The sequence below is a fragment of the Glycomyces tritici genome (assembly GCF_030403505.1).
Window position 1 is genome coordinate 650,786 of record NZ_JAUEMJ010000002.1, and the last position, 113,945, is coordinate 764,730.

The following is a 113,945-nucleotide window of genomic DNA, read 5'->3' on the forward strand; positions in this document are numbered from 1 at the left end:
CGCCTCGGTCTTGCAGAAAAAGGGCCGGGCCCGATCGCCGTTCGCGGCGATCGGGCCCGTTCGCCGTCACGGGCGGTTGTCGTCCGGGCGGGCGCGGTCGTTGTCGCGTTTGAGCGGCAGGGCCGCCGAGGTGCCGAGGCGCTGCCGCAGCTCGGAGAGGCCCTTCAGCGTGATGCGCAGCTGCGGTGCGTCCAGGAGGAGCTCGCCGGTGCGCGGGTGGTGGTGGGACTGCGGGATCTCGGTGAGCCAGCCGGCGTCGACGGCGGACTGGCGGGCGCGCCAGGCGTGGTCGCGCCGCTGCCGGTAGGCCCAGCGGAGGTCGCCCAGCGTCCTGAACAGACGGTTCTGGCCGAGGTCGATGGCCGGGTCGCGGGAGAGGATCTTCGCCGCGTCCGCGGCGGAGAAGGTGCCGCGCGCCGAGGCCAGGCGGTGCCAGGACTCGGCGGCGGGCGCGAGGGCCTCGAGGTGGGATTCGGCCGTGTCGGCGCGATCGGCCTCCTCCAGCACCATCAGGGCGAGGTCGCGGTTGGTGAGACCGCGGGGGTCGCGGTGCGCAGTGCGCGGGCTTGGGGTGATGTTCATGCATCCACTCCGTTCGTCGTGCTCTCCCCCGATTCTATGCGGGGGGTACGACATTCCGTCCGCGCGCGAACTCGCGGATGCACAGGTCAACGGCCGAATTTCCGGCCGGTCAGAGACCCGCCAGATAGGACTCGAGGGTCGCGGCGTACGCGGCCGGGTCCTCGTTCCAGGACGCGGTGTGGCCCGAGGCGGTCTCCATGACGGTGGTCTGCGCGGGGTCGAGCATCTCGGCGAAGTCGAGGGTCGCGGTGTGGTCCACGGTCTCGTCGGCGGTGTCCACGTAGAGCAGGATCGGCAGGTCGAACTCGTCCGCGAAGTTGCGCTGGTCGAGGTCGTCGAAGTCGATGTCCGCGCGGAACTCGACGATGCGCTTGGCGGCCCAAGTGATCGGGGCGATGACGTCGCGGTCGGCGGCCTGCATGTCGAGGGTCGAGTTCCAGTCCATGACGGGCGAGTCGAAGACCAGGCCTTCGACCACCGAGGGGTCGTCGAGGTGGCGGTAGGCGGTGGCGATGACCGCGCCGCCCATGGACCAGCCGTGCAGGATCACGGACTCCGCGCCGTTCGCGAGGGCGTAGTCGACGGCGGCGATCACGTCCTCGCTCTCGTGCGCGCCGAGTGCGTGCATCCCGTTGGGGGCCTTGGGCGCGCCTTCGTCGTTGCGGTAGGTGACGGCGAGGACGGGGTAGCCGTGGCCGGCGTAGAGCCCGACGCCGCGCAGGGTCTCGGCCGGGGCGGCGTTGCGGCCGTGGACGGTGATGACCCAGGTGCCGGCGTTGGGCGAGGCGGGGTCGCTCGGGACGTGCCAGGCGGGCATGTCGCCCAGGTCGGCCGGAACCTCGACGTCCGCGAAGTCGAGGCCGAGGCCGGTCTTCGGGTCGTCGCGGAAGGTCCACTTGTCGATGCGGGCCTTCGTGCCCGCGGCGAGGTCGCCGAAGAGGACCGAGTCGACCGCGCGGGTCACCGTCTCGTCGTCGCTGGCGAGGACGTCGCCGAGCACGGCCTGGCCGTCCTCCCACTGGAGGCCCCAGGTGCCGGGCGCCTCGGAGGCCGCGGTGAGCGGGAGGGTCACCGTGGCGCCGTCGGCGGCGACGACCTCGAGCCCGTACGGGTCCTCCTCATGCGAGACGTTGATGACCTCGCCGGAGAAGTACCAGCCGGCCGCGCCGAGCGCGCCGAGGGCGAGCACCAGCAGCACGGAGAGCGTGATGACGACCGGGCGCAGCCAGCGCCGCTTGCGAGCCGGAGCGTCGGTTTCCAGGGTGGTCTTCACGTGGCGTCCTCGGAGGTCAAGCGGGAGGGTGACCGCTCGATCCTAGTGCGCCCGCGCTCGGGTCGCCTCGGACGAGGGTGCTAGTCCCCCAGGGCGAGGAGGCGCTTGCGCGCGTCGTGCGCGGAGGCGGCGTGCGCGTCCATGTCGGCCCACGGGTCGCTCTTGCGGGCGAGGCGCCTGCGCATGGACGCGGGGCTCTGGCCGTTCGGGGTCGCGCGGCCGAGCTCGTCCCAGTCGAGGGGCGTGGCGACGGGCGCGCCGGGGCGCGCGCGGAGCGAGTAGGGGCAGACGAACGTCTGGCCGTAGGCGTTCCGGTTGCAGTCCAGGAAGATCCGGTCGCCGCGCTTTGCCTTGCGCTGAGCGGTGGTGAGGCGGTCCGGGTCGGCGGCGGCGAGGCGGTCGGCGAGGTCGGAGGCGAACTCGCGCACGGCGTCGAAGTCGGCCGAGCGGTCGAGCGGGGCGGCCACGTGGAAGCCGCGACCGCCCGTGGCCTGCACGAACGGCGTCAGACCGACCTCGGAGAACAGGTCGCGGGCCCGGCGGGCGACCTCGCGCAAGGTGGCGACCGGGGTGCCGTCGGGCGGGTCGAGGTCGATGACGAGCCGGTCGGGGCGATCTGGTTTGTCCACTCTGGAGAGCCAGATGTGGAACTCGATGGCGGCCTGGTTCGCGAGGTAGACCAGGGCCGCCTCGTCGTCGCACACGACGTAGTCGACCGTGCCCTCCTCCGCGTCCATCCTCTCGGTCCGGATCCAGTCCGGGAAGTAGTCGGAGGCGTGCTTCTGGAAGAACCCGGACTCGCCGATGCCGTCGGGGAAGCGTCGCAGCGTCAGCGGCCGGTCGGCCAGGTGCGGGAGCATCGCCGCCGCGACCGAGCGGCAGTGCTCGACCATGTCGCCCTTGCTCACGTGGTCGTCCGGGAACAGCTCCTTCTCGACCTTGGAGAGCTTGAGGTCGTGGCCGTTGATCGTCATCGTCTGCGTCGACATGCGCGGGAGGTACCCGTGCCGGGCTGCCCGGAAACCGTCAGACGGGGAGCGTGAGCGTGTTGCGCCAGCCGCCGTCGGGGGTCGCGGTCCAGGTCAGCGTCCCGCCGAGGAGCGCCGCGCGCTGGTGGAGGCCGAGGAGCCCGTGCCGGGAACTCGGCAGCGGCACCGCGGTCCGGGTGGGGGCGGTGCTGGTGATCGTCAGGATGACGCCGCCGTGCTCGTGGACGAGCACGACTTCCGCGCTCGCGCCCGGGGCGTGCTTGCGGACGTTCGTCAGCGACTCCTGCACCGTGCGGTAGACCGCGCGCTCGGCGGGCGGATCGAGCTCCGGGTGCGGGCCGATGCGCAGCGTCGCCTCGATGCCGCTGCCGGCGACGAGGTCCGCGAGCTGCGCCAGCGTCGGCTGCGGGGCGAGGTCCGTGGGACCCGAGCCGCCCGCGCGCAGCACGTTCACCATGTGCCGCAACTCGTCCAGGGTCCGCACGCTCAGCATGCGGATCGTCCCGGCCGCCTCCTTCGCCTCCGCGTCCCCAGTGCTCACCTGGAGCGCCCCGGCCCGGACCGCGATCAGGCTGACCTGGTGCGACACCACATCGTGCATCTCGCGGGCGAGCTGCGCGCGCTCCTGCGACAGCACCTTCTGCGTCGCCATCAGCTGCTCGTGCTCGCGCGCCTCGGTGATCTCCACCAGCCGCGCCGAGAGCTCGCGGCGGACCTGCACGAACTGGCCGAGGAACGCCGCCGCGGCGGCCGGGGCCAGCGCGTACGCCGCGTCCGCGAGGATCCACGAGTCGAGCGGGTACCCGGCGGCCTCGCCGACCGGCCAGATCATGCAGGTCGCCAGGACCACGGTCGCGACGGCGAGCAGCCAGCGCCGGTGGGTGCGGGTCGCGAGCGTGAACAGGGCGATGAGCGGGGCCGCGGCGGGCCCCATGAACAGGGCGACCGGCAGCGTCACGAGGAACACCGCCATGGGCCGGCGGCGGCGCAGCAGCAGGGCGAGGACGCCCGCGCCCATGAGCCAGACGTCCCAGGTCGACTCGGCCCACCAGTAGACGAGCCAGACGTCGAGGGCGCTCACCACGACCAGCACCGCGTCGGTCATCCACGGGCGCCACCAGCGCCGCAGCCGGTTCACCGGCGGTCCCGCAGGAGCCCGGCGCGCTCGGCCGCGAGCGCGGCCTGGACCCGGCCGGAGACCTGGAGCTTGGTGAGGATCGCGCTCACGTGGTCCTTCACCGTGCCCACGCCGAGGTACAGCCTGGCGGCGATCTCGCCGTTCGAGAGGCCGTCCGCGAGCAGGACCAGGATCTCGCGCTCGCGGGCGCTCAGTCGCTCGACGGGGCCGCCTGCCGGGGCGCGCCCGGCCAGGTAGCCGTCGACGACCGTGGAGGTGACCTTCGGGGAGAGGACCACGCCGTCGGCCGCGAGCGTGCGCACCTGCAGCGCGAGGTGCTCGGGGTCGGTGTCCTTGAGGAGGAACCCGGCCGCGCCCATGCGCAGGGCTGCGGCCACGTACTCGTCCGTGTCGAAGGTCGTGAGCATCGCGACGACCGGCGGCCGGGGGAGCGCGCGGAGGCGCTCCAGCACCGTGAGGCCGTCCACGTCCGGCATGCGGATGTCCAGCAGCACGACGTCCGGGTGCAGCCGCCCGACCTCGGCCAGCGCCTGGCGGCCCGAGACCGCGGCCACCACCTCGATGTCGCCGGCGGCGTTGAGGATGTGCTGGAAGCCGGTGCGGATGAGCGCCTCGTCGTCGACCACCAGTACCCGGATCATGCGTGCGGCCTCCTCGTGACGGTGTCCCTGACGATTGGTAGCACGTCCGCGCCACCTCCTGCCGCACTCGGCGCGGCGGGTGCGGGCAAGACCCGCCGATCGGCGGGGGCGTTCCGGCCGGGCGGGGGATCGGATGCCGCCCGGCGGCGGGCCGACGACCGCGCATCGCCGGATGGGAAGGGGGCCCGCGCGGCCGCACGCTGGCGTCATGAGCAATGTCATCGTCTTCAAGCCGCGCGAACTCGCGGCCGCACCGGAGGGCCCGCCCGCCCGGGAAGCGTCCCTGGGCCGCCTCCTCGGCATCGACGCCGCCCGCGCCCTGGCCGTGTTCGGCATGTACTACGCGCACGTCGGGCCCTTCCCCGAGGAGACGGGCACATGGAAGAGCTTCCTCATGGAGATCCCCCACGGCCGCTCGTCCGCGCTGTTCGCGACCCTCGCCGGGCTCTCGCTCGTCCTCCTCGCGGGCGGCAGCCGCCCCAAGAGCGGCCGGCCGATGCGGCAGACCGCGGTGCGGATCGCGATCCGCTCGGTCCTGCTGCTGGCCCTCGGCTCGTGGCTGGTCGCGATGGGCACCTCGATCGTGGTGATCCTGGCGTACTACGGCCTGTTCTTCCTCCTCGCGCTGCCGTTCATCAGACTGCGGGCGCGGACGCTCGCGATCATCGCCGTCGGCGTCGGCATCGGCGGGCCGCTCCTCATCCAGTGGCTGTGGACGGTGGACACCGCGTGGATGGACTCGTTCACCGCGAAGGACCCGCTCGCGATGTGGAGCGGCGAAGGACTGATCGCGCTGCTGTTCAACGGGACGTACCCGGGGCTGGCGTGGATGGCGTACGTGTTCGCGGGCATGGCGGTCGGCAAGCTCGACCTCACCCGGCTCGCGATCCAGGTGCGGCTGCTGATCATCGGCCCGGCGCTGGCCCTCCTCGGATACGGCGGCGCGTGGCTCATCGGCAAGCTCCTGCCCTCGGCGGCGACCGCCGGCTCCTCGGCCTCGGACGCGAGCTGGAAGTCGTTCGACCAGGCCATGTCGAAGGCGTTGGAGGGCAAGGACTCCGCGAACTGGGGCAAGGAGGAGTGGGAGGCGTTCGACGCCGAGCACGCCTCGATCTGGGAGCTGGCGCCCGACGAGAAGGTCATGGGCGGCGGCGGCTTCGACTGGACGGGCCTGGCGTCGGCGAGCCCGCACTCCAACATGCCCCTCGAACTGGCCGGGAACATCGGCGTCGCGCTCACGATCATCGCCGGACTCGTGTTCCTCTTGGGCCGCTTCGGAAAGCTCCGGTTCTGGCTCGCGCCGCTCATCGCGGTCGGCTCGACGTCGCTGACGGCGTACGTCGCGCACATCGCGGCCGTCTGGTACCTCGTCGACCACCCCGCCAACGGGGTCGGCTACGCGACCGGCTGGCGCATGTGGGCGCTCTTCGTCGTGACCATGCTGGTCTTCGCGCCGATCTGGAAGCGGTTCTTCAAGCGCGGGCCGCTCGAGTACCCGATGTACTGGGCGACCCTGCCCGCGAAGCTCGTCAAATAGGGCTCCCCGAACCGGGAGCCGCGGACCGGCCCGATCTGGGGGCGAAGGCCGGTCCGCGGTTCCCTCTAGGCTCCGGTCGCTTCCCTTGCGGCGGTGATGAAGTCGGCCAGCGCGGGGGTCGGACTCGCGGCTTTCGGCCAGGCCAGGGCCACGGTGCTCGGGGTGATGCCGGTGACCTCGCGGTAGACGATGTCGGGCCGCGCGTAGTAGCGGGCAGCGCTGTCCGGGGCCAGCGCTATGCCGTCGCCGTTCGCGATCGCGCTCAGCCAGTCGTCCGGATGCTCCGTCACCGCACCGATCCTCACCGGGCGGCCGCCGCGGGCCTCGGCGGCGATCCAGTGGTCGCGGAAGGCCCCGGTCGCGCCCGGGGCGGCGATGAACGGCTCGTCGAGCAGGTCGTCGATGCAGAGCGTGCCGTGATGCGCGAGCGGGTGGTTCGCCGCCATGGCGACGCAGCGGGGCTCGGTGAGCAGCGGCAGGAGGCGGCAGTCCTCCTGGCCGGGGAAGGGCAGCCGCATGAACGCGGCCTCGACCTCGCCGGAGACCAGGGCTGCGGCGGGCGCTCCCCAGCTCGCCTGGCGCATCTCCACCCGCCAGTCGGGCCGCCGCGTCCGGAACCCGGCGATGACGTCCTGGGTCTTCTCGTTGGCGGCGCTGGCGAGGAAGCCGATCCTGAGCACTTTGGAGGCTTCGGCTTCGGCGGCGCGGACGGCGCGTTCGGCGCGGTCCCATGCGTCCAGGACCGCGGGTACGGCTCGGGCCAGGGCGTGGCCGGGCCCGGTGAGCGCCATGCCGGACCGGGAGCGTTCGAAGAGGGACGCGCCGAGCTGGTCTTCGAGTTGGCGGATCTGCTTGGTCAGCGCGGGCTGGGAGATGTAGAGGCGTGCGGCGGCCCTGGTGAGGTTCCCTTCCTCGGCGACGGCCCGAAAGTAGCGGAGGAGCCTGGTGTCCACATCCATAACCGCAGGTTATCGATGCATGTATTGGACGGTGCGGGTGGGGCGTCGGAGACTGGGCTGGTCAACCGGAGCCTCGTCAGGAAGCCGTCCCATGGTCATCGCGCTCGTCGCCGTCACGTTCGTCAACGTCCTGTTCAATGCGGTCGAGTCCGTCGCGAACTTCATGAAGGCCGATTGGGTCAAGGCCAACTCGCACGCGGTCGGCGTGCCGGACTCGTGGCTGCCGCTCCTCGGCCTCGTCAAGGGCGCGGCCGCGGTCGGGCTGGCGGTCGGGTTGTTCTGGCGGCCGCTGGGGATCGCCGCCGCGGTCGGGCTCGTGCTGTTCTTCGTCCTCGCGACGGCGCTCCACATTCGGCACCGGGTCTTCCACAACTTCTACGGCCCGCTCTTGTTCTTGTCGCTCAGCGTCGCCGTGCTGTGGCTGATGATCATCGCTTGAGCTGCAACGCGAAGCGGTCGGCGGGACCGCGAGGTCCCGCCGACCTGACGGGTCAGCCTATGGAGTTAGTCGAGGCCGGCGGCGATGGCGCTGACGAGTTGGCCGTTGCTGGTGTCGCCGGAGAGCTCCCAGGCGAAGGCGCCGCCGAGGCCCTGGCTGTTGGCCCAGGCCGTCTTGGTCGCGATCGTGGCCGGGGTGTCGTAGCTCCACCATTCGCCGTTGCAGTAGGCGTAGGCGGTGCCGGCGACGGTTCCCGTTGCGGGGCATTTGTTCACGAGGACCTTGTAGTCCTCGATGCCGGCCTCGTACGTGCCCGGGGCCGGACCGGTGGCCGTGCCTCCCGGCGTCGACTGGGTGACGCCGGTCCAGCCTCTGCCGTAGTAGCCGAAGCCGAGCAGCAGCTTCGACGACGGGATGCCGAGGGATTTGAGCTTGGCGATGGCGGTGGCGCCGTCGAAGCCCGCGATCGGCTGGCCGCTGTAGCTGTTGAGCGGCGCGTTCGGTGCGGTGGGGCCGTCCTTGTCCCAGGCGCCGAAGTAGTCGTAGGTCATGACCATGTAGAAGTCGACGTACTGCGCGGCCTTGCCGTAGCCGCCGAGGTCGATCTTGCCGCCCGCGTTGCCGTCGCCGGTGATCGCGGAGGTGACCAGCTCGTTCCCGAACTTGGCGCGCAGGGCGCCCATGAGGTTCGGGTACGCGTTCGTTCCGCTGGTGTCGCAGGTCAGACCGCAGGAGTTGGGGTACTCCCAGTCGATGTCGATGCCGTCGAACACGCCGTTCCAGCGCGGGTCGTGCAGGAGGTTGTAGCAGGACTCGGCGAAGGCCGCCGGGTTCTGCGCGGCCTGGCCGAAGCCGCCGGAGTAGGTCCAGCCGCCGAAGGACCAGAGGATCTGCAGGTCCGGGTACATCTGCTTGAGCTTCTTGAGCTGGTTGAAGTTGCCGCGGAGGGGCTGGTCCCAGGTGTCGGCCTTCCCGTCGACCGACTGGTCGGCCGTGTAGGCCTTGTCGATCGCCGCGTAGGAGTCGTCCATCGTGCACTGGCCGTTCTTGACGTTGCCGAAGGCGTACACGATGTGGGTGAGGTCCTCGGCCGAGCCGGAGGAGACGATGTTCTTGACGTGGTAGTTGCGCCCGTACACGCCCCACTCGGTGAAGTAGGCCGCGTTGATCTTGCCGCCGCCGCCGGGGTTGCCGGTGGGCTGCTCGGTGGGTTCGCCGGTGGGGCTCTCGGACTGGGTGGGGTTCGTGCCGCCCCCGCAGGCGCCCTTGGACTCCCAGACGCCCCATTCGCCGGTGGTGCCGGGGGTCTCGTTCTGGGTCCACCACTTGGCGCGGTACTCGGTGCCGTTGTGGCTGGCGGTGTCGCCGCCGACGTAGACCTTCGAGGAGGACCAGGCGGGCGAGCAGGCGATCGCGGCGGAGGCCGAGAAGGGGTTGGCGACGATGTAGATCGCGCCGGCGGTCATCACGGCCAGGGCCGCGGTGAGCGCCGCGATCATCCGTCTTGTTTTCAGTCGCCTCAATGTTCCTCCCAAAAGTAAAGAGACTTAACTGATAGGTATCTTTATTTTTACGGGAACGCGGATTGAAGTCAAGGATTTACATCGAAAAATTTCAATGGCCCGGTAGGTCTGAAATGGGAGCGTTCTATTGCGACGCAGCGCGACGATCGCCTCCACACTTTCGCGTTGCGCGGCTTCGCTACAGTGGTCTGCGAAGGCAGGCAGGGCCAGAGGGGCGGCACCTTCGCGAAAGCACTCGCGAGTCGAGAGCGGACGCGGCGGCACCGCCCCTCACTCGTCCCCTTTGGAAGTCGAACCCCGATAGTGTTGGGCGGCTTGGCCTCAGAGCCAGCCGTTGCGCCGGAAGCCCCGGTACAGCAGCACGCAGACCAGCGCCATCAGCACCAGCGAGAGCGGGTACCCGAGGGCCCAGTGGAGCTCGGGCATGTCGTCGAAGTTCATGCCGTAGATCCCCGCGACGATGGTGGGCGCGATGGCGATCGCCGCCCACGCCGAGATCTTCTTCGTGTCCTCGTTCTGCCAGGTGCCGATCTGGCCCTGATGGGCGGTGAGCACGGTCGTCAGCAGGCTCATGCAGGTCTCGATCGCGGCGTCCACGCGGAGCAGGTGCCCGGCGACCGCCCCGAAGCCCGGGTGCTGCACCACCGCGTTGCCGTGCCGCTGCTTGAGCGAGCGGGCGAACGGCACGAGCGGGCTCACCGCGTTCTGGAACTCCAGGGTCTCGCGGATGAGGAAGTAGATCTCCTGGTTGCGGTCGACGCGCTCGCCGGAGAAGATCGCGCGCTCCAGGTCGCTCACGTCGTCGGCGAGGTCCTCGACCGCGCCGTCGTACTGCTCGATGACAGCGTCGAAGAGGGCGTGGACGACGCCGGGGAGGCCCTCGGCGCGGAAGCCGGCATCATCGGCGAGCCGCCTCCGAACGGCCGGAACGGGATCGACCATGCCGCGGCGCACGGTGACCAGCGAGCGCCCGTCGGTGTAGAGGGCGAGGTCCCCGGTCTCGACCTGCCGGGTCGCCTCGATGTACCAGACGGTCTTGACGAGGACGAGCACGGCGCCGTCCACGGTCTCGACCTTCGGGCGGCGCTGGGTCTTGTGCGCGGGGTCGATGCTGAAGCGGTCGAGGCCGAGCGCTTCGAGCGCGGCCGTGAGGAGTTCGGGGGTCGGCACGTCCAGCTCGACCCAGACGAAGGCGTCCTTGGCGCCGGCCGCCGCGCGCAGGTCGTCAGCGCTGCCGCGCCCGTCCTCGGCCCCTTCGGGACCGATCACGGTGTAGTCGATCATCCGCACCTCCGTCTTGGGCCGCTTCGGTTCATCTTCGACCTCGGCCGGGCTTCGGCTCCGGTTTCGGCCTCGGCTCATCTTCGACCTCGCTGGGCCCCGGCTCCGGTTTTGACCTCCGGCGGTTACCCGTCCACAAACCCCCACCCACCACTAGAGGGGAAAGACTGCGGCGATCATCCCGCGCCCCACCGACAACAACCGCCGCCAAACGAACCTTAGCGGCCGATCTTCACCGGATCGGGTGAACGGTCGGGATCTGCGGCGAACGGGCACAGTCCGGCGCGGTCGGCCCGGCGGGCTAGCCGCGCTATCGCCGCAAGGCCGGCGCGGTCGGCCAGGAGGGCGCTATCACCGCAAGGCCGGCGCGGTCGGCGCGGTCGGCCGGGAGGGCGCTATCACCGCAAGGCCAACGGACACAGGCCGGCGCGGTCGGCCCGGCGGGCAAGACACGCTATCACCGCAAGGCCATCGGGCACAGGCCAGCGCGGTCGGCCCGGCGGGCTAGCCGCGCTATCGCCTCAAGGCCGGCGCAACCGCCGGTTCGCGTATCGCCGTGCGGTCAGGTCTCGTAGACGATGCGGTGCGCCGCATCGTGGGCCAGGCGGGTGAGTTTGCGGTAGTGGTTGAGGAACCGCTCGGTGTCCTCGCCGAACCCGAGCGTCTGCGCCAGCGCCGCCAGCTCCGGGCCCGACCGCGGCAGGTCGTCGCGCGGGACGCCGCGCGCGAGCGTCATGTCGTTGCGCACCCGCGACACGAACTCCCAGCCCTCGCGCAGCGCCGCCAGGTCCTCCCGGCTCAGATACCCGGCCGCCGCGGCGGCCTCCAGCGCGGGCACGGTGCGGGTGGTGTGCAGTGAGGCGTCGCCGCCGTGCTCGAGCTGCAGCAGCTGCGCGGTCCACTCGATGTCGACCAGTCCCCCGCGCCCGAGTTTGGTGTGGCCGTTGGGGTCCGCGCCCCGCGGCAGGCGCTCGGAGTCGACGCGGGCCTTCACGCGCCGGAACTCGATCCGCTCGGCCTCGGTGAGGCCGCCGGGCCGGTACCGCACGCCGTCCGCGAACGCGGTCCAGGCCTCGCACAGCGCCGGGTCGCCGGCGACGGGCCGGGCCCGCAGCAGCGCCTGGCGCTCCCACAGCCTCGCCCGGTCGGCGTAGTACCGCTGGTACGCGGCGAAACTCGGTGCGATCGAGCCGCCCTTGCCCTCCGGGCGCAGGTCGAGGTCGAGCTGCAGTGGAGGGTCGGCGGTCGGGGCCGCGAGGAGGGTGCGCACCGCTTCGACGATCTTGGTGGCGGCCTTGCGTCCGGCGTCGCCTTCGCCGGAGTGGACGAACACGACGTCGGCGTCGGAGCCGAAGCCGGTCTCGCGTCCTCCCAAGCGGCCCATGCCGATCACGGCTATCGGTGGCGCGTCGGGCACATTGCGCGCAGCAATGTGGAGGGCCGCGTCGAGCACGGCATCGGTGAGGTCGGAGAGGGCGAGGCCCACGGCCTGGTCGTCGAGGAGTTCGAGGAGGTCGGCGGCGGCGATGCGGATGAGTTCGCGGCGGCGGATCGCGCGCACGGCGCCGATCGCGGCGGCGGGCTCGGTGTGCCGCGCGGCGGCCTGGCTCATGCCCGTCGTGAGTTCGGCGCGCGAGCGCGGCGTGAGGTCGGCGTTGTCCGAGAGGTACCGCAGCGACTGCGGCTCGTGGAGCAGCAGGCCCGTGAAGTAGCGGGAGGTGCCCAGGAGCCGGGCGAGGCGCACGGCCGCCGGGCCGCCGTCGCGCAGGAGCCGCAGATACCAGGGTGTGGAGCCGAGCTTGTCGGAGACCTGCCGGTACGCGAGGAGCCCGCGGTCGGGCTCGGGCGAGTCGGCGAGTTCGTGGAGCACGACCGGGAGGAGGGCCTTCTGCACTGTGGCCGTGCGGGAGACGCCGGCGGTGAGCTTCTTGATGTGGGTGAGCGCGCTTGCGGGGTCGGCGAAGCCGAGCACGGCCAGCCGCGAGGCGGCCTCGGACTCGGTCATGCGCAGCTCGTGCGTGGGCACGCGCGTCACGGCGTCGAGCAGCGGCTTGTAGAGGAGCTTCTCGTGGAGGCGCCGCGCGGTGGTCGCGTGCGCGCGCCAGGCGGTGTGGAAGGCCTCGTCGGTCTTGTAGCCGAGGGTGCGGGCGAGGTGGTGGAGGGGTTCGCCGCCATCGGGGACGCGGTGGGTGCGCAGCAGCCGCTGGAGTTGCAGCCGGTGCTCGACGGTGCGCAGGAAGACGTAGGTGTCGGCGAGTTCGTCGCCGTCGCGGCGCGAGAGGAAGCCCGCCGCCACGAGGACCTCGAGTGCTTCCAATGTGGAGCGGACGCGGAGGGTCGCGTCGCCGCGGCCGTGCACGAGCTGGAGCAGCTGCACCGCGAACTCGATGTCGCGCAGGCCGCCGGGGCCCAGTTTGATCTCGTAGCGCCGCTCGGCGCGCGGCACCGAATCGGCGACCTTGCGGCGCATGTCGCGGATGTCGGCCACGACGCCGGGCCGGTCGGCCGCGCCCCAGATGAAGGGCTGCACCGCCGCGAGCCAGTCGAGCCCGAGCTGCAGGTCCCCCGCGGCCGGGCGGGCTTTCAGGAGCGCCTGGAACTCCCAGGTGCGGGCCCAGTCCTTGAGGTACGCGAGGTACGCGTCGATCGAGCGCACGAGCGCGCCGTGGCGGCCCTCGGGCCGCAGGCCCGCGTCGACGGGCCAGGTCGCGGGCCCGACGATCTGGATCATGCGGGCGGCCTGGCGGGTGGCGAGGTCGAGGTCGCCTTCGGCGACGAACACGACGTCCACATCGGAGACGTAGTTGAGTTCTTCCGCACCGGTCTTGCCCATGGCGACGACCGCGAGCCGGGTCTCACCGGGAAGGTCCTCGCGGGCGAGCTCCAGGCCCCGGGCCAGCACCGCGTCCGCCAAGCGGGACAAGGCGGCCGAGGTGGCGCGCAGGTCCCATTGGCCGGTGAGGTCGTGCGCGGCGATCCGCAGCAGGTTCGCCTTCCACGCGGCGTTCAGCTCGAACGGGCCCGCCTCCCGCAGGCGGGCGAGGCCGGTGTCCTCGTCCTCGGTGAGTGCGGCCTCGGTCTCGGGGTGGGCGCGCATGAAGTCGCCCAGCGCGTTGCTCGCCTCGACCACGGCGAGGCGGGCCGCATCGGCCCCGGTGCTCTTCTCCGGCTCAGGCATCGAGGACCGGCAGCGCCTTCCGCTCGCCCGCGGCGACGCGCGCGAACCGCTGGAGGATGGGCTTCCAGGTGGCGACGATGTGCTCGTCCACCTCGGCGGCCTTGGCGAGCGCGCGGTCGTCGAAGTCCCCGAACCCTGCGAGCTGCTCGGGGGTGAACTCGAAGTGGGACTGGACGCCCCACGCGGTGTCGCGGACGCGGAAGACCTCGAGGGCCCCTTGCGGGGAGGCCGCGAGGAGCGTCGCTCCGGGCGGGAGTTCGACGAGTTCCTGGCGGCGCCAGCGGATCACGTCGAGGGTCATCGGCGAGGGGCCGAAGATGAGGTCGCGGCCGGCGGCGTCGCGTTTGGCGAGCATGCGCGGCCCGAACGGCTCGTCCCGGTCCTCGACGACGCCGCCGAACGCGGTGGCGAGCATCCGCGCGGAGGAGCAGATCGCGAGCACGGGCGTGGTGTCGGCGACGGCGGTCCCCAGGAGTCCGGCGAGGTCGTCGGCCCAGTCCTTGCCGCGCCCGCCCCCCAGGGCGATGAGGGCGTCGTGCCCTCCGGCGGAGTTCGGTACGGCCTCACCGAGGTGGGGCCGTACCGTGTCGAATTCCATGCCGGCTTCGGCGAGCCAGGAGGCGGCCCGTCCGAGGCCTTGCGCGGGGTCGTTCTCGATGACGAGTGCGGTGGTCACTCCCCCATGCTAATCGGTCACAGGTTGATGTACCGCTTGCGCTCGAACGCCGTCACCTGGGTGCGGTAGTCCTCCCACTCCTGGCGCTTGTTCTTCAGGAAGTAGTCGAACACGTGCTCGCCCAGGACCTCGGCGACGAGGTCGGAGGACTCCATCTTGTCGAGGGCCTCGGAGAGGTTGCCCGGGAGCGGCTGGTAGCCGGCGGCGATGCGCTCGGCGCTGGTGAGCGCGGAGACGTCGTCCTCGGTGCCCGGGGGCAGCTCGTAGCCCTCTTCGATGCCCTTGAGGCCGGCGCCGAGGAGCACGGCGTAGGCCAGGTACGGGTTGGTCGCGGAGTCGAGCGAGCGGATCTCGACGCGGGCCGAGTTCGGCTTGCCGTAGGCCGGGACGCGCACGAGCGCGGAGCGGTTGGCCTTGCCCCAGGAGACGTACGAGGGCGCCTCGGAGATCTGGCCGGGCTGCGGGCTGGTGAACAGCCGCTTGTAGGAGTTGACCCACTGGTTGGTGATCGCGGTGAACTCGGGCGCGTGGCGCAGGAGCCCGGCGATGAAGGCCTTCGCGGTCTTGGAGAGCCGCTGCTCGTCGCCCGGGTCGTGGAAGGCGTTGTCCTCGCCTTCGAAGAGCGAGAGGTGCGAGTGCATGCCGGAGCCGGGCTGCGTGTTGTACGGCTTGGGCATGAAGGAGGCGGTGACGCCGGAGGTCAGCGCGACCTCCTTGATGGTGTGCCGGAACGTCATGATGTTGTCGGCGGTGGTGAGCGCGTCCGCGTAGCGGAGGTCGATCTCCTGCTGGCCGGGGGCGACCTCGTGGTGGGAGAACTCGACGGAGATGCCGATGCGCTCGAGGGCGAGGATCGCCTGGCGGCGGAAGTCGCGGGCCACCGAGTGCGTGGTGTGGTCGAAGTAGCCGCCGTCGTCGACGGGCTCGGGCTTGTCGCCGGTCTCCGGGAAGATGTCCTTGAACAGGAAGAACTCGATCTCGGGGTGCACGTAGAACGTGAACCCGCGGTCGGCGGCCTTGGAGAGCGCGCGGCGCAGCACGTGGCGCGGGTCGGCCCAGGACGGTGCGCCTTCGGGGGTGAGGATGTCGCAGAACATGCGGGCGGACTCGCCGATGCCGCGGCCCTCGAACGGGAAGACCTGGAACGTGGTCGGGTCGGGCATGGCGACCATGTCCGACTCGTAGACGCGGGCGAAGCCCTCGATGGCGGAGCCGTCGAAGCCGATGCCCTCGTCGAAGGCGGATTCGAGCTCTGCGGGGGCGACGCTCACTGATTTGAGCGTGCCGAGGACGTCCGTGAACCAGAGCCGCACGAAGCGGATGTCGCGTTCTTCGAGCGTGCGAAGCACGAACTCCTTCTGGCGTTCCATGGTGTGTCCTCCTAGGTCCTGGGGCCGCAATTGTCTCACCTGTTTATGTCATCGACGTTAACCGGCCTTGGCGTGCTTGCGAGCCCGAACTGAATGTGGTACATGGCGCCCGAACGTGAGCCTGGGTACATTAGGGGGCATGTTCGCAGGCGAGATCAAAGAGTTGTGGCGCTACCCCGTGAAGGGTCTGCGGGGCGAGTCGCTCCGGTCGGCCGTGGTCGACTTCGACGGGCTGGCGGGCGACCGCCTGCTCGGCCTGTTCGAGCCCGGGTCGGACAAGGCGGTGTGGGGCGGCAGCCACCCGAAGATGATGGGCTGGGAGGCCGCCTGGCCGGCGCAGTGCGGCTGCGCCGACGCGGTGTCGGGCGAGCCGGTCCTGTACGAGCCGGGCGGGGCCGCCTGGGGCGCCGAGGAGGCCGGGCTGCCGGCGCGGCTGGCCGAGACCATCGACGCCGAGAAGGGCGTCGAGCTGCGGAAGACGGACAAGGGCAACTACGGGCGCATCCTGGTGGTCTTCGAGTCCAGCGTGCGCCGGTTGAGCGAGCAGATGGGCCGCGAGGTGGAGGCCGCGCGGTTCCGTCCGAACGTGGTCGTGGACGCCGACCTGGAGCCGTACGCCGAGTACGGGATCGAGCCGGGGACGCAGGTCCGCCTGGGCGGCCACGAGTTCACGCTGCAGAAGCCGTGCGAGCGGTGCGTGCTCCCGAGCTGGGATCCCCAAGGCGCCAACGTGCGCGACAAGGAACTGCACAAGTTCATCGTCAATGAACTCGACAACCACTTCGGGATCTACCTGCGTATCAGCGACCCGGTGACGATCAAGGTCGGCGACGCGATCGCCGCCTGAGGGCGGCTGGAAGAGAGTAGGACGCCCTGAGCCGGGGATCGGTCGGCTCAGGGCGCAGTCCCAGCATAAAGCGTGGGTGCGACAACCTGGGTTCACGCGGTCCGCTCAGTCACCCAGCGGTGGATGAACGGGTACAGCTCCTCAAGGGACGCCCCGGATACCGTGGCGCGCGGCCACGGCCGCCCGTAGTGGTCGATGTACGCGGTCGCGCAGCCGCGGTCGGCGGCGGGCGCGAGGTCGTTGCGGGGAATGTCGCCGATGCTCAGCAGCGCCTCGGCCGGGCGCTCCTCCAGCAACTCGTCGATGATCGAGTCCATGCTCTCGGGCTTGCCCGCGTCGCCGATCACGTGGTCGAACAGGCCGTCCAGGCCCAGTCGCTCCAGCGACGGCTCGAGGCTCGCCGCGGGGGCGTTGGTCGCCAGCGCCACTTCGATGCCGCGCGGCAGGCTCCAGATGAACTCCTGGAAGCCCTTGGGGGCCCAGATGTCGAACTCGCCGGCGGCCATGCGCTTGCGGGTCTCGGTGTACGCCTCGGCGCGGATCAGGTCGTCGACGCCGAACTCTCCCGCGAGGCGGCGGACCGCGTTGTCGGCGTCGTAGGCGTCGAAAGTGGAGGCGGTCGTGGGCTTGCCGGCGACGAACGCGGCGTGCGCGGCCAGGAAGGCGCGCTCGTCCGCGGCGTCGAGGTGGGCGGCCACGAGACGGGCGTAATGGGTCGCGTGCTCGGAGCCGAGCCGCACGGTGCCGTCGTAGTCGAACAGCAGGATGGCGTCGTTCACGTACTGAGACGCTACGCGAAAGGTCGCCTTGCCCAAAGGGCAAGGCGACCAGGCTCACGCGTTATTCGAAGCTGTGTGCCTTGGTGGGGAACTCGCCTGCGCGCACCTCGTCGGCGAAGGCCTTGGCGGCGTTCTGGAGGACGTCGGCGACCTCCGCGTAGCGCTTGACGAACCGCTGCGGGCGGCCGCGGCGGAGTCCGGCCATGTCCTGCCAGACGAGGACCTGCGCGTCCGTGTCGGGCCCGGCGCCGATGCCGATCGTGGGTATGGGCAGCTGTTTTGTGATCTCGGCGGCGACGGCGGCGGTGACCATCTCGAGGACGACGGCGAAGGCCCCGGCCTCGGCGACGGCGTGCGCGTCGGCTTCGACCTCGGCGGCCTGGGCGTCGCGGCCCTGGACGCGGTAGCCGCCGACGGCGTGCTCGCTCTGGGGCGTGAAGCCGATGTGGCCCATGACGGGGATGCCCGCGTTGGTGAGCGCGCGGATCTGGTCGGCCATGCGGCGGCCGCCTTCGAGCTTGACCGCGTGGGCGCCGGCCTTCATGAACCGGACGGCGGTCTCGAGGGCCTGGGTCGGGCCGGCCTCGTAGGAGCCGAACGGGAGGTCGGCGATGACGAGCGTCCGTTCGGTGGAGCGGGCGACGGCCGCGACCAGCGGCACGAGTTCGTCGACCGATACCTGGAGGGTGGTCTCGTAGCCGTAGACGTTGTTGGCGGCCGAGTCGCCGACGAGCAGGGCCGGGATGCCGGCCTCGTCGAAGAGGGCGGCCGTGTACTGGTCGTAGGAGGTGAGCATCGCCCACTTCTCACCGCGCTCTTTGGCTTCGATGAGGTGGCGGGTGCGGACGCGTTTGACGTTCTTGCCCGGCCCGTACAGGCTCGGGATCTCGTCAGCGCCGCTGTTGCTGAGGGAAGAGTTCGATGTTGACGCCATCGTCGTTGCTCCTGAATCTCCTCGTGGCCGGCCGCGCCGGTCCCCGGGCATTACTGATCCAAACTAACGCTCATCGATGTCCTTGTCATCCGGCGAAGCGCTTGCTGTGACAAATCACCCGTGCCCGTGGGGGCCCGGGTGATCTGCGGGCTAACTCGGTTTGCCCCGGAAGTGGTTGGTGATCGGCAGGCGCCGGTCGCGCCCGAACGACTTCACGGTGATCTTCGTGCCGGGCGCGGACTGGCGGCGCTTGTACTCGGCGCGGTCCACGAGCCCGGCGATGCGCTCGACGACGTCGGCCGGGTAGCCCTGCTCGATGAGGTCCTCGCGGCCGGCGTCGCCGTCGACGTAGCCCACGAGGATGCCGTCGAGGACCGCGTAATCGGGCAGCGAGTCGGAGTCGAGCTGGTCGGGGCGCAGCTCGGCGCTCGGCGGCTTCATGATGATGTTCTCGGGGATCGGCTCGGTCTCGCCGAGGCTGCGGGCCTTCTCGTTGCGCCAGTTCGCGAGCTCGTAGACGAGGGTCTTGAGCACGTCCTTGATCGGCGCGAAGCCGCCGCAGGAGTCGCCGTAGAGGGTCGAGTAGCCCACGGCGTACTCGCTCTTGTTGCCGGCGGCGAGCACAAGGTGCCCGTGCTGGTTCGACAGGGACATCCAGATGACGCCGCGCACGCGGGCCTGGAGGTTCTCCAGGGCGAGCCCGGAGACAGCGATCTCGGAGAGGTAGGCGTCGACGATCGGCTGGATCGGCTCGACGACGTGGTTGAGTCCGCAGCGCTCGGCCAGGTCGGCGGCGTCGTCGAGCGAGTGCTGCGACGAGTACTGGCTGGGGTTGGCGACGGTGTAGACGCGGTCGCCGCCGATCGCGTCGCGGGCGAGCACCGCGGTGACGGCCGAGTCGATGCCTCCCGAGAGGCCGAGCAGCACCGAGGGGAAACCGTTCTTCTCCACATAGTCGTGCAGGCCGAGGCGCAGGGCCTCCCAGACCTCCTCGTGGCGGCTCAGCTCGGGCGCGAACGACGGCTCGATGCGGGTCTCCACGGTCGCGGGCTCCTCGGAGAGGACGTGGAGCGACACGCTCATCAGCGACGAGGAGTGGTTCGCGATGTCGCGGCCCGAGCTGGCGGGGCACTCGACGTCGGTGACGAGCAGTTCGGCGGTGAAGCGGCGGGCACTGGAGAGGATCGAGCCGTCCCCGGCGACGATCATCGACCCGCCGTCGAAGACCAGGTCGTCCTGGCCGCCCACGGTGTTGAGGTACGCGATCGGGGCGCCGAGCCCGGCGGCCCGGTTCTTGACGACCTTGAGGCGGCGCTCGTGCTTGCCCTGCTCGTACGGCGAGGCGTTGATGTTGACCACGAGGCCCGCACCGGCCTCCGCGGCGACGGAGAAGGGCACGCCGCCCCACACGTCCTCGCAGACCGTGAAGGCCACATCCACCCCGCCGATGCGCGCGAGGTGCAGTTCGTGGCCGGCGACGAACCAACGGTCCTCGTCGAAGACCCCGTAGTTAGGGAGATGGTGCTTGTAGTAGCGAAAGAGGACCTTGCCATCCTGAAGCAGCGCCAAGGCATTCCGGATGCCGTGACCTGTGGTGGAACCGATGGGCCCGTCCGCGTCCAGATATCCGACGGCGACGGGCAGCGATCCGTTCCCGTCCGCGGCGAGTTCTTCGGCGAGTCGGAGCAGGCGGTCGCGGCTGGCCTCCACGAAGGAGCGGCGCATCGCGAGGTCCTCGACCGGGTAACCGGTGAGGGACTGCTCGCCGGTCGCGAGCAGGTGCGCCCCGGCGGCCGTGGCCGCGGAGGCGGCACGGCGGATGAGGTCGGCGTTGTGGTCGAGGTCGCCCACGATGGGGTTGTCCTGGGCGAGTGCGATTCGGAGCGTCGGCATAGGCCTATTCTTCCGCGCCCGCGCACCCTCCGTCACGGGAGTTCCGCGAAGTGGTCTGGATCAGAGCGAACGCCACAGCAGGACGGCCGAGAGCACGAGGCCGTAGACGACGATCGCGATCCGCAGCGGCCGCTCCGGGATCTTCTGGAACACGCGCGCGCCGATGTACCCGCCGATGAACGTGGCGGGCACGAGCACGCCGATCGCCCACCAGGCCACATCGGCCCAGACGCCGTACATGACGCAGGTGACGACGCCGACGAGCATCGTGCAGAAGTTCTTCAGCGCGCCCACGCGGACGAGCCGCTCGGAGACGCCCATCGCGATCACGGCGATGAGGATCAGCCCCAGCGCGGCGTTGAAGTAGGAGCCGTAGAGGCAGCCGGCGAACACGCCGATGTGGAGGACCACCGGGTGGAGCGCGCGGCCGCCGTTGAGCTTGGTCACCTTCCGGTTGACCCACGGGCCGACCGCCATGAGCACGGTCGCCGCGAGCACCAGGAACGGCACGATCGCCTCGAACACCGAGTGCGGGGTGTTGAGCAGCAGCAGCGCCCCGCAGACGGAGGCGACGAGCGCCGTCGGGATGAGCAGCAGCGCGCGGCGCTTCTGGCCGCGCAGGTGCTCGCGGGACCCGAACGCGGCGGCCGCGTAGGCGGGCGCGACGGCGATGCCGTTGGTGGCGTTCGCCTGGAGCGGCGGCACCCCCACGGCCATCAGGGTCGGGTACGTGATGAGCGAGCCGCCCCCGGCCACGGCGTTGAGGCCGCCGCCGACGAGGCCGGCGAGCAGCAGAGCGGAGACCTGGAGCAGATTCATGGCTCCGGCAGCGTACGCTTGACCGCTGGAACGAGTCGGCCAGGCGGTCGCGGCGGATGCGGGAGACCACATCCGGCGAGGAACGTCCGGGCTCCTCAGGGCAGGGTGGTTGCTAACGGCAACCCGGGGCGACCCGCGGGACAGTGCCACAGAAAAGAGACCGCCGGCTTCGGCCGGTAAGGGTGAAACGGTGGTGTAAGAGACCACCAGCGCCGCCGGTGACGGCGGCGGCTCGGTAAACCCCACCCGGAGCAAGGTCAAAAGGAGCCGCGAGGCTCTGCGTGAAGGCTCGAGGGCGGCCCGCCCGAGCTCGCAAGAGCGCCTTCACGGGTAGACCGCTCGAGCGCACCGGCAACGGCGCGCCTAGATGGATGGCCGCTCAACGACAGAACCCGGCGTATCGGTCGACTCGTTCCACCGGCCGCCCGGCATGATGGGCGGGTGCGAATCTCCGCGGTGTCCCTTCCCGGCGGCAGTGCGCCGAATGAGGACGCGTACCTGGTCGCGGACCGGTGGGCGCTGGTCCTCGACGGCATCACGCGATATCCCGACGACGGCTGCGTCCACGACGTGCCCTGGTACGTGGCGCGGCTGGGGCGGGAGATCAAGCACCGCATCGGCTCCATGCAGGCCGGCCTCCCCGCGATCCTCGATGACAGCATCAGGGGCGTCAGCGGTGAGCACCACGCGACCTGCGACCTGAGCAATCCCGTGACGCCCGGGTCGACCGTGGGCCTGATCCGGCGCGAGGCGGACCGGATCTCGTGGCTCCTCCTCGGCGACTGCACGCTGGCGTGGCGGGACCGCGACGGCCGGGTCGAATGCCGGTCGGACGACAGGCTGGCGCGTCTCGCCGGTGCGCCGGTCGCATCGGTGGGCGGGGTGCGGCGGTGGCCGGTCGCCTATGTCGCGACGGTGCGCAACCGCGACGGCGGCTACTGGGTCGCCGATGCCGACAGTCGGGCCGCCGCCCAGGCGCTCACCGGTTCGATCGAGTTGGACGGGCTCAGCGAGCTCCTGCTCTGCACTGACGGCATCACGCGCCTGGTCGACCGGTACGGGTACGACTGGCCGGAGTTGTTCGAACGGGTCGCGGTGGACGGCGTCGAAGGGCTGGCGGGCCTCGTGCGCGAGCACGAGCGCGGCGACGCGCGCTTCCACCCGGAGTCGAAGCGACACGACGACGCCACCGCCGTTCACGTGCGGTTTCAGTCCGCGAGCGGCCCGAGCTTGTAGTGGGCCAGGAGCTTCGCGGTCGCGCGGGTCATCTCCGGGAGGTCGTCCACGGGGTGCCAGCCGGCGTCCCAGACCTCGTGGCCGTCGACGAGGATCTGCGTGGTGTCGGGGTCGCGTTCGAGGTGGAATACGTTGTCGACCCAGCGGCCGGAGGTGTGGACGACCGCGCACGGGTTCGCCGGGGCCAGCTCCTCGATGTCCGCTTCGATGCCGGTCTCCTCGGCGAGTTCGCGGCGGGCCCCTTCGACGGGCTGCTCGCGGCGGTTGAGCAGGCCCGCGGGGAGGGTCCAGCGCTTCCCCGGGGGCTGGCGCAGCATGAGCAGGCGGGTGCGGTCGGCGTCCATGACGAGGACGACGGAGCCGAGCGTGTAAGTGGGCGTGGCGATCCGCACGATCCGGCGCCGCATCGGGTGCGGCAGGTTGTAGAACACCACTCCGACAAGGCGCCGCAGCAGCGGCGCCTTCCGGCGCTGCACAGAGGGAGTCACCGCCACACCCTACCCACAGGACCGGAGCGCCCTGCACGTCGGCGTCGCGTGATCTGAGGGGTTGCCAAGGGCGCAAAGCGAAGCGGCCCGGAGCTTCCGCTCCGGGCCGCTTGCGCGATTGGTCTACTGCGGGCCGAGCTTGCGCGTGCCCGTGTAGTACTCGAAGGTCAGGCCGCCGACGGCGAGCAGGATCGCGACGCCGCCCGCGAACAGCATCCACGGGAGCCAGAACACGACGCCCAGACCGGCGAACACGGCCGTCAGGGCCAGGCCCAGCGGCCAGTACGAGCCGGGGCTGAAGAAGCCGACCTCGCCCGAGACGTCGGAGATCTCCCCGTCGGGGCGGTCCTCCGGGCGCGGGTCGATGCGGCGGGAGATCACCCAGAACACCAGCCACACCATGCCGGTGAGCAGGCCCGAGAAGATCAGGCCCAGGAAGCCGACCCACTCGATCTCGCCCGGCACGCCGTAGGCGGGGTTCTCGTTGTACCAGGTGACCCATCCGTAGATGGCCGCGAACACGAACATCGAGATCATCACGATGAGGAACAGGCGGTTCTCAGTCTTCACAGCTCTCCCCTAGCTCGCTTCGCCAGTGGCCTGGTCGGTGTCGAACGGGTGGGTCGTGGTCGCGTACGGGTCCTGGCCGATGAGCTCCAGGGCCTCAGGCGTCGACATGCCCTCCACGCGGGCGTTCACGAAGGTCTCGTAGTCCTCCGGCGAGACCACGCGCATCTCGAAGTTCATGAAGGCGTGGTAGGCGCCGCAGAGCTCGGCGCAGCGGCCGACGAAGACGCCCTCCGAATTGAAGTCGACCTCCCACTGGGTGGTCTGCGCGTCCGAGCCCGGGATGAGGTCGCGCTTGAAGAGCAGGTCGGGGACCCAGAAGGAGTGGATGACGTCCTCGGCCTCGCCGACGAAGCGCACGTCCTCCTGGTTCGGGACCACGATGATCGGGATGTAGTCCGAGTCGCCGGTCTCGGTGACGGGCTGGCCGTCGGCGCCGAGCAGCGCCTCGCAGTTCTCATCGGAGTACGTGAACTGCCAGTTCCACTTGAACGCGGTGACGTTCGTGCAGTTCGAGGGCTCGTCGCTCATTTCGGTGACGTTGTCCTGCACGATGACCGTGTAGTAGAACAGGATGCCGATGAGCACGAACGGCAGCGCCGTGAAGGTGAGCTCGGCAGGCAGGTTGTACTTGGTCTGGCGCGGCAGCTCGGTGTCGCTGTCCTTCTTCTTGTAGGCGACGATGCACCAGAAGGTCAGGGCCCACACGATGACGCCGACCGCGAGGGCCGCGACGGTGGAGCCGATCCACAGATCGAACATCTGCTCGGACTGGGTCGTGGGGCGCGTGCGCGGCCAGCCCAGGTAGAACGCGTCGTCAAGGCTGCACCCCGCGAGCACGATCGGGAGCAGCGCGGCGATCCCGGTGAGACCTATCGCGCGGCGGGCTCGGCCGCGACGTTCTCGGGACGGTTTTCCGACCACCTGTCTCATGCCTTTCTCAGCGCTCGGCTCCGCGTCCGCCGCCGGGCGGGCGGCAAGGCGCAGATCTTGACGGCAAGAGCCTACTGCTTGGCCCGGGCCCGGGAGTGCAAGGGGTTGGGTTCGCGGCGAGATGTCTTCTACATTTGACAGGTGACCGACACGTACTTCGACGGCGCGACCGCGCAGCCGCCCCATCCGGCGGCCCGCGACGCCTATGCTGCGGCTTTGTCGGAGGGCTGGGCGGGGCCCGGCAGACTGTACACATTGGGCCGGAGGTCGCGGATGCTCCTGGAGGCCGCGCGCCAGTCGGCCGCCGCCTCCCTGGGCGTGAGCCCTGATGAGGTCACTTTCACATCGAGCGGGACACAGGCCGTGCACGCGGGCGTACTCGGCGTCATCGCCGCCCGGAGCGAGCCGGGGCCGCTGGTGCACAGCGCCGTCGAGCACTCCTCGGTGCTGCACGCCGCCGCCTGGCACGAGCGTTCGGGCGGGACCGCCGTAGCGGTGCCGGTGGACCGGCTCGGCCGCGTCGACGCCGATCCTCTCGCAGGCGTCGAGGACGCCTCGGTGCTCGTCGTGCAGAGCGCGAACCACGAGGTCGGGACCCGGCAGCCGATCGCGGCCATCGCGGCGAACGCCCAGGGCGTGCCGCTGGTGTGCGACGCGGCGGCGAGCCTGCCGTGGGAGCCGGTGCCCGAGGGCTGGTCGGTGCTGGCGGCCAGCGCCCGGAAGTGGGGCGGGCTGGCCGGGGCCGGGATCCTGGTGGTGCGCAAGGGCACGCGCTGGCGCAACCCGTTCCCCGGGGAGGACTCCTCCATCCGGGAGGCGATCGGAGAGATCGACGTGCCGGCAGCGGTGGCCGCGGCGGCGTCGCTGCGGGCGGTGGCCGCCGAGCGCGAGGCGTTGTCGAAGCGGGTGCGGGCGATGACCGAGCGGATCCGGGAGCACATCGCCGAGACGGTGCCCGAGGTGGAGCTGCCGGGCGATCCGGTGGACCGGCTGCCGAACATCGTCACGTTCTCGTGCCTGGGGGTGGACGGCGAGGTGCTGCTGACGGAGTTGAACCGGGCGGGGTTCGCGGTGTCGTCGGGTTCGGCGTGCGCTTCGACGCGGTTGCGGCCTTCGCATGTGCTGCAGGCGATGGGCGTGCTCAGCCACGGGAACGTGCGGGTGTCGCTGCACCGGGAGACCACCGAGGACGAGGTGGACCGGTTCCTGGAGGTGCTGCCGGGGATCGTGGAGGGCATCCGGCGGCTCTCACGGTAGGTCCGCGACGCGGTACGCCCCCGCGACCGCTCAGGCCGGCGAGCCCGGGCGGGCGTGCCGCTCCGCGGTGTCCGCGTCGCGCAGGTGCCGCCTGATGAGCAGGATGCCGATGGTCGGCAGGCCGATGACGGTGGCGAGGAGCGCGATCTCCATCGAGGTGCCGAACTGGGTCGGCGACATGTCCCTGAGCCACATGTAGACGGTGTAGAACTCGAGATTGGTCCTCGCCCCGCGGAGCACGAACAGGACGAGCAGGGCGAGTGTGCCCGCACCGCAGGCGACCCCGCTGGCCACGACCGACCACCTCGGCCCGGAGTTCGCGGCGAGCGCCAGCGCTCCGAAGGTGCCCGCGAGGGCGAGGCACGCGATCCCCGGGTAGAGCAGCAGCCACCGCACGGCCGCGTCGATGACCGGCGGGTAGGTGCGGGCCGACTCGGGGTCAATGCCCCGCAGGTACGCCGGGGTCGCGGCGTTCGCGGAGAAGGCGAGGCCCAGCAGCAGGAACGCGCAGACGAGGAGTACCGCCCCGAGGGTCATCGCCAGGCCGATGGCGGCGTCCGAGCGGTGCGGTTCCGGCCACGGTTTGAATGGTCGACGCATGGGGGCTCCGATCGACTTGGCTTCGCTGGGCCTCCAGCATATGGCCCCGCGGCAACTGCGGTCCACTGTCGCCGCTCAGGCGAGGCCGTAGGCGTCCAGGATCGAGTCGAGCATGGCCTCCTGGACTGGGGCGCTGTAGGTCTCGGGGTCGAAGCAGGCGAGTTGGGCGGCGCCTTCGGTGGCGCCGACGAGGGCGAAGACGGCGGTGTCGACGCGTTCGGGCGCCCAGTCCGGGGCGGAGGCGGTCACGAGTGCGGCGACGCGAGCGCGCCAGGCTCGGTTGTTCTTGCGGTGCAGGGCGATCAGTTCCTCGTCCCCGACTGATGCGGCGAGGAATCCCATCCAGACCAGTGCTTCCTGCGCCGAGTCCTCGTTGAGGGCCATGCCTTGGGCGAGGATCGCGCGCAGGGCCGCGCGGGGCGTTCCGGCCTCGGCTTCGAGGCGTTCGACGCGTACTCGGGTGCGGGCGTGGAGCAGGTCGCGGGCGTGGGCGAGCAGGGCTTTGCGGCCGGGGAACCGGTGCATCACCAGGCCTGTGGTGCAGCCGGCCTCGGCGGCGACGGCGCGGATCGTGAGGTGCTCGATCCCCTTGCCCGCCAGGATGCTCCAGACCGCTTTCGAGATCCGCTCCTGCTGCTCCCCGTGATCCGCCCTGCGTGCGATGACCCGCTCCCCTCATAGTCGTAACAAGTGTTACCGTAACATCTGTTACGACAATCCTGACGACGAGGACCCGCCATGCCGACCATCGCCACCTGGACCATCGAAGCCCGCGACTGGGACGACCCGCAAGGCGCGAGCCTGCGCACGAGCCAGCGCGCCGAACTCGACGAGCGCTACGGCTGCGACGACCACGAGCCGGGACCCCTGCCGTCCGCCGCCGACGTCTCGGTATTCCTCATGGCCTTCGGATCTGACGGCGAGGCGATCGGATGCGGCGCGCTCCGCGAACTCGACGCCTCGTCCGCCGAGGTCAAGCGCATGTACGTGACACCCGAATCGCGCGGCTCCGGCGTCGCGGCCGCCCTTCTCGCCGCGCTGGAGGACGCCGCCCGCGAGCGCGGCTGGACCACCGTGAAGCTCGAGACCGGCGTGGCCCAGCCCGACGCGATCCGCTTCTACGAGCGCGAGGGCTACCACCGCATCCCCCGCTTCGGCCACTACGCCGACTGGGACATCTCGGTCTGCTACGCGAAGTCCCTCGTCTAGGAAATTCTGGAGCGCCCGGCAACCCGAGCGCGGTTCGCCGCGTATTCCTCTCACACTCCCTGCCCGCGAGAGGAACCCCCGATGCAGCGGTACCCCGTCACACCGTTGAGAACCGCGGCCGGAGCGGCCGCGCTGCTGACGTCCCTTGCGGCCCTGGGCGCCTGCACTGAGGACGCCCCCGAGACGGTGCAGCCCGAGGAAGCGGCGAAGGTCGACCTCGTCGCGCTGCTCGACGAGAACGACCGGCTCGCCAAGGAGCTGTACGAGATCGAACCGGAGGTCACCCGCGTGTGCCTCGAGAACGAGGGGTTCTCGGTGCACGACGAGACCGCGCTGTTCCAGGTCATGGTGATCGGTGTCGACGAGGCCGGACCCCAGGAGGACTCCTACGAGTTCGAGAACTGGCTGCCCGAGTCCGGCACGGCCGCCGAATGGGGCTTCGGGCAGTGGATCTGGCAGAGCGACGACGAGGAGCTGATCACGGAGTACAACGAGATCCGGTTCCCCGACGAGCCGGAGATCGAGGAGGAGCAGCCCCCGGACAACTCGGCGTTCGAGGCGCTCGACGTCGAGGACCAGATCGCCTGGTACACCGCGTTCATGGGCGAGGAGCGGATGGCGCACGAGGACCGCGCCTGGATGCTGCGGAACCCCGACGCCACCCAGGAGGAGTACGACCAGCGCCGCTCCGAGATCGAGCCGGCCGAGGACGACGGCTCCATCGAAGGCGAGACGGAGATCGTCCCGCCCAAGCCGGGCGGGTGCGAACTGGCCACGATCGAGGCGCTCTACGGCGAACCGCAGCTGGTCGAGGAGGAGATGGAGGAAGGGGTCGAACCGGGACTGACGATCTACACCTGGAAGTACCGCCTGGAGGAACCCATGGTCCCGCCTACCGATCTGGCGTTCATCGAAGCGGAGACCCAGGAGGCCTCGGACGCGTTCCTGACGTGCCTCACCGAGCGCAGGTTCGGCGGATGGGAGTTCCAGGACGGGAGTTGGCTGCCGGTGGTCCAGTACTTCGACCAGATCTACCTGGGCGAGGACTACGAGTCCTTCGAAGGGCCGGGCGCCGAGGACCTCGATGCGGTGATCCCGGAGCCCCCCGCCGACCTCCCCGACGACTTCGAGGACAAGAAGGCGTACGAGATCGAGATGGCCGTCGCGTTCGCCGAATGCGCCGACGAGGTCCAGTACCGCGAGGCGGTCATCGCCGCGTCCGAAGCGGAGGAGCAGGCGGCCTACGCGGCGATCGAGACCGAGCTCTACGCCTACCAGGACAGCCTCCGCGACGCCCTGAAGACCGCGCAGGACCTCCTCCAGGCCTGAGCGACCGCGACGACGAGTTCTCGGTGGTGGGGCGCGCCCCCCCGCCCCCCCCCCCCCCCGCGGGCCCCCCCCCCCCCCCGCCCCCCAGCGTCCGCGCCCGCCCCGACGTGTTCGGGGTGGTGGGCCGCGCCTCAGCGCGGCCCACCAGCGGGAAGGCGCAGCCCCGCAAGGACATCCGATCCCTCACGCGAACGGCTGGTACGCGGTCCTCCCCGACCGCCGCGCCTCCAGCGCCAGGCCGAGCCGCCTGCGGTTGAACTCGCCGCACCGGGCGATCGCCTGCTCAGGAGCGAAGAAGCCGAACGCTTCGATCTCCCCGGCCCGGGGCGAGACGAGGTGCGGCCCATCGACGACGCCCGCATCGAAGAGGTAGAACGTCAGCGGCTCCGCGACATATCCGGTGTCGGTCAGCCAGTCGAGCACGAGCAGGCCGCCGAGCCGCAAGTCCAGGCCGATCTCCTCCTTGATCTCGCGGGCGCACCCCTCGTGCGGCGACTCGCCGCGGTCCACCCAGCCGCCTGTGAAACCCCATTCGTCTCGTGAGGCCGGCTTGACCAGGAGCACCCGGTCCTCAGGGTCCGTGATGAACGCGGCCGCGACCGTGCCCGAGACAGCGATCCGGTCGATGCGTGCGGGGCCCTGACCTTCGACGTTCGGCATGCGGCCGACCGTATCGGGCTCCGCCGACACCGCAACCGCAATCGGCGGCCGCAGTGCTCAAACGCGGAAGGCGGCCTCTACCGCTTCAAGGTTCGCGGTCCACCAGGCGATCAGGCGATGGTCCCGGAAGAACAGGTCGTCGCAGCCGGGATCGTCGCGGCCGTAGTGGAAGTCGAGCTGCCAGCAGTGGGCGAGGATCTTCCACCAGCGGAGGCGGGCGGCAGCGGCCAGGTCGTCCGGGTCGATCGGGCGGACGCTGCGGTAGCCGGTGAGGAACGCGGCGATCTTGGGCAGGTCGATCCGGGCGTCGGCCGTGCAGAACTGGTAGGCCGCGGCGCGGGCGAGTTCCTCCGCGTAAGAGCCGACACGGACGCGGTCCCAGTCGATCACCGCGCGGATGCGCTCGCCGGACCAGATGAGATTGAAGTTCTGGCAGTCGCCGTGGGTCCAGCCGCTCGGGCCGGTCGTGGAACCCGCAGCCGGACGCCGGCGAGCATGTGCGGCGATCAGCTCGAGGCGATCGCGGAGGACCGCGGCGGCGGCGCGATCGAACGGGTCCGGGGCGGCATTCTCGTTGGCCAGCTTCAGGAAGCGTTCGGTTTCGGCAAGCGCGGACTCGGGGTCGGGGACATTGACCGGAAGCGGTTGCGGCGCAGGGAGGCCGAGCGCCGGCTCCGCGAGGACCTCATGGATGCGGGCGATCACGGCACCCATGTGCTCGGCCTGAGCGAGCGACATCTCCGCGCCCGGATGCGTGCCGTCGACCCAAGCGCACAGGTAGTAGGCGTTGCCGCCCGTCTCGTGGACGAGATCGCCCGCGTCGGTGGCGAGGGGCCGCGCGATCGGGACGCCCGCTGCGGCGACGCGATCGAGAAGACCGAGGTTGCGGCGGACCGCGGCCGGGTCGCGATCCGTGAGGTGCTTGAGGGCGAATCGGCCGCGTTCGGCATCGAGGAACCAGTTCCGGTTCATCCGGCCGTCGGGCAGCGGGCGGACCTCGCTGAGTCCGCCCAGCCGGTAGGCGGCGGCCAGCGCTTCGAGATCGGCGGGCGGGGCATCACTCGGCGGCTGCCGGTCCAGTGTCACCACGGGAGGCTAACGGGCGGCGGCGTGCCGCGCAACGGCGTTGCCGCGGCAGGCGGTCGCCGGGGCGGGTGAGGGCCGCCCCGGCGGCCTTGCGGGAGTTGCTATTTGACGGCGTGGGTGACGTCCCTTTCCTCGGCGTGGAAGCACGCGGTCCCATGAGTACTGCGTTCACTCCGGTTCGGGCGGTGGTCGTCGGCGACGGGCGGGAGGGTGCCCTCGTTTCCCGCGTCCAGGGTGGGGACCGCTTCGGCGCAGTGGTCCGTGGCCTTCCAGCAGCGGGTGCGGAAGCGGCAGCCCGAGGGCGGGTCGATCGGGGACGGGACGTCGCCCTGGAGGATGATCTCCTCCCGCCGGCCGCGCAGGTCCGGGTCGGGGACGGGGACCGCCGAGAGCAGCGCCTGGGTGTACGGGTGGCGGGGGTGGTCGTAGATCTCGGCACCGGTGCCGCGCTCGACCACCTTGCCGAGGTACATGACCGCGACCTCGTCGGCGATGTGGCGCACCACCGACAGGTCGTGCGCGATGAACACGTACGCCAGGCCCAGCTCGTCCTGCAACCGCTCGAGAAGGTTGATGACCTGGCCCTGGATCGACACGTCCAAGGCGCTCACCGGCTCGTCGCAGACCAGCACCTGGGGGCGCAGCGCCAGAGCGCGGGCGATGCCGATGCGCTGGCGCTGGCCGCCGGAGAACTGGTGCGGGTAGCGGTTGACGTGGTCGGGGCTGAGGCCGACCATGTCGAGCAGGTCCTTGACCTCGTTGGCGCGCTGCCGCTTCGGAATGACCTCAGGGTGGATCTCGAACGGCTCGCCCACGATGTCGCCCACGGTCATCCGCGGGTTGAGCGAGGTGTACGGGTCCTGGAAGACCAGCTGGATGTCCCGGCGGAACGGCCGCATCCGGTGCGAGGACAGGCCGCCGATCTCCTTGCCCTGCAGTTTGATCGAACCCGAGGTGGGGGTCTCGAGGCCGACCAGGAGCTTCGCGAGGGTGGACTTGCCGCAGCCGGACTCGCCGACCACGCCCAGGGTCTTGCCCGGGTAGAGCCGCAGGTCCACGCCGTCGACGGCCTGCACGTGGCCCACCGTGCGCTTGACGACGATGCCGCGCTGGATCGGGAAGTGCTTCACCAGGTCCGTCGCTTCGAGGATCGGCTCGGTGCTCGTGTCCGCCTGGCCGAGTTCAGCGTTCATCGGTGTAGACCTCCTCGGCGAAGTGGCAGCGGCTGCCGTGGCCGGACGCGGGTTCGAGCCAGGGCGGGACCGCCTCGGCGCATTGGTCCTCGGCGGTGAAGCAGCGCGGATGGAACGGGCAGCCGCTCGGCAGGCTCGCCGGGTTCGGCGGCAGGCCGCGGATCACCTCGAGCTCCCGGCCGATCGTGTCCACGCGCGGGATCGAGCGCAGCAGGGCCTTCGTGTACGGGTGCGCGGGGCGCTTGAACGTGTCGCGGATGCCGGCGCGCTCGACCACCTCCCCCGCGTACATGACCGCGACGTCGTCGGCGACGTCCGCGACCACCCCGAGGTCGTGGGTGATGAGGATGAGCCCCATGTTGCGGTCGTTCTGAATGTCCTTGAGCAGCCGCATGATCTGGGCCTGGACGGTGACGTCGAGGGCCGTGGTCGGCTCGTCGGCGATGAGGATCTCCGGGTCGAGCGCCAGGGCCATGGCGATCATGACGCGCTGGCGCATGCCGCCGGAGAACTGGTGCGGGTAGTGGCCGACGCGGTTCTTCGCGTCCGGGATGCCGACGAGGTCGAGCAGTTCGATCGCCTTGGTCTTGGCCTCGGCGCGGCTGAGGCCGCGGTGGACGCGGAACAGCTCGCCGATCTGGAAGCCGACCGACCACACCGGGTTGAGGGCCGAGAGGGCGTCCTGGAAGACCATCGCGATGTGGTTGGCGCGCACGCTCCTGCGGGTCTCCTCGTCGAGTGTGAGGAGGTCGACGCCGTGGAGCCGGACCTCGCCGCCGGTGATGCGCGCGGGCGGGGTGTCGAGGATGCCCATCACGGCCTGGCTGGTGACGGACTTGCCGGAGCCCGATTCGCCGACGATGGCGAGGGTGCGGCCCAGTTCGAGGGTGAAGCTCGCGCCGCGGACCGCCGGGATGCGGACGCCCCGCAGGCGGAACTCGACGCGCAGGTCGTCCACTTCAAGCAGCGGCCGGTTGGGGTCGACGCCGGGGAGCGTGTCGCCGACGACGCGGATGCGCATGTTGGTCATGGCTCACCTCAGTTTCGGGTCGAGGGCGTCGCGCAGGGCGTCGCCGAAGGTGGCGAACGCGAACACGGTGATGAGCAGGAACGCCATCGGCCAGGCCAGCAGGTACAGGTACCCGCCGGCGGCCCAGCCGGTGCCCTCGGCGAGGAGGATGCCCCAGCTCGTCGCGGGCGGGCGGATGCCCAGGCCGAGGACCGCGAGCACGGACTCGGTGACGATGATCCCGCCCACCGTGGTCGGCACGATGGCCGTGACGGGCACGATCGCGTTGGGCATGATGTGGCGGAACATGATCCGGCGGTCCTTGGCGCCCAGGCAGCGCGCGGCGGCCACGTAGTCGAGGTTGCGGGTCTCGATGGTCGCCGCCCGCACGTACCGGGCGAACTCCATCCAGCCGAACACCGAGAGCGCCAGCGCCGCGGGGGCCACCGAGGCTATGAGGTCCTCGGAGCTGCTGCGGCCCCTGAAGAGCGCCAGGAGGAGCAGGGCGCCGAGGAGGAACGGCACGACCATGAAGACCTCGAGCGCGCGGGAGATGACCGCGTCGGTCCAGCCGCCGTAGAAGCCCGAGAGGATGCCCATCACGAGTCCGATGAGGACGCTGATGAGGATCACGGTGACGGCCAGGAGCAGGGTCGGCCTGGTGCCGTAGACGAGTTTGGCGGCGAAGTCGCAGCCGAACGCGTCGGTGCCGAGCGGGTGGTCGCCGGTGAACCAGGTGTCGGGTCGCTGCTTGGCGAGCCGCCCCGAGCAGCTGCGCGGGTCGGCGTCGGTGAACAGGGTCGGGAAGAGCGCCATGGCTACCGCGACGAGGATGAGCAGGGCGGCGATGATCACGTCGACCCGGCGGACCATGCGGTGGAATGCGTCCTTCCACAGGGAGGCCTGCGGGGCGTCCTCGGTCTTGAGGACGCCGGGCACGGCGTCGGGGAGGGGTTCGGTGCTGTCAGGCATAGCGAATCCTCGGGTCGAGTACGGCGTAGAGGAGGTCCACGAGGAGGTTCACGGCGAGCACGACGACGGCGATGATGACGAACGAGGTGATCACGATGCTGACCTCGGTGGTGAGGAGCGCGTTCCACAGGAGCTGGCCCATGCCGGGGATCTGCACGATGCCCTCGGTGACGACGGCGCCGGTGAGGATGAACGCGAAGTTGTAGCCGATCGCGGTCACGACGGGGATGAGCGAGTTCCGGACGATGTGGACGCGGGCGACGCGGCCCCTGGTGAGGCCCTTGGCGTGCGCGGTGCGCACGAAGTCGGCGTGGTAGTTCTCGAGTTGGCTGGCCCGCACCAGCCGGGTCATGCTCGCGAGGCCGGCGGTGCCCAGGAGCAGGCCGGGGATGATGATCGTCATCCACGGGTAGTCGACGTCGTAGGTGGGTCTGAAGAGCTGGCCTATGGCCGCGTCGTCGCCGAACACGCCTCTGACCCAGCGGGTCAGCGGCACGGCGATGAGCGAGGTGTAGATCAGCATGATGAGGAAGACCGGCACGGAGTCGACGAGGATGGTGCCGCCGCGGACGGTGTGGTCCTGGATGCGGCCGCGGTGCCGGGCGGCCCAGGAGCCGAAGACCATCGCGAGGACCACGAGGGTGATGATCGAGAAGGCGAAGAGCCGCAGGGTGTTCGGGATGGAGATGGCGAGGAGCTCGCCGACGTCCCGGTTGCCGCGGAGGGTGGTGCCGAAGTCGCCTGCGGCGTAGGCCTGCAGCCGTTCGACGAACGGGGCGACGCAAGGGTCGCCGAGGCGGTCGTAGCAGGGGTCGTCCAGGTTGTACATGGCTTCCACCTGCGCGAGCGCGGCGGGGTTCGGAGTGCGGTCGCCGAAGAAGAGGCGGGCCGGATTGCCGCGGACCTGCACTGAGAGTGCCATCAGCCAGTGCATCAGGAAGAGCACCAGTCCCAGTGTCAGCAGCGCCTGCAGCAGGCGGCGAATGACGTAGCGTCCCATTGAAGTTGTTCCCGTTCCGTTAGGCGGCACAGCGGGCGGTGCAGCGGGCGGCACGGCGCCGGGCTGGCGGGCGGACCGCCGCGACCGGTCGGTCGCGGTGGTCCGCCCGCACAGCAGCGGCGGCGGATCCCTGTGGGGGAACGCGACAGGACGACAGTGACTAGCCGTGTCGCTGACGGCTACTGGACGACAGTGACCTCGCGGAGTTCGCAGTCGCCGCCGGGACCGAGGTAGATCGCGTTGAGGACGACGTTGTCGACGTCCTCGCTGTAGAACACGTTGTCGGCCGAGTAGATGATCGGCGCGGCCGGCATGGCCTCGGCGATGATCTTCTCGGCTTCGGCGTAGAGCGGGAGCGCCTCGTCGAGGGTCGCGGCCTGGTCGGCGGCGAGGATCGCGGCGTCGAACTCGGGGCTGGCGTAGCCGAAGACGTTCATCGGCTCGCCGCCGCCGTAGACCGGCGTCAGGAAGTTCTCGTTGAGGTTGTAGTCCGGGCCCCACTGGTAGCGGAACGGGCCTTCGACGGTGTGCTCGTCGCGGGCGGTCAGGAACTCGGGCCAGTCGAGCGGGACGAGCTCGTACTCGATGCCCAGGGTCTCCTTGATGGAGTCGCCGACGGCCCGGTAGAGGGTCTGATTGTCGGCGGTCTCGTTGTACCAGAGCTGGAAGACCTCGCCCTCGGGCCAGCCTCCGGCCTGCTCGAGCAGGTCCTTGGCGACGTCGGGGTCGTAGGTGCAGTACTCGCAGGCGCCGGTGCCGCCGCCGAGGATCGTCGCGGGGATGAAGCCGTCGGCGGGGACGCCGCGGCCTTCGCCGATGACGGTGAGGACGGCCTCGCGGTCGATGGCGGCGGAGAAGGCGCGGCGGAGGTTGACGTCCTGCCACTCCTCCATCCACAGCGGGAATCCGAGCGCGGTGAACGAGGTGCCGGGCTGGGTGACGAGGCGCTCGGTGAGTTCGGGGTCGCTCATCGCGGTCTCGAAGTCGGCCGCGCGGGGCGAGCACATGTCGATGTCGCCGGTCTTGAAGTCGTTCCAGCAGTCGGTCTCACCGATGTAGGGGTGCCAGACTACGCTGTCGATCTTGGCCGGCATGTCGCCGGCGTAGTCCTCCCAGCGGACGGCGGTGCCGCCGGACTCGACGACGTACGGCGCTTCGAGCATGAAGGGGCCGTTGCCGATCGGGTTCCACATGCAGGCCTCGAGGTCGGCCAGGCACTCCTCGGCCATCGGCAGGAACGCCGCGTAGCCGAGCATGGTGGCGAAGCCGCTGAACTGGTCGACGAGCTTGACCTCGATGGTGAGGTCGTCGACGGCGGTGAGGCCGGAGAGGGTGTCGGTCTCGGGCTCGGGGTACTCGGCGACCGCCGGGTCGGCCCACTGGTCCTCGGGGAGCGGCGCGGGGTTCATCTCGGCGTAGCCCTGGAAGCGGCCGAAGAAGTAGTTCAGGCCGGCCACGTTGGGGCCGTATGCGGTGTGGTTCCACGAGCGGATGAAGGCCTCGGCGTCGACCGGCTCGCCGTTCTGGAAGGTCAGGCCCTCCTTGATCCTGATCGTCCACGTCTGGTTGTCCGTGGTGCTGATCTCCTCGGCGACGAGGTTGACCGGCTCGCCGGTCGTGTTGTCGTAGTAGACGAGGCCGTCGTAGACGTTCTTGAGGATGCGGTAGCACTCCGAGTCGTCGCAGTCGCTGACCACCAGGGTGGGGACCTCGCCGATCTGCATGTCGACGGTGCCGCCGCCCGCCTCGCCGCCGTCGCCTACGTCGTTCGGGTCGCCCGTGCATGCGGTCAGTGCGAGAGCGGCCGCCGCAAGGACGGCGGCCGCTGTACGGATTCGTTTCACGAGGGTCTCCAGAGCGTGAGTGGGTCGTGGGATAACTCACACCATGGCGTACAACACATCCAAAAGATAGGGTGCGTTGTGAAATCGTTACCGTGCAGACGGTTGTCAGAGACCTTGGGCTGCAATCATTTCGTCCGTATTGCCTGCGGAATCCCAATTAGTGAGACGCAGGTTTCCGATGAGTGCCCAAGGGGCGCTTGTGATCGCCTCGCGACGGACGATCACCCGCCTCGCGGGGCGATCGGCGTTCAGGGCCGCTCGACCCTTATGGATCACTCGGGCAGCAGGTACGCGGAGGCCTCGGCCGCCGCGGCCGGGCCATAGGACTGCTCGAGCCGGTGCACGAACTCGACCGGGTTCACCGCATAGCCTTGCGGCCCCACGGTTTCCAGGGCCAGCGCGGTCATCTGCGAGCCGACCTCGGCGGAGCGGCGCAGGCCCATCCCCCAGCCCAGTCCGGCCAGGAGGCCGGCGGTGAAGGCGTCGCCCGCGCCGGCGGGGTCGATGATCTCGCGGGCGCGCGGGAACGGCACGCGGATGCGCTCGATGTCGTGGCCGGCGATCTCGACGCCGTCCTGGTCCAGAGTGGTCACGCGGACGCGCACCCGCTCCAGGATCTCGTCGTCGCTCAATCCGGTGGTGGCCTGGAGCAGCTCGTACCGGTCCTGGCTCGTGACGAGGAACTTGGCGCCGGTCAGGAAGTCGACGGCCTCCGCGCCTTCGAGCTCGCCGGGATCGGCGCTGAACTCGAGGCCGAGGTCGCGGCACTGGTCGGCGTAGGCGTGCATGGCCTTGGCCTCACCCGGTCCGATGTGGACGAGGCCGAGTGTGCCGCCGCGCTCCATGACCTCGATGAGGTCGAGTTCTTCGCCGTCGATCACGACCGGCGCCTGGCCGAGTCGGTTCATGCCGTGGCGGACCGTTTCAGCGGTCGCTCCGGTGACGGCGGTCTTCATGCCTTGCACGACAAGTGGCACTGCGATTGTCCTCGTTCAGTCGGGGACGAGTGATGCGAATGAATGGAAGCGCGCGATGCGCAACCGCTGCGCGCGGTACAGATCGGGCGGTGGGGCCCGTGGTGGGAGCCGCCAGCCTAGCGCATGGCTCAGCCCGGCCGATCCGGAGATCGGCCGGGCTGGAAGCGTTTCCGGTCGATCCCTCTAGTGGAACGAGTCGCCGCAGGCGCAGGAGCCTTGGGCGTTCGGGTTGTCGATGACGAAGCCCTGGGCGTCGATGCGGTCGGCGAAGTCGATGCTCGCGCCGATGAGGTAGGGGACGCTCATCTTGTCGACCACGACGCCGAAGCCCTCGTAGTCCTGGACGTTGTCGCCCTCGCGCACGTCGGTGTCGAAGAACAGGCCGTAGCGCAGGCCGGAGCAGCCGCCGGGGCTGACCTCCACGCGCAGGCGCAGGCCTTCCTCGCCCTCCTGCTGGATCAGGGCTTTCACCTTGGTGGCGGCCGCTTCGGTGAGCACAACGCCGACCTTGGTGGCGTCCTTGGCGTCGTTCGCCTGCTCGGTGTCGGCCTGCTGGGTGGCGCTCACTGGCAACTCCCTCGTATGTGTGCGAGATCCAAGTCGATCGGGTCTCTTCGACAGGTCAACAGTACCCAACGGCATGGCGTGTGTCGTTATTCCGGAGGTCACATACCTGGAGGTGTGACGCATCCTGATGACCAGTCTTCGACCGTACCTAGTCCTGCCATTCCTTCGCCACCTTCTCGGCGAGTGAAGTGAGTCCCGCTACGGGATCGGCCATGGCGGCCTCGGGGCTGCCGAGGAGTTCGGTGACCGAGTGGACGCCCGCGAGGTCGGGGTGCGAGTCGAGGTCGGAGCGGCCGGCCAGGACCAGGCAAGGCCTGCCGTGGGCGCTCGCGCCCGAGGCCACCTCGGCGGCGAGCTTGCCGCGCAGGCTCTGGGCGTCGAAGGAGCCCTCGCCGGTGATGACAAGATCAGCCGCCGCAACCGCCGCGTCGAGCCCGACGGCGTCGCAGGTGAGGCGCGCGCCGGACTCGCGGCGGCCGCCGAGCAGGAAGAGCGCGAAGCCGAGCCCGCCGGCGGCTCCGGCGCCGGGCAGTTCGGAGGCGCCGACCGGGCCGAGGGTGCGTTCGGCGAGTTCGGCGAAGGCCGAGAGGGAGAGCTCGAGGAACGGCAGGGCGTTGCCGCTCGCGCCCTTCTGCGGGCCGAACATGTAGGTCGCGCCGTGCGGACCCAGGAGCGGGGAGTCGACGTCGGTGGCCGCGATGATCTCGACGCCGCGGGTGCGGGCGTGGCCTTCGATGGCGGCGCAGGCCGAGAGGACGCCGCCGCCGTAGGGCAGGGCGGCGCCGGTCGAGTCGAGGAGGCTGAGGCCCAGGGCGGTGAGCATCCCGGCGCCGGCGTCGTTGGTGGCCGAGCCGCCGAGGCCGATGACGAGGCGTTTCGCGCCGTGCTCGATGGCATGGGCCGCGATGATGCCGAGGCCGTAGGTGGTGGTGCGGCGCGGGTCGCGTTCGGCGGGTTCGAGGAGGTGGAGGCCGCACGCGGCGGCGGACTCGATGTAGGCGGTCTCGCCGTCGCGCAGGTAGTCGGCCTTGACGGGGCGGCCGAGCGGGTCGCAGGTCTCGACGGTGCGGCGGACCGCGCCGGGGAGGGCGTGGGCGAGGACGTCGACGAAGCCGGGGCCGCCGTCGGCCAGCGGCAGGGTGACCGCGGTGTCGTCGGGCCTGGCGCGGCGCCATCCCGCGGCGACGGCGTCGGCGGCTTCGGCGGCGCTCATGGTGCCGGCGAACTTGTCGGGAGCTATGAGGATGCGCACACCGTGAGCCTAGTGGATGCCCGGAAGCTGGGTGTAACCGCTTGCCGAGCGCGGGAGCGGCCCACCCTGTGGACCGCTTGTCCGCATGGCGGATTCAGGGAGTCCGAAGAGGGCGCGAAAAGGTCTAACATTGCCGCCATGACGGGCTTCAACGAACCTGCTTCCACTCAGACCGCGCTCCTGCTCCTGGGACGCGGCACCGACTCCGGCTCCGAGCGCGGCGTCGACTGCCCCGGTGAACTGCCCGCGCCCTCCGACCCCGACCTGGTCGAGCGCGCCCGCGCCGCCAAGGAGGCCCTGGGCGGCAACGTCTTCATCCTGGGCCACCACTACCAGCGCGACGAGGTGATCCAGTTCGCCGACGTCACCGGCGACTCGTTCAAGCTCGCCCAGCAGGCCGCCGCGCGGCCCGACGCCGAGTACATCCTGTTCTGCGGCGTGCACTTCATGGCCGAGAGCGCCGACATCCTCACCGGCGACCACCAGCAGGTGATCCTGCCCGACCTCGCCGCCGGCTGTTCCATGGCCGACATGGCCACCGCCTCGCAGGTCGAGCAGTGCTGGGAGGACCTTGAGCGCATCGGCATCGCCGAGACCACCGTGCCCGTGACGTACATGAACTCCACGGCCGCGATCAAGGGCTTCGTGGGCCGCGAAGGCGGCATCGTGTGCACCTCCTCGAACGCCGAGCGGGCGCTGCGCTGGGCCTACGAGCAGGGCGAGAAGGTCCTGTTCCTGCCCGACCAGCACCTGGGCCGCAACACGATGGTCCGCGAGATGGGCTACTCGCTCGACGACTGCGTGCTCTACAACCCGCACAAGCCGAACGGCGGCCTCACCGACGAGGAGCTGCGGGACGCCAAGATCATCCTGTGGAAGGGCCACTGCTCGGTGCACGGGCGCTTCACCCTCGAGACCGTGGAGGAGATGCGCCGCATCGACCCCGAGGTCAACATCCTCGTCCACCCCGAGTGCAAGCACGAGGTGGTCCAGGCCGCCGACTACGTGGGCTCGACCGAGTACATCATCAAGGCCCTCGAAGCGGCCGAGCCCGGCTCGTCCTGGGCCATCGGCACCGAGCTGAACCTGGTGCGGCGCTTGGCGAACCAGTTCCCGGACAAGAAGATCTCGTTCCTGGACAAGACGGTCTGCTACTGCTCGACCATGAACCGGATCGACCTGCCGCACCTGGTGTGGGCGCTGGAGGAGCTGGTGGCCGGGCGGGTCCCGAACACCATCACCGTCGACCCGGAGACCGCCGGGTACGCCCGCGAGGCGCTCGACCGGATGCTCGCGCTGCCGTAAGCGACGATGATCATGCAACCGCCGGTGCGGGTCGCAGCGTGTCCCTAGGGGGCGCGCGGCGGCCCGCGCAGGCGTTTCGGCAGCGGTTCGCCCGTTCGGTTCCAGGTGCGCATGATCACCGTGGGTTATGCCGCTACCTGGGCGTTTTTCCCGTGGCTGTTCCGTTATCGTTGGTCCGCCGAGCGATCATCAGATGAACGGCCATCGAACGATCCGCTCCCAGTTCCCGGCCTCAGTCCCAGAACTCCACCCACCGAGGAGACCTCTTGAGCAGCACCGACGCCACCCCCGAAACCGCGCCTTCAGAAGACATGCTGATCATCCACGGCGGCACCCCGCTCGAAGGCGAGGTCCACGTCCGCGGGGCGAAGAACCTCGTCTCGAAGGCCATGGTCGCCGCCCTTCTGGGCACGTCCCCTTCGGTACTGCGCTCGGTGCCCGCCATCCGCGACGTCGAGGTCGTGACGGGGCTGCTCCGCGTCCACGGCGTCGACGTCGAACTCGACGGCGACACGCTGTACATGGACCCGACCTCGGTCGAGTCCGCCGGCGTCGAGGAGATCAACGTCCACGCCGGGACCAGCCGCATCCCGATCCTGCTGTGCGGTCCCCTCCTGCACCGCCTCGGCCGCGCCTTCATCCCCGACCTCGGCGGATGCAACATCGGCGGCCGCCCCATCGACTTCCACCTCGACGCGCTCCGCAAGTTCGGTGCTGTCGTCGACAAGGACTCCGACGGCACGCACCTCTCGGCCCCCAACGGCCTCCACGGCATCCGCTACGAGCTCGAATACCCGTCGGTGGGCGCGACCGAGCAGGTGCTGCTGACGGCCGTGATGGCCAAGGGCACCACCGAGCTGCGCAACGCCGCCATCGAACCGGAGATCATCGACCTCATCTGCATCCTGCAGAAGATGGGCGCGATCATCAAGGTCCACACCAACCGCGTCATCGAGATCGTGGGCGTGGACGAGCTCAAGGGCTACTCGCACCGGGCCCTGCCCGACCGGATCGAGGCCGCGTCGTGGGCCTCGGCGGCGCTCGCCACCCAGGGCAGCGTGTACGTGCGCGGCGCCCAGCAGACCGACATGATGACGTTCCTCAACGTGTTCCGCTCCATCGGCGGCGCCTACGAGGTGAACGACGACCCGAACGAGGGCGGCATCCGCTTCTGGCACCCGGGCACCCCGCTCAAGCCGGTCGCGCTCGAGACCGACGTGCACCCCGGGCTCATGACCGACTGGCAGCAGCCGATCGTCGTGGCCCTCACCCAGGCCGACGGCCTGTCGATCATGCACGAGACCGTGTACGAGAACCGCTTCGGCTACACCTCCGAGCTGCGCCGCATGGGCGCCAACATCGAGCTGTACTCCGACTGCCTGGGCGGCACGCCGTGCCGCTGGGGCCGGCGCAACTTCCTGCACTCGGCCGTCATCGCCGGGCCCTCGAAGCTGCACGCCGCCGACCTCCAGATCCCCGACCTGCGCGCCGGGTTCAGCCACCTGATCGCCGCCATGGCCGCCGAGGGCACCTCGCGCGTCTACGGCGTCGACCGCTACATCACGCGCGGCTACGAGAACTTCGAGGCGAAGCTCCTCGGTCTCGGCGCGAAGATCGAGCGGCCGACCTCGTCGCTCGCCGACCGCCGCTGACCGCACCCGCGACGCGGGCGGGCCGCTGCTGAGCAGCGGCGGCACCGCCTGCGGAGCCGGAGAGCGGCGTCGCTCCCGGCAACTGAGCGGCAGCGGGCCGAAACCGCGTAGGTATGCTTGGGGTGCAGCATCCCGCAGCGAGTCGAGGAAGGCCTTAAGTCCGTGGCGAAGAAGTCCGTGCAGGCGGAGACACCTGCCCCCCAGGAAACCCAGCCGGCTTCCGCCACCGACAAGAAGGGGAAGGCCACACCCAAGCGGCCCAACCAGTCCAAGGCGCGCCCTCCGGTCAACCCCCCGCTGACCGCGAAGGAGAAGCGGGAGGCCATGAAGAAGGCCGGCCCGCTCACCAAAGAGCAGAAGAAGCAGGCCAAGGACGACATCCGCGCCGAGCGCGGCCGCATCGCCGAGGGCCAGTGGAAGGGCGACCCGCTCTTCGACAAGTACCACCTGCCGCGCGACCGCGGGCCCGAGCGGCTCCTCGTGCGCGACATCGTGGACTCCCGCTGGTCCGTCGGCCAGTACTACATGTTCGGCGCGTTCGGCATCCTGATCCTCTCGACCTCCGGCTCCGTGCAGCTCCAGAGCTACCTGTTCATCGCGCTCATCGCGCTGACGGCCGTCATCGTCATCGAATCCGTGCTGCTGGCGCGCCGCGTCAAGCGGATCGTGTTCGCGCGCTTCCCCAAGAGCGAGCAGCGCAAGGGCGGCCTGTACTGGTACGCGATCCAGCGGAGCATCATGCCCCGCTCGATGCGCAGCCCGCGCCCGCGCATGAGCTACAAAGCGAAGGAAGACGACCTCGGCAAGGTCGTCAAGTAGGAGGGGACGGCCCGCGCTCCGCAGATCGGCGACTCGCGAGCGTCGTCGGTGATCGAGAGCGAGCCTGCCCTTTTTGCACCGGTCCGGCCCGGGATCGTTCTGCTGTCGTCCCCGGGTCTCCCATGGCCTACCCTCGAATTGTCGTAGCCCTCTCTGACCCCGGAAAGTAGTCAACGTGGTGGATGTCGCGGCGGACTTGCGGGCGGGGCTGTTCCGCGCCCTGGGCCCACTCGATCGCGCCACCATGCGGCACGCGATCGCCGACACCGCTGCCCTCCAGCAGATCCGCGAAGAGGCCACCATGCGCCTCGCCCGCGCCGCGGCCGAGGCCGACCAGTCCCGGCTGCTCGGCGTGCGCGCCGTCATCCTGCGCGTGCTCGGCGACTTCGACGGCGCCGAAGTCGACGCGGCCGCGGCCGTGAAATACGCCGAGGCCGTCGGCGCCGACCTGCTCCTGGCCCCCGCACGGGCCCGGCTCGCGCAGGTGCTGCGCGTGCGCGGGCGCTACGAGGAGGCCGACCAGCTGTTCGCGCTCGCCGAGGCCGGCGAGCTCCCGCGGACCCTCACCGGCGCCGTGCGGGCCTACGCCGGGCTCTCGTGCATCGCCCAGGGCCGCATCACCGAATCGCTCATCCACGTGCAGCGCGCCTCCGAGCAGAACCCGCACGGGTTCGTCATGCAGATCGTGGAGACCGCCCTCTCGCTCATCGAGGAGCACGCCGCGAAGGCCGGCTTCGGGCCGCCGCCGCGCGGCTGGCCCGAACGCGCCGGGCACCCCGCGCCCGACCGGTTCCAGGACCCGCAGACCGGCCGCTTCGGGTACCTCGGCATCGACGGGCGCCCCGTCGTGCAGGCCGCGTTCAGCCAGGCCGGGGACTTCCGCGGCGGCGTGGCCGCCGTGTGCCAGGCCGACTGGGGCGCGATCGACCGCACCGGCACCGTCGTCGTCCCGATGCTCTACACCTCCATGGAGACCCCCACCGCCGACGGGCGCACCGTCACCGGGTTCGTGAACGGCGTCGCCGTCGCCTCCCAGCGCGGGCGCGTGCTCGTCGTGCACAAGACCGGGCGCGTGGTCGTGCCCCCGCGCTACCAGCGCGTCGAGGTCCACCCGTCCGGGTTCCTCGCCTCCGACGGGTACTCCTGGGGCGCGCTCGGCCTGGACGGCAACGAGATCGTGCCGCTGCGGGTCGACCGGGCCGAGGCCCTGCGCATGCTGGACGCGGCGGTCTCGATCGACGACGGGCCGCTCTGAGCGCACCGTCCGTTCACTTCGCCTGTGACGTTCGAGTCGTTGACGCTAGCCGCACGGCAGGTAATCTCTTGGCATGGAGTTTCGTCATCTCGGCCGCTCAGGCCTCGTCATTTCCGAGCTCGTCTACGGCAACTGGATCACCCACGGCGGCCAGGTGGAAGAGGACGCCGCCGTCGCGTGCGTGAACGCCGCCCTCGACGCCGGCATCACCACCTTCGACACCGCCGACGTCTACGCCCAGGGCGCCGCTGAGGAGGTCCTCGGCCGCGCGCTGAAGGACCAGCGCCGCGACGGCCTGGAGATCTTCACCAAGGTGTACTGGCCCATGGGCCCGGGCAAGAACGACCGGGGCCTCTCGGCCAAGCACATCAAGGAGTCCATCGACAACTCCCTGCGCCGCCTGCAGACCGACCGCGTCGAGCTGTACCAGGCCCACCGCTGGGACGTCGAGACCCCGCTCGAGGAGACCATGCAGGCGTTCGCCGACGTGGTGCACTCGGGCAAGGCCCACTACATCGGCGTCTCCGAGTGGACCGCCGACCAGATCCGCGCCGGCGCCGAACTCGCCAAGGAGCTGAAGATCCAGCTCGTGTCGAGCCAACCGCAGTACTCCGCCCTGTGGCGCGTCATCGAGGCCGAGGTCGTCCCGGCCTCCGAGGAGCTGGGCATCGGCCAGATCGTCTGGTCGCCGCTGGCCGGCGGCATCCTCTCCGGCAAGTACAAGCCGGGCCAGGCCGCCCCCGCGGGCTCGCGCGGCGCCGACCCCAAGTTCGGCCGCTTCGTCGAGTCCTGGATGAACGACGACGTGCTCGAGCGCGTCCAGCAGCTCGGCCCCATCGCCGAGTCGCAGGGCCTCACCATCGCGCAGCTGAGCCTGGCGTGGGTGCTGCAGAACACGAACGTCTCCGCCGCGATCATCGGCGCCACCCGCCCCGAGCAGGTCGCCGAGAACGTCAAGGCCGTCGGCGTGAAGCTCGATGACGAGGTCATGGAGCAGATCAACAAGCTCCTCGAGCCGGTCTCGGTGACCGACCCGAAGGAGACCACGGCTCCGAACCCCCGCGCGTAGGCGCTACACGACGCTCGACCGCGCCGCGACCCTTGCGAGCGCGGTCGGCAGGAGCTCCGGGTCGGCCGCATCGAACCATTCGATGCGGCCGTCTCTTTTGAACCAGGAGCGCTGGCGGCGCACGAAGCGGCGCGTGCCCTGGGCGGTGAGCCGGAACGCCTCGGCTTCGTCGTACTCCCCCGCGAAATGGGCGAGGACCTGCTGGTAGCCGAGGGCGCGAGACGCCGTGCGTCCCTCGCGCAGGCCCTGCGCTTCGAGGGCGCGGACCTCGTCGAGGAGCCCGTCGTCCCACATGCGCTGGACGCGCCGCTCGATGCGCTCGTCGAGGACCGGGGTGTCCAGGTCGACGCCGATGCGGATCGCTTCGAGATGGGCCTTGGGCACGGGCAGGCTCGCGGTGAACGAGCCGGTGAGCTCCACGACCTCGAGGGCGCGCACGACGCGGCGGCCGTTCGAGGGCAGGATCGCGGTTGCGGCGGCGGCGTCGAGGGCCTTCAGGCGCTCCCAGAGCGCCGCTGAGCCCTCGCGTTCGAGGTCGGCCTCCAGTCGGGCGCGGATCACGGGGTCGGTGCCGGGGAACTCCATCTCGTCGAGCGCGGCCTGCACGTACAGGCCGGAGCCGCCGACCAGGACCGGGCGCCTGCCGCGGGCCCGGATGTCCGCGACGGCCTCGCGGGCGAGACGCTGGTAACTGGCCACATCGGCGGGTTCGGTCACATCGAGGACGTCGAAGACATGATGCGGCACACCCCGCTTCTCGGCCTCGGTGATCTTCGCGGTGCCGATGTCCATGCCCCGGTAGAGCTGCATCGAGTCGGCGTTCACCACCTCGCCGTCGAGCGCTTCGGCGAGCGCGACCGACAGCGCGGTCTTGCCCGCTGCGGTGGGGCCTACGACGGCGATCACCGGCGGCTGTAGGGTGGGGATGCTGCCAGCGTGCGATGCAGAGCCCAACTGAACGACCCCTTCGGTTCGTGTCGGCACCACCCGGCTGGCGGCTACCCGTCAACCACCGTAAGGTACGGGAAGTACGTCCCTAAGTTCGTGTGAAGGATTTGAGATTACCGCGATGAGTGACCTCGGAGACTGGACCAGCTTCGGCCGCGTTGACGCCGACGGCACGGTCTATGTGAAAACCTCCTCCGGCGAGCGCGCGGTCGGCTCGTGGCAGGCCGGCTCCACCGAGGAGGGCCTCGCGCACTTCGCGCGCAAGTACGCCGACCTGGTGGTCGAAGTCGATCTCATCGCCGCCCGGCTGAACTCGGAGTCCGCCGACGTCGAGCAGGCCGCCTCGCAGCTGCGCAAGCTGCGGGAGGGCCTGGACTCCGCGGCCGTGGTCGGGGACGTCGACGCCCTCGCCACCCGCCTCGACGGCCTCTCCAAGCACGCCGAGGACAAGCTCGGCGAGTTCAAGGCCGCGAAGGACGCCGAGCGCGCCGAAGCGGTCGCCGCCAAGGAGGCCCTCGTGGCCGAGGCGGAGGAGCTCGCGGCGAAGGACAGCCACTGGAAGGCCTCGGGCGCCCGCTTCTCGGAGATCATCGAGGAGTGGAAGGCGATCCACGGGGTCGACCGGAAGACCGACCAGAAGCTGTGGCGCCGGTTCTCTTCGGCCCGCGACACGTTCACGCGCCACCGCGGCGCGTACTTCTCGCAGCTGGACGCCGAGCGCAAGGTGATCGGTACGAAGAAGGAAGAGCTGATCGCCCGCGCCGAGGCGCTGTCGACCTCGACCGACTGGGGACCGACGGCCGACGCGCTCAAGGGCCTCATGGCCGAGTGGAAGGACGCCGGGCGACTGGCTCCCGACGCCGAGCAGAAGGCCTGGAAGCGGTTCCGGGCCGCGCAGGACGTGTTCTTCAACGCCCGCTCCGAGGTGTTCTCGGCCCGCGACGCGGAGCTCGACGCCAACCAGGCCGCGAAGGAAGAACTCCTGAAGCAGGCCGAGGCGCTCGACATCGAGAAGGACCCCAAGGCCGCGCAGAACGCGTTCCGCGAGCTGCAGGCCGGCTGGCACGACATCGGCGCGGTCCCGCGCAAGAACCAGGCCAAGCTGCAGCGGCGCCTGCGCAACGTCGAGGACAAGCTCCGCGACGCGCTGGACACCGCCTGGCGCAAGGTCCCGGTCGAGAAGAACCCGCTGCTGCTCCAGATGCGCCAGCAGGTCGCCGAGGCCGAGGAGAAGCTGGAGCGGGCGAAGGCCGACGGGAACGCGAGCCGCATCAAGAAGGCGGAGCAGGACCTGGCGAGCAAGAAGCAGTTCTTGGAGCTCGCCGAGGGCACTCAGTAGCGAGACTCAGGCGAAACCCGCCGTTGGGCCGGGGTTCGCGGGAACGCATGAGCGCGTTCGCGGACCGATCGGGATAATGGGACAGGGCTACGACGGCGTGGACCGATCAGGTTCACGCCGTTCGCTTTGCCCGAGGCCGCTTCCCGCCGCGCACCCCAAGGAAGGCAGACGCTCATGGTTTCCGAGAGCAACCCGCTGGAGACGCTCCCCCCGCAGTTCGTCCCGACCGAGCACGTGTTCAACCTCCGCGACGTGGGCGGCTGGACCGGCCTCGGCGGCAAGAAGGTGAAGACCGGGCAGGTCTTCCGCTCCGACAACTTCGGGCAGGCGACCGAGGCCGACATCGAGCACATCGTGCACCGCCTCGGCGTGAAGCACGTGATCGACCTGCGCAGGGCCGAGGAGTGGGAGGAGTCCGGGCGGTTCCCGGACATCGAAGGCGTCGAGTTCCACCACTTCGAGATGCTCCACATCAAGTGGGAGCAGATCGGGCTGCGCGCGAACGGGCTCTCCGACGAGGCCGAGGTGATCGAGTTCCTGCGCCACCGCTACACCGGCATGATGGAGTCCGGGTACCTGTCCGTGCGCGACTCGCTCGAGGTGATCGCCGGCGGCGAACCCGTGGTCTTCCACTGCATGGCCGGGAAGGACCGCACCGGGATCGTCGCGGCCGTGCTGCTCTCGATCCTCGGCGTCAGCGACGAGGACATCGCCGCGGACTACGCCCTCACGCGCCACGGCTCGGCGCGCTGGCGGGCGTGGCGCGACCAGCACCTGGGCAAGCCCGAGGTCGAAGGCGGCCTGGACGTCCCGATCGAGGCCATGCTCCAGACGATCGACGAGATCAACGCCCGGTTCGGCTCCATGGAGGAGTACGCCGTGGCCACGGGCTTCACCCGCGCCGACGCCCTGCGCGACCTGCTGCTCGAGTAGGCCGACCGCTCGCCGCGCCCACCGGGCCGCCTGTCGATTATCGGTCACTTACCGGTCGGCAGGTGAAAAATCGTTTGCCCTGTGTCGTACCCTGCTCGTACGGTGGTCCGGTGGGCTCAGAGCGGTTGAAAACTCCAGAACTGTCCGAAACAGACGATCTCGAGCCGCAGCGTCCGGCACCGGAGCGGAAGTCCGCCCTGTCGAACCTGTGGCGCCTCAAGAAGTTCCTGTACCCCTACCGGTACCGGCTGGCGCTGCTGTGGACGATGGTCCTCCTGAACATCGCCTCCGGCCTGGCCATCCCCCCGCTGGTGGGCAGGGCCATCGACGGCCCGATCGCGCAGCGCGACATGCACGGCCTGTGGGTCGTCGTCGGCGTCATCGCCGTCCTCGGCGCGGCCGACGCGATCCTCCAGCTCGCCCGGCGCTACATGCAGACCACGACCGCGATGGCGATCGAGGCCGACATGCGGGCCGGGCTCTACGAGCACCTCCAGCGGCTCCACACCGGCTTCCACGACCGCTGGCAGACCGGGCAGCTCCTCGCCCGCGTCACCTCCGACCTCGGCATGATCCGGCGGTTCTTCGCCGGCGGCCTGGTCTTCGCGATCACCTCGATCGGCATGATCGTGATCATCCTGGGCCAACTGCTGTTCATCGAGTGGCGCCTGGCCCTCATCGTCGCGGCCTCGGCCGTGCCGCTGTTCCTCATCGGCCGCAAGTTCTTCCGGGGCTACCTGCCCGCGGCCCGGTCCGAGCAGGACCAGTCCGGCGAGGTCTCCAGCGCCGCGGAGGAGGCGGCGCTCGGCATCCGGGCGATCAAGGCGCTCGGGCGCGGCCCACTCATGGCCGCGCGCTTCGAGAAGGAGGCCGCCGAACTGCGCGACCGGGGCATCCGAAAGAGCCTCATCGCGTCCCGCTCATGGTCGGGATACGACGCGATCGCCACCGCCGCCGTCGGCGCGGTCCTGGTCTTCGGGTCCGTCATGGTCGCCGAAGGACGCATGACCGTGGGCGACCTGACCGCGTTCGTCATGCTGCAGCTCGCGCTGCTGTGGCCCATCGAGGCCTCCGGCTGGGTCATGGCCCACGGCAACGAGGCCATGACCGCCGCCGACCGCGTCTACGAAGTGCTCGACACCGAACCGGCCATCAAGGACCGGCCCGGCGCGAAGGCGATCGACCGCGGCGACGTGCGCGGCGAACTCGTCTTCGAAGACGTCCGCTTCGGCTTCGAGGACGACACGCGCGACATCCTGCGCGGCGTCGACCTGCGGATCAAGCCCGGCGAGACCGTCGCGATCGCCGGCAAGACCGGCTCGGGGAAGTCGACCCTCGTGTCGCTGCCCTCCCGGCTCAACGACCCGACCGGCGGCCGCATCCTGCTGGACGGCACCGACATCCGCGACCTGCGGCTGGCGAACCTCCGCTCGGTCGTCACCACCGCGTTCGAGGAGGCCACGCTGTTCTCCATGAGCGTCCGCGAGAACCTGGCCCTCGGGCGCCCCGACGCCGACGAGGCCGACCTCCAGGAGGCCCTCCGGGTCGCGCAGGCCGAGTTCGTGCACGACCTGCCGTACGGGCTCGACACCCGCATCGGCGAGCAGGGCCTCTCGCTCTCCGGCGGCCAGCGCCAGCGCCTCGCGCTCGCCCGCGCCGTGGTCGTGAAGCCGGCGGTGCTGGTGCTCGACGACCCGCTGTCGGCGCTCGACGTGCACACCGAGGAGCTCGTGGAGAAGGCGCTGGCGCAGGTGCTGCGGGAGACGACCGCGCTCGTCGTGGTGCACCGGCCCTCGACGGTCGCGCTCGCCGACCGGGTGGCGCTGCTGCACGAGGGCCGGATCGCGGCCTTCGGGAAGCACTCCGAACTGATGGCCCAGAGCCCTGAGTACGTGAACGTGCTCTCGGCGGAATCCGAGGAGATGGCGGCGTGACGATGACCGACAAGCCCGCTGAGCAGCCTGCGGACAAGCACGTGTCGTGGCGGGGCCAGGCCGAGTCGGCCGAGGCCGACCGCACGAGCGCCGAAGTGGACGACGCGGAGTCGATCAAGGAGCTGCGGAGCCAGTCGCGCCGGCTCCTGGGCTCGATGATCCGGCCGCATCGAAGGCAGATCCTTTTCCTCTGCGCGATCCTCTTGGTGCAGAACTTCACGAGCATGGCCACGCCGCTGCTGGTCATGTTCGGGATCGACAACGCGATCCCGGCGATCAGCGAGCGCGGCGACTACTCGGTGCTGATCGGCATCGCGGTCGCGTTCGCGGTCGTCTCGGTCCTCAAGTACGTGTGCGTGCGGCTGTACATCGCGCAGTCGGCGAAGGTCGGCAACGCGATGCTGTTCGCGCTGCGCAACAGGGTGTTCCGCAAGTTCCAGGACCTGTCGGTGTCCTTCCACGAGCGGTTCACGTCCGGCCGCGTGACGGCCCGGCAGAGCTCCGACATGGAGTCGATCCGGGAGATGACCGAGAACGGCGTGGACGACCTGGTGCTCGCCGGGCTCAACGTCGTCACGATCACCGTGGTCATGCTGGTGATCGACCCGCGGCTGGCGGCGGTCACGCTGCTCACGTTCCCGCTGATGATCCTGCTGGGCCGCTGGTTCAACCGGGTGTCGACGCTGGCGTACCGGCGGGCGCGCGAGACCGTGGCGCTCCTCATCGTCTACTTCGTGGAGTCGATGGGCGGGGTGCGCGCGGTGCAGGCGTACCGGCGCGAGGAGCGCGACCGGGAGCTGTTCGCGGGGCTCAACACCGACAACCAGTTCGCGCAGGCGAAGGGGCACCAGCAGAACGCGGTCATGTCCGGCGGGATGCGCGGCATCGGGCACCTGGCCACCGTGGTGGTGCTGGTGTTCGGCGGCTGGCAGGTCATGCAGGGCAACACCGAGGTCGGTGTGCTGGCGGCGTTCCTGCTGTACATGAAGCGGTTCTTCGACCCGCTGAACGAGCTGGTGCAGTTCTACAACGTGCTGCAGTCGGCGACCTCGGCGCTCGAGAAGATCTCCGGGGTGCTGGACGAGGAGGTGGAGGTGGACGAGCCGGAGGAGCCGCGCTCCATCGAGCGGCCCCGCGGCGAGCTGCGCTTCGCGAACGTGCGGTTCCAGTACCGGGAGGACCAGGTGGTGCTGCCGGGCCTGGACCTGCGCATCCCGGGCGGCCAGACCACGGCGCTCGTGGGGGCCACGGGCGCGGGCAAGACGACGATCGCGAAGCTCGTGAGCCGCTTCTACGATCCGAAGGGCGGCACGGTCTCGCTCGACGGCGTGGACCTGCGCGACTTGTCCGAGCGGGACCTTCGCGAGCACATCGTGATGATCACGCAGGAGAACTTCCTGTTCAACGGCACGATCGCGGAGAACATCGAGCTGGGCAAGCCAGGGTCGAGCCGGGAGCGGATCGTCGAGGCGGCCAAGGTCGTGGGCGCACACGAGTTCATCGAGGCGCTGCCGGAGGGGTACGACACGCATGTGCGCAAGCGCGGCGGGCGGCTCTCGGCGGGTCAGCGGCAGCTCGTGGTGTTCGCGCGGGCGTTCCTTGCCGACCCGCGGGTGCTGATCCTGGACGAGGCGACCTCCTCGCTCGACATCCCGTCGGAGCGGCTGGTGCAGCGCGCGCTGCGCACGATCCTGGCGGACCGCACGGCGATCATCATCGCCCACCGCTTGTCCACAGTGGAGATCGCGGACCGCGTGCTCGTGCTCGAGCACGGCCGCATCATCGAGGACGGGCACCCGAACGAGCTCATCGACCACGGCGGCGAGTACGCCACCCTGCACCGCCAGTGGGAGGACAGCCTCGTGTGAGCTCCCGGGCGGGCGGTTCCGCCCGCCCGGGATATTCCCCGCGCCGGCAAGAGGGTCGATGATCACGAACGGCGGCGGACCGGAATGGGCGCGGCGTGACGAGGGGTTGGACCTGCAGTAGCAGTGGAACCCCCGCGAGCCTCGGAATGCCTTGGCCCGCAAGTAGAAAGCCAGGTACGCCATGTTCGCTCTCACGTTCTCCGAATACGGATCCTCCGATGTGCTCGCGGTGACCGAGGTGCCGGAGCCGCACGCCGGCCCGGGCCAGATCCGCATCAAGGTCCGCACGGCGGCCGTCAACCCGATCGACTGGAAGATCCGCGCCGGGTACCTCCAGGAGCTCTTCCCGGTCGAGTTCCCCGGCATTCCGGGTTGGGACTCGGCCGGCGTGGTCGACGAGGTCGGCGAAGGGGTCACGGGCGTCGAGGTCGGCGACGAGGTCATCGGGTACGGGCCCACGTCGCAGGCCGAGTACACCGTGGTGGACCACTTCACCCCCAAGCCCGCGGCCATGAGCTGGGAGCTGGCGGCGGCCCTGCCGACCGCCGCGGAGACCGCCGTGCGCTCCCTCGACCTGCTCGGACTCGCCGAGGGGCAGACCGTGGTGATCGACGGCGCGGCCGGTTCCGTGGGCAGCGCTGCGGCGCAGTTCGCGGTCGCCAGGGGCCTCGACGTCATCGGCACCGCGAGCGAGGGGAACCACGAGTACCTGCGTTCACTCGGCGTGCGGCCCACGGTGTACGGCGAGGGCCTGGCCGAGCGGGTCGCCGCCCTGGCTCCCGAAGGGGTCCACGGCGCGATCGACGCGGTCGGTGCCGGTTCGCTCCCCGAGCTGGCCGCGATCACCGGCGACCCGAAGCAGGTCGTCACGATCGCCGACTTCTCCGGCTCGGTGCCCGATGCCCAGGTGACCGTGGCGGCCAGCGCGTTCCACGCGCTCGGCGAGGCCACGGCGCTCTTCGAGGCCGGCAAGTTCTCCCTGCGCATCGACTCGGTCCGCGAACTCGCGGACGCCGCGAAGGCGCAGGACGAGAGCCAGACCGGCCACGCGGCGGGCAAGCTCATCCTGAACGTCGCCACCGACTAGCGCCAATGTCAAGGGCGGGCGGCGCATTGCGCCGCCCGCCCTTGCGCTACCCGAAGTTATCCACAGGCAGAAACTTTCTGTTGCAGGCCGACTACAGCATGTGTCAGCCTTGATACAAAAACGCTACTTGGCCTTGCGGGATGGTGGCGACATAGGGGATTCGCGAACGCCACCATACCGAGACCGCGCGCGGGAACCCACCCGCGCGCGGTCCCCGCACAGGCCACACCTCCTCCACGGAGGCCCCATGGGCGGCCGGGCGAACCAGCTCGGCCGCCCATCACTGCATCGCATTCATTTCACGGCGGTGACGAGGTAGTAGTCGATCCAGCCGTTCTCGTAGCAGCGCAGCCAGTTGCGGCCCCAGGAGTCGCGGTACTCGGTCTGGGCCACCCACCGGTCGAACTGGCGCCACACCTGCTCGCCGATCGGGGTCGCGGTGACGCCGTCGAACCCGGCGGCGGTGAGAGCGGCGGTGAACTCCCCCACCGGCGTGATCACATCGACGCCGGAGGCGACGGTCTCGATCAGGTCGGCAACGGGCGCGGTGTCCGCGCCGTCGGGCGCGAAGAACGTGGCGGTGGCGAAGCGCCCGCCGGGTGCGAGGACCCGGTGCGCTTCGCGGGCAACCAAGGCGAGGTCGTCGACGTGCTGGAGCATCTCGACGGCGTACACGCCGTCGAAGCTCTCACCGTTCCAAGGGATCTCGGTGACCGAGCCGCGGTGGTACGAGAGCCGCCCGCGCAGGGCCTCGAGCGTGTCGGCGTTGGCCTTCCCGGCCCGGGCGAGTTGCGCGGACGACCGGTCGAGACCGGTGACGCTCACGTCGAACTCGCGGGCGACGAGCGCCGCGCCGACGCCGATGCCCGACCCGAGTTCCAGGAGGCGCGCCCCCGCTCGGGGTTCGAGCCGGGAGACGACCTGCCGGTACAGCTCGGCCTGACTGGCGGTCCGCTCCTCCACGGTGATCTCGCGGTCCGGTTCGAGCTCGCCCCAGTAGCCGTAGTTGATGAACGATCCCGAGAAGATCGTGAGGGAGCCGAGATCGAGCTCCCCGTACATGAAGTCGCGCTGCGCCTGTACTTCGGTGTCCCGTTCCATACCAACCGATTCTGGCATGAACTGCGTGCGGGCGGTTCAGGCGCGGTCCTCGATCAGCGCGGCCAGGGCCGCGGCGGTGCGGGCGACCGTGCGGTCGGCGTCGGCGGCCAGGCCTCGCAGCAGCGCGACGGCGATCGCGTCGGGCATCTCGGCGAGGGCCTGGACCAGCCGCATCCGCACCGAGTGGTCCGCGGCGGGCGCGGCGAGTTCGGCGGCCAGCGCCTGCTGGATCGGGGCCGCGAGTTCGGGGTCGTTCGCCAACGCCCCCAGCACTTCGGCCGCTTCCACATCGTTGGCGCCGGCGACGATCATGTCGATGAGGACCGGCACGGCTTCGGGCCTGCGGCGCGCGCCCAGGGCCAGGGCGGCGCGGCCGCGGACGCGCCGGTCGGTGTCGGCGAGCGCGTCGGTGAGGATGTCGCCCGCGTCGTCGCCGGGGATCTCGGCGAGCATCTGCACCGCGCGGCGGCGGACCTCGACGTCGCCGCTCGCGAGCCCGGGGGCCAGGCTCGCCGCGTCCGCGCCGGCTCGCGCGAGCGCCCAGCGCAGGGCTCCGGCGACGTGCGGGTCGGCTTCGGTGAGGACCGCTTCGGCCAGGACCGGGGCGGGCATGTCCGCCTCGGGGGCGAGGACGGCCTGCTGTCGCCTTGCGGCGCTGGGCGAACCGAGGCCGCGCAGGAGTTCCACGATGCGCAGGACCGCTTCCCAGCCGGCGGGCTCGGACGCATCGACCGCGCGGAGGCGCTTGAGGAGTTCCTGCTCGCGGGCCAGGCGGCGCTCGGACTCCCGGATGAGGTCGCCGATGAGGTCGGCCGGGGCGAATCCCGGGTCGTCGAGGACCTGGCCGATCTGGCGCAGCGACAGGCCCAGGGTCCGCAGGCTCTCCACGTGGAAGATCCGCTGGATGTCCACGTCGGCGTACTCGCGGTAGCCGCCCACGGTGCGACCGGTGGGCCGCACGAGCCCGAGGGACTCGTAGTGCCTGAGCATCCGGGCGCTGACGCCCGAGCGGCGTGCGACCTCACCGATCAGCATGTCGTTCAGCTCCTTTCGGTGCCCAGGGCGTAGATCCGCTTCGCCTCTTTGACGGCGGGTTCGAACGCGGCGTCGGGGTCTTCGAGGAGTCGCTGTGTGGCGGCGGCGTGGGCGGCCACGACCGGGTCGCCGCTCGCGAGCGTCCGCTGGAGGATCGGTTCGATGATCGCGCCGAGCGCGACGAGGGCCCGGCTGAGGCTGAGCTGGACTTCGCGCCCGCCGCGGCCCAGCTGGGTCGCGAGGGTCTCGGCGAGGTCCCGTTCGCGCCCTTCGGGGACGACGGCTTCGGCGGCGCGCCAGGCGGCGCGGGCGACCTCGTCGTCGGGGTCGCGCAGCAGCGCCGGCGTCATCGCGGGCCAGGCGCGGGGGTCCCCGATCTTCGACAGGGTGTGCAGGGCCTGGCTGCGGGCCTGCGAGCCGTCCGATTCGAGTTCGGCGAGCAGGCGCGGGACCGTGAGGTCCGGCGGGAGCCGGGTCAGGGCCCAGGTGAGCATGTCGCGCACGTAGAAGTCGGGCTCGGTTCCGCAGCGGGCCACGAGGGCGTCGAGCAGGGCCGCGTCGGGGTCGGTGCCGATGGTGAGGGCGGCCTTGAGCCGCGTGGACGGGGCCTCGGCGGCGAGGGCCGCGATGAGCTGCGTGTTGCGTTCCGTGTGGATGGGAACCACCTCCTGCATCCCAGTGTTCGCCTTGACACCGTGTCAATGTCAAGGATCGGGTGACGCAGGCGTCAGACGAGCGTGAAGCCCCGGAGTTCGGCGACGGCGGCCTGCTCCTTGTCGCGGGAGGCGAACGCGTACGGCTCGCCGGCGGCGAGGTCCGGGAGCAGGAGTGTGGCGGTGGCGATGTGCCAGGCGTCCATGGCGCGGATGCCGTGGGTCGCGACGATCTCGAAGGCCTCGCCTTCGACCTGGTCCTGCGGGGCGGAGATGACCGTGATCGGGCCGTCCGGGCCGGTGTCGGCGCGCCAGATGTCGAGCAGCTGGTCCTTGTCGCGGCGTTTGGCGCGGGCGGTGCGCACGAGCGCCCCGGCGACCTCGATGCGGGTCCACGAGCCGGTGACCACCAGGATCTCGGGGTCGCGCAGGAGTTTCAGGGCTTCGGCGTGGCCGCGTTCGTCGGGCAGGTACGAGCGCGCCAGCACCGACGAGTCGGCGTAGACGATCACAGGAGGCGGTCCCGGTCTTCCTCGAACATCTGGTCGAGGATGGGGCCGACGCCGCGCATCGATTCGAGCACGCGGGCGCGCAGGGCTTCGACGTCGCGGGTCGCCGTGGGTTCCTTGGCGACCTTCAGCGGCGGGGCGAGCATGCCGAGGGCCGCGGCCTTGGCGCGGACCTTCTCGGTCGCGGTGCGGCCGTCCTTCTCGCCGATGACGGAGAGGATCTCGTTCGCGATCGCGTTGACCGAGCGGTGCTCACGCTTCGCGCGCTCGGTGAGGCGGGCGTGGAGGTCGTCGTCAACGCGGAGCAGGAGCTGTTTCATCCCTCGATGATAGCACCCAAAGAGGAATGATATCAGCAGGCGCAGCCAGGGGTTTCAGCCTTGGGCAGGGGCTTGCGGCCGATGCCCGGCATGCCGAGGCTGACGCCGGGGAGCTTAGTGGCCCTGCCCGCGGCCCAGGCGTCGCCCGCCTTCGTCGCGCGGTGGGTCAGGACCTCGCCGTCCGCGACGAGGTGGTGGGGGGCGCCGTAGGTGACCACGGTGGTGATCACGTCGCCGGGGCGCACGCCTTCGGCATTGCCCGTGGGGTCGGTCGCGCTCGGGGTCACGTTGAAGTGGACGAGGCGGCCGTCGCGGGCGCGGCCCGAGAGGCGGCCGGTGGCGGCGTCCTTGCGGCCGTCCCCCACCGTGACGAGGACTTCGACCTCGGTGCCCTCGAGCTTGCGGTTCTCCTCCCAGGAGACGCGCTCCTGCAGGGCCACCAGGCGCTCGTACCGCTCCTGGACCACGGCCTTGGGGATCTGGTCCTCCATCGTCGCGGCGGGGGTGCCGGGGCGGATGGAGTACTGGAAGGTGAAGGCGCTGGAGAAGCGGGCCTGCTCGACGACGTCGAGGGTGGCCTGGAAGTCCTCCTCGGTCTCACCGGGGAAGCCCACGATGATGTCCGTGGTGATCGCCGCGTCGGGCATCGCCTTGCGGACGTCGTCGATGATGCCCAGGTACTTCTCGGAGCGGTAGGAGCGGCGCATCTCCTTGAGCACCTTGTCCGAGCCGGACTGGAGCGGCATGTGGAGCGAGTGGCAGACGTTCGGCGTCTCCGCCATCGCCGCGATCACGTCATCGGTGAAGTTCTTCGGGTGCGGGCTGGTGAACCGCACGCGCTCCAGGCCCTCGATCTGACCGCAGGCGCGCAGAAGCTTGCCGAAGGCGAGCTTGTCCCCGAACTCGACGCCGTAGGTGTTGACGTTCTGGCCCAGGAGCGTGACCTCCGAGACGCCCTCGTCGACCAGGGCCTGGACCTCGGCGAGGATCTCGCCGGGGCGGCGGTCCTTCTCCTTGCCGCGCAGGCTCGGCACGATGCAGAACGTGCAGGTGTTGTTGCAGCCCACGGAGATCGAGACCCAGCCGGAGTAGGTGGAGTCGCGCTTGGTGGGGAGGGCGGAGGGGAACGTCTCGAGGGTCTCGAGGATCTCGACCTCGGCCTCCTGGTTGTGGCGGGCGCGCTCCAGGAGCACCGGCAGCGAGCCGATGTTGTGCGTGCCGAACACCGCGTCGACCCAGGGGGCGCGCTTGACGATCTCGCCGCGGTCCTTCTGGGCGAGGCAGCCGCCGACGGCGATCTGCATGTCGGGGTTCTCGCGCTTCGCGGGCGCGAGGTGGCTGAGGTTGCCGTAGAGCTTGTTGTCGGCGTTCTCGCGCACTGCGCAGGTGTTGAACACGACGAGGTCCGGCGCGGCGTCGGCTGCGACCGGCACGTACCCGGCCTCCTCGAGCAGGCCCCCGATGCGCTCGGAGTCGTGCACGTTCATCTGACAGCCGTACGTCTTCACCTGGTACGTCTTCACCGCTTGGTCAACCACCCTCCCAGGATAGACGCGAGTCACGTCACAGCCCGAGGGCCGGGACCCGAGTGGGACCCGGCCCTGCCGGATCACTGCGCCCGCGCGATGAGCGGCGGGTTGAGGCGGGCGAAGCCCTCCTGGACCTCGTACGGGTAGTACGGGTAGGGCGCGGTGCGGCCGCTGGCCTTGTCGAGGCGGGCGACCTGGTCGGCGGTGAGCTCCCAGCCGATCGCGCCGAGGTTGTCCTGGAGCTGGCGCTCGTTGCGGGCGCCGATGATGACGGAGGCGACGGTGGGGCGGCGCAGGAGCCAGTTGAGGGCGATCTGCGGGATCGTCCTGCCGGTCTCCTCGCCGAGTTCGTCGAGGACGTCGACCACGTCGTAGAGGATCGCGTCCTCGACGGGCGGGCCCCATTGGGCGGTCTCGTGGAGGCGGCTGCCCTCCGGGAGCGGCTGCCCGCGGCGGATCTTGCCGGTGAGGCGGCCCCAGCCGAGGGGGCTCCAGACGACCGCGCCGACGCCCTGGTCGTGGCCGAGCGGCATGAGCTCCCACTCGTAGTCGCGGCCGACGAGCGAGTAGTAGACCTGGTGGGCCGCATAGCGGGTCCAGCCGTGCGCGTCGGCGGCGGCGAGGGACTTCATGAGCTGCCAGCCCGCGAAGTTCGAGACGCCGATGTAGCGGAGCTTGCCGGATCGCACCAGGTCGTCGAGGGCGCTCACGGTCTCCTCCACGGGGGTGCCCGCGTCGAACGCGTGGAGCTGGAAGAGGTCGATGTAGTCGGTGCCGAGCCGCTTGAGGGCGGATTCGACGGAGGCGATGAGGCGGGCGCGGCCGGTCCCCGCATCCTGCGGCCCCTCCCCCGTCGGGAGGCCGGCCTTGGTGGAGATGAGGGCCCGGTCCCTGCGGCCCTTGAGGGCCCGGCCGAGGACGCGCTCGGACTCGCCGTCGGAGTAGACGTCGGCGGAGTCGAACATGGTGACGCCGGCGTCGAGCGCCATGTCGACCATGCGGCGGGCCTGGTCGGTGTCGGTGTCGCCCCAGGCGCTGAAGAGCGGGCCGCGCCCGCCGAAGGTGCCGGCGCCGAAGCTGAGGGCGGGGACGTGGAGGCCTGAAGCGCCGAGCCTGCGGTATTCCATGATGAAGCCCTTCTAATGGTTCTAGAGTTCCGTTAAGAACTTCGACTAAGCTATCCCACGAAGCATCATTAACGCAACTGGAGTCCCGTTATGAGTGACGAGCGTCCCGATCCCGGCACCGTCCGCCCCGGCGGCCGGACCGCGAAGGTCCGCGAGGCCGTGCTCCGCGCCGCCGGAGACGCCCTGGCCGAGGACGGCTTCGACCGCCTCGACCTCGCCGAGATCGCCCGCCGCGCCGGCGTCGGCAAGACCACGGTCTACCGCCGGTGGGGCACCGTGCCCGGGCTCGTGGCCGACCTGCTCACGGAGATGGCCGAAGAGTCCCTGCCGCGCACCGAGACCGGTTCGCTCCTCGGCGACCTCACGGCCCAGGCCCGCCTCGTCCAGTCCACATTGAGCGATCGTCGGCAGGGCCCGCTCTTCAAGGCCCTCATCACCGCCGCCGCCTGCGACCCCCAGACCGCCGAGGCACTCCACCGCTTCTACCGCATCCGCACCGAGGAGTGGGCGCCCTGCGTCACGGCCGCCGTCGAACGCGGCGAGGTCCCCGAAGGCACCGAGCCCCACGAGGTCATCCGCGCCGTCTCAGCGCCCCTCTACTACCGACTTCTCATCGCCGGCGACCCCGTAGACCGAGCCATGGCCGACCGCGCCGCAAAGGCCGCGGCCGTGGCCGCCCGAGAAGGAGCCTTCACCGCGGGCTAGGCGGCATCGGTCAGGCGGGGAGACCGTCCTCGTCGTAGCCCACGATGGCCTCGCCGCTCTGACGTCGACGATCGGCAACGGCCGCATCGTCGAACAGAGCGCGTGCAACCGGCGGCGGATCCGCGGAGAGCGAGCGTCGAGAACCTGTCGGTCTGGCCGTTCGCCGTTCGCGGGTACGGCGGTTTCGGACTCGCCCACCGATCAGGCCGCCATGCTCGCCGACGTCGCGAGTTGGGAGACGCGCTGCTCCGAGATGCCGAGGACCGCCGCAATGTCACGACCGGTCATGCCCTCGCCCTTGAGCAGCACCACGGTCTCGCGGGTAATGCGCGAAGCCTGCGCCTGAAGCTGGACGGCCTTCTCAGCGCCCTCTCGCGCCTCAGCGATGCGCGCGTCGATTTCCGGGGCGATGTGCCACTCGATGAGGACCGGGTCCTCGAATAGGAACGCCGAGAGGCCGAGATCCGCAGTGCGGTTCCCGGCCTCTCGGTGATCTTGCGCTGCTAACAGCGCATGAGCGCGCGCTTAGTGCTTAAGCGGTCTCGGTGATCTTGCGCTGCACCCAGGGCATCAGCGCGCGCATCTTGGCGCCGGTCTCTTCGATCTTGTGGTCGGCCTGCTCCTGCTGGAGCTTCTTGTAGTTCTCGCGCTTCTCCGACTCCGCGACCCACTCCTTGGCGAAGGTGCCGTCCTGGATCTCGGTGAGGATGCGCTTCATCTCGGCCTTGGTGTCGGCGTTGACGACGCGCGGGCCGCGGGTGAGGCCGCCGTACTCGGCGGTGTCCGAGACGGAGTACCACATGTTGGCGATGCCGCCCTCGTAGATCATGTCCACGATGAGCTTGAGCTCGTGCAGGCACTCGAAGTACGCGGCCTCGGGGGCGTAGCCCGCCTCGACCAGGGTCTCGAAGCCTGCCTTGATGAGCTCGGCGGCGCCGCCGCACAGCACGGCCTGCTCGCCGAACAGGTCGGTCTCGGTCTCCTCCTTGAAGGTGGTCTTCAGGACGCCCGCACGGGTGCCGCCGATCGCCTTCGCGTAGGAGAGCGCGACCGCCTGGGTGTCGCCCGACGGGTCCTGCTCGACCGCGACGAGCGCGGGGACGCCCTTGCCGTCCACGAACTGGCGGCGGACCATGTGGCCCGGGCCCTTCGGGGCGACCATGGCGACGTTCACGTCCGCCGGGGCCTGGATCAGGTCGTAGCGGATGTTGAAGCCGTGGCCGAAGAACAGGCTGTTCCCGGCGGACAGGTTCGGAGCGATCTCGTCGGCGTACAGCTTGGCCTGCGCCGTGTCCGGGACGAGGATCATGATGACGTCGGCCCACTCGGCGGCCGCGGCCGGCGTGAGCACCTTCAGGCCCGCCTCCTCGGCCTTCGGACGGGACTTGGAGCCCTCCTGCAGACCGATGACGACCTCGACACCGGAGTCGCGGAGGCTCAGCGAGTGGGCGTGGCCCTGCGAGCCGTAGCCGAGGACGGCGACCTTCTTGCCCTGGATGAGGGCCAGATCGGCGTCGTCGTCGTAGAACACTTCAGCGGACATGTACTGCTTCCTTCGTTACTAGCTATTCGGAGAGACGTAGCGCGACAGCGACGCCATCGACTTGGCGCCGCGCCCGAGCGCGACCGTCCCCGACTGGACGAGCTCCTTGATCCCGAACGGCTCGAGGACTTCCAGGAACGCCTCGATCTTGTCGGAGTTCCCGGTGACCTCGAAGGTGACCGTGTCGGGTGTGACGTCGACCGAGCGGGCTTTGAACAGCTCGGCGGCGGCGATCACCTGGCCGCGGGTGGCGGCGTCGGCGCGGACCTTCACCAGCAGCAGTTCGCGCTGCACGGAGGAGCCCGCTTCCAGTTCCACGATCTTCAGGACGTGGATGAGCTTGTTGAGCTGCTTGGTGACCTGCTCCAGCGAGCCCGCCTCGACGTCCACCACGATGGTGATGCGGCTGACGCCGGGGTGCTCGGTCTCGCCGACGGCGAGGGAGTCGATGTTGAAGCCGCGCCTGGAGAACAGGGCGGCCACGCGGGCGAGGACGCCCGGCTTGTTCTCGACGAGGACCGACAGCGTGTGCGTACTCATCAGATCTCACCCTCGTCGTCGAAGTTCGGGCGCACGTCGCGCGCGTACAGGATCTCGTCGTTGGAGACGCCGGCCGGGACCATCGGCCACACCATCGCGTCCGGCCCGACGGTGAAGTCCACCACGACCGGGCGGTCGTTGATCGCGTTGGCCTGCTTGATGATGTCGTCGACCTCATCGACGGTCTCCGCGCGCAGGCCGACGCAGCCGAGGGCTTCGGCGAGCTTCACGAAGTCCGGGATGCGCGGCGAGGCCTCGGAGTGGTGCGTCGACAGGTTCGTCTGCGAGTACCGCTTGTCGTAGAACAGGGTCTGCCACTGGCGGACCATGCCCAGGTTGCCGTTGTTGATGACCGCGACCTTGATCGGGATGCCCTCGACCGCGCAGGTGGCGAGCTCCTGGTTGGTCATCTGGAAGCAGCCGTCGCCGTCCACGGCCCACACGGTGCGGTCCATCTCGCCCAGCTTGGCGCCCATGGCCGCCGGCACGGCGTAGCCCATGGTGCCCAGGCCGCCCGAGTTGATGAACGTCCCCGGGGTCTCGTACTTGATGAACTGCGAAGCCCACATCTGGTGCTGGCCGACGCCGGCGGTCCAGATCGTGTCCTCGGGGGCCAGCTCGCCGAGCCGCTGGATGACCCACTGCGGGGTCAGCAGCCCGTCATCGATGTCGGTGTAGCCCAGCGGGTACCGGCCGCGCAGGTCGTCGAGGGTCTCCCACCAGGTCTTCAGGCGCTCTTTGCCGCCGTCCTCGTAGGTCTCGATCATCGCCGAGATGGCGGCCTTGCAGTCGCCCACGATCGGCACGTCCGCTTCGCGGTTCTTGCCGATCTCGGCCGGGTCGATGTCGACGTGCACGATCTTCGCCTCGGGGGCGAAGGACGCGAGCTTGCCGGTGACGCGGTCGTCGAAGCGGGCGCCCAGGGCCACCAGCAGGTCGGACTTCTGCAGCGCGTGCACCGCGGGCACCGTGCCGTGCATGCCGGGCATGCCCAGGTGCTGCGGGTGTGAGTCGGGGAAGGCGCCGCGCGCCATCAGGGTGGTCACGACCGGGGCGCCGGTCAGCTCGGCGAGCGCCAGCAGCTCGGCGTGCGCGCCGGACTTGATGACGCCGCCGCCGACGTACAGCACGGGCTTCTTGGCCTCGGCGATGAGCGCAGCGGCCTCGCGGATCTGCTTGCCGTGCGGCTGCGTCGTGGGGCGGTAGCCCGGCAGGTCCATCTTCGGCGGCCACACGAAGGGGGCCTCGGACTGCAGGATGTCCTTGGGGATGTCGACCAGGACCGGGCCGGGGCGGCCGGAGGCGGCCACGTAGAAGGCCTCGGCGAGGACGCGCGGGATGTCCTCGGCGTCGGTGATCAGGTACGAGTGCTTGGTGATCGGCATCGTGATGCCGCAGATGTCGGCTTCCTGGAAGGCGTCGGTGCCGATGGAGGAGGAGACGACCTGGCCGGTGATGGCCACGATCGGGACGGAGTCCATGTGCGCGTCGGCCAGCGGGGTCACCAGGTTGGTCGCACCGGGGCCGGAGGTGGCCATGCACACGCCGACCTTGCCGGTGGCCTGCGCGTAGCCCTGCGCGGCGTGGCCGGCGCCCTGCTCGTGGCGGACGAGGACGTGGCGCACCTTCTCGGAGTCCAGGAGCGGGTCGTAGGCCGGGAGGATCGTGCCGCCCGGGATGCCGAAGACGGCCTCGACCTCGAGCTCCTCGAGCGCGCGGACGACGGCCTGCGCGCCGGTGAGGACGGGTGCGGCGCCGGAAGCGCCGATCGGAGGAGCCGGCTTGGGGGCCTTCGGCCTCGCAGGCTGAGCTTTGGCAGCCTGCGGCCCAGGCTTCGGTGCCTTCACTGGTGTGCTCATGTCCTTCGTCCAATAGGGAGATGTGGCTGGTTCGACATGTGGCGTCGTTCCCCGGGCAGAAAAAATCGCCCGCGTGCTAGACGCACGGGGCGAGCGCACCGTCGGAGAACGACGGTGCGCTAGATAAGTACTACGACGAGCGGCCGCGCGGCGGGCGCGGTCGCGATGCTCAGGTCGTAGTTCTGCTTCGGCACGCTCCCCAGGATGCACGATTCCGGCCCGTGAGTCAACTTTTCTCAGACTCCGGGACGTCGTTCGGCGTGTCGCCGGACGCCCCGGCATCGCCGGGGACGGACACGGGTTCGATCACGTCGGCCGGATCGCCCGGCGCGGGCAGCGCGGGCGGCAGAGCGCGCGGGTCGTCGGCGAGCCAGCGCGTCAGGTCGTCCGGCTCCATCGGTTTGGCGAGCAGGTAGCCCTGCACGAGGGGCGCTTGGGCGGCGATCATGGCGTTGAGCTGGGTGTCGGTCTCGACGCCTTCGGCGATGACCTCCATGCCGAGGATGCGGCCGAGGGCGACGGTGATGGCCGCGAGGGGGCCGACGCCGCCGTCGTCCTTGGCGATGAGGTCGCGGTCGATCTTGATGATGTCGACCGGGAGGCGCTCGAGCTGGCCGAGCGAGGAGTAGCCGGAGCCGAAGTCGTCCAGGGCGATTCGCACGCCCGCGCCGCGGAGGGCGCTGAGCTGGGCGACGAGGGTGTTCATCTGGTGGGAGAAGTCGTGCTCGGTCACTTCGAGCACGAGCCGGCGGGCCGGGACGCCGGCGGCGATGAGCGCGGTGTTGACCTCGGTGGCGAACAGGTGGGTGTGGAGCTCCTTGACGGAGACGTTGACGGAGATCCAGGCTTTGATGCCGGCGGCGGCCCAGGTGGCGAGCTGTTCGGCGGCGCGGTTGACGGCCCAGACGGCGAGGTCCTGGGTGAGGCCGGATTCGGTGGCGGCGGGGATGAACTCGCCGGGGCTGACGTGGCCGAGCCGGGGGTGGTGCCAGCGCATGAGGGCTTCGGCGCCGACGATGGAGCGGTCGGCGGTGGCGAAGACGGGCTGGTAGACCAGGCGCAGCTCGTCGCGGCGGATGGCGCCGCGCAGCTCCTGGGTGAGCTCGTTCTTGCGGCGCACCTTGCGGTCGAACTCGGAGTCGTAGGTGGCGTAGCGGTTCTTGCCGGCCTGCTTGGCGGCGCGGAGGGCGAGGTCGGCGTTGCGGAGCAGGATCTCGGGGTCGCCGAAGCCTTCGGCGGCGGTGGCGATGCCGACCGAGCCGGTGGTGAACACGGTGGACTCGTCGTGGAAGTCGTAGGGTTCGCCGAGGCGGGCGACGAGGGCCTTCGCGGTGGCGACGGCTTCGGACCAGCTGGCGCGCAAGAGGATCGCGAACTCGTCGCCGCCGAGGCGGGCGCCGACGTCGGTGGGGCGCAGGAGTTCCTTGATGCGGCGGGAGACTTCGACGAGGAGTTCGTCGCCGAAGTCGTGGCCGCGGGTGTCGTTGACGTTCTTGAAGCCGTCGAGGTCGAGCAGGAGCAGGGCGGTCTGGTGCTCTTCGGCGCTCACGCCGTCTTCGAGGCTCTGGAGGAGCGCACGGCGGTTCGCCAGGCCCGTGAGCGGGTCCGTGTAGGCCATGCGCGCGAGTTCGGTCTCCAGGCTGCGGCGCGCGCCTACGTCCTCGACGCGGGCCACCAGGCCCCGTACTTGGGGTTTGCCGCGCAGGTCCGTCACGACGGTCTCGGTGTGGCGCCAGCGCCGGGCGGAGTCGCGGACGCGGACGTTCAGGGAGACGTGGCGGGTGTGGCTGATGCCGTCCAGGAGGGTGCGGAGGTCCTCTTCGGCGGTGCGGCGGTCGTCGATGTGGACGAGGTCCAGGAAGGACGCGCCGACGCAGCTGCCGGATTCGGTGGCGGGCCGCCAGGCGGAGTCCTCGGGGTGCCAGGTGACGGTGAGGTCGGGGTCGAGGACGAGGACGGTGTCGGAGGCGACCCCTACGATGGCGGAGAGCTTGCGCTGGCGGGCGGCGGCCTCGCCGGTGACGCGGCGGACGTCGAAGTAGGTGAGGACCAGGCGGGCGGCGAGGGCTCCGGCGGCGGCGAGCGCGAGGAGCGCGGCGTCGAGCGGGAGCGGGCCTACGTGTCCGCCGTTGAAGAGCACCGCGGCGGCGGCGAGGGCCGCCGCGCCGGCCATGACGGAGTAGTGGACGCCGGGGTAGTTGGGCTTGTCGACGGGGGCGGGTTTCTGGGTGCGGGCGAGGTAGGTGACGCCGAGGAGGGCGGCGCAGGTGGCGACCCAGGCGACGGACCACCAGAGGATGCGCTCGTCGGGGCGGTCCCACTGCCAGGTCATGTAGGTGGCCATGGCGGTGAGGTGCACGGCGAAGACGGCCATGTAGGCGAGGGCGTGGCGGCGGCGCCAGCGCTGGATGCGGAAGGTGGTGGTGAAGCCGACGCCGAGCATCACGACGCCCATCATGGCGGGGATGACGATGGCGAGGTCGCCGTCGGCGAGGTGGCCGCGGTACCGCTCGAAGAGGGGCCTGAAGGCGAGGAGCCAGACGGCGAAGAGGAAGCAGAGGCCGACGAACGAGCCGTCCACGAGGCGGCGCTGCACGGCTTGCGGGTCCCAGCCGTTGTCCGGGAGGCGTAGCAGCGCAAGGGACCAGATGACGACGGCGGTGCTGAAGCCGAGGCCTGCGGCGAGGGACGCCCCGCTGCCGGGGAGCCAGCAGGCGGCGGCGATGCCGGCGGCGACGGCCTGGATGCCGGCGGCCATGAGCTGGTAGGTGACGCGGCGGGCGGGGGCGATGCGTCCGGCGGCGCGCCACATGAGGAGTCCGGCGCAGGCCGCGCCGATGCTGCCGAGGACGGCGGCGGAGGCGGGGTCGATGCGCGGGAAGGCGGAGTGCACGCCGACGACGACGGCGGCGGTGAGGACTGAGCACCACACTGCGGCGGTCGCGAACCACGACAGCAGCTGCCGCACGCGGCGGGGTGTCGGCGCCATCCACTGACCCAATCGTAGGAAACCTCGTGCTTAACAGGATGCCGCATCCTCGTACCGATCCGTATCGGGCCCTCCGCAAGTGCGTGGGGAGGTCCCGCACGGGGTTACGGGAGTCCGACTTCGCCGGGATCGGGGCTTACGCGGCCCGACCTCGGCGGCGTTCGCGACGGGTCGGGCCCGCGCGGCGCGGCGTGCGGCCGTCAGTTCGCGGTCGGCGCCGCCGGTCCGGGCGCACTCGCGGTCGCTGCGGCGGGCAGGCACTCGCGGAGGCGCTCGATGCCGCGGCGGGTGGCGAGACCGCTTTCGGTCCCGGAGCGTTCCTGGTTCTCGGCGTCCTTGCGGGCTTTGACGAGTGCTGCGCGGGTCTCGGCGAGCTGCTCGTCGCGGCGGTGATTGCTCGTGGTCGCCTTGGCGAGGTCGGTGCGGTACTTCCAGAGCGGGATGATCACGGCGAGGGCGAAGAGGACGCCGAGGAACCACTGGCCGAGGACGATCATGAGCACGCCGAGGACGCCGAGCGCGGCCGCGATGCCGTAGCTGAGGGGTTTGGAGGGTGCGGCGGCGGCGAAGGCCTGGTCGATGCGGCGTTCGACGGCGGCAAACTGGTCGGGGTCGTGTCCTTCGCTGGTGACCTCGATGTACTCGCCGCGGCGGCGCACGGTGACCACGGCCTTCTCGGTGGTGCCGAGGGAGGCTTCGATGCGGTCGAGGCGTTCGCGCAGGAGCGGCGCGGCGAGTCCGAGGGCGATGCGGCGCAGCGGGATCGGGGCTTCGGGGTCGAACAGGTCGCGGCGGACGAGGTCGGCGACGGTCCCGGCCGGGTCGGACCAGGAGCGGCGATCGCCTTCGCGCGCTTCAGGAGCGGGGTTGAGCGCGGTCATCTCGCTGACCAGCGGCAGTTCGGCGGCGCTCGGTTCCTCGATGAGCTCTTGGAGGTAGGAGCGCCAGGCGGCGTCGTGCTTGGGCGGTTCGGCGGTCCGGTCGATCGCCGCACCGTCGAGGGCCCCTGCGGCATCGAGCGGCGCGTTCGGTTCGTCGGCCTCGTGACCGGACTGCGCCTCGCCGAGGCGCAGCGGATCCGCGGCGGTGGCCGCATTGGCTTGGGCCCCAACGACATCGAGCGGTGCGTCCGCTTCATCGGCCTCGCGGCCGGGCGTCGCCTCGCCGAGGCGCAGTGCGTCAGTCGCAGCGGTGTCGCCCAGGCGCAGCGGATCGGACGCGGCGTCCGAATTGGACTGGGTCTCGACGGCACTGCGCGGCGCGTCCGCTTCATCGGTCTCGTGGCCGGGCGCGGCGTCGCCCAGGCGCAGCGGATCGGCGGTGGTGCCGCGCTCCGCGGCGGGCGCATCGCCGATGCCGGGTGCCGGTGCATCGGCGGGGGCGGTCCGTTCGCCGGTGCCGAGGGCCGCCGAGAAGTGGGCTTCCAGCGCCGCGAACGACTCGGCACGTGAGGGGCCGAACTGCTCGATCGCCTTGTCCCACTCGGCCAGCGCGGCCTCGTCGAGGGCCCCGGGGTCGAAGTGCTCGCGCAGCAGCGAGGCGATCTGCGCCGTCGCCGCCGGGCCGAAGGCGCCGGTCGCGGCCTCCTCCCACAGCGTCCGCCAGCCCCGGGCGACCTGGCCGGGTGCCGCGACGCCGAGGTCGGCGGGTTCGCTCAGCAGGCGCAGCGCGGCCGCGTCGATGAACGCGGGCTGGTCGAAGCAGCGGCCGACGGCGAGGCTGAACAGCTCGGCCCTGACGGCGTCGCGCTCGCGCGCCGCCTCCAGGCCCGCCTGCAGGTCCGCGAACGCGCTCACGGCGGTCCCCTGCCCCGGGAAGCGGTCCCGCACCACCAGCGGCAGGACGGCCGCCGCGGCGGGCGGCAGCCAGTACCCCGGTACGTCGTCGACCGCGCGCAGGACCGGCATGCGGCCCCCGGCGAGCGCCCGCACGGTGTTGCGGATCTCCTTGCGCGCCTGGCACTCGTCGAACTCCAGCAGCTGGAAGCGCAGCTCGGTCCAGCGCAGGAGCGTGTCGAGCCGCGAGTTCATCTGGGAGGCGGCCGTCGAGATCTTCTCGGCGAGCTTGGCCTCCCCGGCCCGGCGCTCGCGCTCGAGCCGGCGGGTGCGCGCGCGCTGCTCCTCGATCGCCTCGAGCTGGGCGCGTTCGCGCCCGGCGTCCGTCCAGTACCAGGTCGACATGGCATCGCCGGAGTACGAGTGGTCGCTTGACGAGTAGCTGTCGCTCATGTGGGGCGCTCCGGGGATGAGGGGGCGTGGGCGCGTTCATTGTGCCCGGGACGCGCCAACGGCGGGGTCCGCTGCACCTGTGCAGACCGGGCCCCGCCGTGGATGCGTTGCGCTAGTTAACCTTGCGGACCGCGCCGTCGCTGGCCGGGGTGGCCATCGCGGCGTACGCCTGGAGCGCGCGGGAGACCACGCGGTCGCGGTCCACCGGCGTGTAGGGCTGGTCGCGCTTCTCCTGGGCCACGCGGCGTTCGGCGATCACCGCGTCATCGACCTTGAGTTCCAGCCTGCGGGCCGGGATGTCGATCTCGATGATGTCGCCGTCCTCCACGAGAGCGATCAGGCCCTCGCCGGCGGCCTCGGGGCTCACGTGCCCGATCGAGAGGCCGGAGGTGCCGCCCGAGAAGCGGCCGTCGGTGATGAGCGCGCACTTGCGGCCCAGGCCGCGGCCCTTCAGGAACGAGGTCGGGTACAGCATCTCCTGCATGCCGGGGCCGCCCTTGGGGCCCTCGTAGCGGATGACGACGACCTCGCCCTCCTTCACGGACTTGTCGAGGATGCCCTGCACCGCGTCGTCCTGCGACTCGAAGACGTGGGCCGGACCCGTGAAGGTCCAGTTCTCCTCGGGCACACCCGCGACCTTGACGACGGAGCCGTCCACCGCGAGGTTGCCGAACAGCACGGCCAGGCCGCCGTCCTTGGTGTAGGCGTGCTCGACGGAGCGGATGCAGCCGTCCTCGGCATCCGTGTCCAGGGTCTTCCAGCGGTTCGAGGTCGAGAACGCCTGCGTGGTGCGCACGTTGCCGGGCGCGGCGTGGTAGAGCTCGATCGCTTCGGGCGCAGGCGATTCGGCGCGGATGTCCCACTTGCCGAGCCATTCGGCCATCGTCGGCGAGTGGATGGTGCGGACGCCGTCGTTGAGCAGCCCGCCGCGGTACAGCTCGCCGAGGATCGCGGGGATGCCGCCGGCGCGGTGCACGTCCTCCATGTGGTACTTCGGCGAGTTCGGCGCGACCTTCGACAGGCAGGGGACGCGGCGCGAGATCGCGTCGATGTCCGACACGTTGAAGTCCAGCTCGGCCTCGCGGGCCGCGGCCAGGAGGTGCAGGATCGTGTTCGTGGAGCCGCCCATGGCGACGTCGAGCGCCATCGCGTTCTCGAAGGCCTCGCGGGTGGCGATGCTGCGCGGCAGGGCTGACTCGTCGTCCTGCTCGTAGTAGCGGCGGGCCAGGTCCATGACCGTGCGCCCGGCCTCCTCGAACAGGGCCCGGCGGGCCGTGTGCGTGGCGAGGGTCGAGCCGTTGCCCGGCAGGGACAGGCCCATGGCCTCGGTGAGGCAGTTCATCGAGTTCGCGGTGAACATGCCCGAACAGGAACCGCAGGTCGGGCAGGCGTCGAGCTCCATCTGGCGCAGCTGCGCGTCGGAGACGTCGTCGTTCGCGGCCGCGACCATCGGGTCGACGAGGTCGAGCTTCTGGACGACGATGCCGTCCTTGTCGACGGTCTTGCCGGCTTCCATCGGGCCGCCCGAGACGAAGACGACCGGGATGTTCAGGCGCAGCGCGGCCATGAGCATGCCGGGGGTGATCTTGTCGCAGTTGGAGATGCACACGAGCGCGTCGGCGCAGTGCGCGTTGACCATGTACTCGACGGAGTCGGCGATGATCTCGCGGCTGGGCAGCGAGTAGAGCATGCCCCCGTGGCCCATGGCGATGCCGTCGTCGACGGCGATCGTGTGGAACTCCTTGGAGACGCCCCCGGCCTCGGCGATGGCCTCGGCGACGATGTCGCCCATGTTCTTGAGGTGCACGTGCCCGGGGACGAACTGCGTGTACGAGTTGGCGATGGCCACGATCGGCTTGCCGAAGTCGGAGTCGGTCATGCCCGTTGCGCGCCAGAGCGCGCGGGCGCCCGCCATCTGGCGGCCGTGTGTGGAAGTGCGTGAACGTAGCGCTGGCATGGATCAAGTCTGCCACGTCCTAAATAACGGGACGATGCGCCCGGACCTTAGGACCGCCTAAGGTTTGAGCAGGTGGCGGCGGGTCAGAAGGAGCGGATGACTGAACCGACGATCAGGTTCGCAGGGCAGGGCCCGTGGCGGCGGGAGTCGTCCCTCACCTCCGGGTTGTCGCTGAGGAGGAAGTAGTGGCCCGGCGGGACGGGCTCGCCGGAGTCGGGCATGGGCTCGCCGGGGCCGGCCGTGACGCGCTTCACCCACCAGGGTGACGGTGCAGATCCACGGCTCGCGAACTTCACCGAGGGGGCCCGCTTCGCCTCGGCCCAGCCCAGCCGCGGGTCGGGGGCGGTGACCACCACGATGTCGCCGACGGCGATGTTGCGCGTGCGCTTGGCGAGCACTTCGTCGCCGTCGTGCAGCGCCGGCTCCATCGAGACGCCCTTGATCTCGACCAGCACCCAGCGGCGGCGCAGCTGCCGCACCGACTCGGCCGTAAGGAGGGCGGCGACGATCAGCCCCAGGGCGAAGAACCAGTTAGAAGAGGTCATCGATCCCGCCGTCCTCGGCCTCCTCGGGCCGCTTCTTGCGGAAGCGCTCGAACATCGAGAACGAGGTCAGACCCAAGGCGGCCATCACGACGAGCACGCCGTAGACCAGGGCGAGGACCACCGCGACGACCACGACGAAGTTGATCGTCACCCATGCGGCGCCGAAGCCGTCGAGCTTGTCCGCATTCGAGGGATCCATCGGGGCCCCTACGGGAGGTCGTTGATGATGTCGGTGATGCTGCGGCGCCGGCCCGTGAAGAACGGGGTCTCCTCGCGCACATGGCGCCGCGCGCCGGAGGCCCGCAGCTCGCGCATGAGGTCCACGATCCGGTGCAGCTCGTCCGCCTCGAACGCGAGGATCCACTCGTAGTCGCCGAGCGAGAAGGCCGGGACGGTGTTCGCCCGCACGTCCGGGTAGTCGCGGGCCATCTGGCCGTGCTCGCGCAGCAGGTCGCGGCGCTCCTCGTCGGGGAGGAGGTACCACTCGTAGGACCGCACGAACGGGTAGACGGACACGTAGCCCTTCGGGTCCTCGGTGAGGAACGCCGGGAGGTGGCTCCGGTTGAACTCGGCGGGCCGGTGCAGGGCCATGTTCGACCACACGGGCGCCATGTGGCGGCCGAGGGCGGAGCGGCGGAAGTCCGCGTAGGCCTTCTGGAGCTGGTCGCTCGACTCGGCGTGCCACCAGACCATGAGGTCGGCGTCGGCGCGCATCCCGGCGAGGTCGTAGGTGCCGCGAACGGTGACGCCGTGGTCGCCGCAGTGCTTCGCGAAGAACGACTCGGTGTCGCTGGCGAGGTCCTGCCGGATCGAGGGCATGGGCTCCTCGACGCGGAACACCGACCACAGCGTGTACCGGACGGTCTCGTTCAGCTCCTTGATGCGCTGCGCGTTCGGGTTGTTCCCGTGGCGTTCAGTCACGTTGCGGCCCTTCTTGTTCGAGTCGAAGTGTGCACTCAGGCGCCTGGCACTCGCCGCCCGTCAGCGGTCGGCGGTCTGCACCGAGGCTGCGATCGTATCGGCCGCGCGCTGACCCGAGGCGATGCACGCCGCGATACCGACGCCGTCGACCGCCGCACCGGCGATCGCGATGCCCCGGTGCGCGCCGAGGGCGTCGCGGGCGGCGCTGATGCGGGCGTCGTGGCCGGGCGTGTACTGCGGGAGCGCGCCGCCCCAGCGGTCGACGCGCTGCTCGACCGGGTCGGGCAGGCGCATGCCGAGGTGCTCGCCGAGTTCGCGCAGGGCGGTCTTGGCGAGGGTGGCGTCGTCGTACTGGAGCAGGGCCTCCTCGCCGAAGCGGCCCATGGAGACGCGCACGATCTGGCGCCGGCGCCCCAGGTGCGGCCACTTCTTGCTGGCGAAGGTCGCGGCCTTGACGGTCTTGCCTTCGGATGCGGGCGTGAGGAACCCGGAGCGCTCAGGCAGGTCGACCTTGTCGAACGCGAAGGCGGCCAAGGCGACCGAGGCGTAGGCGACGCCCGAGAGGGCGGCGGCGGCCTGCGGTTCGACGGCGCGCAGGAGCACGGCGGCGGGGGACGCGGGGACGGCGAGGATCACGGCGTCCACCTTGATCCTGATCGGGTCGGGCACCGGCCCGGCGATCACCTCCCAGCCGTAGGGGGTCTGGCGCAGTTCGCGCACGGTCATGCCGAGGCGGACCTCGGCGCGGGCCGTTGCGGAGGTGGCGGTGACGAGCCGCTCGAGGCCGCCGTCGATGGTGGCGAACACGGGCCTGCGGGGCCCGTCGCTCGGCGGCCGCTTGATCTCGTTCACCGCGTCCGTAAGGCGCGCATGGTGTTCGAGGGCGGCGGCGAGCTGCGGCATGACCGCGCGCACGGAGAGCCGGTCGACGTCGCCGGCGTAGACGCCGCCGAGCATCGGGGCCACGAGCCGGTCCAGGACCTCGTCGCCGAGGCGCGAGCGGACCAGCTCGCCGACGGACATGTCCGTGCCGGGCTCCAGGATCGGCAGGCCGTTGTCCGGGCGCTCCTTGGCGTTGGCGACGGCCGCGACGTCGGCGGGGTCGCCGGGGATGCCCATCATGTGCCCGGCCGGGAAGTCGAGCAGTTCGCCCCCGAGGCTCAGCGCGGGCTTGGCGTCCGAGGGGTACACGATCGCGTCGCCCAGGCCCACGGCCTCGGCGAGCCCGATCGCCTCGGGCCGGGCGGCCAGGAGCGACTCGGCGCCGGTCTCGACCGGGCGTCCGGCGAAGTCGACGGTGTGGATCTTGCCGCCCAGGCGCATCGCCTGCTCGGCCACGATGATCTCGGCGTCCGGGCCGAGGGTCGTGCGCAGGCGGTGCGCGGCGGCGAGGCCGGTGATGCCGCCGCCCACGATGAGGACCCGCGTCCGCCCCGGGGCGCCGGGGTCGTAGGAGACGCTGCCGCGGGCAGGGGTCATCGGGCTCATCGCGCGGTGGCCTCGTGCACGCGATCCACCACGAGCTTGAGCTTCGCGGGGTCGGTGTCGGGGAGGACCCCGTGGCCGAGGTTGAAGATGTGCCCCTTGGCGCCCTTGGCGGCTTCGAGGACCGCGTCGGTCTCGGCCAGCAGGGCGGCGTCGTCGGCGAAGACCACGGCCGGGTCGAGGTTCCCTTGGAGGACCTTGTCCGGCAGTCGCTTCGCGGCCTGGTCGAGCGGGATGCGGAAGTCGATGCCGCTGACTTCCGCGCCGGTCTCGGTCATCGCTTCGAGCAGGTGCCCGGTGCCGACGCCGAAGTGGATGCGCGGCACCGACTGCGCGACGCCCGCGAGCGCGGCGGTGGAGTGCGGGAGCACGAAGCGGCGGTAGTCCGCCTCGGAGAGGGCCCCGGCCCAGGAGTCGAAGAGCTGCACGGCCTTGGCGCCGGCCTCGACCTGGATGCGCAGGAACTCGCCGCAGATCGCGGCGAGGCGGGAGGCGATGCCGTGCCAGACCTCCGGGCGGGACTTCATGAGCGCCTTGGTCTTCGCGTGGTCGCGGCTGGGGCCGCCCTCGATGAGGTAGGACGCGAGGGTGAAGGGGGCGCCGGCGAAGCCGATGAGCGGCGTGTCGCCCAGCTCCTTGCCGAGCAGGCCGATCGCCTCGGTGATGTAGGTGACGTCGCACGGGTCGAGGTTGCGCAGGCGCTTGACGTCGGCCTCGGTGCGGAACGGCTCGGCGACGACGGGGCCGGTGCCGGGGACGATCTGGACGTCGACCCCGATGGCGGCGATCGGCACGACGATGTCGGAGAAGAAGATCGCGGCGTCCACGCCGTAGCGGCGCACGGGCTGCATGGTGATCTCGGCGACGAGCTCGGGGGTGCTGCACGCTTCGAGCATCGTGGTGCCGGCGCGGGCCTTCTTGTACTCGGGAAGCGAGCGCCCGGCTTGGCGCATGAACCAGACCGGGGTGTGGCTCGGTGCTTCGCCGCGGCAGGCCGCGAGGAACGGGGACGCTGAAGGAACCGCTGCTGCATTGGACACGGCGCAATCCTTTCACGGCGGTCGCACCGCCGCCCGCAGCGGCGAGTGCGATGTGGCCCGCAACGGAGGGGACGCGGCGGTGCCGCTGCGATGTGCCCCGCACCCGCGGAGGGGATGTGGCGGGCGACCCCCCACACCGCCGTCCATCATGGAGGGCAAATAGGGTGATTGGCCCACTATCGGGTGGAAATCGGTCTCCAGCGCGGCGGGGCAGTAGCGCGCGCAGGTTACCTGGCCGTACGGTGAACGGGTGACCGATCCCCAGCCCGAGCCCGAAGCCGAACTCCTCACCGAGCCGCGTGAAGGCATGCCGCCGCTCATCCAGACCTCCGCCGAACTGGCCGAGGCCGCCGAACGCCTCGAGGCCGGGTCCGGTCCCATCGCCATCGACACCGAGCGCGCCTCCGGCTTCCGCTACTCGGGTCGCGCCTACCTCATCCAGCTGCGCCGCGCCGGCGCCGGATCGGTCCTGGTCGACCCCATCCCGATCGAGGACCTCTCGCCGCTGCGCCGCGCCCTCACCGGCCCCGAGTGGATCCTGCACGCCGCCAGCCAGGACCTGCCGTGCCTGGAGGAGCTCGAGCTGCGGCCCGCGAAGCTGTTCGACACCGAGCTGGCCGCGCGCCTGTGCAACTTCGAGAAGGTCGGGCTCGCCTCGATCACGGAGCAGCTGCTCGGCTACCGCCTGGAGAAGCAGCACTCGGCGGCCGACTGGTCCTCGCGCCCGCTCCCCCACGACTGGCTCGTCTACGCCGCGCTCGACGTGGAGCTGCTCACCGACCTGCGCGACAAGCTCGCCGCAGAGCTGGTCGAGCAGGGCAAGTCCGCCTGGGCCGAGGCCGAGTTCGAGCACGTGCGCCTCGCCGGCCCGCCCAAGCCCCGCAAGGAGCCGTGGCGGCGCACCAGCGGCATCCACAAGGTGCGCGGCGCCAAGGCCCTCGGCCGCGTGCGCGCGGTGTGGGAGGCCCGGGACAACCTGGCCCGCAAGCTCGACCGCGCCCCCGGGAAGGTCCTGCCGGACGCGGCGATCGTCGAAGCGGCGACCGCCGACCCGACCGACTTCGCCGAACTGATGGGCCTGCCGGGCTTCCGCCGGCGCGGCGGCCGCACCAACGCGCGCCTGTGGCTCGCGGCCCTGGCGGACGCGCGCACCGTCCCGAACGACGAGCTGCCGTCCACGACCCCGCCGCAGGACGGCCCGCCCGCGACGCACCGCTGGGCCGACCGCGACCCGGTCGCGGCCGAGCGCCTCGCCGCCGCCCGCGAGGTGGTGGCCGAGACCGCCGAGAAGCACAACCTCCCCGCCGAGAACCTCATCGCGCCCGCGCTCGTGCGCGGCCTGGCCTGGGAGCCCCCGAAGAAGGTCACCGAGCAGCACATCCGCACGGTGCTCGCCGAGAACGGCGCCCGGGAGTGGCAGATCGAGCTCCTCGCCGAAGGCCTCGCGGCCGCCCTCAACGCCTGACGGCCGCTGCCGCCGACCCGCTTCGCGCGGGCCGCTCGGTGTGCCCGCCGCCTGCGTTCATGCACCGTTCGTCCCTTCCTCCGGACTAGGCTGGGTGGGGCCGTGACTTCGAACTTACTTGCGGGTAACATTCGTTGTGACGTTGCGCTCTCTGGCGCCGCTGCATACCCAAAGGAGGGGCTGGCGTGAACGACACCATCCGCGATGTCGTCTTCGTCGACGGGGTTCGAACCCCGTTCGGCAAGGCGGGGAAACTCTTCGAAGAGACCCGCGCTGACGACATGATCATCCGCTGCATCAGGTCGCTGCTGCGCCGCAATCCGGGGCTGCCGCCTGAGCGAGTAGACGAAGTGGCCCTCGCGGCCACCACGCAGATCGGCGACCAGGGCCTCACGCTCGGCCGCACCGCCGCGCTCCTGGCCGGGCTGCCCAAATCGGTGCCCGGCTACTCGATCGACCGCATGTGCGCGGGCGCGATGACCGCGGTGACCAGCGTGTCCTCCGCGATCGCCGCCCGCCAGTACGACATCGCCATCGCCGGCGGCGTCGAGTCGATGTCCAACCACCCCATGGGCGAAGGCGTGGACCCCAACCCGCGCATCATCGCCGAGAAGCTGGTCGACCCCGAGGCGCTCAACATGGGCAACACGGCCGAGAACCTGCACGACCTCTACCCGCACATCACCAAGGAGCGGGCCGACGCCTACGCCGTGGGCACGCAGCAGCGCTATGCCGCCGCCATGGAGCGGCTGAGCGCGGACGTCACCACGATGGCCGCGCGCTCGGTCGACGAGGGCTGGACCGTCGCGACGGCCGACGAGCTGCCGCGACCCGGCACCACGCTGGAAGGGCTCGCGACCCTGCGGACCCCGTTCCGCCCGCACGGCCGCGTCACCGCCGGCACCTCCGCGCCGCTCACGGACGGCGCCACCGCGTGTCTCCTGGCCGACGCCGAGACCGCCGCCGAACTGGGCCTGCCCGTGGCCATGAAGATGGTCGGGTACGCCTTCGCCGGCGTCGACCCCGAGACCATGGGCTCGGGCCCGATCCCGGCCACCGAGAAGGCCCTCGCCCGCGCCGGCCTGTCCATCGAGGACATCGGCCTGTTCGAGATCAACGAGGCCTTCGCCGTCCAGGTCCTCGCGTTCCTGGACCACTTCAAGATCGCCGACGACGACCCGCGCGTCAACCCGTGGGGCGGCGCCATCGCCATGGGCCACCCGCTGGCCTCCTCCGGCGTGCGCCTCATGACGCAGCTCGCCCGCGAGTTCGCCGTGCACCCCGAGGTGCGCTACGGCATCACCACCATGTGCGTCGGCCTCGGCCAAGGCGGCACGGTCATCTGGGAGAACCCGAACTTCAAGGGGGCCAAGTAATGTACGCAACGCCGCTCGACCTTCCCGATTTCGAGGAAGAGGTCGTCACCGAGGCCCACGTCCGGTACCTGGAACCGCGCGGACTCGGCGGCAAGGCCGCGATCATCACGCTCGACAACGGCTACGACCACACCAAGCCCAGCTCCTTCGGGCCCGGCGGGCTCAAGAACCTGTGGTACGCACTGGACGAGGTCGAGGCCGCCGAGGACGTCAAGCTCGTCGCCGTCACCGGGAAGCCGTTCATCTTCCTGGCCGGAGCCGACATCAAGCTCATGCCGAGCCTCGAGTCCCGCGAGCAGGGGCTGATGCTGGCCCAGGCCGGGCACGCGCTCTACAAGCGGCTCAAGGACTCCGCGGTCCCCACGTTCGCGTTCATCAACGGCGTCGCCCTCGGCGGCGGCTTCGAGCTGGCCCTGCACTGCCACTACCGCACCGTGAGCACCACCGCGAACGGCCTCGGCCTGCCCGAGGTCTCGATCGGGCTCATCCCCGGCTGGGGCGGCTCGCAGATCCTGCCGAACCTCATCGGGATCGAGAAGGCCGCGCAGGTCATCGTCGGGAACCCGCTGAACCAGAACAAGATGCTGCGCGGCACGGACCTGGTGCCGCTGGGCATCGCCGACGCGCAGTTCGAGGGCGCGGACTTCCTGGAGGAGTCGCTCGAGTGGGCCGTCAAGGTCGTCTCGGGCGAGACCACTGTGGAGCGTCCCGAGGTCGACCGGTCCGTGTGGCCGGCGGTCATGGCGGGGGCGCGGCAGCTCGTGGACGAGAAGGTCCACAACGCTTCCGCCGCGGCCGTGCGCGCGCTGGACCTGCTGGAGCTGGCGCAGACCGCCACCTTCGAAGAGGGCTCCATCGCCGAGGACGAGGCGCTGGCCGACCTTGAGGCCGCACCGCAGTTCCAGTCGAGCATCTACGCGTTCAACCTGGTCCGGGCCCTGGGCAAGCGCCCCGAGGGCGCGCCGAGCCCGGGTCTGGCGAAGGAGATCGGCAAGGTCGGCGTGGTCGGGGCCGGGCTCATGGCCGGTCAGATCGCCCTGATGTTCGCGCGGCGCCTCGAAGTGCCCGTCGTGATGACGGACCTCGACGAGGAGCGGGCCCGGAAGGGCCTGGAGTACGTGCGGGCCGAGATCGACAAGCTCGAGGCGAAGGGCCGCACGTCCAAGCTCAAGGCCGCGAAGCTGCGCGCGCTCGTGTCGGCCAGCGCGGACAAGTCCGTGTACGCCGACTGCGACCTGGTGATCGAGGCGGTCTTCGAGGAGCTGGGCGTCAAGCAGGCGGTGTTCGCCGAGATCGAGCCGATCATCGGCGACGAGTGCCTGCTGGTCACGAACACGTCGGGGCTCTCGGTCACGGCGATGGGCTCGAAGCTGGCGCGCCCGGAGCGCCTGGTCGGCATGCACTTCTTCAACCCGGTGGCGGTGATGCCGCTGGTGGAGGTCATCGCGACCGACAAGACCGACGACGAGACGCTGGCGACGGCGTACGCGGTGGCGAAGAAGCTGAAGAAGACCGCGGTGGGCTCGGCCGACCGGCCGGCGTTCATCGTGAACCGCCTGCTGGGCCGGATGCTCGCGGAGGTCACGGGCGCGGTGGACGCGGGCACCCCGATCGAGGTCGCCGATGTGGCGCTCGACGAGCTGGGGCTGCCGATGCGGCCGTTCGCGCTGCTGGAGCTCGTGGGCCTGCGGGTGGCCTGGCACCTGTGCCAGCACCTGAACGAGGACCTGGGGCCGCGGTTCCCGGCGTCGCAGAACCTGCGGCGCATGGCCGAGGCCGACTTCCCGGTGTTCGACGCCTCGGCGAAGGGCAAGGGCCGGCTCACGGCGGAGGCGAAGGGCCTGATCGAGCTGGGCGGCGAGGCGTCTTCGGCCGAGGAGGTCAAGGAGCGCGTGCTCAAGGGCCTGGCCGAGGAGGTGCGGTTCATGCTCGACGAGGGCGTGGTGCCGTCGCCGAAGCAGGTGGACCTGGCGATGATCATGGGCGCGGGCTTCCCGTTCTGGCTGGGCGGGCTGACGCCGTACCTGGACCGCGAGGGGATTTCGACCGCCGTGTCCGGGTCCCCGTTCGCGGCAAAAGCTTAGGTGGCCGCGGTCACGTTATCTTTGCGACGAGCCCCGTCTCAACCGTTCGGTTGAGGCGGGGCTCGTACCGTGTCCGGAGGGGGTGCATGGGCACCCCGGATGTGCTCGTACACATGTGGTGATAGGGCCGATACCGGGCATTTGCCGTGACCGCAACTTACTGGCCAGTAATCCCGCGCCTCCTTTGGAAAACGCCGAGCCAAGCGACTTTGGCCTGGTTGTTATCGCTCCTACGGTTGCCCGGTGCAGTTTGCCAAGATCATGGAAGGCGTGACCGGCTCGGTCCGGAGCGCCGCCGCCGGGATCTCCCAGCGGTCGAGGAACCTCTTCTCCAACAGCGAGGGCGAGCACCACAAGGTCCGCCGCCTCGCCGTCGTCGGCATCGCAGCCGCCGTCTTCACCGGCTCCGGCGCCACCGCCGCGTGGGCCATCAGCAACACCGAGGAGCCCGTCGCCCCGGCCGCCGCCGAGGCGCCCGCGGAGTCCACCGAAGCCCCCGCCACCACTGAGGCTCCGGCGACCACCGAAGCCCCCGCCCCGACCGAAGCGGCGACCGAAGAGGCCGCCGCCGAGGAGCCCGCCCCGGCGCCCGAGCCGGTGAAGGAGCCCACCGGGCCCGTCGACATCGACGTCAGCGACCTCGACGACGAGCAGGAGGCCAACGCGGTCACCATCATCGAGACCGGCAAGGAGATGGGCTTCGACGAGCAGGGCTGGGCCGTCGCCCTCGCCACCGCGATGCAGGAGGCGAAGCTCTACAACGCCGCCTCCGAGGCCGTCCCGGAGAGCTTCGAGTACACCGACTCCGACGTCACCTACTCCGACCACGACTCGGTCGGCATCTTCCAGCAGCGCACCTCGATGGGCTGGGGCTCGGTCGAAGAGCTCATGGACGTCTCGACCTCCGCGAGCAAGTTCTACGGCACCCTCGAGGACGTCGACGGCTGGCAGGACATGTCGATCGCCTCGGCCGCGCAGGCCGTGCAGGTCTCGGCCTTCCCGGACTACTACGCCCAGTGGGAGGGCCTCGCCCGGGACATCATCGACGCCTACAACGCCAATTGATGGCTCGCAAGCGTCGCCAAGACTGCGAGAGCTAAAGCTTTTTCCTCCTCCCGATGGAACGGGGCCCCGCTGCTGCGAGCGGGGTCCCGTTCCTCTTTTCGCCCTCTTGACCGTTTAGAGGAATCCACGAAATATCGGGCCCTGTACGCATGCGGGTCATTCGGTTCTTGTGCGAGCCCCACAAAGCGTGTCCGTTTTGACCGTTTCACGGTTTGACAGCGCTTCGACACTGAGCGTATGAACCGAACCGACACTCCTCGGCCCGGCGTCGAAGGCCCGCAGCCCCACCCCGGCCTTCCCCCCGCCCCCGCCCCCGCCCCCGCCCCGCCCGCCGAGCGCGCCGAACGGCGCGCCGAGCTCACCACCAAGTCCGTCCAGATCGTCCTGCTGTGCCTCGGCGGGCTGCTCCTGACCGCCGGCATCATCGTCTTCACCGCAGTGGCCTGGCGCCAGATGGGCGACGGCGGCCGCCTCACCATCCTCGCCGGGGCCACCGGCCTCCTGCTGGCCGTGCCGCCGGCGCTCACCCGCTTCCGCCTCTGGGCCACCGCCGAGACCCTCGCCGCCACCGCCACCCTCGCCCTGTGGTGCTCGGCCCTCGCCGGGTACTACCTGTACCTGCCCGGCGGCACCGGCCTCACCGCCGTCGCGGTCGCCCGCTGGACCGCGCTCGTGCTCGTCGCCGCGATCCTCTACCGGACGGCCGCCCGCGTCAGCGCCCCCGGCTGGGCGCTGCTGCCGCTGGCCGCCACCGGCGCGGCCTTCGCCGCGTTCGGCGACGCCGTCGAAGCCGCACTGCACATGGGCCTCATCGGCGCGGTGCTCGCCGGCGCGGCCTGGACCGTGACAGCGGCGCCGACCCGCCACACCGCCTCCGACCAGTGGTCGGCCCGCGTGCTCCTCGCCGCCGGGATCACCACGGTGTTCCTCGCGGGCCTGCGCGCCGCGTTCGGCCTCGAGGCCGCGCTGCTGCCCGCCGTGGCCGCCGTAGCGTGCCTGCTCGCCGCCGTCGCCCTGCTGGCCCAGACGCACGCCCACGCCGCAGGCGCGTCCCGCGCGGCGGTCCTCGTCCTCGGATCGAGCGCCGCCGCGCTCACCGTCACCGGCTGGATCCTGGCGTTCCGCGCGGAGGAGCCGCTCCTGGCCGTGCCCGCCTTCGCGCTCGCCATCACCGGGATCATCGCGTTCGCGTCCTGGAGCGATGCGAACGACGAGGTCGCCTGGATCGCCCCCACGGCGGCGTCCGCCACCGTCATCACCGCCCTCGCCTCCCTCGGCGCGGTCATCACCGACGCGTACACGCTCACCGCCTACGCCGGGGCCGCCGCGCTCGCACTCGCGCTCGCGCTGCTCTTCCCGGCACCGCTGGCGCAGGCCATGCGCAACGCGGCCGCCGCAGTCGGCGCCGGTGTCCTCACCTGGTGCGCCGCACTGAGCCTGGCGGTCTTCCCGGTCGCGTTCGGCGCCGAACCGATCGATGCGCTGCGCTGGGAGATCCCCGCGATCGCCGCCGCCTGCGCCCTCGGCGTCACCGTCGTCCGCGCGGGCTGGAGGCGCGACTTCCTCGCGATCGTCGCCGCCACCGCCGCGCTCGGCGCGGGCGGCCTCATGGACCGTCCGTGGGCGCCCGCCGCGTCCTTCGCGGTCGCCGCGACCGCGGCGCTCATCGTGGCCGCCACGTCGCCGGGAGCGGGCCGCCGCATCACCGCCTGGATCGCCGCGCACCTGTGGATCGCCGCGACCGCGTTCGCCGCCGCATACGACCGCGCGACCGACGACGTGGACGTCCAGCCCGCGTTCATGGCCGCCGCGATCGGCGCCTCGGCCCTGCTCGCGTCCCTCCACGCCAAGCCCCCGGCCGCGGACAACGTACGCGTCGCCGCCCGCATCAGCGCGCACGCCGCCACCATCCCGTACCTGGTATGGCTCACCGCCGACACCGTCGCCGACGACATGACCCTCTACGCGCCCTTGGCGTTCCTCGCCTACGCCGTCGCGCTCGCCGTCGCCGCCCTCGCCGACCGGCAGCACCGCCTGGGCCACGTCCTCGGCTCCTGCGCCGCCGCCACCGGCGCCCAACTGCTGCTCACGGCCTACAGCGGCGCGGACACGCCCGAGTACTACACGGCCCCGCCCGCAGCGCTCCTGCTCGGCGTCGGCCTCTGGCTCCTGCGGCGCGACCCCGCCACCGGCTCCTGGGCCGCACTCGCCCCCGCACTCGTGCTGGGCCTCGGCCCCTCGCTGGTCCTCGCGCTCGGCCCTGAGGGCGAACCGTGGCGGCGCATCGCCGTCGGCGCGGCCGCCCTCGCAGTGCTGCTGCTCGCGGCCAACCGGCGCTGGCAGGCCCCGCTTGTGATCGCCGCAGTGGCGCTCACCGCGCTGGCGGTCAACGAGATCGTGCTCGTGTGGAGCCTGGTGCCGAAGTGGGCGCCCCTGGCGGTGGGCGGCGCGGTCCTCATCGCCGCCGGAGCGACCCTGGAACAGCGCCGCCGCGACCTCGCACGCCTCAGCCGCTCCCTCAAGGCCATGCGGTAGGCAAGCACCGCAAAGCGAACGGGCCCCGCGTCGGTGACGCGGGGCCCGCACACGTCGCCGGGGCGACCCGTTTAGAGGAATCCTGACAGAATGCACACGGAAGCGGGGCCCGCACGCAGTGCCCGTTGTGGCAGGTCTACAAACCGCGTCCGTTTTGCCCGAATCCGTAGTTGACAGGACCAGCACACTGTGCACATGAACACGTACAACTGCCCACGCTGCGGCGGCGCCTCCACGGCCGATCGGTGCCCGGCTTGCGGGCGCGGACCCGAACCGCTGCTCGCCCGGCTCGGCCAACTCGACGCCGTGCTCGCGGCGATGCCCTCGACCCTCCAGAGCCGCGCCGCCGTCGAGGCCGAGCGCGTCGACGTGCTCAAGGGGCTCACCGAGCTCGCCGCCCGATACCTCGCCGAAGCCGAGAGCCGGGCCCGCACCGCCCCGACCCCGCAGACCCCGGGCGTCCCGGCGCCGACTCCGGTCGGCGCGACCGCCCCGCAGGGTCCCGCCACGCCGCCCAGCGGCGCCCCGCAGGTCCCCCCGCCCCCGCTCCCGCCGTACCCGCAGCCGCACACCCCGCCCGGCGGCGCGATCCGCCCGCCGCGCGACCGCGGCGAAGTCGGCTCCAAGACCGTCCAGACCGTGCTCCTGAGCCTCGGCGGGCTCCTCGTCGCCGCCGCGCTCATCATCTTCACCGCCGTCGCCTGGCGCAACATGGGCAACAGCGGCCGGGCCGGCGTCCTCGGCGGCGTCACCCTCCTGCTCCTCGCGGTCCCCTTCGCGTTCAAGCGCTTCCGCCTCTGGGCCACCGCCGAGACCTTCGGGGCGCTCGCCGCGCTCGCCCTCTGGTGCACCACCCTCGCCGGGTACTACCTGTACCGGCCGCCGGGCACCGCGTTCGGACCCGAGACCGTCGCCGCGTGGACCGCCGGCGTCCTCGTCGTACTCGCCGCCTACCGGGCCGTCGCATGCCTCACCGCGACGAGCTGGGCCGTGCTGCCCCTCGCCGCCATCGGCCTGGCCTACGCCGCCGCGAGCGACCTCGCCCTCGCCGTGACCCTCATGCTCGCCCTCGCCCTCGCCCTCGGCGCCACCGCCTGGATCACCGCGAAGCGCCCGAGCCACTACGCGCGCTCGGACGTGTGGGCCTCCCGGTTCCTCACCTGCGCCGCCGTCATCGCCGCCTGCTCGGCCGGCCTGCGCGCCGCCTTCGGCCTCGCCGACCCCGTGGTCCCGCCCGTCGCCGCCGCCGTCGCACTGCTCGCCGCCGCCAACCTCATCGGCGTCCACCTCGCCCGGCGCCTCGGCGTCTCACTCACCACGATGCTGGTGGCCGCCTCCGCGAGCGGCTCGCTCGTGCTGTGCGCCTGGGTCCTCTCGATCCGGGCCGGCACGCCCGAACTCCTGATCCCCTCGCTCGCACTCGCCGCCGCCGCGATCCTCCCCTTCGCCCTCCTCAGCCGCAAGAGCCCCTGGCCCCTGGCCTCGGCCGCCACGGCCGGGCTCGTCTCCCTGGCCGCCTTCGCCATCGTCACCTTCGACGCGCCCGACCTGAGCGCGTACTTCGTCGCGTTCCTCGCCGCCCGCCTCATCTCGCCGGCGGTCGCGGCCCCGCTCGGCAAACCCCTGCGCATCGCGTCCTACCTGGTCGGCGGCGGCACCGCCGTCGTCGCCGCCCTCACCGCACTCGCCGGGATCTACCCCCTCATCGCCTACGAACCCGGCTGGGGCATCAACCGCGAAGTCCCGATCGTCCTGGCCGCCTTGGCGATCGCGGCGATCCTGCTGCCCAGCCGGTTCCGGGTCAACGCCGCCGCGCTCGCCGTCAGCCTCGCCATCGAATCGGCCGCGGTCCTGATCTGGACCGAGGACCCGACGCGGTTCGACCCGCTCCCCACGATCGCCCTGATGCTCTGCGCCCTGATCGGACTCACGTCGGCGCTGGCCTCCGGCACCGTCGCCGGACGGTGCACCGGCTGGTCCTCACTCGCCTTGTGGGTGCTGCTCACCTCGCTCGCAGCGGGCAACAGCGACACCATGTCCCCCGAACAGGACAGCTGGATCCCGTTCTGGCTCACCGTCGCCGCCGCCTCGATGCTCGTCATCGCCGCAGGCGCGCCGCGCCGCACCCGGGCCGACCGGGTGCTCGCCGCGGTCCTCGCCCACATCCTGGCCGGCATTTCAGCGCTCGTCGGCCTGATCGCGAGCGTCTCGTTCGGCTCCGAGGGCCTCGAGTTCTTCCCCGCCGCCCAGTTCGGGGTGTACACGCTGGCGCTCATCGGAGTCGCGATCATGGCACCGGTGCGCACCTGGGGCTATGCGATCGCGGCCCTGTGCACCGGCACCGTGGGCTGGTGGCTGATGCTGGCAGCAGCGCAAATCGACGTCTTCGAGTGCTACACCGCGCCGCCCGCCGCGATCCTGTTCCTCATCGGACTGTGGCGGCTCGAGCGCCGGCCCGAGGCCGGATCCTGGTCGACGCTGGCGCTGCCGATCCTCATCGGCATCGGCCCGAGCCTGATCCTGGCCCTCGACGACGGCGACGAGCTGCGGCGCGTCGGCGTCGGCGCCGCCGCGATCGCGGTGATCATCGCCGGGCTCGTGCGGCGCTGGCAGGCGCCGCTGGTGCTCGGCTCGATCGTGCTGGCCGTCATGGTGGTCAACGAGCTGCTGCTGCTTCGCGGCAGCATTCCGGTGTGGATCCCGCCCGCCATCGGCGGCGCCGTCCTCATCACCGTCGGCGCCACGTTCGAGCGCCGCCGCCGCGACCTGCGCCGCATCAGGGACGGCCTGAAGTCCATGCGCTGAGGAGGCAACCGAACGCCTCGGTTCACGCGTACTCACGGTCAGCACCGGGCGCGGCGGGTCCTCCAGGGCCCGCCGCGCCGCTGCGGTTGGACTGCGACGGAAGGAACGAGCGGATGACGCGACGAAGACTCCGGTGGCTCCCGGCGGTCGCCGCGGCCATGCTGGCGGGCGTCTGCGCCTCGGACGCCGCCGCCTTCGGCACTGCCGATGACGCCTTGACCGTGGCGATCACCGATTTCGGCCCGCACCAGGGCGACGACCCGGACCGGTACTTCCTCGACTACGAGTACCGCATGGAGAACCATGTGCCCGACGCCGAGATCGTGCGGATGACGTTCGAGGTCTTCGAGCTCACCCCCGAACTCGTCGGCGACGAGGAGTACGCGGCGATGTTCGACCAGGCCCTGGTCGAGGTCGCCGAGGGGCGGCTCGGTCTGCAGTGGAGCGTGGAGGTGCAGGCGCTCGACGCCTCCGGCGAAGTCCTGGGGACCTCGCTCCTGCAGAGCCCCTGCGGGACCCGCGGCGGGGAGTCCATCGAGCAGCCCGCGTCCTTCTGGCTCTACGAGGACGGACCGGCCTTCGCGGCCGAGGAGGTCGCCGAAGTCGTCGTCGACGAAGCGACGCTCGAAGTGCTGCCGCTGATCCTCAGCGGGCTCGACGAGGAGTCCTGCCGGGGGATCCTCTCCAGCAGTCGATAGGCCGCTCAGCAGCGACATCGGGAGGGCCTTGCCGCCCTCCCGGCAGGCGAACGGACGCGGGCACCGCCTCGGCGGTGCCCGCTAGCGGTGCCCGGGGGCGTCGCTCAGTGGTGGTGCGCCTCGGCTTCGCCGCGGCGGTGGACCTCGGCGGCGAGGCGCTCGCTGATCGCCGCCGGCGTCAGGCCGAGGTCGGCGAGGAGCTGCGCGCGGGTGCCGTGCGGGTGCCAGCCGCGCTCGACGGCGAAGTCCACGAGCGGGGTCTCATCGCCCGAGTCGCGCAGCGACTGCGCGAGCGCGTCGCCGAAGCCTCCCGTGCGGATGCCGTCCTCCAGCGTCGCCACCAGCGGGTACTGGCCCGCGAGCTTCACCAACGCGTCCGGCACCGGCGAGATCCAGCGCGGGTCGACGACGGTGGCGCGGATGCCCTGCTCCGCAAGGAGTTCGGCCACGGCGAGCGCGGTGGCGGCGAACGCGCCGCAGGCGACGATGAGCAGTTCGTCGTCCTCGTGCTTGACGAGCAGGTCGAGTCCTTCGTGGACTTCGACCGCCTCGATGTCGTCCTCGGGGATGGCCCCCGTGGGGAAGCGCAGCATCGTCGGGCCGTCGTCGACCGAGAGCGCCTCGGCGAACTCCTCGCGCAGCGACGCGGCGTCGCGCGGCGCGGCGATGCGCAGGCCCGGCACCACGCGGAAGATCGAGGTGTCCCAGATGCCGTAGTGGCTCGGCCCGTCGGGGCCGGTGATCCCGGCGCGGTCGAGCACGAACGTCACCGGCAGCTTGTGCATGGCGACGTCGAGCACGGTCTGGTCGAACGCGCGGTTCATGAACGTGGAGTAGACCGCCACGACCGGGTGCATGCCGTTCATCGCCAGTCCCGCAGCCGAAGTGACCGCGTGCTGCTCGGCGATGCCGACGTCGAAGACCCGCTCCGGGTGGCGCTTCATGAGCTTGTCGACGCCCGTGGGGCCGGGCATGGCGGCGGTGATCGCCACGACCTCGGGCCGCAGGTTCGCCTGCGCCACGAGCTCATCGGCGAACACGCCGGTCCAGCGGCGCTTGGAGGCGTTGAGCGGCTCGCCGGTGATCGGGTCGAACGCGGCCGAAGGGGCGTGCATCTGCTCGGCCTCGTCGGCGCGGGCGGGGGCCCAGCCGTTGCCCTTCTGGGTGAGGGCGTGGACGATCACGGGCCCGCCGAAGCGCTTGGCGCGGTCGAGGGCCTCGGTGAGTTCGGCGATGTCGTGGCCGTCGACGGGGCCGACGTACTTGATGCCGAGGTCGGAGAACATGCCCTGCGGCGCAAGGGCGTCCTTGAGTCCGGTCTTGGCGGCGTGGAGGCCCTGGAAGGCGGCGCGGCCGAACACGGGGATGCGCTCGACGAGCTCCTGGATCTTCTTGAGCGTCGGCTCGTAGCCGGGGTTGAGCCGCAGGCCGGCGAGGCGCTTGGCGAGGCCGCCGACGGTGGGCGCGTAGGAGCGGCCGTTGTCGTTGACGACGATCACGAGCTTGAGGTCGTCGCGGGCGGCGATGTTGTTGAGCGCCTCCCAGCACATGCCGCCGGTGAGCGCGCCGTCGCCGACGAGGGCCACCACGTGCCGGTCGGATCCGGTGAGCGCGTGGGCCTTCGCGAGGCCGTCGGCGTAGGAGAGGGAGGTCGAGGCGTGGGAGTTCTCGACGAGGTCGTGCGGGGACTCGGCCTGGCTCGGGTAGCCGGTGAGGCCGCCGCGCCCGCGCAGGCCGCCGAACCGGTCGGCGCGTCCGGTCAGTGCCTTGTGGACGTACGACTGGTGGCCGGTGTCGAAGACGATCTGGTCGTGCGGGGAGTCGAAGACCCGGTGGATCGCCATCGTCAGCTCGACGACGCCGAGGTTGGGGCCGATGTGGCCGCCGGTCCTGGCGACCGCGCCGATGAGGAATTCGCGGAGCTCCTCGGCGAGCTGCGGGAGCTCGCTCTCGTCCAGCGACTTGAAATCGGCCAGCCTGCCGATGCCGGACAGCAGCGGGCCCATCTCGCCCTGGAGGTGCGTACTCATAAGGGGGAAGTCTATCGGTGGCGCGGTGCGGGCGGTAGCTGCGCGAGTGCGGCTGGGACCTGTCTCATGGGCCCGCGCCGGCCGTGACCCAGGCGGCAAGGAGGGGGAAGCGGCATCACGGTTCGCGCGATCGGACGTGACGGGTGCGGCTCGCGTTCGATCCCGCTCGGGCGCACGGGGAATTCATCCGGAAGAGGGACGGGAGGCCCTACTGTCGGAAAGCAGTCACTCCCCGAAAGGGACACGCCGGGGTAAAACCGGGCCGGTCCGTGATCCAAATGTGATCATCCCAACATGGATCTCATCGACCTGCACCAGAACACGGAATGGCCCGCGCGCCTCGACCAGGTGTTGAGCTCCTCCCCGGTGGACTGGGCCGACCGCCGCGAGAGCGTGCAGACCGCGGCCCCGCCCGGGCTGGCACGGCTCCAGCGCATGTCGGCCGTGCCGCGGTTCGACCTCGACGCGGTGGCCCCGGAGGTCTACGAGGGCATCCTGGAGGACGCGCTCGTCGCGGCCGCGCGCGGCGGCGCGGTCTACACGGAGCTGCGCCTGCCGCAGGAGTCGGTGGTGTATCCGCAGTTCATGGAGCGGTTCTCGGCGGCGTGCGAGCGTGTGGCCGCGGCGTTCCCGGGCTTCAGCGCGGGCGCGGTGCTGAGCATGAACCTGTGGGACCCGATGCTGCGGGAGCTGTGCGACGCGTTCGCGGACGCGGCCGCGGCGGGCCTGGCGGGCGTCGAGATCATTTACGTTCCGTATGCGGCCGAAGCGGATTGGACGCGCGGGAGGATCGTGGCCGAGGCGGCGGGCGCGGCCGGGCTGGGCGTGACGGTGCCGGCGGGGGCGTTCAACGCCTCGAACCTGGCGGCACTGGCGGAGATCGAGCAGATCGGTCGGATCGGGCACGCCGTGGGTGCGGCGAGCGACCCGGGGATCATGCGGATGCTGGCCGAACGCGGTGTGACCGTGGAGGTGTGCCTGACCTCGGCGGTCGTCCTGGGCATGGTGGCGAAGCTGGAGGACCACCCGCTGCCGCGGTTCCTGGAGGCGGGCATGTCGGTCGTGCTCGGCACGGATTCGCCGATGCGGATGGGCACGAGCATCGCGGGCGAGTACGAGAAGGCGCGGGCGCTGGGGCTGAGCGAGACGGACCTGGCGGTCCTGTCGGCGCGGGCGAGGGCGGCCCGGCTCTGAACCGGCGGCCGGCCTTCGGGAGCACTTCGTCAAACGGTAACGAATATGTCTCAGCTTGGTCTCCCTCAGGCGTCAATTCTTCAGAATGTCGGATTGTAGACAATCAAACCAGCCTTCATTAGACATCCTTCATCGAGTCGTTGAGCTGCTAAAACACTGCAGAGCCACGTCCCGTGTCGGTCTTCTCACGCACTGCTCGGGTTGAAAAAACACAAGTGTTGACTAGTGTTTCACCGGTTCCCGCCCCCAACCGGAACCCCCTGCTGCGAAAGGACGAGATGTCAGCGATAGCAGTTGATTCCCTGTACAAGGTCTTCGGCAAAGGCGCCCGAAGCGCCGTCGCCCAGCTGAAGAGCGGCACCCCGCGCGACCAGTTGACGGCCAAGAACGTGACCGCCGCGGTGATCGACCACAACTGGTCGATCGAGCCCGGTGAGATCTTCGTCGTCATGGGCCTCTCCGGCTCCGGCAAGTCGACGCTCATCCGGATGCTCAACGGGCTCATCAAGCCCACCTCCGGCACCATCCGCATCGGCGGCGTCGAACTCGGCTCGCTCTCCAACCGGGAGCTGCGGCGGCTGCGCAGCGAGAAGATCAGCATGGTCTTCCAGCACTTCGCGCTGCTGCCGCACCGCACCGTGGTCGAGAACGTCGCGTTCGGCCTGGAGATCAAGGGCCTCGGCAAAGCCGAGCGACTGGAGCGCGCGAGGGAGGCCGTCGAGCTCGTGGGCCTCGCCGGCCACGAGGACAAGCTCCCCGCCCAGCTCTCCGGCGGCATGAAGCAGCGCGTGGGCCTGGCCCGCGCGCTCGCGGCCGACACCGAGATCCTGCTCATGGACGAGGCCTTCAGCGCCCTGGACCCGCTCATCCGCCAGGAGATGCAGGACCAGCTGCTCGACCTGCAGTCCAAGCTCGGCAAGACCATCGTGTTCATCACCCACGACCTCAACGAGGCCATGCGGATCGGCGACCGGATCGCCATCTGCGACGGCGAGGTCAAGCAGCTGGGCACCGCCGAGGACCTCCTCATGCACCCGGCCGACGAGTACGTCGCCGAGTTCACCGCCGACGTGGACCGCACCCGCGTGCTCACCGCCGAGGCCGTCATGGAGCCCTGCGGGACCCGGGACACCAGCGCGTTCACCACAGTGGAGTCGGACGTGCCGGTGAACGAGCTGTACGAGCCGGTCCTGAACTCCAAGGCCCCCTTGCTGGTCGTGGACGACAACGCCGATCCGCTCGGGGTGGTCACGCCCCGTTCCATCATCAAGTCGCTGTCGCACGACTCCGCACCGGACCCCGCCGCCGAGCCCGGCACCGCGATCGAAGAGGAGCGCCAGCCCGCATGATCGAGTACCTCCGCAACTGGCTCTGGACCTACATCTGGAAGCCCCTGCCCGACATGCCGTTCGGCGACTGGATGGAGTCGTTCATCCGCTGGGCGAGGGACGCCTGGGCCGCCGGGTTCGACGCCGTCGACACCGGGCTCGAGTTCCTGTACCTGCATTTGGCGGACGGACTGCTCTGGCTCCCTTCGGGAGTCATGGTGCTGCTGTTCGCCGCACTGGCGTGGGCCGCGAAGGGCTGGAAGCTCGGCGCGGGCATCGGCCTGGGCATGTTCGTCGTCGCGTGGACTCCGTACTGGGAGGAGACGATGCAGACCCTGTCGATGGTCCTCGTCTCGGCCGCCATCGCGATCCTGCTGGCGATACCGCTGGGCATCGCCGCCGCCGAGAGCAAGGCGGTCTCGGCGATCGCGCGGCCGGTGCTCGACTTCATGCAGACGCTGCCGGCGTTCGTGTACCTCATCCCGGTCGTGATGCTGTTCAGCGTCGGCGTGGTGCCCGGGATCATCGCGACGATCATCTTCGCGATGCCGCCGGGCGTGCGCCTCACCGAACTCGGCCTGCGCCAGGTGGACGGCGAGGTCGTGGAGGCCGGCCAGGCCTTCGGCGCCTCCCCCGCGCGCATCCTCGCGCGCATCAAGCTGCCGCTCGCGCTGCCGACGATCATGGCCGGGCTCAACCAGGTCATCATGCTCGCACTGTCCATGGTGGTCATCGCGGGCCTCGTGGGCGGCGGCGGCCTCGGCTCGGTCATCTCCGGGTCCCTGGGCCGCTTGGACATCGCCGCCGGCTTCAACGCCGGCCTGGCCGTGGTGCTCCTGGCGATCCTGCTCGACCGGGTGACGCAGGGCCTGTCCGACCGCACGCCGGTCGCGCGGGCCGCGAAGCTCGCCCGCTAATCCCCCGAACCCACCCATGGCGCGCGCCCCCGCGCCGGAGAGAAGGAACGATGCAACGACGTTCGATCATGAAGGGCGCCATCGCCACCGGCGCCGCGGTCCCGCTGACGCTCGCGGGATGCTCCGTCGAAGAGGAGCCCGGCGAGGCCTCGGCCGAGGGCGTGGACTTCGGCCTGCCCAAGGGCGAGGGCGAGATCACGATCGGCTACATCAACTGGGACGAGGCGGTCGTCGCCACCGAGCTGTGGCGCCAGGCGCTCACGGCCTCGGGCTACACCGTCACCGCCCAGGAGTTCACCGAGGTCGGACCCCTGTTCGAGGGCCTGTCCTCGGGCGACCTGGACGTGTTCCTCGACGGCTGGCTGCCGATCACGCACCAGACGTACATGGAGACCTACGGCGACCAGCTCGAGCAGCTGGGCACCTGGAACGAGAACGCGGCGCTCACCGTCGCCGTTCCGGCCTATGTGGACGTCGAGTCCCTGGCCGACCTCAATGCGAACGCTGACCTCTTCGGCGGCAGGATCGTCGGCATCGAGGCCAGCGCGGGCCTGACCGAGGCGGTGCAGAACGGCGCGATCCCCACGTACGGGATCACGGACCTGACGCTGGAGACCTCGTCGACCACGGCGATGCTGACCGAGCTCGACAGTGCGATCGCGGCCGAGGAGCCGATCGTGGTGACCCTGTGGCAGCCGCACTGGGCGTACGCGAAGTACGACCTGAAGAACCTGGCGGACCCCGAGGTGACGCTGGGCGAGGCCGAGACGATCAACACCTTGGCGCGCTTGGGATTCAGCGAGGAGTTCGCCGATGTGGCCGAGGCCCTGGGCACGTTCGCGATGAGCGACGAGCAGCTGGCCGGCCTGGAGAACACGGTGTTCTCGGAGCACGAGGGCGACGTGCAGGCGGGCGTGGCCGCCTGGCTGCAGGACAACGAGTTCTCGGACCTCGTCGCCTAGCGACGCGAGCCACCCCTGCGCGTACGGCGCGGGTCGGCGCCGGGGCTCGTCGCCCCGCGGCAGGAACGAGGACTCAGCCGACCTCCAGCGCCGCCCCGCCCGTGCACGCAGGGCCGCCGCCCCCACAGGCGGTGGCCCCTGGTGCGGGACCGGAGTTCCGGTCCCGCACTTTTCGCGTGCGGACGCGGCGCCGGCGGATTCGCGCCGATGCGCCATGGGACCGGTCGACCCCCGCCGATGCCATTCATCGCGGCCCGGACCTCGGCGGTCCGCCGTTCGACTTCGACACCCGTACCGTGGTCCGCTCGGCTGCGCCGGGACCGGACGAACGGGACGCACCTGGCGATCGCATCGGACACGTGCCCGCGTTCGACTCGAAATTGTCCTCGGATTCATGCGAAAGTGCTAATATGTCAGTGCGCTTCGCGGGCCGCCCCCCTCGCCTAGCGCCTCAGTCCCTGCACGCCTCCCACGCGCGACCGCCGATCCCGCGCTCGGCGGTCGCGTCGCGTCCTCCACTCGAAGCCGCCGTACCCCACCGCGTTGCGCCCCACCGATACCATCTGCGGAGACCCGCCCCCAACGGCAGGCCGCCACGCGTCATCCCCCGGCCCGCCGTCGAGCGCTAGGAGACCACTTGTTCGGCATGCTCGCGCCCTGTCCGTCCCGCACTCCCGAAGACCTCAAACCCCGCTGGATGGGGCATTTCTGCGGCCTCTGCCTCGAACTGCGCGACGACGCGGGCCAGTTCGCGCGGCTCACCACCAACTACGACGCGCTCGCCCTCTCCGTGCTCGTCGAAGCCCAGCAGGGCGACGACGCCGACAGCCGCAACGCCGGCCCCTGCGCCCTGCGCGGCATGCGCCGCCAGCGCATCGCCACCGGAGGCGGCCCCCGCCTCGCGGCGACCGCCTCGCTGCTGCTCGCCTCGGCGAAGATCCGCGACCATGTGGAGGACGGCGACGGCTTCGCCGCCAAACCGGGCGCGCGCGGCATCGCGGGGCTCACCGCAGACCGCTTGCGCACCAAGGCGGCCGCCATCGGCGACTCGATCGAACTCGACACCGCGCCGCTCTTCGCCTTGATCGAGGGCCAGCGCGGGATCGAGGCGGGCTCCGGGCCGGGCACGCCGCTCACGGCCGTCACCGCGCCGACCGAGGCGGCCACCGCCGAGCTGTTCGCGCACGCCGCGTTCATCGGCGGGCGTCCGGAGAACGCCGACGCGTTCCGGACCGCCGGGGCGGCGTTCGGCCGCCTCGCGCACCTGCTCGACGCCGCGGACGACTTCGAGGAGGACGCCGAGCGCGGAGCGTGGAACCCGCTGGCCGCCACCGGTTCCGGGATCGAGGACGCGCGCCTGCTGGCGAAGGGCGCGCTCGCCGACATGAAGCGGGCCTTGGACTCGGCCGTGATCGTCGACGCGACGCTGACGGAGCTGCTGCTGGACCGCTATGCGCGCCATGCGTTCACGAAGACCTTCGGGGCGACCTGCTCGGCCCATCAGTCGCATCAGACCGCTGAGCGGCGCGGGTACCGGGAGCGGCGCGACTACCGCCGCGACCGCCGCTACGAGCGCCGGAGCCGCTACGACCACGGCCACTACCGCCCGGAGCCGCGGAACTTCTTCGCGGGCCTGTGCGCGTTCACGGTGCTGTGCTGCACGTGCCAGATGTGCTGCCGCGAGGAGTACGAGGGCCCGTGGTCGCGGCTGCGCCGCGAGGGCTGCTGCCGCGATTGCGACTGCTGCGACTGCTGCCCTTGCGACGGCGACTGCTGCGGGTGCGGCTGCGACTAAGGGTTCGCGGCGCTTGCCGATGCCGTTGGCTCGCAATGCGACTGGCGGCTCGTTGGCGCCGGGATCGCGGCGGGGCCTCCGCAGGCGTGCGGAGGCGGCGTTCGCAGCGAACGGAGTGGATCGCTCGAACACACCCGCGCTGCGCTACTGCGGGGGCTGGGGCCAGCCTTGGGGCGCGGTCGGGCCGTGCGCGGGGGGCGGCTGGAGCGGCGGGCGGTACGCGCCTGCCACCGGCGGCGGGGATACCTGACCAGGTCTCGGCGAAGCTTGCGAGCCGTCGATCAGTGGAGCGGGCGAGGGCGACACGGGCGGCGGCACCGCCGCGTCCCTCCACTGGGGAGGCGGCGGCTGGTAGCCGGGGAACACCTGGTCGTCGGTGGCGGCAGGCTGCTCGGCGGCCTTGGCGGACCGGTTGCCGGGGGTGTCGCGGAGCCACGCGCCCACGCGTTTGGTGAAGACCAGGCCGAGCACGCCGAGGAGGGCGAGGACCTGCACGAGCGCGAACGGCACCTTGAACACGCCGATGAAACCGGGCAGCGCGCAGCAGCCGAGGAACCCGAGTCCGATGTAGAAGAGCTTGCGCGGGTTCTCGAAGCCGAAGCGGCCCACGCGTTCTCGGGCGGTCGCCCAGATGAGGACGAGGGTGGCCGCAACGCAGAGGCCCCCGAACACGAGGTTGAGCACCAGCCCTGCGCTCGTGCCGAAGAACCCGGCGATCGCGGCCGAGAAGGCCAGCGAGAGCAGCACGAGCAGCACGGCGGCGGCCAGGTAGATCCACAGCAGCTGCAGCATCCACGTGACCTGCTTCAGGCGGCCCTCCATCGGCAGGATGCCCCAGCGCTGCCAGAACGTGGGCGCGGGCGGCAGCACCGGCCCGGTCGGCTGACCGGGCGTGAAGGTCCCGTAAGGGTCGTGCGGGCGGTACTGGAAGGACGGCGAGCCGGGTCCGCTCTGCTGTGGATTCGGCTCGCTCGCGGGCCCTGTTGCGTAGGGAGGGTTGGTCATCGATCGGCTCCGAGGACTGGGGCGGGTGCGGTGATCAAGTTATCGCAACGCCGCCGGTGGCGCCGCCCCCGGTCAGTAGTCGACGAGTTCGAACAGGGCGATCGTCTCGAAGTGCTGCGTCATCGGGAACGCGTCGAAGGCGCGGATGCGGGTGATCTCGTACCCCTCGATCGCGAGGTCCTTGGCGTCGCGGGCCAGCGCGCCGGCGTCGCAGGCGATGTAGCAGATCGCGCGCGGGCGCGCTTCGCCCAGGGCCACGACGACTTCGGGCCCGGCGCCGCTGCGCGGCGGGTCGAGCACGACGAGGTCGACCGAGCCGAGGTTGGGCGTGATGGAGGCGACGTCGTCCTCGATGGCCCCGGCGTTCTTCCAAGCGCTGAGGTTCGAGGCGGTGCGGGAGGAGCGGGCGTTCTCCACGGCCACGACGCGGCCGGTGTCGCCGACCGCTTCGGCGAGCCCGGCGGCGAAGATCCCGGCCCCGGCGTACAGGTCCCAGGCGGACTCGCCCTCCTGCGGGTTCAGGAACTCGAGGGCGCAGGCGAGGAACGCGGGCGCGGCGGCCGGGTGGACCTGCCAGAACCCGTCGAAGTCGATGGCGTACTCGTTGCCGCCGACGGTCTGGTGGACGAGTTTGGGGCCGCTCTTGTGGTGCGGGCGGGCGGTGCGGCGCAGCTGCGTGTAGACGGCGAGCTCCTCGTCCTGGGAGTCGACGACGCCTACGGCGCCCATGCCGTCCCAGGTCTTGGTGAGGAGGTCGGACTCGCGGATGCGCTCGGTCGCGATCGCGCACTCGTCGATGTGCACGAGGTCGTGCGACTTGTGGACGCGCAGGCCGGGCTTGCCGTCCTCGTCCACGGCGTACTGCATGCGGGTGCGCCAGCCGAGCGCGCCCTCGTCCCAGGGCAGCTCCTCGACCTCGACGCCTTCGAGCTTGGCGGGGTCGACGCCGCCGATGCGGGTGAGCTGGTCGAACAGGACCTTGGCCTTGAGGCGGCGCTGCGCCTCGGGCTTGGCGTGCTGGAAGTCGCAGCCGCCGCACTTGCCGGGTCCGGCGTAGGGGCAGGGGGGCTCGACGCGGTCGGGCGAGGCCTCGATGATCTCGACGGCGTCGGCGAACGCGAACTTCTTCTTGCGCTCGTTCACCTCGATGCGGACGGTCTCGCCGGGCAGGGCGTGCCGCACGAAGTAGACCTCGCCTTCGACGCGGGCCACGCAGTGGCCTCCGGCGGCGACGTCCCCAACGGTGACGATCATCGTCCTCATCCCCCTGCTCAATGCTTTCGGCGGCCCGGACCGGGCCGCACGCCAGGGTACAGGGGATCGCGGGGGGCCGGGACGGCCCTGCGGCGGGGGGCGTCCCTGCTTACAGCGATGTTCGCGGCCGTGTCGTCCGCGGCCGGGTCATTTGTGCACCCGGCGCAGGGGCGGCGGCTCGGTGCTCTCGCCGAGGATCCACGGCACGATGCAGACCATGACGCCCGGCTCGTACTTGAGCTGGCGGCGGATCGCCTTCGTGGTCTGGTTGTGGAGCAGGTTCGTGGACCAGGTGAAGTAGCCGCGCGAGAGGCGCCCGGGCTGCGGGCCCTGCCCGACCACGTACTCGGGCAGGTAGACCGTGACGACGTCGCGCGGCGCGTCGCGGCGCCGGGCCTTCACGTAGTCGACGATGGGGCCGGTGATCTCGCGGTACGGGGAGTCGACGACGGTGAGCGAGACCTTGATGCCCCGCCGCTCCCATTCGGCCAGGAGCTGGCGGGAGGCGGCGGCGTCGACGTTGACCGAGAGGCCGGTGAGCGTGTCGGGCCTGGTCGCCTTGGCGTAGGAGAGCATCCGCATGAGCGGCAGGTTGACGCTGGAGACGAGCACGATCGCGTGGCTGCGCGCGGGCAGGCGCGGCTTGCCCTGCGGCAGCTCGATCTCCTCGCGCACGGCCGTGTAGTGCTGCGCGATGAAGCGCATGAGCAGGTAGCAGCCGCCGATGATGAGCACGGCGATCCACCCGCCGCGCCGGTAGTCGGTGAGCGCCACGATCACGAGCACGACCGCGCACGCCAGTGCGGCGAGCAGCGCCGTGGCGAGGGCGCGGCGGGCCCGGGAGCGGCGGGCCTCGTCGCGTTCGACGCCGAGGACGCGCCGCCAGTGGCGGACCATCGCGGCGTTCGCCAGGACCATCGAGAGGAACACGCCGACGATGTACAGGCCCATGAGCTCGAAGGTGCGGCCGCCGAAGAGGACGACCAGGAGCGCGGCGCCGGCGCCGAGGATGAGGATGCCGTTGGAGTAGACGAGCCGGTCGCCGCGCTTGTGGAGCTGGCGGGGCAGGAGCGAGTCCTCGGCGAAGACCGAGGCGAGCTGCGGGAAGCCCACGAACGCGGTGTTCGCGGCGAGGAGGAGGACCCCGGCGGTGGCGAGCATGATCGGGGTGACGGCGGCGGGCGAGGCGTTGAAGACGGTGTCGGAGAGCTGGGCGAGCAGCGGGTGCTGGAGGTAGCCGGCCGCGCCCGGCTCGGCGGAGGACTGGGCGCCGACGAGGTAGGCGAGGACGACGACGCCGGTGAAGAGCGCGAGGGTGGCGCCGCCGACGGCGGTGATCGCGGCGGCGGCGTTGCGCCCGCGCGGGGGCCGGAAGAAGCGGACGCGGGTCGTGAACGTCTCGATGCCGGTCACGGCCACCGATCCGGCGGCGAAGGCCCTGGCGCACAGGATGAACAGGGCCGCGGAGGTCCATTCGCGGTCCTCGGCGGTCGTGGCGCTCGCGGTCGCGGCGGTGAGCTCCTCCCCCGCGCCGATGCGAATGAACCCGGCGATGAGCAGCGCGGCCACGCCCGCGACGAACGCGACGGTGACGGCGGCGGCGAAGCGGCCGGAGACGCGCAAGCCGCGGAGGTTGAACGCGGCCAGGAGCACGATCGCGCCCGCCCCGGCCCATTCCCGCCAGGGGCCGAGGCCGGGTACGAGCACGTCGAGGGCGGCGACCGCGGCGGAGGCCGAGACGGCGACGGTGAGGATGTAGTCGAGGACGAGCGCGGCGGCGGCGAGGCGGCCCGCCCCGGGCCCGAAGTTCGCGGCGACCACCCGGTAGTCGCCCCCGCCGCCCGGGTAGGCCTGCACGGTGTACCGGTAGGAGGCGATGACGACGACCATGACGGCGGCGACGGCGAGACCGGTCCACACCGAGTACGCGTAGGCGGCCGTCCCGGCGACGCCGAGGACGAGGAACACCTGCTCGGGGGCGTAGGCGAGCGAGGAGATCGGGTTGACCGCCAGCACGGGTATGGCGTACCGCTTGGACAGCGCCAGCGAGGGCGGCCGCTGCCCGGAGGCGAACGGCTCGCCGACGAGCAGCCGCTTGAAGACGGACAAGGACCGGGTCACAACCTTCGACCTTACCGGCCGGGGCGCGCCCGCAGGACCGTCGGCCGGGACCCGGCGCGCGGCGGGCCCCGGCCGGTGCGGCTCAGTCCGCTACGGCGGCTTCGATCGTCAGGGTGCCCGCGTCGGCGTCGAGCACGGCCTGGGTGCCGAGCGGCATCACGCGCGGGTCGAGGCCGTGGCCGACCTTGAGGCCGCCGAGGACGGGGATGCCGAGGCCGCCGAGGCGGTCCATGAGGACCTCGTTCATCGTCCACTCCCCCGGCTTGTACTCGTCGTGCTCGAAGGGGGTGAACTGGCCGACGGCGATCCCGGCCAGCCGATCGAGGTGCCCGGCGCGCAGGTAGCGGGTGAGCATCCCGTCGATCTTGTAGCGGGACTCGTCGGTGTCCTCGATGAAGAGGATCGCGCCGTCGGCGTCCGGCAGGTGGTTGTCGTCGGGTTCGGCGTCGAGCAGGGAGAGGTTGCCGCCGTAGAGCGGTCCCGAGGCGGTGCCGGGGACGTTGACGGCGGACGTGGGTTCGAGCGGGTCGCGGGTGAGGACGACCGGGTCGGTGGTCATGAGGGCCGTGCGCAGCGACTCGGCGGTCGCGGCGGTGTTGTTGGAGGACCAGGCGACCATCGGCGAGTGCAGGCTCGAGAGTCCGGTGTGGTGGCGGGCGGCGAGGTGCAGCGCGGTGATGTCGGAGTAGCCGACGATGAGCTTCGGGTGCTTCTTGAGGCCCTTGAAGCTCACGTCGTCGATGATGCGGGTGGTCCCGTAGCCGCCGCGGGCGGTCATGACCGCCTTGGCCTCCTTGTGGTCGAGCGCGTACTGGAGGTCGGCCAGGCGGTCCTCGTCGGGCGCGGAGAGCCAGCCGTACGTGTCGAGCGCGTGCTCGGTCAGCTCGACGCGCAGGCCCCAGCCTTCGAGGATCGCGATGCCCCTCGCGACGGCCGCGGCCGTGGTGGGGCCGCCCGGGGCGGGCACGACGACGAGGTCGCCCGCTTCGAGCTTGGCGGGCTTGCGGGCCTTGGCCGCAGCGGCGGGCGCGGCCTGGGCGGTCGCAGCGACGGCTCCGGCGGCGACCGCGCCGATGAGGGCGCGCCGGGAGAGGGAGGGGCGGTGGTCGTTGCGCATGCAAGGGCTCCTTCGGATCGTTCCTACTCCCACTAGACGCTTTTGGACGGTCGGTTCAGTACCCTCTCCGGCCGGGTTTTCTCGGTGTTCACCCGACTCGAAGCGTCCGGCCCGGGGCGCTGCGGGCGGCGCGGTATGGTCACGGGATCAGTGTCGGAGCGAGAGGTGAAGCCGGGTGCATGTGGTGATCATGGGCTGCGGCCGCGTGGGTTCGTCCCTGGCGCGGAGCCTGGTGGAGCGCGGGCACACGATCGGGATCATCGACCAGAACCCGAAGGCCTTCCGCCGCCTGGGGCCCGACTTCGACGAGACGACCGTGCGCGGCGTCGGCTTCGACCGCGAGGTCCTCGCGAAGGCCGGCATCAACCGGGCGGACGCGTTCGTCTCGGTCTCCTCGGGCGACAACTCGAACATCATCGCCGCGCGGGTCGCCCGCGAGAACTACGGCGTCCCCAACGTGATCGCCCGCATCTACGACCCGCAGCGCGCCAGTGTCTATGAGCGCCTTGGCATTCCGACGGTAGCGACGGTGCGGTGGACGGCCGACCGGCTGCTGCGCCACCTCCTGCCGGAGGACCAGGAGCCGCTGTGGCGCGACCCGACCGCGAGCCTGTCGATGGTCGAGATCCTCTGCGACGAGGCCTGGTACGGCACCGCGCTGGCCCACCTCGAGCAGGCCACCGGCCACCGGGTCGCGTACATCACCCGCTTCGGCCGCGCGACCCTGCCGACCCCCTCGACGGTGCTGCAGGACGGCGACCAGGTGTACATGCTCGTCGCCGACGGCGACGAGGGCCGCATCCGCGAGATCGCGGGCGACGCCCCGCAGGGAGGTGCCGCATGAGGGTCGCCATCGCCGGGGCCGGGAACGTCGGCCGGTCGATCGCCGCGGAGCTGGTCGGCAACGGCCACCAGGTGCTCCTCATCGAGCGCGACCCCGATTCCATGAGGCCCGAGCGGGTCCCCGAGGCCGAGTGGCTGCTCGCGGATGCGTGCGAGCTGGAGAACCTGCGCCAGGCGCACCTCGAAGGCTGCGACGTGGCCGTGGCCGCGACGGGCGACGACAAGGTGAACCTGGTGGTGAGCCTCCTGTCGAAGACCGAGTTCGCGGTGCCGCGCGTGGTCGCGCGCGTCAACCGCGCCGAGAACGAGTGGCTGTTCAACGAGGAGTGGGGCGTCGACGTCTCCGTCTCCAAGCCGCGGCTGCTCGCCGCGCTCGTGGAGGAGGCCGTCAGCGTCGGCGACCTGGTGCGGCTCCTGACCTTCCGCCAGTCGCAGGCGAACCTGGTCGAGATCACGCTGCCGCTGGACGCCCCGCACGTGGGCAACCGCGTGGCCGACGTCCCGCTGCCGCACGACGTGGCGCTCGTGGCCATCATCCGCGGCCGCCGCGTCATCGCCCCCAGCGCCGACGACACGCTCGAGTCGGGCGACGAGCTGGTGTTCGTGTGCAATGAGGACTCCGAAGAGGCGACCCGCTCGGTCATCCTCGGCAAGCGCCGCTGACCGAGGGCGCCGCGAGAATCGGTCGCTTCTGGACTTTACCGGCGCACCCGGCTTTACAGGGGAGCCCAGTCGAGTTACATTGATGTTTATCAATTTCCTTCGATTGGGAGCGCTCTCATGTTCAAGCTCACCCGACATCGCCTCCGGAAGGTGATCGTCATCCTCGCCGCGCTCGCCGCGGCGGTCGTCTCCGCGTTCGTCTTCATCCAGCCGGCCGCGAGCCACGGCACCGCCACCAGCCCGCCGTCCCGGCAGTACAGCTGCTGGGAGCGCTGGGGCGACGACCACCTCAACCCCGACATGGCCGACACCGACCCGATGTGCGCGCAGGCCTGGCAGGCCAACCCGAACACCATGTGGAACTGGAACGGCCTCCTGCGCGAGGGCCTGCAGGGCCAGCACGAGACGCGCATCCCCGACAACCAGCTCTGCTCGGGCGGGCGCGCCGAAGGCGGCCGCTACAACTCCCTCGACGTCGCCGGCGCCTGGCACACGACGCCGCTCGAGAACAACTTCACGCTGCACTACGAGGACACCGCCGTCCACGGCGGCGACTACTACTGGGTGTACGTGTCCAAGCAGGGCTACGACGCGACCACCGACTCGCTCGACTGGGCCGACCTCCAGCGGGTCGCCTCCACGGGCGTCTACGAGCCGGGCGAGGCCGTCGACATCCCCGTGAGCGCCCCCGGGCGCACCGGACGGCACATCGTCTACGTGGTCTGGCAGGCCAGCCACACCGACCAGGCCTTCTACTCCTGCTCGGACGTGTGGTTCGGCGAGGGCGGCCCCACCGAGGAGCCGACCGACCCGACCAGTGAGCCGACCGACGACCCGACCGAGGAGCCCACCACGGGCGGCCCCGCGGAGGACCTCGCCTGCGCGGCCAGCGCCTCGATCAACAGCTGGAACACCGGGGCCACGGTCACGGTCACGGTGTCGAACACCGGGACCCGCAAGGTCAACTCGTGGATGCTCCATTGGACGTGGGCGAACTCGGGGGTCACGGTGAGCAACATGTGGAGCGCCGAGCACTCCACGATGGGCGGCATGCAGATGGCCGCACCGGTCTCCTACAACCAGGCGATCGCGCCGGGAGGCTCGGTGTCGTTCGGCTTCAACGTCAACGGCTCGCTGAGCTCGATGCCGGAGATCGACTGCCTCCCCAGTTAGGACGCGGCACCGCAGCGCGGCCCCGGCCCTTCGGCCGGGGCCGCGTTCGCGCGTGTTCCGGAAGTATTCGGCGGGTCGGACGTCGAAAATTCGGCAACCGGTGTTTACAAGGGGCTTTCCGAACAGATACATTGAAGATTCTCAATGTTCCTATCATTCTGGGAGCGCTTTCATGTTGCACTTCAACAGGTTCGGCGGCCACCCCGCCGACACAACGGACGGCAGGCAGCGGCGGCGGCGCCTCCGCAGCCTCATCGTCGCCGTCGCCGCGATCCTCGCGGCCGGGACCGCGGCGATCGTGTTCGTCCAGCCCGCCTCCAGCCACGGCACCGCCATCGGCCCCGACTCGCGCCACTACGGCTGCTGGGAACGCTGGGGCTCGGACTTCCAGAACCCGGCGATGGAGCAGGAGGACCCGATGTGCTGGGCCGCCTGGCAGAACGACACCAACGCCATGTGGAACTGGAACGGCCTCTACCGGGAGCAGGTCGGCGGCGACCACCAAGCGGCCGTTCCCGACAACCAGCTGTGCTCCGGAGGGCGGACAGGCGGCACCCGGTACGCGGCGCTCGACACCCCCGGCGACTGGGTCACCACCAAAGTGGACTCGAGCTTCACGTTCACCAACTGGGACCAGGCCAACCACGGCGCCGACTACTACCGGATCTACGTCACGAAGCAGGGCTACAACGCCCAGACGGACGCCCTCGACTGGGCCGACCTGGAACTGGTGAAGGACACCGGCGACATCAACCCCGGCGTCGGGCGACCGCCCGCCACCGGCGGCGGCACCCTCGTCGACATCCCCGTGAGCGCCCCCGGCCGCACCGGCCACCACGTCGTGTACATGATCTGGCAGGCCAGCCACCAGGACCAGACTTTCTACGCGTGCTCCGACGTGTGGTTCGGCCCCGGCGGGCCCACCCCGACGATCACGCCGGACGAGCCCTCCCCCACCACCGACGAGCCGACCGACCCGGACCCGACCACCGAGGAGCCCACCACGGGCGGCCCCGCCGGGTACGCCTGCGCCGCGACGGCCACGGTCAACAGCTGGGGTTCGGGCGCCACGGTCACGGTGAAGGTCGCCAACACCGGGACGCAGGCCATCCACAACTGGATGCTGCACTGGCAGTGGCCCAGCGGGGTGACGCTCAGCAACAGCTGGAACGCCACGCTCTCCACCATGGGCGGCATGCAGATGGCCGCACCGGTCTCCTGGAACCAGGCGATCCCGGTCGGCGGCTCCGTCGAGTTCGGACTCAACGTCTCCGGGTCGCTCGCGAGCGCGCCCGCGTTCGACTGCCTGCCGAGCTGACGCGAAAGGCGCGGCGCCCACCGGCGCCGCGCCTGCTCGAGTCCGTGTTCACGCCGCGCTGGGCGCGGCGGCTTCGACGGCCTTCATCCTGCGGCGGACCGCCCAGATGGTGAAGGCCGTCAACGCGATCGTGACGGGCCAGCCGCCGAAGAGCGTCACCAGGCCCAGCGCGTTGTCCGCGTCCAGGTAGTACAGCCAGATGCGGGCCGCGTTCTTGACGATGAAGACCACGCCCCACAGGATCGTGATCCGGCTCAGGATGTCGACGAGCGGCTTGTTCTCGCGCCACTCCTTCTTGCCGCCCTGGGCGACCACGGCGTAGATCCAGCCGATGATCGGGTGGCGCACCAGCGCCGAGACGATGAGCAGCACGCCGTAGACCGAGCCCTGGATGATCCCGGGCAGGTAGAAGTTGCGGGCGTCCGTCGACTTCCAGGCGAGGAACGCGCCGAGCGCGATGCCGAAGAGGCCGTTGAGCGCGTGGCGCATCGACTCCTTGCGGGCGGCGCGCCAGCCGGCGATCGCCAGGGCGCTCGCGGCGGAGATGAGGATGGCCCACTGGAGGCCGCTCATCGGGCCCATCCGGTCGGGCAGGAGCGGGTTGAGCACCACGAACAGGGTGATCGGGACCGCGGCCTCCACGACGCCCTTGACGCCGCCGAGCTGCTGCGAGAGCTGCTCGGTGAAGGGCGGCAGGTCGTCGTCCGGCTCGCGGCGGGCGGCGGCCTCGCGGACCTCGCTCTCGGCCTGTTCCGGCTCGGTGTCGGTCTCGTGGGCCGGCGTCTCGGTGCTCAATGCGGGCCTTCCAGGTCGTGTGGCTGGTCCGCGCTCAGGGGCGCAGTTCGTAGATCGGGTTGTAGACGACGAGCCGGCCGTCGCCCAGCTGGGCCACGCGGCCTCGGGCGACGAGCCTGGTCCCGGCCTCAAGGCCCACGATACGCCGTCGACCCATCCAGACCAATGCGACCTGACCGGTGCCGTCGAAGAGTTCGGCTTCCACAGAAGGTGAACGGCCGTCGGTGCGCAGCACGACGGTGCGCAGGCGGCCGGCGACCACGGCGAGCTGCCGGGGCTCGAGCGACTCGATCGGGGCCGTGTCGGGGTCCGACTCGCGGCGGATCTCGTCGGCGAACAGCTCCTGGGAGGGCGCGGCGATCCGCTTGAGCCAGCTCTTCACCCTCCCGCCCTTGGCGGGGACGGCCCGCGAGGTGTCGATCGTCCCGGCCCTACCGCTTGGGACGCGGCGAGGGCTTGCGGCGGACCTGCGGGCGGGGGGTGTCGCCGGCGGCGATGATGGCGCGGCTGCCGTCGCCGCCGTCGGCCTTGCGCTGCGCGATGCGCGCGGCGGCCTCCTCGGCCATCTTCGGCGGGAGCTTCAGCGGCAGCGGCTCGCGCACCGGCATCGCGGTCGAGCCGCGGTCGATCACGAGCAGGCGCAGGGCCTCGTCGAGTTCGGGGGCGGCCGCCTCGTCGAGGGCGCGCTGGCCCTGGAAGGTGGCCTGCACGAACCAGCGGGGGCCGTCGATGCCGCAGAAGCGCACCGAGTTGGTGCCCTTCTTGGTGGTGACCTTCGCGATGAGCTCGACGCCCCAGGCGCCCTCGACCTCCTGGACCTCGCCGCCCTGGCCGGTGACCTGGGCGGTGAGCTCGCCGCGGAACTCGTCCCAGATGCCCTCGCTGCGGGGCGCGGCGCGCACGAGCAGCTGGAGCGCGGAGGAGCCGGTGGTGAGCAGGACCTGGCTGATGTTGCCCTTGGCGTCGGTCTGGGCCTGGAAGCCCACGCCCTTGGGGACGGGGAGTCGGATCGCTCCCAGGTCGATGCGGCGGACGTCGTCGTCGGGGGCGTCGGCCACGTCGAAGGGGCCTTGGGTGGCCTCGTGCTCGAAGGTCTCCCCGCTCTCGGCCAGGGAGTCGAGGACGGCGCCCTCGGCGGGGCGCTGCTTCTTCGACTTTCGCCGCTTAAACACGTTCGCTCTCCTCTGCAAGTCGGCGGTGCCCGCCGGTGGAACCGTGGCCGCTCGCGCCGCGCTGCGTCGGCGCGAAGTCGTCGACCTCGGTGAAACGGGCTCGCACAACCGGTTGGACTACCAATTGTGCGATACGGTCTCCGCGCTCGATGACGGCGGTCCGGTCCGGGTCCAGGTTCACGAGGTTGACCTTGATCTCACCGCGGTAGCCGGAGTCGATCGTGCCGGGCGCGTTCACGATGGTGACGCCGAGCCGGTGGGCGAGCCCGGAGCGCGGGTTCGTGTACCCCACGTGCCCTTCGGGGATCGCGACGGCGACGCCGGTGCCGACGAGGGCCCGCTGCCCGGGGGCCAGCGCGACCCCTTCGGCGGCGCAGAGGTCCGCGCCCGCGTCGCCGGGGTGCGCGTAGGCGGGCAGCGGCAGGTCGGGGTCGAGCCGCCGGACGGCGACCGGGACTTCGATGCTCATCGTCGTCGGGTTCCTCTCACTCGCGGAAGCACGCCTCGAAGGAGGTGCACAGTGCGGGGATATCGTCTCAGGTATGAGGAGTGGGGAACGGTACGCCGAGCGGATGAGTCTGCCGGTGGCGGGTTGGCTCGCCGTGATCGCGGCGGCGGTGCTGGCCGGGGCCTTGTCCAACTTCGGCGACATGCGCTGGTGGCGGGTGACGGCGAGCGTCGCGCTCATGGTCGCGGTGGTCGCGGGCGCGTGGTGGCTGGGCCGCCTGCGCGTGAGCGTCGCCGAGTCCGGCGGCGAGGTGTGGCTCCACGTGGACGACGCGAAGCTGCCGATGTCGGCGGTGGCCGAGGTGCAGGTGCTGGAGCCGGTCGCGTACTCGGACGCGCTGGGCGTGGCCCAGCATCCGCTGGCGTTCGCGGTGCAGCGGCCGTGGATCAACCGCGGGCTGCGGATCGTCCTGGACGACCCCGATGACCCGACCCCCTACTGGATCGTCGCCTCGCGGCGTCCCGAGCGGCTCAAGGCCGCCCTGACGGCCGCGCGGGAGTCCGTAGAGGCCTAGGGCCTGTACCGGGGCAAGGATCGGGGCCCCGGACAAGCGAGACGGCCCGCAGGAGGCGTCCTGCGAGCCGTGCGCTATCCGAGGGGCATTGTGATCCTGCCGCACCGTCGTTCAGGCCGCGCAGTCGTCGGGACTGCGCAGTCGGGGTCTGACCGCTAGGCGCAGTCCTTGCAGATCGGCTGCCCGTTCTTCTCCTTGGCGAACTGGCTGCGGTGGTGGACCAGGAAGCAGCTGGAGCATCGGAACTCGTCCTGCTGCATCGGCAGGACCTTCACCGAGAGCTCCTCGTCGCCCAGGTCGGCGCCGGGCAGTTCGAAGTTCTCCGCGACCTCGGCCTCGTCGACGTCCACCGACCCCGATTGATCGGTGCGGCCCTTCGCGAGGGCGTCAATGCCGTCGGTCCCGGCGGTCTCTTCCTTGTCGCGGCGCGGGGCGTCGTAGTCGGTTGCCATCGTTTTCCACTCCCAATTGGTTGCTTTTGCGGCTCAGGGACCGAGCGCGGCGGGTTGCCGCTGGAGTGTTCGGGTGACACAGCGGCCCGGCTCGGGTCCTGGCGGGTTCGGTTCCGTCCCTGCAGGCGGCGTACCTTACCGCGTGCAGTCCATTCCTATACACGATGCCCCTGGGTTTTTCATCCCCATTGTGGCGAGAAACACTTCTGTGTCAAGGGCGGTGAGTGACCGCCTCTCGCCCACGGAGACGACCCGCGCACGATAGCCTTTCGGATGGCAACGTTTGCGGGCCGTCGGCTCGTCTAAGTGCAGACATTCGTCGACACTTGTTGGAGATTCGGGGAGGCAGCCGTGCGTATCGCTCGTATCCGCGCTTTGACGGTCCTATGCGCATTGGCACTGATCGCGGGCCTGGTCACGGTCTGGGCCATACGCAACGACTCGCAGACCTCCGCGAGCGGCGACTGCCCGCCCGGCGCGGTCGAGATCAAGACCGCCCCGATCCCCAAGCCCGAGGAGATCGAGCTGGTCGTCCTCAACGGCACCGACCGGGACGGCCTGGCCGAGCAGGCCGCCGCGCAGCTGGAGGACCGCGGGTTCATCGTCACCGAGACGGGTGACGCGGACGAGGACTACGACGGCACCGCGCTGGTGTACTACGGCCCCGACCAGTACGCGGCCGGCGTCCACGCCCACGCGTACTTCTACCAGGGCCACGACATGTTCGACCTCGACTGGGGCGACAAGCCGATCACCGTCGTCCTCGGCGACGACTTCGCAGAGGTACGCTCGGCTTCCGACGCGCGGCAGTCCTTCGCACAGGGCGGCATCGGCGAGGCGCCGGAAGGCACCTGCACGGTAGAATAGAGCGCCGTCACACCCCACGTGCTGCGACACATTGACACTGAAAATGCGGAAACACAGCTCGAAACGGCACCACGGACGGGCCGCAGGCGATTTTCGGCGCTACAATTCACGCCTGCCCGGTCGTTGTGCCGACCTGGGCTGCCGACCCAATATCCAACGCTCACCCGCTATGGAGCCCGGCTGCGCCGTGCCCGCCATTGCCTCGGAAGGTTGCTCGTGACTGACGCACGTCCCACCGGCACAGACGTCAATTCCCTGACCGACTCGTTGCTCGCTCTGGCCCGAGAGAGCAACGGGCAGCTGACGTCCGCGACGGTCGCCCAGGTTCTGGAGTCGGTGCAGGCCTCCCCCGCCGAGGGCAAGAAGGTGCTCCGCGCCCTGGCCGAGGCCGAGGTCACCGTGGTCGTGGACGGTTCCGCCTCCACGCGCAAGCGCGTCCCCGCCGCCCGCACCGCCACCTCCTCCCGGACCACCACCGCGAAGGCCGCCAAGAAGACCACGGTGAAGAAGACCGCGGTCAAGAAGGCCGCCGCCGCCCCTGCCGAAGAGGCGGGCGAGGAGTCCCCGGTCAAGAAGGCCGCCAAGAAGACCGCTAAGAAGGCCGTCGCGAAGAAGGCGACGAAGAAGGTCGCGGCGAAGAAGCCCGTCGACGGCGAGGAGCCCGACGAGGCCGACCTCGCCGCCGCCGACGAGGACGCGCTCGCCGAAGCCGCCGCCGCCGCACCCGCCAAGAAGGCGACCCGCAAGAAGGCGGCCAAGAAGGCCGCCACCCGCGGAAAGTCCAAGAAGGACGGCGAAGACGACGAAGAGGGCGACGACTTCGAGTGGGACGAGGAGGACTCGGAGGCGCTCAAGCAGGCCCGCAAGGACGCCGAGATGACCGCCTCGGCCGACTCGGTCCGCGCCTACCTCAAGCAGATCGGCAAGGTGCCGCTCCTCAACGCGGCCCAGGAGGTCGAGCTCGCCAAGCGCATCGAGGCCGGCCTGTACGCCGTCGAGCGCCTCAAGCTGCTCCGCGAGGCCGGCGAGGAGATCCCCACGCAGATGCGCCGGGACCTCGAGTGGATCGTCCGCGACGGCGACCGCGCCAAGGACCACCTCCTCGAGGCGAACCTCCGCCTCGTCGTCTCCCTCGCCAAGCGCTACACCGGCCGCGGCATGGCGTTCCTGGACCTGATCCAGGAGGGCAACCTCGGTCTCATCCGCGCCGTCGAGAAGTTCGACTACACCAAGGGCTACAAGTTCTCCACGTACGCCACCTGGTGGATCCGGCAGGCGATCACCCGGGCCATGGCCGACCAGGCGCGGACCATCCGCATACCGGTCCACATGGTCGAGGTCATCAACAAGCTCGGCCGCATACAGCGTGAGCTGCTCCAGGACCTGGGCCGCGAGCCCAGCCCGGACGAACTCGCCAAGGAGATGGACATCTCCCCGGAGAAGGTCCTCGAGATCCAGCAGTACGCGCGCGAGCCCATCAGCCTCGACCAGACCATCGGCGACGAGGGCGACAGCCAGCTCGGCGACTTCATCGAGGACTCCGAGGCCATCGTGGCCGTCGACGCGGTCTCCTTCTCGCTCCTCCAGGGCCAGCTCCAGCAGGTGCTGCAGACCCTCTCCGAGCGCGAGGCGGGCGTCGTCCGGCTCCGGTTCGGCCTCACCGACGGCCAGCCGCGCACCCTCGACGAGATCGGCCAGGTCTACGGGGTCACCCGTGAGCGCATCCGCCAGATCGAGTCGAAGACCATGTCGAAGCTGCGGCACCCGTCGCGTTCACAGGTCCTTCGCGACTACCTCGACTAGGCCTGAACCGCGGTCATTTCGCTCCCGGCGTAATGGAACTCGACGACACGGCACGGCTGCGAGCTGCGGTGTATCACCCGATCGGGTGGGTACCTTACTCTCGTGCCGGGTTGTCGATCGCCGTTCCGTGGGCTACGGTGTGGAACAACCATCGGACCGGCGGCACCGAGTGAGCCCAGTCTCAGTCGGGAACTGTCGGGAAGAGGGAGTACAGTGCAGGCGTTGAACGGAACGAGCCGGTCAACAGGCCGACTATAGAGATGCATTGCTGTGCAAGTGCACAGCGAACCGAACGCAGCGGAGGACCTGGTATGACATCCACCCTGACGCCCCCGCCCCAGACGGAGGAACGTCCGATCGCGGGCGAGCGCTGCGATCGGTGTAGCGCCGCGGCAAAGCTTCGTGTGACCCTGGCCGAAGGCGGCGACCTCGTCTTCTGCGGCCACCACGCGAACCAGTTCGCCGAGAAGCTCGTGCCGATCGCCATCGACTTCACCGCCGACCCCGAATTCGAGTGGCGCGGCACCGACCTCATGGCCTCGCAGAACTAGCGCACACAGGCTTGAGACGGGCCCGAGCGGCATGCCGCTCGGGCCCCGATTCGTTTCGAAACCATTGAATATCAAGACGAGCAATGGGACCGCCCGCGGGCGGTCCCATTCGCATTGCCGTATTCGGCAACGCTGCCTACAGCGAGCGGATCACCGCGATCCGCTCCTCCAGCTGCTCGATCGTCGCCTGCGCGCTCGGCGGCCCGCCGCACTTGGACCGCAGCATCGCGTGGATCTTGCCGTGCGGCTCGTTCGTCGCGAACGAACGCGCCCCCACCAGCGCGTTCAACTGCTTGCGCAGCTTCAACCGCTTCTGCGCGTTGGTCATCGCGGGCTCGGCCGCCGGCCGCTCCACGGTCTCGGTGCGGGTCCCCGACTTCTGCTTCGCCATCTGCTCGCGCTGGCGCTTCTGCAGCAGCAGGTGCACCTGCTCCTGGGTCAGCAGCCCCGGCAGGCCCAGGTACTCCTGCTCCTCGGCGCTCCCGGCCTCCACGGGCAGGCCGAACGAGCCGCCGTCGAAGATGACCTGGTCGAGCTCCGCGTTCGACTCGAGGGTCTCGCGCTGGCCGCCGAGTTCGGTGCCCTCGTTGAGGACCCGCTGCGCCTGCTCCAAGAGCAGCTCGGGGTCCTCGTCCTGCGACTTGGGCTTGATGACGTGGTCGCGGTCGGCCTCGAGGTTCTCCGCGAGGCTCAGCAGCGGGATCACGCTCGGCAGGAACACCGAGGCGGTCTCGCCGGGGCGGCGCGAACGCACGAAGCGGCCGATGGCCTGCGCGAAGTACAGCGGCGTGTGCGCGTTCGTGGCGTAGACCCCGACCGCCAGGCGCGGGATGTCCACGCCCTCGGAGACCATGCGGACGGCCACGAGCCATTCCTCATTGGAGTCCGCGAACTTGGCGATCTTGTCCGATGAGCCCGCGTCGTCCGAGAGGACGATCGCGGCGCTCTTGCCGGTGACGCGCTTGAGGATGCCCGCGTAGGCGCGGGCGCTGTTCTGGTCCGAGGCGATGATGAGCCCGCCCGCGTCGGGGATGCCCGCCGCGCGCAGCGACGAGAGCCGCCGGTCGGCGGCCCTGATGACCTGCTTGATCCACTCCCCTTCGGGGTCGAGCGCGGTGCGCCAGGCCTGGCTCGTGAGGTCCTTCGTGAGCGGCTGCCCGAGCCGCACCGCCAGCTCGTCCCCCGCGCTGGTGCGCCACTTCGCCTGGCCGGAGTAGGCCATGAACATGACCGGGCGCACGACGCCGTCGGCGAGCGCGTCCCGGTAGCCGTAGAGCGCGTCGGCCCGCGAGCGCTTGACGCCGTCGGCCTCCTCGTCGTACTCGACGAAGGGGATCGGGTTGTCGTCGCTGCGGAACGGGGTGCCGGTGAGGCACAGGCGGCGCTCGGCCTCGTCGAAGGCGGTCTGGACGCCCTCGCCCCAGGTGCGGGCGTCGCCGGCGTGGTGGATCTCGTCGAGGATGACGAGGGTGCGGCGCGCGAGCGTGCGGCGGCGGTGGACGGCGGGGTCGGCGCCGATCTGCGCGTAGGTGACGACGACACCGTGGAAATCGGCGGCACTGTGGACGGACGAGTTACGGAAGGCCGGGTCGAGCTGGATGCCGAACCGGGCCGCGGCCCCGGCCCACTGGGCCTTGAGGTGCTCGGTGGGGGCGACCACGGTGACCGTGTCGACGGTGCCGTCGGCGAGCAGGTCGTAGGCGATGCGCAGGGCGAACGTGGTCTTGCCGGCCCCGGGCGTAGCTACGGCGAGGAAGTCCCGCGATTGACCCCGGTGGTAGGCGACCATGGCCTTGCGCTGCCAGACCCGAAGCGAGGGAAGCATTTCGGGTGGGGCGGCCGGGATCATGCGGGCTCCTCTCGGACGGTGGCGGACCGGGTTGATTTTAGGCCGCGGGGAAAGTCGCGGTGCCCGCTTGCCGACCGCGAATTGGCAAAGTCACGGCGTCCGCCCGCGAGCCGTGCGACGGGCCGGTCACGGCCGGCCGCGGATCGGCGGCGACGCACTTCCCGGTCGCGCGTTCACCGCTCCAGCAGGATCGTGTTGGGGCCGACGTTGACGCTGCGCACGAGCATCATGGCGCCGAACACGCCGGTCTCGACGCGGGCGCCGAGACCGCGGAGGCGGGCGGCGACGGCCTCGACCAGGGGTTCGGCGACCGGGCCGGGGGCGGCGCCGTTCCAGGAGGGGCGCCGGCCCTTT

The 113,945-nt window shown here is 70.8% G+C and carries 100 protein-coding genes and 1 other RNA gene (1 of these 101 cut by a window edge); 39 read left to right on the forward strand and 62 right to left on the reverse strand.

Annotated features, from left to right (window positions below; translation table 11 throughout):
* Positions 1-66: 66 nt before the first annotated feature.
* The 5 genes from QWI33_RS08250 to QWI33_RS08270 form a co-directional block, all read right to left on the reverse strand.
* Positions 67-582, reverse strand: coding sequence for a phage antirepressor KilAC domain-containing protein (locus tag QWI33_RS08250; protein WP_289956669.1), 516 nt, complete (start codon positions 580-582; stop codon positions 67-69).
* 109 nt (positions 583-691) lie between these two features.
* A complete protein-coding gene (locus QWI33_RS08255; RefSeq protein ID WP_289956670.1) occupies positions 692-1,855 on the reverse strand; it encodes an alpha/beta hydrolase family protein in 1,164 nt (387 codons plus the stop codon).
* Between the two features lie 80 nt (positions 1,856-1,935).
* Entirely contained in the window at positions 1,936-2,844 is a 909-nt protein-coding gene (gene ligD, locus QWI33_RS08260; RefSeq protein WP_289956673.1) for a non-homologous end-joining DNA ligase, read from the reverse strand.
* Between the two features lie 37 nt (positions 2,845-2,881).
* Complete coding sequence (locus tag QWI33_RS08265; RefSeq protein WP_289956675.1) at positions 2,882-3,949, reverse strand: sensor histidine kinase; 1,068 nt, start codon at positions 3,947-3,949, stop codon at positions 2,882-2,884.
* A gap of 29 nt (positions 3,950-3,978) precedes the next feature.
* The gene (locus tag QWI33_RS08270; protein WP_289956677.1) at positions 3,979-4,623 is read right to left on the reverse strand and encodes a response regulator; all 645 of its coding nucleotides are present in this window, start codon (positions 4,621-4,623) and stop codon (positions 3,979-3,981) included.
* A gap of 208 nt (positions 4,624-4,831) precedes the next feature.
* Here QWI33_RS08270 and QWI33_RS08275 point away from each other — a divergent pair, with 208 nt between their 5' ends.
* Complete coding sequence (locus QWI33_RS08275) at positions 4,832-6,160, forward strand: DUF418 domain-containing protein (protein WP_289956679.1); 1,329 nt, start codon at positions 4,832-4,834, stop codon at positions 6,158-6,160.
* A gap of 65 nt (positions 6,161-6,225) precedes the next feature.
* On the opposite strand, the gene QWI33_RS08280 is transcribed toward QWI33_RS08275, so the two are convergent.
* On the reverse strand, positions 6,226-7,119 hold the full coding sequence (locus QWI33_RS08280; RefSeq protein ID WP_289956681.1) for a LysR family transcriptional regulator: 894 nt from the start codon (positions 7,117-7,119) through the stop codon (positions 6,226-6,228).
* Between the two features lie 91 nt (positions 7,120-7,210).
* Between QWI33_RS08280 and QWI33_RS08285 the strand changes: the two genes are divergently transcribed.
* Positions 7,211-7,558 carry a DoxX family protein gene (locus QWI33_RS08285; RefSeq protein ID WP_289956683.1) on the forward strand — a complete coding sequence of 116 codons (348 nt, stop codon included), beginning with the start codon at positions 7,211-7,213 and terminating at the stop codon, positions 7,556-7,558.
* A 65-nt stretch (positions 7,559-7,623) separates the two neighbouring features.
* Here the strand turns inward: QWI33_RS08285 and QWI33_RS08290 are convergent, their stop codons facing one another.
* The 5 genes from QWI33_RS08290 to glnA form a co-directional block, all read right to left on the reverse strand.
* A complete protein-coding gene (locus QWI33_RS08290; RefSeq protein WP_353895430.1) occupies positions 7,624-9,024 on the reverse strand; it encodes a glycosyl hydrolase family 18 protein in 1,401 nt (466 codons plus the stop codon).
* 378 nt (positions 9,025-9,402) lie between these two features.
* Positions 9,403-10,365, reverse strand: coding sequence for a magnesium and cobalt transport protein CorA (locus QWI33_RS08295; RefSeq protein WP_289956687.1), 963 nt, complete (start codon positions 10,363-10,365; stop codon positions 9,403-9,405).
* A gap of 559 nt (positions 10,366-10,924) precedes the next feature.
* A complete protein-coding gene (locus tag QWI33_RS08300; protein WP_289956690.1) occupies positions 10,925-13,540 on the reverse strand; it encodes a bifunctional [glutamine synthetase] adenylyltransferase/[glutamine synthetase]-adenylyl-L-tyrosine phosphorylase in 2,616 nt (871 codons plus the stop codon).
* Positions 13,533-14,216, reverse strand: coding sequence for a type 1 glutamine amidotransferase (locus tag QWI33_RS08305; RefSeq protein ID WP_289956692.1), 684 nt, complete (start codon positions 14,214-14,216; stop codon positions 13,533-13,535). Before QWI33_RS08305 ends, QWI33_RS08300 begins: the two co-directional genes overlap by 8 nt.
* A 17-nt stretch (positions 14,217-14,233) precedes the next feature.
* Positions 14,234-15,586, reverse strand: coding sequence for a type I glutamate--ammonia ligase (gene glnA, locus QWI33_RS08310; RefSeq protein ID WP_270117384.1), 1,353 nt, complete (start codon positions 15,584-15,586; stop codon positions 14,234-14,236).
* 139 nt (positions 15,587-15,725) lie between these two features.
* On the opposite strand from glnA, the gene QWI33_RS08315 reads away from it, so the two are divergent.
* Positions 15,726-16,433: an MOSC domain-containing protein gene (locus QWI33_RS08315; protein ID WP_289956699.1), complete on the forward strand. Its 708-nt coding sequence runs from the start codon at positions 15,726-15,728 to the stop codon at positions 16,431-16,433.
* Positions 16,434-16,525: 92 nt separating this feature from the next.
* Here QWI33_RS08315 and QWI33_RS08320 read toward each other — a convergent pair whose 3' ends face one another.
* The 4 genes from QWI33_RS08320 to QWI33_RS08335 all read right to left on the reverse strand — a co-directional run bounded on the left by QWI33_RS08320 (position 16,526) and on the right by QWI33_RS08335 (position 20,858).
* On the reverse strand, positions 16,526-17,212 hold the full coding sequence (locus QWI33_RS08320; RefSeq protein ID WP_289956702.1) for an HAD family hydrolase: 687 nt from the start codon (positions 17,210-17,212) through the stop codon (positions 16,526-16,528).
* Between the two features lie 61 nt (positions 17,213-17,273).
* Positions 17,274-18,146: a 3-methyl-2-oxobutanoate hydroxymethyltransferase gene (gene panB / locus QWI33_RS08325; protein ID WP_289956704.1), complete on the reverse strand. Its 873-nt coding sequence runs from the start codon at positions 18,144-18,146 to the stop codon at positions 17,274-17,276.
* 150 nt (positions 18,147-18,296) lie between these two features.
* Entirely contained in the window at positions 18,297-20,039 is a 1,743-nt protein-coding gene (locus QWI33_RS08330) for an NAD+ synthase (RefSeq protein WP_289956706.1), read from the reverse strand.
* A 60-nt stretch (positions 20,040-20,099) separates the two neighbouring features.
* On the reverse strand, positions 20,100-20,858 hold the full coding sequence (locus QWI33_RS08335) for a sulfite exporter TauE/SafE family protein (protein ID WP_289956709.1): 759 nt from the start codon (positions 20,856-20,858) through the stop codon (positions 20,100-20,102).
* 31 nt (positions 20,859-20,889) lie between these two features.
* Here QWI33_RS08335 and rnpB point away from each other — a divergent pair.
* An RNA gene (gene rnpB / locus QWI33_RS08340) (RNase P RNA component class A) lies at positions 20,890-21,274 on the forward strand.
* 25 nt (positions 21,275-21,299) lie between these two features.
* The gene (locus QWI33_RS08345; RefSeq protein WP_289956711.1) at positions 21,300-22,094 is read left to right on the forward strand and encodes a protein phosphatase 2C domain-containing protein; all 795 of its coding nucleotides are present in this window, start codon (positions 21,300-21,302) and stop codon (positions 22,092-22,094) included.
* Here QWI33_RS08345 and QWI33_RS08350 read toward each other — a convergent pair.
* The 3 genes from QWI33_RS08350 to ctaC form a co-directional block, all read right to left on the reverse strand.
* Entirely contained in the window at positions 22,067-22,570 is a 504-nt protein-coding gene (locus QWI33_RS08350) for an NUDIX hydrolase (RefSeq protein WP_435367569.1), read from the reverse strand. The two genes, QWI33_RS08345 and QWI33_RS08350, sit on opposite strands and share 28 nt — an antisense overlap.
* 135 nt (positions 22,571-22,705) lie before the next feature.
* The gene (locus QWI33_RS08355) at positions 22,706-23,152 is read right to left on the reverse strand and encodes a cytochrome c oxidase subunit 4 (RefSeq protein WP_289956716.1); all 447 of its coding nucleotides are present in this window, start codon (positions 23,150-23,152) and stop codon (positions 22,706-22,708) included.
* A gap of 9 nt (positions 23,153-23,161) precedes the next feature.
* On the reverse strand, positions 23,162-24,082 hold the full coding sequence (gene ctaC / locus QWI33_RS08360; protein WP_289956717.1) for an aa3-type cytochrome oxidase subunit II: 921 nt from the start codon (positions 24,080-24,082) through the stop codon (positions 23,162-23,164).
* Positions 24,083-24,223: 141 nt separating this feature from the next.
* Here ctaC and QWI33_RS08365 point away from each other — a divergent pair, with 141 nt between their 5' ends.
* Positions 24,224-25,339: a cysteine desulfurase family protein gene (locus tag QWI33_RS08365; protein ID WP_289956719.1), complete on the forward strand. Its 1,116-nt coding sequence runs from the start codon at positions 24,224-24,226 to the stop codon at positions 25,337-25,339.
* 30 nt (positions 25,340-25,369) lie between these two features.
* On the opposite strand, the gene QWI33_RS08370 is transcribed toward QWI33_RS08365, so the two are convergent.
* Both QWI33_RS08370 and QWI33_RS08375 read right to left on the reverse strand, forming a co-directional pair.
* On the reverse strand, positions 25,370-25,939 hold the full coding sequence (locus tag QWI33_RS08370) for a hypothetical protein (RefSeq protein ID WP_289956722.1): 570 nt from the start codon (positions 25,937-25,939) through the stop codon (positions 25,370-25,372).
* A gap of 75 nt (positions 25,940-26,014) precedes the next feature.
* Entirely contained in the window at positions 26,015-26,602 is a 588-nt protein-coding gene (locus QWI33_RS08375) for a TetR/AcrR family transcriptional regulator (RefSeq protein WP_353895432.1), read from the reverse strand.
* A gap of 75 nt (positions 26,603-26,677) precedes the next feature.
* On the opposite strand from QWI33_RS08375, the gene QWI33_RS08380 reads away from it, so the two are divergent.
* A complete protein-coding gene (locus QWI33_RS08380; protein ID WP_289956725.1) occupies positions 26,678-27,148 on the forward strand; it encodes a GNAT family N-acetyltransferase in 471 nt (156 codons plus the stop codon).
* 81 nt (positions 27,149-27,229) lie between these two features.
* A complete protein-coding gene (locus QWI33_RS08385) occupies positions 27,230-28,477 on the forward strand; it encodes a hypothetical protein (protein ID WP_289956727.1) in 1,248 nt (415 codons plus the stop codon).
* A gap of 183 nt (positions 28,478-28,660) precedes the next feature.
* Here QWI33_RS08385 and QWI33_RS08390 read toward each other — a convergent pair whose 3' ends face one another.
* From QWI33_RS08390 to QWI33_RS08435, 10 genes are all read right to left on the reverse strand, one after another.
* The gene (locus tag QWI33_RS08390) at positions 28,661-29,137 is read right to left on the reverse strand and encodes an NUDIX domain-containing protein (RefSeq protein ID WP_289956729.1); all 477 of its coding nucleotides are present in this window, start codon (positions 29,135-29,137) and stop codon (positions 28,661-28,663) included.
* A 57-nt stretch (positions 29,138-29,194) separates the two neighbouring features.
* Complete coding sequence (locus QWI33_RS08395; RefSeq protein WP_289956731.1) at positions 29,195-30,223, reverse strand: phosphotransferase; 1,029 nt, start codon at positions 30,221-30,223, stop codon at positions 29,195-29,197.
* A gap of 101 nt (positions 30,224-30,324) precedes the next feature.
* Positions 30,325-31,416: an ABC transporter ATP-binding protein gene (locus tag QWI33_RS08400; protein ID WP_289956733.1), complete on the reverse strand. Its 1,092-nt coding sequence runs from the start codon at positions 31,414-31,416 to the stop codon at positions 30,325-30,327.
* A complete protein-coding gene (locus QWI33_RS08405) occupies positions 31,406-32,446 on the reverse strand; it encodes an ABC transporter ATP-binding protein (RefSeq protein ID WP_289956735.1) in 1,041 nt (346 codons plus the stop codon). The genes QWI33_RS08400 and QWI33_RS08405 overlap by 11 nt, the downstream gene beginning before the upstream one ends.
* A gap of 3 nt (positions 32,447-32,449) precedes the next feature.
* Positions 32,450-33,397: an ABC transporter permease gene (locus QWI33_RS08410; protein WP_289956737.1), complete on the reverse strand. Its 948-nt coding sequence runs from the start codon at positions 33,395-33,397 to the stop codon at positions 32,450-32,452.
* Positions 33,390-34,397: an ABC transporter permease gene (locus tag QWI33_RS08415; RefSeq protein WP_289956740.1), complete on the reverse strand. Its 1,008-nt coding sequence runs from the start codon at positions 34,395-34,397 to the stop codon at positions 33,390-33,392. Before QWI33_RS08415 ends, QWI33_RS08410 begins: the two co-directional genes overlap by 8 nt.
* A 179-nt stretch (positions 34,398-34,576) precedes the next feature.
* Positions 34,577-36,241 (reverse strand): peptide ABC transporter substrate-binding protein, encoded by a 1,665-nt coding sequence (locus QWI33_RS08420; RefSeq protein ID WP_289956741.1) that lies wholly within the window; start codon positions 36,239-36,241, stop codon positions 34,577-34,579.
* A gap of 272 nt (positions 36,242-36,513) precedes the next feature.
* On the reverse strand, positions 36,514-37,218 hold the full coding sequence (locus QWI33_RS08425) for a PfkB family carbohydrate kinase (RefSeq protein ID WP_289956743.1): 705 nt from the start codon (positions 37,216-37,218) through the stop codon (positions 36,514-36,516).
* Positions 37,219-37,401: 183 nt separating this feature from the next.
* Positions 37,402-37,785, reverse strand: coding sequence for an iron-sulfur cluster insertion protein ErpA (gene erpA, locus QWI33_RS08430; RefSeq protein WP_289956745.1), 384 nt, complete (start codon positions 37,783-37,785; stop codon positions 37,402-37,404).
* A gap of 148 nt (positions 37,786-37,933) precedes the next feature.
* A complete protein-coding gene (locus QWI33_RS08435; protein WP_289956746.1) occupies positions 37,934-39,037 on the reverse strand; it encodes a glycerate kinase family protein in 1,104 nt (367 codons plus the stop codon).
* A 138-nt stretch (positions 39,038-39,175) separates the two neighbouring features.
* Here QWI33_RS08435 and nadA point away from each other — a divergent pair, with 138 nt between their 5' ends.
* From nadA to QWI33_RS08460, 5 genes are all read left to right on the forward strand, one after another.
* The gene (nadA, locus tag QWI33_RS08440) at positions 39,176-40,342 is read left to right on the forward strand and encodes a quinolinate synthase NadA (protein WP_289956747.1); all 1,167 of its coding nucleotides are present in this window, start codon (positions 39,176-39,178) and stop codon (positions 40,340-40,342) included.
* A gap of 311 nt (positions 40,343-40,653) precedes the next feature.
* Positions 40,654-41,994, forward strand: a complete 1,341-nt coding sequence (gene murA / locus QWI33_RS08445) for a UDP-N-acetylglucosamine 1-carboxyvinyltransferase (RefSeq protein WP_353895433.1) — start codon at positions 40,654-40,656, stop codon at positions 41,992-41,994.
* A gap of 162 nt (positions 41,995-42,156) precedes the next feature.
* Positions 42,157-42,813 carry a DUF3043 domain-containing protein gene (locus QWI33_RS08450; RefSeq protein ID WP_289956749.1) on the forward strand — a complete coding sequence of 219 codons (657 nt, stop codon included), beginning with the start codon at positions 42,157-42,159 and terminating at the stop codon, positions 42,811-42,813.
* 175 nt (positions 42,814-42,988) lie between these two features.
* Positions 42,989-44,068 carry a WG repeat-containing protein gene (locus QWI33_RS08455; protein ID WP_289956750.1) on the forward strand — a complete coding sequence of 360 codons (1,080 nt, stop codon included), beginning with the start codon at positions 42,989-42,991 and terminating at the stop codon, positions 44,066-44,068.
* Between the two features lie 73 nt (positions 44,069-44,141).
* Complete coding sequence (locus QWI33_RS08460; RefSeq protein WP_289956751.1) at positions 44,142-45,137, forward strand: aldo/keto reductase family protein; 996 nt, start codon at positions 44,142-44,144, stop codon at positions 45,135-45,137.
* Between the two features lie 3 nt (positions 45,138-45,140).
* On the opposite strand, the gene miaA is transcribed toward QWI33_RS08460, so the two are convergent.
* The gene (miaA, locus tag QWI33_RS08465; protein WP_435367562.1) at positions 45,141-46,091 is read right to left on the reverse strand and encodes a tRNA (adenosine(37)-N6)-dimethylallyltransferase MiaA; all 951 of its coding nucleotides are present in this window, start codon (positions 46,089-46,091) and stop codon (positions 45,141-45,143) included.
* 115 nt (positions 46,092-46,206) lie between these two features.
* Between miaA and QWI33_RS08470 the strand changes: the two genes are divergently transcribed.
* From QWI33_RS08470 to QWI33_RS08490, 5 genes are all read left to right on the forward strand, one after another.
* Positions 46,207-47,424, forward strand: a complete 1,218-nt coding sequence (locus QWI33_RS08470) for a DUF349 domain-containing protein (protein ID WP_289956754.1) — start codon at positions 46,207-46,209, stop codon at positions 47,422-47,424.
* A 174-nt stretch (positions 47,425-47,598) separates the two neighbouring features.
* Positions 47,599-48,357 (forward strand): tyrosine-protein phosphatase, encoded by a 759-nt coding sequence (locus QWI33_RS08475; protein WP_289956755.1) that lies wholly within the window; start codon positions 47,599-47,601, stop codon positions 48,355-48,357.
* A 110-nt stretch (positions 48,358-48,467) separates the two neighbouring features.
* Positions 48,468-50,291 (forward strand): ABC transporter ATP-binding protein, encoded by a 1,824-nt coding sequence (locus tag QWI33_RS08480; protein WP_289956758.1) that lies wholly within the window; start codon positions 48,468-48,470, stop codon positions 50,289-50,291.
* A gap of 2 nt (positions 50,292-50,293) precedes the next feature.
* Complete coding sequence (locus tag QWI33_RS08485; RefSeq protein WP_289957203.1) at positions 50,294-52,159, forward strand: ABC transporter ATP-binding protein; 1,866 nt, start codon at positions 50,294-50,296, stop codon at positions 52,157-52,159.
* 181 nt (positions 52,160-52,340) lie between these two features.
* Positions 52,341-53,246, forward strand: coding sequence for an NADP-dependent oxidoreductase (locus QWI33_RS08490; RefSeq protein WP_289956760.1), 906 nt, complete (start codon positions 52,341-52,343; stop codon positions 53,244-53,246).
* A gap of 294 nt (positions 53,247-53,540) precedes the next feature.
* Here QWI33_RS08490 and QWI33_RS08495 read toward each other — a convergent pair whose 3' ends face one another.
* The 7 genes from QWI33_RS08495 to QWI33_RS08525 all read right to left on the reverse strand — a co-directional run bounded on the left by QWI33_RS08495 (position 53,541) and on the right by QWI33_RS08525 (position 59,520).
* The gene (locus QWI33_RS08495) at positions 53,541-54,347 is read right to left on the reverse strand and encodes a class I SAM-dependent methyltransferase (protein WP_289956761.1); all 807 of its coding nucleotides are present in this window, start codon (positions 54,345-54,347) and stop codon (positions 53,541-53,543) included.
* A 36-nt stretch (positions 54,348-54,383) separates the two neighbouring features.
* Entirely contained in the window at positions 54,384-55,382 is a 999-nt protein-coding gene (locus QWI33_RS08500; protein WP_289956763.1) for a HEAT repeat domain-containing protein, read from the reverse strand.
* Between the two features lie 5 nt (positions 55,383-55,387).
* Positions 55,388-56,056, reverse strand: a complete 669-nt coding sequence (locus QWI33_RS08505) for a HEAT repeat domain-containing protein (RefSeq protein ID WP_353895409.1) — start codon at positions 56,054-56,056, stop codon at positions 55,388-55,390.
* 53 nt (positions 56,057-56,109) lie between these two features.
* Positions 56,110-56,547, reverse strand: coding sequence for a type II toxin-antitoxin system VapC family toxin (locus QWI33_RS08510; protein ID WP_289956767.1), 438 nt, complete (start codon positions 56,545-56,547; stop codon positions 56,110-56,112).
* Complete coding sequence (locus QWI33_RS08515) at positions 56,544-56,864, reverse strand: FitA-like ribbon-helix-helix domain-containing protein (protein WP_289956769.1); 321 nt, start codon at positions 56,862-56,864, stop codon at positions 56,544-56,546. Before QWI33_RS08515 ends, QWI33_RS08510 begins: the two co-directional genes overlap by 4 nt.
* A 32-nt stretch (positions 56,865-56,896) precedes the next feature.
* Positions 56,897-58,402, reverse strand: a complete 1,506-nt coding sequence (gene miaB / locus QWI33_RS08520) for a tRNA (N6-isopentenyl adenosine(37)-C2)-methylthiotransferase MiaB (RefSeq protein WP_289956771.1) — start codon at positions 58,400-58,402, stop codon at positions 56,897-56,899.
* Positions 58,403-58,473: 71 nt separating this feature from the next.
* Positions 58,474-59,520 (reverse strand): aldo/keto reductase, encoded by a 1,047-nt coding sequence (locus QWI33_RS08525; protein WP_289956774.1) that lies wholly within the window; start codon positions 59,518-59,520, stop codon positions 58,474-58,476.
* A 90-nt stretch (positions 59,521-59,610) separates the two neighbouring features.
* Between QWI33_RS08525 and QWI33_RS08530 the strand changes: the two genes are divergently transcribed.
* Positions 59,611-60,225 (forward strand): TetR/AcrR family transcriptional regulator, encoded by a 615-nt coding sequence (locus QWI33_RS08530; protein ID WP_289956775.1) that lies wholly within the window; start codon positions 59,611-59,613, stop codon positions 60,223-60,225.
* A gap of 201 nt (positions 60,226-60,426) precedes the next feature.
* On the opposite strand, the gene QWI33_RS08535 is transcribed toward QWI33_RS08530, so the two are convergent.
* The 12 genes from QWI33_RS08535 to hemE form a co-directional block, all read right to left on the reverse strand.
* The gene (locus QWI33_RS08535; protein WP_289956777.1) at positions 60,427-60,537 is read right to left on the reverse strand and encodes a sigma factor-like helix-turn-helix DNA-binding protein; all 111 of its coding nucleotides are present in this window, start codon (positions 60,535-60,537) and stop codon (positions 60,427-60,429) included.
* A gap of 220 nt (positions 60,538-60,757) precedes the next feature.
* On the reverse strand, positions 60,758-61,768 hold the full coding sequence (ilvC, locus tag QWI33_RS08540; protein ID WP_270115515.1) for a ketol-acid reductoisomerase: 1,011 nt from the start codon (positions 61,766-61,768) through the stop codon (positions 60,758-60,760).
* Between the two features lie 18 nt (positions 61,769-61,786).
* The gene (ilvN, locus tag QWI33_RS08545; RefSeq protein WP_205324813.1) at positions 61,787-62,308 is read right to left on the reverse strand and encodes an acetolactate synthase small subunit; all 522 of its coding nucleotides are present in this window, start codon (positions 62,306-62,308) and stop codon (positions 61,787-61,789) included.
* The gene (locus QWI33_RS08550; protein ID WP_289956783.1) at positions 62,308-64,167 is read right to left on the reverse strand and encodes an acetolactate synthase large subunit; all 1,860 of its coding nucleotides are present in this window, start codon (positions 64,165-64,167) and stop codon (positions 62,308-62,310) included. The genes ilvN and QWI33_RS08550 overlap by 1 nt, the downstream gene beginning before the upstream one ends.
* A gap of 226 nt (positions 64,168-64,393) precedes the next feature.
* A complete protein-coding gene (locus QWI33_RS08555; protein ID WP_289956785.1) occupies positions 64,394-67,156 on the reverse strand; it encodes a putative bifunctional diguanylate cyclase/phosphodiesterase in 2,763 nt (920 codons plus the stop codon).
* Positions 67,157-67,356: 200 nt separating this feature from the next.
* Entirely contained in the window at positions 67,357-69,384 is a 2,028-nt protein-coding gene (locus tag QWI33_RS08560; RefSeq protein ID WP_289956786.1) for a hypothetical protein, read from the reverse strand.
* Positions 69,385-69,496: 112 nt separating this feature from the next.
* Entirely contained in the window at positions 69,497-71,341 is a 1,845-nt protein-coding gene (ilvD, locus tag QWI33_RS08565; protein WP_289956788.1) for a dihydroxy-acid dehydratase, read from the reverse strand.
* Positions 71,342-71,424: 83 nt separating this feature from the next.
* On the reverse strand, positions 71,425-71,886 hold the full coding sequence (locus QWI33_RS08570; protein WP_289956790.1) for a S26 family signal peptidase: 462 nt from the start codon (positions 71,884-71,886) through the stop codon (positions 71,425-71,427).
* On the reverse strand, positions 71,873-72,085 hold the full coding sequence (locus QWI33_RS08575) for a hypothetical protein (protein ID WP_289956792.1): 213 nt from the start codon (positions 72,083-72,085) through the stop codon (positions 71,873-71,875). The genes QWI33_RS08570 and QWI33_RS08575 overlap by 14 nt, the downstream gene beginning before the upstream one ends.
* An 8-nt stretch (positions 72,086-72,093) precedes the next feature.
* Positions 72,094-72,807: a hydrogen peroxide-dependent heme synthase gene (hemQ, locus tag QWI33_RS08580; protein WP_289956794.1), complete on the reverse strand. Its 714-nt coding sequence runs from the start codon at positions 72,805-72,807 to the stop codon at positions 72,094-72,096.
* Between the two features lie 60 nt (positions 72,808-72,867).
* The gene (hemG, locus tag QWI33_RS08585; RefSeq protein ID WP_289956796.1) at positions 72,868-74,286 is read right to left on the reverse strand and encodes a protoporphyrinogen oxidase; all 1,419 of its coding nucleotides are present in this window, start codon (positions 74,284-74,286) and stop codon (positions 72,868-72,870) included.
* Positions 74,287-74,291: 5 nt separating this feature from the next.
* Complete coding sequence (gene hemE, locus QWI33_RS08590) at positions 74,292-75,332, reverse strand: uroporphyrinogen decarboxylase (protein ID WP_289956797.1); 1,041 nt, start codon at positions 75,330-75,332, stop codon at positions 74,292-74,294.
* Positions 75,333-75,582: 250 nt separating this feature from the next.
* Between hemE and QWI33_RS08595 the strand changes: the two genes are divergently transcribed.
* The 7 genes from QWI33_RS08595 to QWI33_RS08625 all read left to right on the forward strand — a co-directional run bounded on the left by QWI33_RS08595 (position 75,583) and on the right by QWI33_RS08625 (position 87,360).
* Positions 75,583-76,797, forward strand: coding sequence for a ribonuclease D (locus QWI33_RS08595; protein ID WP_289956799.1), 1,215 nt, complete (start codon positions 75,583-75,585; stop codon positions 76,795-76,797).
* 185 nt (positions 76,798-76,982) lie between these two features.
* Positions 76,983-78,173: a thiolase family protein gene (locus tag QWI33_RS08600; protein ID WP_289956801.1), complete on the forward strand. Its 1,191-nt coding sequence runs from the start codon at positions 76,983-76,985 to the stop codon at positions 78,171-78,173.
* Complete coding sequence (locus QWI33_RS08605) at positions 78,173-80,257, forward strand: 3-hydroxyacyl-CoA dehydrogenase NAD-binding domain-containing protein (RefSeq protein WP_289956803.1); 2,085 nt, start codon at positions 78,173-78,175, stop codon at positions 80,255-80,257. The genes QWI33_RS08600 and QWI33_RS08605 overlap by 1 nt, the downstream gene beginning before the upstream one ends.
* A gap of 243 nt (positions 80,258-80,500) precedes the next feature.
* Positions 80,501-81,322 (forward strand): hypothetical protein, encoded by an 822-nt coding sequence (locus QWI33_RS08610; RefSeq protein ID WP_289956805.1) that lies wholly within the window; start codon positions 80,501-80,503, stop codon positions 81,320-81,322.
* 237 nt (positions 81,323-81,559) lie between these two features.
* On the forward strand, positions 81,560-83,857 hold the full coding sequence (locus QWI33_RS08615; protein WP_289956807.1) for an SCO7613 C-terminal domain-containing membrane protein: 2,298 nt from the start codon (positions 81,560-81,562) through the stop codon (positions 83,855-83,857).
* A 195-nt stretch (positions 83,858-84,052) separates the two neighbouring features.
* Positions 84,053-86,662 (forward strand): SCO7613 C-terminal domain-containing membrane protein, encoded by a 2,610-nt coding sequence (locus tag QWI33_RS08620; RefSeq protein WP_289956809.1) that lies wholly within the window; start codon positions 84,053-84,055, stop codon positions 86,660-86,662.
* Positions 86,663-86,775: 113 nt separating this feature from the next.
* On the forward strand, positions 86,776-87,360 hold the full coding sequence (locus tag QWI33_RS08625) for a hypothetical protein (protein WP_289956811.1): 585 nt from the start codon (positions 86,776-86,778) through the stop codon (positions 87,358-87,360).
* Positions 87,361-87,464: 104 nt separating this feature from the next.
* Here QWI33_RS08625 and dxs read toward each other — a convergent pair whose 3' ends face one another.
* Complete coding sequence (gene dxs, locus QWI33_RS08630; protein WP_289956812.1) at positions 87,465-89,390, reverse strand: 1-deoxy-D-xylulose-5-phosphate synthase; 1,926 nt, start codon at positions 89,388-89,390, stop codon at positions 87,465-87,467.
* Between the two features lie 294 nt (positions 89,391-89,684).
* Between dxs and QWI33_RS08635 the strand changes: the two genes are divergently transcribed.
* From QWI33_RS08635 to QWI33_RS08655, 5 genes are all read left to right on the forward strand, one after another.
* Positions 89,685-90,584 (forward strand): amidohydrolase family protein, encoded by a 900-nt coding sequence (locus QWI33_RS08635; RefSeq protein WP_289956816.1) that lies wholly within the window; start codon positions 89,685-89,687, stop codon positions 90,582-90,584.
* A 278-nt stretch (positions 90,585-90,862) separates the two neighbouring features.
* Complete coding sequence (locus tag QWI33_RS08640; RefSeq protein ID WP_289956818.1) at positions 90,863-91,933, forward strand: quaternary amine ABC transporter ATP-binding protein; 1,071 nt, start codon at positions 90,863-90,865, stop codon at positions 91,931-91,933.
* Entirely contained in the window at positions 91,930-92,829 is a 900-nt protein-coding gene (locus QWI33_RS08645) for an ABC transporter permease (protein WP_289956819.1), read from the forward strand. Before QWI33_RS08640 ends, QWI33_RS08645 begins: the two co-directional genes overlap by 4 nt.
* Before the next feature lie 50 nt (positions 92,830-92,879).
* The gene (locus QWI33_RS08650) at positions 92,880-93,791 is read left to right on the forward strand and encodes a glycine betaine ABC transporter substrate-binding protein (protein WP_289956822.1); all 912 of its coding nucleotides are present in this window, start codon (positions 92,880-92,882) and stop codon (positions 93,789-93,791) included.
* 646 nt (positions 93,792-94,437) lie between these two features.
* Positions 94,438-95,586 (forward strand): DUF5685 family protein, encoded by a 1,149-nt coding sequence (locus QWI33_RS08655; protein WP_289957204.1) that lies wholly within the window; start codon positions 94,438-94,440, stop codon positions 95,584-95,586.
* A 144-nt stretch (positions 95,587-95,730) separates the two neighbouring features.
* Here the strand turns inward: QWI33_RS08655 and QWI33_RS08660 are convergent, their stop codons facing one another.
* From QWI33_RS08660 to QWI33_RS08675, 4 genes are all read right to left on the reverse strand, one after another.
* Positions 95,731-96,591: a hypothetical protein gene (locus QWI33_RS08660; RefSeq protein WP_289956824.1), complete on the reverse strand. Its 861-nt coding sequence runs from the start codon at positions 96,589-96,591 to the stop codon at positions 95,731-95,733.
* Positions 96,592-96,663: 72 nt separating this feature from the next.
* Positions 96,664-97,845 carry a class I SAM-dependent RNA methyltransferase gene (locus QWI33_RS08665; RefSeq protein ID WP_289956826.1) on the reverse strand — a complete coding sequence of 394 codons (1,182 nt, stop codon included), beginning with the start codon at positions 97,843-97,845 and terminating at the stop codon, positions 96,664-96,666.
* A 147-nt stretch (positions 97,846-97,992) separates the two neighbouring features.
* On the reverse strand, positions 97,993-99,966 hold the full coding sequence (locus tag QWI33_RS08670) for an APC family permease (protein WP_289956827.1): 1,974 nt from the start codon (positions 99,964-99,966) through the stop codon (positions 97,993-97,995).
* Between the two features lie 82 nt (positions 99,967-100,048).
* Positions 100,049-101,083, reverse strand: a complete 1,035-nt coding sequence (locus tag QWI33_RS08675) for a S66 peptidase family protein (RefSeq protein WP_289956828.1) — start codon at positions 101,081-101,083, stop codon at positions 100,049-100,051.
* A 175-nt stretch (positions 101,084-101,258) separates the two neighbouring features.
* Here QWI33_RS08675 and QWI33_RS08680 point away from each other — a divergent pair, with 175 nt between their 5' ends.
* From QWI33_RS08680 to QWI33_RS08695, 4 genes are all read left to right on the forward strand, one after another.
* The gene (locus tag QWI33_RS08680; RefSeq protein WP_289956830.1) at positions 101,259-101,927 is read left to right on the forward strand and encodes a potassium channel family protein; all 669 of its coding nucleotides are present in this window, start codon (positions 101,259-101,261) and stop codon (positions 101,925-101,927) included.
* A complete protein-coding gene (locus QWI33_RS08685) occupies positions 101,924-102,589 on the forward strand; it encodes a potassium channel family protein (RefSeq protein ID WP_289956832.1) in 666 nt (221 codons plus the stop codon). The genes QWI33_RS08680 and QWI33_RS08685 overlap by 4 nt, the downstream gene beginning before the upstream one ends.
* A gap of 117 nt (positions 102,590-102,706) precedes the next feature.
* Positions 102,707-103,762: a lytic polysaccharide monooxygenase gene (locus tag QWI33_RS08690; RefSeq protein ID WP_289956835.1), complete on the forward strand. Its 1,056-nt coding sequence runs from the start codon at positions 102,707-102,709 to the stop codon at positions 103,760-103,762.
* A 172-nt stretch (positions 103,763-103,934) separates the two neighbouring features.
* The gene (locus tag QWI33_RS08695) at positions 103,935-105,080 is read left to right on the forward strand and encodes a lytic polysaccharide monooxygenase auxiliary activity family 9 protein (RefSeq protein WP_289956838.1); all 1,146 of its coding nucleotides are present in this window, start codon (positions 103,935-103,937) and stop codon (positions 105,078-105,080) included.
* A gap of 48 nt (positions 105,081-105,128) precedes the next feature.
* Here the strand turns inward: QWI33_RS08695 and QWI33_RS08700 are convergent, their stop codons facing one another.
* Genes QWI33_RS08700 through dut form a run of 4 tightly spaced genes read right to left on the reverse strand, consistent with a single transcriptional unit; the run spans position 105,129 to position 107,516 of the window.
* The gene (locus tag QWI33_RS08700) at positions 105,129-105,875 is read right to left on the reverse strand and encodes a DUF3159 domain-containing protein (protein WP_289956840.1); all 747 of its coding nucleotides are present in this window, start codon (positions 105,873-105,875) and stop codon (positions 105,129-105,131) included.
* Positions 105,876-105,909: 34 nt separating this feature from the next.
* A complete protein-coding gene (locus tag QWI33_RS08705; protein WP_289956841.1) occupies positions 105,910-106,257 on the reverse strand; it encodes an OB-fold nucleic acid binding domain-containing protein in 348 nt (115 codons plus the stop codon).
* 49 nt (positions 106,258-106,306) lie between these two features.
* Positions 106,307-107,047 (reverse strand): DUF3710 domain-containing protein, encoded by a 741-nt coding sequence (locus tag QWI33_RS08710; protein ID WP_289956843.1) that lies wholly within the window; start codon positions 107,045-107,047, stop codon positions 106,307-106,309.
* On the reverse strand, positions 107,040-107,516 hold the full coding sequence (gene dut, locus QWI33_RS08715; RefSeq protein ID WP_289956845.1) for a dUTP diphosphatase: 477 nt from the start codon (positions 107,514-107,516) through the stop codon (positions 107,040-107,042). The genes QWI33_RS08710 and dut overlap by 8 nt, the downstream gene beginning before the upstream one ends.
* Before the next feature lie 73 nt (positions 107,517-107,589).
* Here dut and QWI33_RS08720 point away from each other — a divergent pair, with 73 nt between their 5' ends.
* Complete coding sequence (locus QWI33_RS08720) at positions 107,590-108,069, forward strand: DUF3093 domain-containing protein (protein WP_289956847.1); 480 nt, start codon at positions 107,590-107,592, stop codon at positions 108,067-108,069.
* Positions 108,070-108,224: 155 nt separating this feature from the next.
* Here QWI33_RS08720 and QWI33_RS08725 read toward each other — a convergent pair whose 3' ends face one another.
* Positions 108,225-108,521: a DUF4193 domain-containing protein gene (locus QWI33_RS08725; protein WP_270115560.1), complete on the reverse strand. Its 297-nt coding sequence runs from the start codon at positions 108,519-108,521 to the stop codon at positions 108,225-108,227.
* A 351-nt stretch (positions 108,522-108,872) separates the two neighbouring features.
* On the opposite strand from QWI33_RS08725, the gene QWI33_RS08730 reads away from it, so the two are divergent.
* The 3 genes from QWI33_RS08730 (at position 108,873) to QWI33_RS29335 (ending at position 111,742) form a co-directional block, all read left to right on the forward strand.
* The gene (locus tag QWI33_RS08730; RefSeq protein WP_289956852.1) at positions 108,873-109,388 is read left to right on the forward strand and encodes a LytR C-terminal domain-containing protein; all 516 of its coding nucleotides are present in this window, start codon (positions 108,873-108,875) and stop codon (positions 109,386-109,388) included.
* A 216-nt stretch (positions 109,389-109,604) separates the two neighbouring features.
* Positions 109,605-111,191 carry an RNA polymerase sigma factor gene (locus tag QWI33_RS08735; protein ID WP_289956854.1) on the forward strand — a complete coding sequence of 529 codons (1,587 nt, stop codon included), beginning with the start codon at positions 109,605-109,607 and terminating at the stop codon, positions 111,189-111,191.
* Positions 111,192-111,502: 311 nt separating this feature from the next.
* Complete coding sequence (locus QWI33_RS29335; RefSeq protein WP_030162469.1) at positions 111,503-111,742, forward strand: DUF7455 domain-containing protein; 240 nt, start codon at positions 111,503-111,505, stop codon at positions 111,740-111,742.
* A 136-nt stretch (positions 111,743-111,878) separates the two neighbouring features.
* Here the strand turns inward: QWI33_RS29335 and QWI33_RS08745 are convergent, their stop codons facing one another.
* Positions 111,879-113,591: a DEAD/DEAH box helicase gene (locus tag QWI33_RS08745; RefSeq protein WP_289956855.1), complete on the reverse strand. Its 1,713-nt coding sequence runs from the start codon at positions 113,589-113,591 to the stop codon at positions 111,879-111,881.
* Positions 113,592-113,764: 173 nt separating this feature from the next.
* On the reverse strand, positions 113,765-113,945 hold the final stretch of the coding sequence (dtd, locus tag QWI33_RS08750) for a D-aminoacyl-tRNA deacylase (RefSeq protein WP_289956857.1). 242 nt of this gene lie beyond the right edge of the window; only the last 181 of its 423 coding nucleotides appear in the window; its start codon lies off the right edge, out of view — the gene reads right to left on this strand; its stop codon occupies positions 113,765-113,767.

What these genes read in the sequence shown, in the direction of transcription:
- QWI33_RS08250 (WP_289956669.1), bottom strand. Translation starts at nt 582, where the DNA reads ATGAACATCACCCCAAGCCCGCGCACTGCGCACCGCGACCCCCGCGGT.
- ligD (WP_289956673.1), bottom strand. Translation starts at nt 2,844, where the DNA reads ATGTCGACGCAGACGATGACGATCAACGGCCACGACCTCAAGCTCTCC.
- QWI33_RS08265 (WP_289956675.1), bottom strand. Translation starts at nt 3,949, where the DNA reads ATGACCGACGCGGTGCTGGTCGTGGTGAGCGCCCTCGACGTCTGGCTC.
- QWI33_RS08270 (WP_289956677.1), bottom strand. Translation starts at nt 4,623, where the DNA reads ATGATCCGGGTACTGGTGGTCGACGACGAGGCGCTCATCCGCACCGGC.
- QWI33_RS08275 (WP_289956679.1), top strand. Translation starts at nt 4,832, where the DNA reads ATGAGCAATGTCATCGTCTTCAAGCCGCGCGAACTCGCGGCCGCACCG.
- QWI33_RS08280 (WP_289956681.1), bottom strand. Translation starts at nt 7,119, where the DNA reads ATGGATGTGGACACCAGGCTCCTCCGCTACTTTCGGGCCGTCGCCGAG.
- QWI33_RS08285 (WP_289956683.1), top strand. Translation starts at nt 7,211, where the DNA reads ATGGTCATCGCGCTCGTCGCCGTCACGTTCGTCAACGTCCTGTTCAAT.
- QWI33_RS08290 (WP_353895430.1), bottom strand. Translation starts at nt 9,024, where the DNA reads ATGACCGCCGGCGCGATCTACATCGTCGCCAACCCCTTCTCGGCCTCC.
- QWI33_RS08295 (WP_289956687.1), bottom strand. Translation starts at nt 10,365, where the DNA reads ATGATCGACTACACCGTGATCGGTCCCGAAGGGGCCGAGGACGGGCGC.
- QWI33_RS08300 (WP_289956690.1), bottom strand. Translation starts at nt 13,540, where the DNA reads ATGCCTGAGCCGGAGAAGAGCACCGGGGCCGATGCGGCCCGCCTCGCC.
- glnA (WP_270117384.1), bottom strand. Translation starts at nt 15,586, where the DNA reads ATGGAACGCCAGAAGGAGTTCGTGCTTCGCACGCTCGAAGAACGCGAC.
- QWI33_RS08315 (WP_289956699.1), top strand. Translation starts at nt 15,726, where the DNA reads ATGTTCGCAGGCGAGATCAAAGAGTTGTGGCGCTACCCCGTGAAGGGT.
- panB (WP_289956704.1), bottom strand. Translation starts at nt 18,146, where the DNA reads ATGGCGTCAACATCGAACTCTTCCCTCAGCAACAGCGGCGCTGACGAG.
- QWI33_RS08330 (WP_289956706.1), bottom strand. Translation starts at nt 20,039, where the DNA reads ATGCCGACGCTCCGAATCGCACTCGCCCAGGACAACCCCATCGTGGGC.
- QWI33_RS08335 (WP_289956709.1), bottom strand. Translation starts at nt 20,858, where the DNA reads ATGAATCTGCTCCAGGTCTCCGCTCTGCTGCTCGCCGGCCTCGTCGGC.
- ctaC (WP_289956717.1), bottom strand. Translation starts at nt 24,082, where the DNA reads ATGAGACAGGTGGTCGGAAAACCGTCCCGAGAACGTCGCGGCCGAGCC.
- QWI33_RS08370 (WP_289956722.1), bottom strand. Translation starts at nt 25,939, where the DNA reads ATGCGTCGACCATTCAAACCGTGGCCGGAACCGCACCGCTCGGACGCC.
- QWI33_RS08380 (WP_289956725.1), top strand. Translation starts at nt 26,678, where the DNA reads ATGCCGACCATCGCCACCTGGACCATCGAAGCCCGCGACTGGGACGAC.
- QWI33_RS08385 (WP_289956727.1), top strand. Translation starts at nt 27,230, where the DNA reads ATGCAGCGGTACCCCGTCACACCGTTGAGAACCGCGGCCGGAGCGGCC.
- QWI33_RS08390 (WP_289956729.1), bottom strand. Translation starts at nt 29,137, where the DNA reads ATGCCGAACGTCGAAGGTCAGGGCCCCGCACGCATCGACCGGATCGCT.
- QWI33_RS08400 (WP_289956733.1), bottom strand. Translation starts at nt 31,416, where the DNA reads ATGAACGCTGAACTCGGCCAGGCGGACACGAGCACCGAGCCGATCCTC.
- QWI33_RS08405 (WP_289956735.1), bottom strand. Translation starts at nt 32,446, where the DNA reads ATGACCAACATGCGCATCCGCGTCGTCGGCGACACGCTCCCCGGCGTC.
- QWI33_RS08410 (WP_289956737.1), bottom strand. Translation starts at nt 33,397, where the DNA reads ATGCCTGACAGCACCGAACCCCTCCCCGACGCCGTGCCCGGCGTCCTC.
- QWI33_RS08415 (WP_289956740.1), bottom strand. Translation starts at nt 34,397, where the DNA reads ATGGGACGCTACGTCATTCGCCGCCTGCTGCAGGCGCTGCTGACACTG.
- nadA (WP_289956747.1), top strand. Translation starts at nt 39,176, where the DNA reads ATGACGGGCTTCAACGAACCTGCTTCCACTCAGACCGCGCTCCTGCTC.
- murA (WP_353895433.1), top strand. Translation starts at nt 40,654, where the DNA reads ATGCTGATCATCCACGGCGGCACCCCGCTCGAAGGCGAGGTCCACGTC.
- QWI33_RS08460 (WP_289956751.1), top strand. Translation starts at nt 44,142, where the DNA reads ATGGAGTTTCGTCATCTCGGCCGCTCAGGCCTCGTCATTTCCGAGCTC.
- QWI33_RS08470 (WP_289956754.1), top strand. Translation starts at nt 46,207, where the DNA reads ATGAGTGACCTCGGAGACTGGACCAGCTTCGGCCGCGTTGACGCCGAC.
- QWI33_RS08475 (WP_289956755.1), top strand. Translation starts at nt 47,599, where the DNA reads ATGGTTTCCGAGAGCAACCCGCTGGAGACGCTCCCCCCGCAGTTCGTC.
- QWI33_RS08485 (WP_289957203.1), top strand. Translation starts at nt 50,294, where the DNA reads ATGACCGACAAGCCCGCTGAGCAGCCTGCGGACAAGCACGTGTCGTGG.
- QWI33_RS08490 (WP_289956760.1), top strand. Translation starts at nt 52,341, where the DNA reads ATGTTCGCTCTCACGTTCTCCGAATACGGATCCTCCGATGTGCTCGCG.
- QWI33_RS08495 (WP_289956761.1), bottom strand. Translation starts at nt 54,347, where the DNA reads ATGGAACGGGACACCGAAGTACAGGCGCAGCGCGACTTCATGTACGGG.
- QWI33_RS08500 (WP_289956763.1), bottom strand. Translation starts at nt 55,382, where the DNA reads ATGCTGATCGGTGAGGTCGCACGCCGCTCGGGCGTCAGCGCCCGGATG.
- QWI33_RS08505 (WP_353895409.1), bottom strand. Translation starts at nt 56,056, where the DNA reads ATGCAGGAGGTGGTTCCCATCCACACGGAACGCAACACGCAGCTCATC.
- QWI33_RS08515 (WP_289956769.1), bottom strand. Translation starts at nt 56,864, where the DNA reads ATGAAACAGCTCCTGCTCCGCGTTGACGACGACCTCCACGCCCGCCTC.
- QWI33_RS08525 (WP_289956774.1), bottom strand. Translation starts at nt 59,520, where the DNA reads ATGGAATACCGCAGGCTCGGCGCTTCAGGCCTCCACGTCCCCGCCCTC.
- QWI33_RS08530 (WP_289956775.1), top strand. Translation starts at nt 59,611, where the DNA reads ATGAGTGACGAGCGTCCCGATCCCGGCACCGTCCGCCCCGGCGGCCGG.
- ilvC (WP_270115515.1), bottom strand. Translation starts at nt 61,768, where the DNA reads ATGTCCGCTGAAGTGTTCTACGACGACGACGCCGATCTGGCCCTCATC.
- ilvN (WP_205324813.1), bottom strand. Translation starts at nt 62,308, where the DNA reads ATGAGTACGCACACGCTGTCGGTCCTCGTCGAGAACAAGCCGGGCGTC.
- QWI33_RS08550 (WP_289956783.1), bottom strand. Translation starts at nt 64,167, where the DNA reads ATGAGCACACCAGTGAAGGCACCGAAGCCTGGGCCGCAGGCTGCCAAA.
- QWI33_RS08555 (WP_289956785.1), bottom strand. Translation starts at nt 67,156, where the DNA reads ATGGCGCCGACACCCCGCCGCGTGCGGCAGCTGCTGTCGTGGTTCGCG.
- QWI33_RS08560 (WP_289956786.1), bottom strand. Translation starts at nt 69,384, where the DNA reads ATGAGCGACAGCTACTCGTCAAGCGACCACTCGTACTCCGGCGATGCC.
- ilvD (WP_289956788.1), bottom strand. Translation starts at nt 71,341, where the DNA reads ATGCCAGCGCTACGTTCACGCACTTCCACACACGGCCGCCAGATGGCG.
- QWI33_RS08570 (WP_289956790.1), bottom strand. Translation starts at nt 71,886, where the DNA reads ATGACCTCTTCTAACTGGTTCTTCGCCCTGGGGCTGATCGTCGCCGCC.
- QWI33_RS08575 (WP_289956792.1), bottom strand. Translation starts at nt 72,085, where the DNA reads ATGGATCCCTCGAATGCGGACAAGCTCGACGGCTTCGGCGCCGCATGG.
- hemG (WP_289956796.1), bottom strand. Translation starts at nt 74,286, where the DNA reads ATGACCCCTGCCCGCGGCAGCGTCTCCTACGACCCCGGCGCCCCGGGG.
- QWI33_RS08605 (WP_289956803.1), top strand. Translation starts at nt 78,173, where the DNA reads ATGTACGCAACGCCGCTCGACCTTCCCGATTTCGAGGAAGAGGTCGTC.
- QWI33_RS08615 (WP_289956807.1), top strand. Translation starts at nt 81,560, where the DNA reads ATGAACCGAACCGACACTCCTCGGCCCGGCGTCGAAGGCCCGCAGCCC.
- QWI33_RS08620 (WP_289956809.1), top strand. Translation starts at nt 84,053, where the DNA reads ATGAACACGTACAACTGCCCACGCTGCGGCGGCGCCTCCACGGCCGAT.
- QWI33_RS08625 (WP_289956811.1), top strand. Translation starts at nt 86,776, where the DNA reads ATGACGCGACGAAGACTCCGGTGGCTCCCGGCGGTCGCCGCGGCCATG.
- dxs (WP_289956812.1), bottom strand. Translation starts at nt 89,390, where the DNA reads ATGAGTACGCACCTCCAGGGCGAGATGGGCCCGCTGCTGTCCGGCATC.
- QWI33_RS08635 (WP_289956816.1), top strand. Translation starts at nt 89,685, where the DNA reads ATGGATCTCATCGACCTGCACCAGAACACGGAATGGCCCGCGCGCCTC.
- QWI33_RS08640 (WP_289956818.1), top strand. Translation starts at nt 90,863, where the DNA reads ATGTCAGCGATAGCAGTTGATTCCCTGTACAAGGTCTTCGGCAAAGGC.
- QWI33_RS08645 (WP_289956819.1), top strand. Translation starts at nt 91,930, where the DNA reads ATGATCGAGTACCTCCGCAACTGGCTCTGGACCTACATCTGGAAGCCC.
- QWI33_RS08650 (WP_289956822.1), top strand. Translation starts at nt 92,880, where the DNA reads ATGCAACGACGTTCGATCATGAAGGGCGCCATCGCCACCGGCGCCGCG.
- QWI33_RS08655 (WP_289957204.1), top strand. Translation starts at nt 94,438, where the DNA reads ATGCTCGCGCCCTGTCCGTCCCGCACTCCCGAAGACCTCAAACCCCGC.
- QWI33_RS08660 (WP_289956824.1), bottom strand. Translation starts at nt 96,591, where the DNA reads ATGACCAACCCTCCCTACGCAACAGGGCCCGCGAGCGAGCCGAATCCA.
- QWI33_RS08665 (WP_289956826.1), bottom strand. Translation starts at nt 97,845, where the DNA reads ATGATCGTCACCGTTGGGGACGTCGCCGCCGGAGGCCACTGCGTGGCC.
- QWI33_RS08675 (WP_289956828.1), bottom strand. Translation starts at nt 101,083, where the DNA reads ATGCGCAACGACCACCGCCCCTCCCTCTCCCGGCGCGCCCTCATCGGC.
- QWI33_RS08685 (WP_289956832.1), top strand. Translation starts at nt 101,924, where the DNA reads ATGAGGGTCGCCATCGCCGGGGCCGGGAACGTCGGCCGGTCGATCGCC.
- QWI33_RS08690 (WP_289956835.1), top strand. Translation starts at nt 102,707, where the DNA reads ATGTTCAAGCTCACCCGACATCGCCTCCGGAAGGTGATCGTCATCCTC.
- QWI33_RS08695 (WP_289956838.1), top strand. Translation starts at nt 103,935, where the DNA reads ATGTTGCACTTCAACAGGTTCGGCGGCCACCCCGCCGACACAACGGAC.
- dut (WP_289956845.1), bottom strand. Translation starts at nt 107,516, where the DNA reads ATGAGCATCGAAGTCCCGGTCGCCGTCCGGCGGCTCGACCCCGACCTG.
- QWI33_RS08720 (WP_289956847.1), top strand. Translation starts at nt 107,590, where the DNA reads ATGAGGAGTGGGGAACGGTACGCCGAGCGGATGAGTCTGCCGGTGGCG.
- QWI33_RS08725 (WP_270115560.1), bottom strand. Translation starts at nt 108,521, where the DNA reads ATGGCAACCGACTACGACGCCCCGCGCCGCGACAAGGAAGAGACCGCC.
- QWI33_RS29335 (WP_030162469.1), top strand. Translation starts at nt 111,503, where the DNA reads ATGACATCCACCCTGACGCCCCCGCCCCAGACGGAGGAACGTCCGATC.
- QWI33_RS08745 (WP_289956855.1), bottom strand. Translation starts at nt 113,591, where the DNA reads ATGATCCCGGCCGCCCCACCCGAAATGCTTCCCTCGCTTCGGGTCTGG.